General features: G+C 73.1%; 94 protein-coding genes and 2 pseudogenes (1 of these 96 only partly in view). 34 read left to right on the top strand and 62 right to left on the bottom strand.

What is annotated here, in order from left to right:
* The 9 genes from AC07DA_RS10860 to AC07DA_RS10820 all read right to left on the bottom strand — a co-directional run.
* Positions 1-124, bottom strand: partial view of an SDR family NAD(P)-dependent oxidoreductase gene (locus tag AC07DA_RS10860; protein ID WP_479126629.1) — the start only. Its footprint begins 650 nt before the window's first position; 124 of the gene's 774 nt are visible here — the first part of the coding sequence; the start codon lies at positions 122-124; its stop codon lies beyond the left edge, outside the window.
* Entirely contained in the window at positions 121-1,575 is a 1,455-nt protein-coding gene (locus tag AC07DA_RS10855; protein ID WP_479126627.1) for an FAD-binding oxidoreductase, read from the bottom strand. Before AC07DA_RS10855 ends, AC07DA_RS10860 begins: the two co-directional genes overlap by 4 nt.
* Complete coding sequence (locus AC07DA_RS10850) at positions 1,575-1,943, bottom strand: hypothetical protein (protein ID WP_479126625.1); 369 nt, start codon at positions 1,941-1,943, stop codon at positions 1,575-1,577. The genes AC07DA_RS10855 and AC07DA_RS10850 overlap by 1 nt, the downstream gene beginning before the upstream one ends.
* A complete protein-coding gene (locus AC07DA_RS10845) occupies positions 1,943-2,266 on the bottom strand; it encodes a hypothetical protein (RefSeq protein ID WP_479126623.1) in 324 nt (107 codons plus the stop codon). The genes AC07DA_RS10850 and AC07DA_RS10845 overlap by 1 nt, the downstream gene beginning before the upstream one ends.
* Positions 2,267-2,298: 32 nt before the next feature.
* Complete coding sequence (locus AC07DA_RS10840) at positions 2,299-2,850, bottom strand: class I SAM-dependent methyltransferase (protein WP_479126621.1); 552 nt, start codon at positions 2,848-2,850, stop codon at positions 2,299-2,301.
* A 137-nt stretch (positions 2,851-2,987) separates the two neighbouring features.
* Positions 2,988-13,910: an amino acid adenylation domain-containing protein gene (locus AC07DA_RS10835; protein WP_479126619.1), complete on the bottom strand. Its 10,923-nt coding sequence runs from the start codon at positions 13,908-13,910 to the stop codon at positions 2,988-2,990.
* Positions 13,870-15,258 (bottom strand): MFS transporter, encoded by a 1,389-nt coding sequence (locus tag AC07DA_RS10830; protein ID WP_479126617.1) that lies wholly within the window; start codon positions 15,256-15,258, stop codon positions 13,870-13,872. The genes AC07DA_RS10835 and AC07DA_RS10830 overlap by 41 nt, the downstream gene beginning before the upstream one ends.
* Before the next feature lie 191 nt (positions 15,259-15,449).
* The gene (locus AC07DA_RS10825) at positions 15,450-15,803 is read right to left on the bottom strand and encodes a MazG-like family protein (RefSeq protein WP_479126615.1); all 354 of its coding nucleotides are present in this window, start codon (positions 15,801-15,803) and stop codon (positions 15,450-15,452) included.
* A gap of 57 nt (positions 15,804-15,860) precedes the next feature.
* Positions 15,861-16,436, bottom strand: a complete 576-nt coding sequence (locus AC07DA_RS10820; protein WP_479126613.1) for a DoxX family protein — start codon at positions 16,434-16,436, stop codon at positions 15,861-15,863.
* 218 nt (positions 16,437-16,654) lie between these two features.
* On the opposite strand from AC07DA_RS10820, the gene AC07DA_RS10815 reads away from it, so the two are divergent.
* Entirely contained in the window at positions 16,655-16,981 is a 327-nt protein-coding gene (locus AC07DA_RS10815) for a nuclear transport factor 2 family protein (protein ID WP_479126611.1), read from the top strand.
* Positions 16,982-17,230: 249 nt separating this feature from the next.
* Here the strand turns inward: AC07DA_RS10815 and AC07DA_RS10810 are convergent, their stop codons facing one another.
* Positions 17,231-17,989, bottom strand: coding sequence for an SDR family oxidoreductase (locus AC07DA_RS10810; protein WP_479126609.1), 759 nt, complete (start codon positions 17,987-17,989; stop codon positions 17,231-17,233).
* Between the two features lie 134 nt (positions 17,990-18,123).
* On the opposite strand from AC07DA_RS10810, the gene AC07DA_RS10805 reads away from it, so the two are divergent.
* Positions 18,124-19,764, top strand: a complete 1,641-nt coding sequence (locus AC07DA_RS10805; RefSeq protein WP_479126607.1) for an alkaline phosphatase D family protein — start codon at positions 18,124-18,126, stop codon at positions 19,762-19,764.
* On the opposite strand, the gene AC07DA_RS10800 is transcribed toward AC07DA_RS10805, so the two are convergent.
* Complete coding sequence (locus AC07DA_RS10800) at positions 19,751-20,797, bottom strand: Gfo/Idh/MocA family protein (RefSeq protein WP_479126604.1); 1,047 nt, start codon at positions 20,795-20,797, stop codon at positions 19,751-19,753. The two genes, AC07DA_RS10805 and AC07DA_RS10800, sit on opposite strands and share 14 nt — an antisense overlap.
* A gap of 86 nt (positions 20,798-20,883) precedes the next feature.
* On the opposite strand from AC07DA_RS10800, the gene AC07DA_RS10795 reads away from it, so the two are divergent.
* The 3 genes from AC07DA_RS10795 to AC07DA_RS10785 all read left to right on the top strand — a co-directional run bounded on the left by AC07DA_RS10795 (position 20,884) and on the right by AC07DA_RS10785 (position 24,563).
* A complete protein-coding gene (locus AC07DA_RS10795; RefSeq protein ID WP_479126602.1) occupies positions 20,884-22,182 on the top strand; it encodes a multidrug effflux MFS transporter in 1,299 nt (432 codons plus the stop codon).
* Positions 22,134-23,309: a serine hydrolase domain-containing protein gene (locus AC07DA_RS10790; RefSeq protein WP_479126600.1), complete on the top strand. Its 1,176-nt coding sequence runs from the start codon at positions 22,134-22,136 to the stop codon at positions 23,307-23,309. Before AC07DA_RS10795 ends, AC07DA_RS10790 begins: the two co-directional genes overlap by 49 nt.
* A 258-nt stretch (positions 23,310-23,567) precedes the next feature.
* Positions 23,568-24,563, top strand: coding sequence for a small ribosomal subunit Rsm22 family protein (locus AC07DA_RS10785; protein ID WP_479126598.1), 996 nt, complete (start codon positions 23,568-23,570; stop codon positions 24,561-24,563).
* Positions 24,564-24,588: 25 nt separating this feature from the next.
* Here the strand turns inward: AC07DA_RS10785 and AC07DA_RS10780 are convergent, their stop codons facing one another.
* Both AC07DA_RS10780 and AC07DA_RS10775 read right to left on the bottom strand, forming a co-directional pair.
* On the bottom strand, positions 24,589-25,950 hold the full coding sequence (locus AC07DA_RS10780; protein WP_479126596.1) for a S28 family serine protease: 1,362 nt from the start codon (positions 25,948-25,950) through the stop codon (positions 24,589-24,591).
* 128 nt (positions 25,951-26,078) lie between these two features.
* Positions 26,079-26,285: a DUF6243 family protein gene (locus tag AC07DA_RS10775; RefSeq protein ID WP_479126594.1), complete on the bottom strand. Its 207-nt coding sequence runs from the start codon at positions 26,283-26,285 to the stop codon at positions 26,079-26,081.
* Positions 26,286-26,388: 103 nt separating this feature from the next.
* Between AC07DA_RS10775 and AC07DA_RS10770 the strand changes: the two genes are divergently transcribed.
* Positions 26,389-27,036 carry a TetR/AcrR family transcriptional regulator gene (locus AC07DA_RS10770; RefSeq protein ID WP_479126592.1) on the top strand — a complete coding sequence of 216 codons (648 nt, stop codon included), beginning with the start codon at positions 26,389-26,391 and terminating at the stop codon, positions 27,034-27,036.
* Here the strand turns inward: AC07DA_RS10770 and AC07DA_RS10765 are convergent.
* A complete protein-coding gene (locus tag AC07DA_RS10765; protein ID WP_479126590.1) occupies positions 27,006-27,872 on the bottom strand; it encodes a glycerophosphodiester phosphodiesterase in 867 nt (288 codons plus the stop codon). The genes AC07DA_RS10770 and AC07DA_RS10765 overlap by 31 nt on opposite strands.
* A 249-nt stretch (positions 27,873-28,121) precedes the next feature.
* Here AC07DA_RS10765 and AC07DA_RS10760 point away from each other — a divergent pair, with 249 nt between their 5' ends.
* Positions 28,122-28,853 (top strand): bifunctional DNA primase/polymerase, encoded by a 732-nt coding sequence (locus AC07DA_RS10760; RefSeq protein ID WP_479126588.1) that lies wholly within the window; start codon positions 28,122-28,124, stop codon positions 28,851-28,853.
* A 21-nt stretch (positions 28,854-28,874) separates the two neighbouring features.
* Here the strand turns inward: AC07DA_RS10760 and AC07DA_RS10755 are convergent, their stop codons facing one another.
* Entirely contained in the window at positions 28,875-29,867 is a 993-nt protein-coding gene (locus tag AC07DA_RS10755; protein ID WP_479126586.1) for an SCO2278 family lipoprotein, read from the bottom strand.
* Positions 29,868-30,120: 253 nt separating this feature from the next.
* Between AC07DA_RS10755 and AC07DA_RS10750 the strand changes: the two genes are divergently transcribed.
* Positions 30,121-30,765 (top strand): PhzF family phenazine biosynthesis protein, encoded by a 645-nt coding sequence (locus tag AC07DA_RS10750; RefSeq protein WP_479126584.1) that lies wholly within the window; start codon positions 30,121-30,123, stop codon positions 30,763-30,765.
* A 395-nt stretch (positions 30,766-31,160) separates the two neighbouring features.
* Here AC07DA_RS10750 and AC07DA_RS10745 read toward each other — a convergent pair whose 3' ends face one another.
* Together AC07DA_RS10745 and map are read right to left on the bottom strand one after the other, a co-directional pair.
* Complete coding sequence (locus AC07DA_RS10745; protein ID WP_479126582.1) at positions 31,161-31,808, bottom strand: biliverdin-producing heme oxygenase; 648 nt, start codon at positions 31,806-31,808, stop codon at positions 31,161-31,163.
* Positions 31,809-31,962: 154 nt separating this feature from the next.
* Positions 31,963-32,820, bottom strand: a complete 858-nt coding sequence (map, locus tag AC07DA_RS10740; protein WP_479126580.1) for a type I methionyl aminopeptidase — start codon at positions 32,818-32,820, stop codon at positions 31,963-31,965.
* Between the two features lie 58 nt (positions 32,821-32,878).
* Here map and AC07DA_RS10735 point away from each other — a divergent pair, with 58 nt between their 5' ends.
* Positions 32,879-33,109 (top strand): hypothetical protein, encoded by a 231-nt coding sequence (locus AC07DA_RS10735; protein WP_479126578.1) that lies wholly within the window; start codon positions 32,879-32,881, stop codon positions 33,107-33,109.
* 481 nt (positions 33,110-33,590) lie between these two features.
* Here the strand turns inward: AC07DA_RS10735 and AC07DA_RS10730 are convergent, their stop codons facing one another.
* The gene (locus tag AC07DA_RS10730; protein ID WP_479126576.1) at positions 33,591-34,193 is read right to left on the bottom strand and encodes a hypothetical protein; all 603 of its coding nucleotides are present in this window, start codon (positions 34,191-34,193) and stop codon (positions 33,591-33,593) included.
* Positions 34,194-34,312: 119 nt separating this feature from the next.
* On the opposite strand from AC07DA_RS10730, the gene AC07DA_RS10725 reads away from it, so the two are divergent.
* The 3 genes from AC07DA_RS10725 (at position 34,313) to AC07DA_RS10715 (ending at position 36,398) form a co-directional block, all read left to right on the top strand.
* A complete protein-coding gene (locus AC07DA_RS10725; protein WP_479126574.1) occupies positions 34,313-35,386 on the top strand; it encodes a sialidase family protein in 1,074 nt (357 codons plus the stop codon).
* A 38-nt stretch (positions 35,387-35,424) separates the two neighbouring features.
* The gene (gene npdG, locus AC07DA_RS10720; protein WP_479126572.1) at positions 35,425-36,144 is read left to right on the top strand and encodes an NADPH-dependent F420 reductase; all 720 of its coding nucleotides are present in this window, start codon (positions 35,425-35,427) and stop codon (positions 36,142-36,144) included.
* Positions 36,145-36,218: 74 nt separating this feature from the next.
* Positions 36,219-36,398, top strand: coding sequence for a hypothetical protein (locus tag AC07DA_RS10715; protein WP_479126570.1), 180 nt, complete (start codon positions 36,219-36,221; stop codon positions 36,396-36,398).
* Positions 36,399-36,402: 4 nt separating this feature from the next.
* Here the strand turns inward: AC07DA_RS10715 and AC07DA_RS10710 are convergent, their stop codons facing one another.
* The gene (locus tag AC07DA_RS10710) at positions 36,403-37,203 is read right to left on the bottom strand and encodes a site-2 protease family protein (protein WP_479126568.1); all 801 of its coding nucleotides are present in this window, start codon (positions 37,201-37,203) and stop codon (positions 36,403-36,405) included.
* A gap of 104 nt (positions 37,204-37,307) precedes the next feature.
* On the opposite strand from AC07DA_RS10710, the gene AC07DA_RS10705 reads away from it, so the two are divergent.
* Complete coding sequence (locus tag AC07DA_RS10705; RefSeq protein WP_479126566.1) at positions 37,308-37,904, top strand: DUF6578 domain-containing protein; 597 nt, start codon at positions 37,308-37,310, stop codon at positions 37,902-37,904.
* A gap of 23 nt (positions 37,905-37,927) precedes the next feature.
* Entirely contained in the window at positions 37,928-41,260 is a 3,333-nt protein-coding gene (locus tag AC07DA_RS10700; protein ID WP_479126564.1) for an AfsR/SARP family transcriptional regulator, read from the top strand.
* Positions 41,261-41,280: 20 nt separating this feature from the next.
* Here AC07DA_RS10700 and AC07DA_RS10695 read toward each other — a convergent pair whose 3' ends face one another.
* Positions 41,281-42,099 (bottom strand): ABC transporter permease, encoded by an 819-nt coding sequence (locus tag AC07DA_RS10695; RefSeq protein WP_479126562.1) that lies wholly within the window; start codon positions 42,097-42,099, stop codon positions 41,281-41,283.
* Positions 42,096-43,115: an ATP-binding cassette domain-containing protein gene (locus tag AC07DA_RS10690; RefSeq protein ID WP_479126560.1), complete on the bottom strand. Its 1,020-nt coding sequence runs from the start codon at positions 43,113-43,115 to the stop codon at positions 42,096-42,098. The genes AC07DA_RS10695 and AC07DA_RS10690 overlap by 4 nt, the downstream gene beginning before the upstream one ends.
* 193 nt (positions 43,116-43,308) lie before the next feature.
* Between AC07DA_RS10690 and AC07DA_RS10685 the strand changes: the two genes are divergently transcribed.
* Positions 43,309-43,806, top strand: a complete 498-nt coding sequence (locus AC07DA_RS10685; RefSeq protein ID WP_479126558.1) for an O-methyltransferase — start codon at positions 43,309-43,311, stop codon at positions 43,804-43,806.
* A gap of 54 nt (positions 43,807-43,860) precedes the next feature.
* Here the strand turns inward: AC07DA_RS10685 and AC07DA_RS10680 are convergent, their stop codons facing one another.
* Complete coding sequence (locus AC07DA_RS10680) at positions 43,861-45,120, bottom strand: MFS transporter (protein WP_479126726.1); 1,260 nt, start codon at positions 45,118-45,120, stop codon at positions 43,861-43,863.
* 94 nt (positions 45,121-45,214) lie between these two features.
* The gene (locus tag AC07DA_RS10675; protein ID WP_479126556.1) at positions 45,215-46,267 is read right to left on the bottom strand and encodes an endonuclease/exonuclease/phosphatase family protein; all 1,053 of its coding nucleotides are present in this window, start codon (positions 46,265-46,267) and stop codon (positions 45,215-45,217) included.
* 324 nt (positions 46,268-46,591) lie between these two features.
* On the opposite strand from AC07DA_RS10675, the gene panB reads away from it, so the two are divergent.
* Entirely contained in the window at positions 46,592-47,464 is an 873-nt protein-coding gene (gene panB, locus AC07DA_RS10670; RefSeq protein ID WP_479126554.1) for a 3-methyl-2-oxobutanoate hydroxymethyltransferase, read from the top strand.
* An 82-nt stretch (positions 47,465-47,546) separates the two neighbouring features.
* On the opposite strand, the gene AC07DA_RS10665 is transcribed toward panB, so the two are convergent.
* From AC07DA_RS10665 to AC07DA_RS10645, 5 genes are all read right to left on the bottom strand, one after another.
* Positions 47,547-47,939 (bottom strand): VOC family protein, encoded by a 393-nt coding sequence (locus AC07DA_RS10665; protein ID WP_479126552.1) that lies wholly within the window; start codon positions 47,937-47,939, stop codon positions 47,547-47,549.
* Entirely contained in the window at positions 47,936-48,238 is a 303-nt protein-coding gene (locus AC07DA_RS10660) for an ArsR/SmtB family transcription factor (protein ID WP_479126550.1), read from the bottom strand. The genes AC07DA_RS10665 and AC07DA_RS10660 overlap by 4 nt, the downstream gene beginning before the upstream one ends.
* A 54-nt stretch (positions 48,239-48,292) precedes the next feature.
* A complete protein-coding gene (locus AC07DA_RS10655; protein WP_479126548.1) occupies positions 48,293-50,047 on the bottom strand; it encodes an NAD+ synthase in 1,755 nt (584 codons plus the stop codon).
* Between the two features lie 144 nt (positions 50,048-50,191).
* Positions 50,192-50,812 carry a DUF305 domain-containing protein gene (locus AC07DA_RS10650; RefSeq protein ID WP_479126546.1) on the bottom strand — a complete coding sequence of 207 codons (621 nt, stop codon included), beginning with the start codon at positions 50,810-50,812 and terminating at the stop codon, positions 50,192-50,194.
* Positions 50,809-51,474, bottom strand: a complete 666-nt coding sequence (locus tag AC07DA_RS10645) for a DUF3105 domain-containing protein (RefSeq protein WP_479126544.1) — start codon at positions 51,472-51,474, stop codon at positions 50,809-50,811. Before AC07DA_RS10645 ends, AC07DA_RS10650 begins: the two co-directional genes overlap by 4 nt.
* Positions 51,475-51,660: 186 nt before the next feature.
* On the opposite strand from AC07DA_RS10645, the gene AC07DA_RS10640 reads away from it, so the two are divergent.
* Positions 51,661-52,146, top strand: a complete 486-nt coding sequence (locus AC07DA_RS10640; RefSeq protein ID WP_479126542.1) for an RrF2 family transcriptional regulator — start codon at positions 51,661-51,663, stop codon at positions 52,144-52,146.
* Here AC07DA_RS10640 and AC07DA_RS10635 read toward each other — a convergent pair.
* A complete protein-coding gene (locus AC07DA_RS10635; protein ID WP_479126540.1) occupies positions 52,101-53,288 on the bottom strand; it encodes a globin domain-containing protein in 1,188 nt (395 codons plus the stop codon). The two genes, AC07DA_RS10640 and AC07DA_RS10635, sit on opposite strands and share 46 nt — an antisense overlap.
* 292 nt (positions 53,289-53,580) lie before the next feature.
* Between AC07DA_RS10635 and glnA (AC07DA_RS10630) the strand changes: the two genes are divergently transcribed.
* Positions 53,581-54,942, top strand: coding sequence for a type I glutamate--ammonia ligase (gene glnA / locus AC07DA_RS10630; protein ID WP_094056627.1), 1,362 nt, complete (start codon positions 53,581-53,583; stop codon positions 54,940-54,942).
* A 119-nt stretch (positions 54,943-55,061) separates the two neighbouring features.
* Here the strand turns inward: glnA (AC07DA_RS10630) and AC07DA_RS10625 are convergent, their stop codons facing one another.
* Entirely contained in the window at positions 55,062-55,511 is a 450-nt protein-coding gene (locus tag AC07DA_RS10625; RefSeq protein WP_479126537.1) for a VOC family protein, read from the bottom strand.
* Between the two features lie 405 nt (positions 55,512-55,916).
* On the opposite strand from AC07DA_RS10625, the gene AC07DA_RS10620 reads away from it, so the two are divergent.
* Positions 55,917-58,925 (top strand): bifunctional [glutamine synthetase] adenylyltransferase/[glutamine synthetase]-adenylyl-L-tyrosine phosphorylase, encoded by a 3,009-nt coding sequence (locus AC07DA_RS10620; protein ID WP_479126535.1) that lies wholly within the window; start codon positions 55,917-55,919, stop codon positions 58,923-58,925.
* Between the two features lie 42 nt (positions 58,926-58,967).
* Here the strand turns inward: AC07DA_RS10620 and AC07DA_RS10615 are convergent.
* A pseudogene (locus tag AC07DA_RS10615) lies at positions 58,968-59,462 on the bottom strand (TetR/AcrR family transcriptional regulator); the annotation flags it as partial.
* Position 59,463: 1 nt separating this feature from the next.
* Between AC07DA_RS10615 and AC07DA_RS10610 the strand changes: the two are divergent.
* A pseudogene (locus AC07DA_RS10610) lies at positions 59,464-59,857 on the top strand (amidohydrolase family protein); the annotation flags it as partial.
* Here the strand turns inward: AC07DA_RS10610 and AC07DA_RS10605 are convergent.
* Positions 59,757-60,755, bottom strand: a complete 999-nt coding sequence (locus AC07DA_RS10605; RefSeq protein ID WP_479126534.1) for a phosphatase PAP2 family protein — start codon at positions 60,753-60,755, stop codon at positions 59,757-59,759. The pseudogene AC07DA_RS10610 and the gene AC07DA_RS10605 sit on opposite strands and share 101 nt — an antisense overlap.
* A gap of 93 nt (positions 60,756-60,848) precedes the next feature.
* Positions 60,849-61,883 carry a LacI family DNA-binding transcriptional regulator gene (locus AC07DA_RS10600; protein ID WP_479126532.1) on the bottom strand — a complete coding sequence of 345 codons (1,035 nt, stop codon included), beginning with the start codon at positions 61,881-61,883 and terminating at the stop codon, positions 60,849-60,851.
* A 387-nt stretch (positions 61,884-62,270) separates the two neighbouring features.
* Between AC07DA_RS10600 and AC07DA_RS10595 the strand changes: the two genes are divergently transcribed.
* The 7 genes from AC07DA_RS10595 (at position 62,271) to AC07DA_RS10565 (ending at position 74,950) form a co-directional block, all read left to right on the top strand.
* On the top strand, positions 62,271-63,539 hold the full coding sequence (locus tag AC07DA_RS10595) for an extracellular solute-binding protein (RefSeq protein WP_479126530.1): 1,269 nt from the start codon (positions 62,271-62,273) through the stop codon (positions 63,537-63,539).
* Positions 63,540-63,661: 122 nt separating this feature from the next.
* Positions 63,662-64,666, top strand: coding sequence for a carbohydrate ABC transporter permease (locus AC07DA_RS10590; protein ID WP_479126528.1), 1,005 nt, complete (start codon positions 63,662-63,664; stop codon positions 64,664-64,666).
* 13 nt (positions 64,667-64,679) lie between these two features.
* Positions 64,680-65,591, top strand: coding sequence for a sugar ABC transporter permease (locus AC07DA_RS10585; RefSeq protein ID WP_479126526.1), 912 nt, complete (start codon positions 64,680-64,682; stop codon positions 65,589-65,591).
* 106 nt (positions 65,592-65,697) lie between these two features.
* Positions 65,698-67,422 carry a glycoside hydrolase family 13 protein gene (locus AC07DA_RS10580; RefSeq protein WP_479126524.1) on the top strand — a complete coding sequence of 575 codons (1,725 nt, stop codon included), beginning with the start codon at positions 65,698-65,700 and terminating at the stop codon, positions 67,420-67,422.
* 120 nt (positions 67,423-67,542) lie between these two features.
* On the top strand, positions 67,543-68,916 hold the full coding sequence (locus tag AC07DA_RS10575) for an alpha-amylase (protein ID WP_479126522.1): 1,374 nt from the start codon (positions 67,543-67,545) through the stop codon (positions 68,914-68,916).
* A 192-nt stretch (positions 68,917-69,108) separates the two neighbouring features.
* Positions 69,109-74,505 carry a pullulanase-type alpha-1,6-glucosidase gene (gene pulA, locus AC07DA_RS10570; protein WP_479126520.1) on the top strand — a complete coding sequence of 1,799 codons (5,397 nt, stop codon included), beginning with the start codon at positions 69,109-69,111 and terminating at the stop codon, positions 74,503-74,505.
* Between the two features lie 88 nt (positions 74,506-74,593).
* Positions 74,594-74,950, top strand: coding sequence for a 5-carboxymethyl-2-hydroxymuconate Delta-isomerase (locus AC07DA_RS10565; RefSeq protein WP_479126518.1), 357 nt, complete (start codon positions 74,594-74,596; stop codon positions 74,948-74,950).
* Between the two features lie 6 nt (positions 74,951-74,956).
* Here AC07DA_RS10565 and AC07DA_RS10560 read toward each other — a convergent pair whose 3' ends face one another.
* The 3 genes from AC07DA_RS10560 to AC07DA_RS10550 form a co-directional block, all read right to left on the bottom strand.
* Positions 74,957-75,646: a TetR/AcrR family transcriptional regulator gene (locus AC07DA_RS10560; protein WP_479126516.1), complete on the bottom strand. Its 690-nt coding sequence runs from the start codon at positions 75,644-75,646 to the stop codon at positions 74,957-74,959.
* Positions 75,647-75,740: 94 nt separating this feature from the next.
* On the bottom strand, positions 75,741-77,663 hold the full coding sequence (locus tag AC07DA_RS10555; RefSeq protein ID WP_479126514.1) for a hypothetical protein: 1,923 nt from the start codon (positions 77,661-77,663) through the stop codon (positions 75,741-75,743).
* A gap of 49 nt (positions 77,664-77,712) precedes the next feature.
* On the bottom strand, positions 77,713-78,240 hold the full coding sequence (locus AC07DA_RS10550) for a tetratricopeptide repeat protein (RefSeq protein ID WP_479126512.1): 528 nt from the start codon (positions 78,238-78,240) through the stop codon (positions 77,713-77,715).
* A gap of 146 nt (positions 78,241-78,386) precedes the next feature.
* Between AC07DA_RS10550 and AC07DA_RS10545 the strand changes: the two genes are divergently transcribed.
* Positions 78,387-78,818 carry a hypothetical protein gene (locus tag AC07DA_RS10545; protein WP_479126511.1) on the top strand — a complete coding sequence of 144 codons (432 nt, stop codon included), beginning with the start codon at positions 78,387-78,389 and terminating at the stop codon, positions 78,816-78,818.
* 82 nt (positions 78,819-78,900) lie between these two features.
* Here the strand turns inward: AC07DA_RS10545 and AC07DA_RS10540 are convergent, their stop codons facing one another.
* From AC07DA_RS10540 to AC07DA_RS10505, 8 genes are all read right to left on the bottom strand, one after another.
* On the bottom strand, positions 78,901-80,433 hold the full coding sequence (locus tag AC07DA_RS10540) for a DUF1996 domain-containing protein (RefSeq protein WP_479126509.1): 1,533 nt from the start codon (positions 80,431-80,433) through the stop codon (positions 78,901-78,903).
* 203 nt (positions 80,434-80,636) lie between these two features.
* Positions 80,637-81,290, bottom strand: a complete 654-nt coding sequence (locus tag AC07DA_RS10535; RefSeq protein ID WP_479126507.1) for a response regulator transcription factor — start codon at positions 81,288-81,290, stop codon at positions 80,637-80,639.
* Positions 81,281-82,537: a sensor histidine kinase gene (locus tag AC07DA_RS10530; protein ID WP_479126505.1), complete on the bottom strand. Its 1,257-nt coding sequence runs from the start codon at positions 82,535-82,537 to the stop codon at positions 81,281-81,283. Before AC07DA_RS10530 ends, AC07DA_RS10535 begins: the two co-directional genes overlap by 10 nt.
* A 93-nt stretch (positions 82,538-82,630) precedes the next feature.
* Positions 82,631-83,641, bottom strand: coding sequence for an NAD-dependent epimerase/dehydratase family protein (locus AC07DA_RS10525; RefSeq protein ID WP_479126503.1), 1,011 nt, complete (start codon positions 83,639-83,641; stop codon positions 82,631-82,633).
* Positions 83,642-83,699: 58 nt separating this feature from the next.
* Positions 83,700-84,278 (bottom strand): winged helix-turn-helix domain-containing protein, encoded by a 579-nt coding sequence (locus AC07DA_RS10520; RefSeq protein WP_479126500.1) that lies wholly within the window; start codon positions 84,276-84,278, stop codon positions 83,700-83,702.
* A gap of 404 nt (positions 84,279-84,682) precedes the next feature.
* Entirely contained in the window at positions 84,683-85,714 is a 1,032-nt protein-coding gene (glnII, locus tag AC07DA_RS10515) for a glutamine synthetase (protein ID WP_479126498.1), read from the bottom strand.
* Positions 85,715-86,080: 366 nt separating this feature from the next.
* Positions 86,081-86,764: an RlpA-like double-psi beta-barrel domain-containing protein gene (locus tag AC07DA_RS10510; RefSeq protein ID WP_479126496.1), complete on the bottom strand. Its 684-nt coding sequence runs from the start codon at positions 86,762-86,764 to the stop codon at positions 86,081-86,083.
* Between the two features lie 119 nt (positions 86,765-86,883).
* Positions 86,884-87,243: an arsenate reductase family protein gene (locus tag AC07DA_RS10505; RefSeq protein WP_479126494.1), complete on the bottom strand. Its 360-nt coding sequence runs from the start codon at positions 87,241-87,243 to the stop codon at positions 86,884-86,886.
* Positions 87,244-87,472: 229 nt separating this feature from the next.
* On the opposite strand from AC07DA_RS10505, the gene AC07DA_RS10500 reads away from it, so the two are divergent.
* On the top strand, positions 87,473-87,787 hold the full coding sequence (locus tag AC07DA_RS10500) for a hypothetical protein (protein ID WP_309098129.1): 315 nt from the start codon (positions 87,473-87,475) through the stop codon (positions 87,785-87,787).
* Between the two features lie 505 nt (positions 87,788-88,292).
* On the opposite strand, the gene AC07DA_RS10495 is transcribed toward AC07DA_RS10500, so the two are convergent.
* The 4 genes from AC07DA_RS10495 to glnA (AC07DA_RS10480) form a co-directional block, all read right to left on the bottom strand.
* On the bottom strand, positions 88,293-89,477 hold the full coding sequence (locus AC07DA_RS10495; protein ID WP_479126492.1) for a winged helix DNA-binding domain-containing protein: 1,185 nt from the start codon (positions 89,475-89,477) through the stop codon (positions 88,293-88,295).
* 168 nt (positions 89,478-89,645) lie between these two features.
* On the bottom strand, positions 89,646-90,107 hold the full coding sequence (locus tag AC07DA_RS10490; RefSeq protein WP_479126490.1) for a cupin domain-containing protein: 462 nt from the start codon (positions 90,105-90,107) through the stop codon (positions 89,646-89,648).
* A gap of 37 nt (positions 90,108-90,144) precedes the next feature.
* Positions 90,145-90,420, bottom strand: coding sequence for an SCO2583/SCO2584 N-terminal domain-containing protein (locus tag AC07DA_RS10485; protein ID WP_479126488.1), 276 nt, complete (start codon positions 90,418-90,420; stop codon positions 90,145-90,147).
* A gap of 109 nt (positions 90,421-90,529) precedes the next feature.
* Positions 90,530-91,939 carry a type I glutamate--ammonia ligase gene (glnA, locus tag AC07DA_RS10480; RefSeq protein ID WP_479126486.1) on the bottom strand — a complete coding sequence of 470 codons (1,410 nt, stop codon included), beginning with the start codon at positions 91,937-91,939 and terminating at the stop codon, positions 90,530-90,532.
* A gap of 210 nt (positions 91,940-92,149) precedes the next feature.
* On the opposite strand from glnA (AC07DA_RS10480), the gene AC07DA_RS10475 reads away from it, so the two are divergent.
* Positions 92,150-92,617: an RDD family protein gene (locus AC07DA_RS10475; protein ID WP_479126484.1), complete on the top strand. Its 468-nt coding sequence runs from the start codon at positions 92,150-92,152 to the stop codon at positions 92,615-92,617.
* A gap of 97 nt (positions 92,618-92,714) precedes the next feature.
* Here the strand turns inward: AC07DA_RS10475 and AC07DA_RS10470 are convergent, their stop codons facing one another.
* From AC07DA_RS10470 to lipB, 4 genes are all read right to left on the bottom strand, one after another.
* Complete coding sequence (locus AC07DA_RS10470) at positions 92,715-93,416, bottom strand: DUF4191 domain-containing protein (protein ID WP_479126482.1); 702 nt, start codon at positions 93,414-93,416, stop codon at positions 92,715-92,717.
* Between the two features lie 75 nt (positions 93,417-93,491).
* A complete protein-coding gene (locus tag AC07DA_RS10465; protein WP_479126480.1) occupies positions 93,492-93,704 on the bottom strand; it encodes an SCO2195 family GlnR-regulated protein in 213 nt (70 codons plus the stop codon).
* A gap of 260 nt (positions 93,705-93,964) precedes the next feature.
* A complete protein-coding gene (lipA, locus tag AC07DA_RS10460) occupies positions 93,965-94,930 on the bottom strand; it encodes a lipoyl synthase (RefSeq protein WP_479126478.1) in 966 nt (321 codons plus the stop codon).
* Positions 94,931-95,024: 94 nt separating this feature from the next.
* Complete coding sequence (gene lipB, locus AC07DA_RS10455; protein ID WP_479126475.1) at positions 95,025-95,825, bottom strand: lipoyl(octanoyl) transferase LipB; 801 nt, start codon at positions 95,823-95,825, stop codon at positions 95,025-95,027.
* Positions 95,826-96,063: 238 nt separating this feature from the next.
* Here lipB and AC07DA_RS10450 point away from each other — a divergent pair, with 238 nt between their 5' ends.
* A complete protein-coding gene (locus AC07DA_RS10450) occupies positions 96,064-97,542 on the top strand; it encodes a regulator (RefSeq protein WP_479126473.1) in 1,479 nt (492 codons plus the stop codon).
* A gap of 62 nt (positions 97,543-97,604) precedes the next feature.
* Here AC07DA_RS10450 and AC07DA_RS10445 read toward each other — a convergent pair whose 3' ends face one another.
* Positions 97,605-99,020: an NAD(P)/FAD-dependent oxidoreductase gene (locus tag AC07DA_RS10445; RefSeq protein ID WP_479126471.1), complete on the bottom strand. Its 1,416-nt coding sequence runs from the start codon at positions 99,018-99,020 to the stop codon at positions 97,605-97,607.
* 180 nt (positions 99,021-99,200) lie between these two features.
* Positions 99,201-100,097 (bottom strand): TIGR01777 family oxidoreductase, encoded by an 897-nt coding sequence (locus tag AC07DA_RS10440; protein ID WP_479126469.1) that lies wholly within the window; start codon positions 100,095-100,097, stop codon positions 99,201-99,203.
* 69 nt (positions 100,098-100,166) lie between these two features.
* On the opposite strand from AC07DA_RS10440, the gene AC07DA_RS10435 reads away from it, so the two are divergent.
* Positions 100,167-100,655: an N-acetyltransferase family protein gene (locus AC07DA_RS10435; RefSeq protein ID WP_479126467.1), complete on the top strand. Its 489-nt coding sequence runs from the start codon at positions 100,167-100,169 to the stop codon at positions 100,653-100,655.
* A gap of 16 nt (positions 100,656-100,671) precedes the next feature.
* Here AC07DA_RS10435 and AC07DA_RS10430 read toward each other — a convergent pair whose 3' ends face one another.
* A complete protein-coding gene (locus AC07DA_RS10430; protein WP_479126465.1) occupies positions 100,672-101,856 on the bottom strand; it encodes a MarP family serine protease in 1,185 nt (394 codons plus the stop codon).
* Between the two features lie 261 nt (positions 101,857-102,117).
* On the opposite strand from AC07DA_RS10430, the gene AC07DA_RS10425 reads away from it, so the two are divergent.
* Together AC07DA_RS10425 and AC07DA_RS10420 are read left to right on the top strand one after the other, a co-directional pair.
* Positions 102,118-102,963 (top strand): peptidoglycan recognition protein family protein, encoded by an 846-nt coding sequence (locus AC07DA_RS10425; protein WP_479126723.1) that lies wholly within the window; start codon positions 102,118-102,120, stop codon positions 102,961-102,963.
* Complete coding sequence (locus AC07DA_RS10420) at positions 102,960-103,184, top strand: hypothetical protein (RefSeq protein ID WP_479126462.1); 225 nt, start codon at positions 102,960-102,962, stop codon at positions 103,182-103,184. The genes AC07DA_RS10425 and AC07DA_RS10420 overlap by 4 nt, the downstream gene beginning before the upstream one ends.
* On the opposite strand, the gene AC07DA_RS10415 is transcribed toward AC07DA_RS10420, so the two are convergent.
* The 7 genes from AC07DA_RS10415 to AC07DA_RS10385 all read right to left on the bottom strand — a co-directional run bounded on the left by AC07DA_RS10415 (position 103,185) and on the right by AC07DA_RS10385 (position 113,818).
* On the bottom strand, positions 103,185-103,703 hold the full coding sequence (locus AC07DA_RS10415; protein ID WP_351358093.1) for a DUF4240 domain-containing protein: 519 nt from the start codon (positions 103,701-103,703) through the stop codon (positions 103,185-103,187). It lies immediately after the preceding gene.
* Between the two features lie 56 nt (positions 103,704-103,759).
* Positions 103,760-104,746: a helix-turn-helix transcriptional regulator gene (locus tag AC07DA_RS10410; protein WP_479126460.1), complete on the bottom strand. Its 987-nt coding sequence runs from the start codon at positions 104,744-104,746 to the stop codon at positions 103,760-103,762.
* Between the two features lie 71 nt (positions 104,747-104,817).
* Entirely contained in the window at positions 104,818-107,520 is a 2,703-nt protein-coding gene (gene aceE, locus AC07DA_RS10405) for a pyruvate dehydrogenase (acetyl-transferring), homodimeric type (RefSeq protein ID WP_479126458.1), read from the bottom strand.
* Between the two features lie 267 nt (positions 107,521-107,787).
* Positions 107,788-108,411: a GntR family transcriptional regulator gene (locus AC07DA_RS10400; protein WP_479126456.1), complete on the bottom strand. Its 624-nt coding sequence runs from the start codon at positions 108,409-108,411 to the stop codon at positions 107,788-107,790.
* 276 nt (positions 108,412-108,687) lie between these two features.
* Positions 108,688-110,565 (bottom strand): 2-oxoglutarate dehydrogenase, E2 component, dihydrolipoamide succinyltransferase, encoded by a 1,878-nt coding sequence (gene sucB / locus AC07DA_RS10395; RefSeq protein WP_479126454.1) that lies wholly within the window; start codon positions 110,563-110,565, stop codon positions 108,688-108,690.
* 63 nt (positions 110,566-110,628) lie between these two features.
* Complete coding sequence (gene lpdA, locus AC07DA_RS10390; RefSeq protein WP_479126452.1) at positions 110,629-112,017, bottom strand: dihydrolipoyl dehydrogenase; 1,389 nt, start codon at positions 112,015-112,017, stop codon at positions 110,629-110,631.
* A 274-nt stretch (positions 112,018-112,291) separates the two neighbouring features.
* Positions 112,292-113,818 (bottom strand): leucyl aminopeptidase, encoded by a 1,527-nt coding sequence (locus AC07DA_RS10385; protein ID WP_479126450.1) that lies wholly within the window; start codon positions 113,816-113,818, stop codon positions 112,292-112,294.
* Between the last annotated feature and the right edge of the window lie 272 nt (positions 113,819-114,090).

The raw sequence follows: 114,090 nt of genomic DNA, 5'->3' as shown, positions 1-114,090 counted from the left end.
CGTTGCTGTGGTACGTGATCGCGACCCGCGCGCCCTCCTCCCCGTACGCCGCGGCCGTGGCCCGGCCGATGCCCGAGGAGGCGCCGGTGACCAGCACGACCTTGTTGCGCAGATCCGTCCTCATGACTCCACCTCGGTCGTCGTCGGGGCACGGTGGCCGATGCTCTGCTCGTGCCGGAAGAAGCCCTCCGGGTCGTAGGCCCGCTTCACGGCGCGCAGCCGGAGCCGGTTGGCGCCGAAGTACTCCGTCTCCCAGTCACCGGCCACGCGTGAGCTGGGGAAGTTGATGTACGAGCCGCAGGCGAGCGGCTCCAGCGCCGTCGCCGCGCGGTCCGCCAGCGCGGTCAGCCGCGCCGGAGCCGCCGGGTCCGCCGCCACCTGACGGCAGGCGAACTGGTAGCCGATCAGGAACCGTGCGTCGCGGTGGGCGTAGGCGGTCGCGGTGCCCGGCACGCGGCCCGCCGCGCCACCCAGCGCGATGCACAGCAGGTAGCGCTCCTGGCCCGACGCGTCGAGCCCGGGGTCCCAGGCGTCGAGCAGGGCCGCGGATTCCGCCCGGGTCGCGGCCCGGGCGGTCAGCCGGTAGCTCTGCCGGGTGTACGGGTGCCGGTGCCCCTCCGCCCCGGGTCCGGTCCCGCTACGACGGCACTGGGCCACCGTCTTCGAGCCGCACAGCGCCTCGTGCATCACCTCCGCGTAGCCGCCCCGCGCGCCGACGGTCCGGCTCAGCGGCTTGCTCCCGGCCCGTTCCGCCAGCTCGTCCAGCCCGGCGTGCACCACCTCGTCCGGGCCCAGGTGCACACCCCAGACCCTGACCACGGGTCGCCCGCCCGGCCCGAACATGCCCGGCAGCACCACCAGCGAGGTGCCGAGCTCGTCCGGGCCGTCGACGGCCCACTCCTGCCAGGCCGTCAGCACCTCCACGGCGTCGTCGTACGCCCACAGCGTCTCGAAACCGGTCAGCACCGGGGCGTCGATCGGCCGCACCTCGAACTCCGTGACGACGCCGAAGGTGCCCCCGCCGCCACCGCGCAACGCCCAGTACAGATCGGGCTCCTCGGTGGGCGAGCAGCGCACGGTCCGGCCGTCGGCGAGCACGACGCGGGCCGCGGTGATCCGGTCGCTGCCCAGTCCGAACCTCCGCGTCTGCCAGCCGATCCCGCCGCCGGTCAGGAATCCGCCCGCGGAGACCGTGGGAAAGGTCCCGGTGACGATCTGCCGCCCCTGGGACCGCAGGGCGTCCAGCGCGTCCAGCGACTGCACTCCCGCCCCGAGCCGCACCATGGGCCCCTCGGCCACGGCGTGGTTCATCCGGGACAGGTCGACGATCAGACCCGCACCGGTCGACCAGCCGTTGAAGCTGTGGCCGCCGCCCCGGACGTGCGCACGCACGTCGTGTTCCCGGGCGTGGCGCACGCACGACGCGACATCCCGCTCGGAGGCGCAGTACGCGACGGCGTACGGCTCGGCCGTGTCGTACTCGGTGTTCTGGAGCTGTCTGGCCAGGGCGAAGCCCGCCTCGTGAGGCAGAACCAGGTCGCCGTGGAGCCGGTCCCGCAGCGCCGCCGCACGCATCAGTCGTCGACGCCGAACTTGCCGGCGGTCACCTTGGAACCCGCGTGCCCGCGCAGCTTGGTGCCCTGCGGGTCGAAGAACTCGGCGCCGCCGGTGCCCTGCCACTCGGTGTCCGAGACGAACTCGCCCGACACCCGCACGTGCGCCTCGCCCACGTGCTTGCCCTCGGGGTCGGCGGCCAGGATGTGGAAGCCGTACTCGAAGGTGTCCGGGCCCGTGGCACGCCACGAGCCCAGGCCGATGTTCTTCGTGTTGAGCTGGGTGGAGACGACCAGGCCGTCCGCCGAGAAGGAGACGAGCCCGGGGACCGCCTTCCCGTCGTCGTCCAGCTGCGTGGTCCATGTGCCGATCAGCCGTGCGTCGCTCATCAACGATCTCCTTGTTCCTCTGGGGATTCGAGCGCGGTGGAACGTCCCGGCCAGGCTTCCGGCACCCTCTCGATACCGGCTCGAGGCGCCCTGTAGGAGGGCGGGGCCTGACGCGGGGGGCGGCACAGCGGACCGAACTCCGGATGCCAGAGCCCGGCCACGTGGGTGGAACCGAGGGCCACCAGACCCCGGTAGGACGGCAGCAGGAGGTAGCGCACCAGCCCTCGCCACACGGCGCCCCAGGCGGTGCGGCGGGGCGGGACGGCGATCTTGTCGGGGTGTCCCTCGGGCAGGAACTCCGGGTTGAACGGACGCGGGGACATGGCACTCCCTGGGAAGTGGACGCGCGAAGTCGTCAGGCGGCGCGAACGGCCATCTCGACGCCGCCGTCGAAGGGAAGGGGCAGCGACACGTAGCCGCTGCCGGAGAACCGGAGGTGGGCGAGGAACTCCGCGGACCGCGCCGGCACGTCCCGCACTCCGTGGGCCACCACCACGGCACCCGGCAGCATCCTGGGCTCCACCAGCTTCAGCAGCGTGAGGAAGGACTCCGGCGGACCGCCCAGCGACAGCAGGTCCACCGGCCCGGACACGGCCGCCAGCAGCCGCTCGGGGCTCCCCGACCGCACCTGGGCGTACGGTCCGAGTCCGGCCTTCTCGACCGCGGCGGCGACGGCCTCGGCGCGTACGCCCTCCGACTCCCAGCAGATGACCCGGCCCCGTCCGTTCTCGCTCATGGCCGCCGCGAGGTCGGTGGCGCACGACTCGTCGGGACAGCCGACCTGCAGCACGTTGAGCGGCCCGGCGGCCAGCACCAGTTGCCGCAGCAGGGTCCCGGTCGCGGTCGCGCAGGAAGGCTCGGCGGAACAACCGGCCGGATTCCCGGCGGAAGAAACGGCATTGGGCATGCGGAACTCCCCGTCACGAGTGTCGAGACTTCGACGTCTCTCGGCCGAGAGTTACAGATGCCCGCCGCCGCGGGCGACGGCCCTGGATGCCTTCCCGAGCGGGATTCCAGCGGCGCCCCAGTTCCGCCGCGCGCAGGTCAGGGGCCGGTCACCTCCCGCAGCAGCCCGGTGAACGACTCCGCCCACCCCTCCACCGTCTCCGCCGTGAACAGGTCCGTCGAGTACTCGAACGTGACCGTGATGCGGTCTCCCTCCGGGGTGATCACGGCGTAGAGCTCGTTGCGGGCCACGCCCTGGACGGGGAGGGCGCGGAGGGTCGTGCGCACGTCCCGGAGGTCCAGGGCCGGTGGGTCCGTCGTGATCACCGTGAACAGCACCGTCGGGAACAGGGCCTCCGCCATCTCCGGTGCGACCAGGGACACCACGTCCGTCAGCGGGAGGTCCTGGTGGTCCAGGGCCTGGAAGAGGGTCGTGCCCAGCTGGGCGGTCAGGGCGGCGAAGGAGCCGGCCTCGGACAGGCGGGCCCGGAGCAGGACCGCGTCGCCCACGATGCCGACGGTTTCCGCGCGGTCCCGGGGGAGGCGGTTGGCGCTGGACGCCGCCAGGACGATGTCGTCCCGGCGGCCGCACAGGGCGCCGAGCCAGGTCGAGAACGCCGCCGCCAGGACCGTGTAGGGCGTGGTGCCCAGGCGGGTCGCCGTGGCGGTGAGCCGGGCCGGGGTGCCGTCGTCGATCGTCCAGGTGTGCAGGGCGCCCCGGCCGGACAGCGTGCCGGGGTGGGGGCGGTCGTAGGGGAGGGCCGGGCGCAACGGGACGCCGGTGAGTTCCTCGCGCCAGAAGTGCTCCAGGGCCTTCCTGCGGTCGTCCGGCAAGGCGTGTTCCGCACGTGCGAAGTCCGTGAACTGGGAGACCGGCTCGGGAAGTTGCGGAGTGCCGCCGGTCCGGTGCGCACGGTAGAGCTCGCCCAGGTCGCGCCGGATCAGCCCCAGGGACCAGCCGTCGCACACCGCGTGGTGGAAGACCGTCAGCAGGATCCAGTGGTCGTCGGCCACCCGGGCCAGGCGGAAGCGGAACAGCGGGGGCCGGTCCAGGGTGAAGGGCGCGCCGACGTGTTCGGCGCACCAGTCGTCGGCCGCCCGGTCCGGGGGCGCGGCGGCCGTACGGAGGTCGGTGACCGGGAGGTCCACCGGGACCTCGGCGAGGATCTCGACCTCGTGGCCGCCGTCCGGCCGGCGCAGCGGCCTGGCGCGCAGGGCGTGGTGGCGTGTCACCACGTCCCGGAGCGACCGGTGCAGCGACTCGGGGTCCAACTCGCCGCGGAGGTCAGCGCGATGGGCGATGTTGTAGACGCTCGGATCGGTGAGCGCGTGGTGGCGGCGCCACAGGCGGCGCAGGGTGGACGGCATGGGCACCGTGTCCACGACCCGGGCACGGGCGGCGATGCCGCGGATCGTCGGGTCCAGGAAGAAGTCCGCCATCGTCAGGTCGACGCCGGCCGCCTCCCGCATCCGGTTCAGCAGGCGGATCGCGCTCAGCGAGTGGCCGCCGAGTGCGAAGAACGGTGTCGTGACCGGGAGCGGGCGGGTGTCCAGCTCCTCGCACCACAGGTCGTGCAGCGTCCGCTCCAGGTCCGTGGCCGGCTCCGACTCCGACGCCGACTCCGACGCCGACTCCGAGGGATCGTCCGTCTCGTGCCCGGGTTCCGGCAGGGCGGCGCGGTCCAGCTTGCCGGCGGTGTTCACCGGCAGGCGGTCCAGGGTCACCCATCGGCGGGGGACCAGGGGGTCGGGGAGCCGGGCCGCGAGCGCCGTGCGCACCCGGTGCCCGGACGTCCCCTCGTCCAGGACCACGTACGCCACCAGCTCGGTGTCGCCGTGACGGTCGCGCCGCGCCAGCACCGCCGCCTCGCGGACGGCGGGCAGTGCCGTCAGCGCCGCCTGCACCTCGCCCGGTTCGACCCGGTGGCCGCGGACCTTGACCTGGTCGTCCGCCCGGCCCCGGTACTCCAGGGTGCCGTCGGTGCGCCAGCGGCCCAGGTCGCCCGTGCGGTAGCGCAGCCCGTCCGCGCCGTCGGGGAGGAACGCGGCCGCGGTCTCGGCGGGGCGGCCGTGGTAGCCGTGCGCCACCGGCACACCGCCGACGTGGATCTCGCCGACCGCTCCGGCCGGCACCGGCCGGCCCGCGCCGTCCAGGAGCGCGACCCGCGCCCCCGGCACCGGTGTGCCGATCGGGGGCCGGTCCCCGCCCGCCGGATCCACGCGGTGCGACGTGACGATGATCGAGGTCTCCGTCGGTCCGTACTGGTTGTACAGCGCGCACCCCGGGTGCCCGGCGAGGAAGCGGCGGAAGGCCGGTGTGAGGTGCAGGGCCTCGCCCGCCGAGAACAGCTCGCGCAGCGAGGGCAGTCGGGGGGCCGTCTCCATCAGGTACTTCAGGGGCGTGCAGGGCATGAACAGGCGCTGCACCCCGTGGCGTTGGACCGTCCGCGCCACCGCCGCCGGGTCGTGCCGTACGGCGTCGTCGACGAGGACGAGGGCCGCCCCCGAGGCGAGCGTCGTGAAGATCTCCTGCACGCTCACGTCGAACGCCGGTGACGTCCACTGGAGGGTGCGCAGCGCGGGGTGGCGGTCCAGGTGGCCGCGCACCAGGTTGGCGGGGCCCCGGTGCGGTACGACCACGCCCTTCGGCCGGCCGGTCGAGCCCGAGGTGTGGATGCAGTACGCCGGATCCTCCGGACCCGGGCCGTCCGCGAGCGGGCCCGGCGCGAGGGTGTCGTCCGCCGACTCCGCCAGCACGACGGGCAGTCCGGGGTCGGCGAGCACGGAGGCCGTGGCCTCGCAGGCGAGGAGGAGGACCGGTGCCGTGTCGGCGAGGAGCAGCGCCAGGCGCGGCACGGGCAGGGACGGGTCCAGCGGGACGTACGCCGCGCCCGTCTTGAGGACCGCCAGCAGGGCCGTGATCAGCTGCGGGCCGCGCGGCAGCAGGACCGCCACGCGCTGTCCGCGCTCCGCCCCGAGGCCGCGGAGCAGGCGGGCCAGGCGGTTGGCCGCCGCGTCCAGCTCCGCGTAGGTGACCCGGGTCCCGTCGCCGAGGAGCGCCTCGGCGTCCGGTGTGCGGCGCACCTGCTGCTCGAACAGGGCGTTGAGGGTGTCCGGGGGCGCGGCCTCCGCGCTGCGCTCCAGGTCCGCCAGCAGCGCGCGGTCGGCCGGTGTGAGGGAGGTCAGCGCCCCCAGCGGCGCGTCCGGCGTGTCCAGCGCCCGGCGCAGCACCTGCTCGACGTAGTCCACGAAGCGGCGCACCGTGGCCTCGTCGAAGAGGGCGGTGTCGTACTCGACCATGAAGCGGACCCCGCCCGCGTGGCGGGTCAGGTAGACGCTGAGGTCGAACGGGGCGCGCTCGCTCGGGACGTCGAGCAGGGTGCAGCCGAGGTGCGGCGGGTCGAACTCCGCCCCGCCCTCGTTCTCGTACTCCACCATCACCTGGAACAGCGGGTTGCGGCCCGGGTCGCGGCGCGGGTTGAGCGCGCCGACCAGCTCGTCGAAGGGGACGCCGCTGTGCTCGTACGCCGCGGTGCTGCTCTCGCGGACCCGGCGCAGCAGGGCCGGGAAGTCCGGGTCGCCGGTGAGGTCCAGGCGCAGCGGGACCGTGTCGAGGAAGAGACCGACATGGTCCTCGGCGCCCGGCGGGCGGGAGGCGACAGCCGTGCCGATCACCACGTCCCGCTGTCCCGCGAACCGGCCGAGAACCGCGCCGATGGCGCCGGTCAGCGCCATGAAGAGGGTGGCCCGGTGCCCGGCGGCCAGCTTCTGCAGACCGTCGGCCAGCGCGGCGTCCAGGGCGTGGGTGAGGCTCGCGCCCGCTCCCGAGCGGACCGGCGGGCGGGGGCGGTCGGTGGGGAGGGCCAGTTCGGGTGCGTCGGCGAGGTGGTGCCGCCAGAAGCCGGGCGACGCCGGGTCCGGCCGGGTGGCCGCCGGCAGGCCGGGCAGCGGCCCCGGTACGGGGCCGGCGCCCCGCCGGGCGCGGTAGTACGCGGCGAGGTCGCGCACCAGCACGGCCGTGGAGGAGGAGTCGAAGACGATGTGGTGGGCCAGCAGGAACAACAGGTGACGGTCCGGGGACAGGCGCAGCAGCCGGGCCGCGACCAGCGGACCCGTGGAGAGGCCGAGCCCGTGGTCCGCCGCGAGCGCCGACCGCAGGGCCTCCTGCTCCGTCGCGCCCGTGTGGTCCTCCAGGGGGCAGTCGAGCGGCATGCGCTCGCGTATCTCCTGGTAGGGAACACCGTCCGTGTCGCCGAAGACCGTGCGCAGCGCCGGATGCCGCTCCGCGACCCGCTCCAGTGCCCAGCGCAGGGCCGCGACGTCCAGGGGACCGTCGAGCAGGACCGCCTTGGGCTCGTGGTACATGGCGGTACCCGGGTGCAGTTGCTCCAGGAACCAGATGCGGCGCTGGGCGGGGGTCAGGGGCGCCCGGCGGGGTGCCGGGGGCGCCAGGGGTGCCGGGCGTACCGCGGGTACCGGCGGTGCCGGGGGTGCCGCGGGCCCCCCGTCGGAAGCCGCCCGGCGGACCCGGTCCAGGAGCGGCAACGCGGCCAGCACCTTCTCCTTCGGTACGCCGAAGTCCACGAAACAGGCGATCTCGTCCGCCCCGGCGGCCAGCAGACGCCGTACGGTCCCGGCGGCGGTGTGCGCGTCGCCGATCAGGGCGCGGGACGCGCAGTAGCGCTCGTACGCGCGGCCCAGCAGGAACTCGACGTCTTCCTCCGGGGTGTTCTCCAGGTCCACCTGGAAGCCCAGACTGTTGGTGACCTGGTCGAAGAGCGAGAGCGAGGACCGCAGGTACGACAGGAACGGCCGGTACGCCTCCGCCCGCGCCCGCTCCGCGTCGTCCTCCAGGTAGGTGTGCACCAGCACCACCACCCGCCCGGCCGCCGGGTCGAGACCGTGCTCGGCGCGGCTGCGCCGGTACAGCGCGATGTTCTCGGCCAGTTGCTCCACCGTCTGCGTCATCAGGTTGGTGACCACGCCGAGGTCCTCGGCGGCCGCCCGGCGGTAGCTGTCCGGGTTCCCCACGACGGCCACGTACATCGGCGGGCGTTCCTGCACCGGGCGCGGGTGCAGGGAGATCTCCACGGGCGTGCCGTCGCCCGCCGTCGTGCGCACCGGCCGCCCCGACCACAGCTCCCGGACGGTCGCCAGGTGCTCGTACATCACCTCGCGGTGCCGGCCGAAGTGCTGCGGGGCGAGCGCGAAGTCGGTGGCGTGCCAGCCGCTGGCGAAGCACAGGCCCGTCCGGCCGCCGGAGATGTTGTCGACGACCGACCACTCCTCGGCGACCCGGGCCGGATGGTGCAGCGGCAGCACCACGGAACCGGCGTGCAGCCGGATCCGGCTGGTCCGGGCGGCCAGGGCCGCGGCCAGGACCGAGGGGTTGGGGAACAGCGCGCCGAAGGAGTTGAAGTGCCGCTCGGGGAACCACAGGGCGTGGAAGCCGTGCCGGTCCGCGAAGTCGGCCGCGGCCATGATCAGGCCGTACTTGTCGTGGTCGGTGTCCTGGGGGTAGTCGCCGAAGAAGTAGAGGCTGAAGTCGGTGGTTCCGGTGGCTGCCGACTCCGGGAGGGGAGCGCTGGGGACGGAAGCCGGGGTGGTGGGGGTGGGTTGGGGCAGCGCCGTAGTGGGTGTGGGTGTGGGTGTGGGTGTGGAGGTGGCCGTGGATGTGGGCGCGGTCGCTGGCGCGGTCGCGTTCTTCGCGAGGACGTCGAGCTGGCGGGAGATCATCTCGCCCACTTGGTCGACGAGTTTCTCCGTCAGTTGCAGTTGCCGGGTGAAGAGGGCGGCCAGGCCGTCCGGTGACTCCACCGGCTCGCTGACGGCCGGCTCGCGTACGGCCGTGTCGCGTACGGCCCGTTCCTCGATCGCCGCCGTTTCCGCCGCGCGGCCCGTCGGACGCCCGGCACCGCGCAGCTCCCCGACCCGTGCCGCCAGCCTCTCAGGCGTGTCGGCCGTGTCGAACACCTCCCGGACGGGGACCCGGACGCCGTACCGCTGCTCCAGTTCCGTCGTCATGCTCATCAGGGACAGCGAGTCGGCGCCCAGTTCGAAGAACGAGCTGCCCGGTGCCACGTCGGCGACCGGACGGCCGAGCTTCTCCGCCGCCAACTGGCGGATGGAGTCGAGGACTTCGCTGTCCGGTGCGACGGGAACGACCGGCGCGACGGGTACGGCCCGCTCGGGAGCCGTCGCCGGTACGGCGCCGCCGTACGGCACCGGCCTGCGCCGCAGCGGATGCCCGGGCAGCGGCACCCGGCCCCTGTCCTCCGTGAGCGTCCGCCAGTCCAGGTCGGCGCCCCGGGCGTACAGCGATCCGAGGGCCGTCAGGAAGCCGTGTGCCTGCTCGGCGGCCGTGTCCCCGGCGCCCTGCCCGCTCAGCCACCGGCTGTCGGGTACGCAGTGCCGGCCGAGGCCGGTGAGGGTGCGCCCGGCGCCGAGTTCCACGAAGTCACGGCAGCCCTGCGCGACGGCCGCGGCCATGGCGAGGTCGAAGCGGACCGGCCGGCGGGCCTGACGGCACAGGTACTCCGCGTCGACGGTCCAGCCCGCGGCGCGCACCTCCCCGTCGGCCGTGGTCACCAGCGGGGTGTCCAGCGCGCGGTACGTCACCCCTTCCGCGAGGTCCCGGAACGCGCCGAGCGCGCCCTCGATCTCCGCGGAGTGGAACGCCCGTTCGACCGGCAGCGCACGCCAGCGCAGCCCCTCCTGGTCGAACAGCCGTGCCGCCTCCTTCAGGGCCTGTTGCGGCCCCGCGAGGACATGGGCGTACGGGCCGTTGACCGCGGCGAGTTCCGCACCGGAGGCAGCGGCGACCCGGTGTGCGGTGGCGCCGTCGGAGCGGACGGCGAGCATGCCCCCGGCCGGACATCGGTCCCGCATCAGGCGTCCGCGCCAGGCGGTGAGCCGCAGTCCGTCCTCCAGGGACAGGGCACCGGCCGCGTACAGGGCGGCGTACTCGCCGACGCTGTGCCCGAACAGCAGCGCGGGCCGGATCCCGGCCGCGCGCCAGGCGTCGGTCAGTGCCGCGTGCTGGGCGAAGAGGGCGGCTTGGGCGGTCCCGGTGGGCCAGATCTCGTCCCGCGCGCCGGAGTCGTCCGGGCCGGGGGCGGTGAGCAGCGCCGTGAGCAGGCCGCCGCCGAACTCCCGGGCGTGGAGCTCCTCGCAGCGGTCGAGCGTGGCCCGTGCCGCCGGGTGCGCGGCGTACAGGCCCCGCGCCATGCCGGGGCGGGCGCTGCCCTGGCCGGTGAAGGCGAAGGCGACCGGGCCGAGCGGGTCCGGCGCGGTGTGCCGGAGTTCCGCCAGCGCGCGGGCGAGGTCACCGGCCGTGCGGCCGGTCACGGCGGTCCGTGCCGCGCGGTGCGGGCGGCCGAGGGCCAGGGTGGCGGCCACGTCGGTGACCGGCAGGTCCGGGCGGGCCAGGAGCCGGTCGCGCAGCGCGGCCGTGTACGCGTCCAGGGACTCCTCGTCACGGGCCGACACCGGGACCAGGACGGGCAGTTCGGGGGTGGGGCGGGGCCGTGCGGAAGGGGCCTCCTCCAGGACGACGTGGGCGTTGGTGCCGCCGACGCCCAGCGCGCTGACCCCGGCCCGGCGGGGCACGCCGTCGGGCACCTGCCACGGCTCCAGCTCCGTGGCGAGCCGGAACCGGCCGTCACGCAGCGGCAGTTCGGGATTGGGACGGGTCAGGTGCGGGGTGGGCACCAGCGTGCGGTGGCGCAGCATGAGGACCGTCTTGATGAGCCCGGCCATGCCCGCGCAGCTGTCGAGGTGTCCGATGTTCGGCTTGACGGAACCGATGGTGCAGGAGCCCGGCGGGACGTCACCGCCCGGGACGAGCGCACGGGCCAGTGCCGTGAGCTCCACCGGGTCGCCGAGCCGGGTCCCGGTGCCGTGCGCCTCCACGTAGGAGATCGTCTCCGGCGGCACGTCCGCCCTGCGCAGGGCCTGGCGCACCACCTCGGCCTGTCCCTCGACACCGGGGGCGGTGAAGCCGACCTTCGCGGCGCCGTCGTTGTTGACGGCCGAGCCCAGGATCACCGCGTGCACGGTGTCTCCGTCGGCCAGCGCCCGGTCCAGGCGCTTGAGCAGCACGGCGGCCACGCCGTTGCCGCCGACGGTGCCGTCGGCCTCCGCGTCGAAGGCCCGGCAGCGGCCGGTGGGGGACAGGATGGAACCGGGGTGGCTGTGGTAGCCGGTCTCCTGGGGCAGGTGCACGGCCGCCGCACCGGCCAGCGCCAGGTCCGTCTCGCCGGTGAGCAGCGCCTGGACCGCCAGGTGCACGGCGACCAGCGACGTGGAACAGGCCGTCTGCACGCCGATGGCCGGGCCCGTGAGGCCGAGCCGGTAGGCGACGCGCGTGGCGAGGAAGTCCGGCTCCTGCCCGATGGCCGACTGCATGCCCGCAGCCGGGTCCGCCGGGTCGTACGGCGCGCCGGCCGCGGGCCCCTGCTGGTGGTCGTAGAGGTTCATGCCGGACCCGGCGAACACGCCCACCCGCACGCCCGGGGCGGTCGCCGCGTGGCCGCCCTCCTCCAGGGCCTGGTGGCAGCACTCCAGGAACAGGCGGTGCGCGGGGTGCGTGAGCCCGGCCTCCCGGGGGCTCAGCCCGAAGAAGTCCGCGTCGAACTCCTCGACGCCGTCGAGCACTCCGGAGACGGGCACGTGGCCGGGGGCGTGGCGCTGCTCCGGGGTGAGGCCGGCCGCGGCGAGCTCCGGCTCGCCGAACACCCGCACGCTGTCCACGCCGTCGCGCAGATTCGCCCAGAACTCCTCCGCCGTACGGGCACCGGGGAAGCGCAAGGCCAGCCCGATGACGGCCACGCGGCGGTCGGGGCGGCCGTCGTCGCGTGCCGTGGCGGGTGCGGGTGCCGGTGCGGGAGCCGAAGCCGGTTCCGCGGACGGCCCGTTCGCGAGGTGGGCCGCGAGGGCCGTGACCGTCGGGTGCTCGAAGAACGCGGTCTGCGGGACGGGCCGGGCGAGACGTTCCGCCAGCCGGTTCCGCAGCCGTACCAACAGCACGGAGGTCAGGCCGAGTTCGTAGAACGGCACGTCCGCCGCGGCCGGACGGCCGAGGACGGCGGCCAGCTCCTGGGCCACGACCCCGCTCACCTCCACGGCCGCCTGGGACACCACGGCCGCCTGGGACACCGCGGCCGCCTGGGACACCGCGGCCGCCCGGGGGAGGGCGGCGGTGTCAGGGCCCGGGCCGCCGTCCCTGCCCGAATGCTCCTGAAGCTCGCCGTCCCCGCCCGGGACAGCGTCCTCACCCGAGGCACGGTCCCCGCCCGGGGCACCATCCCCGCCCGAGGCACCGCCCCCGCCCGGCGCGCCCAGCCGCTTCGGCAGCTCCGCGCGGCGCACCTTGCCCGCCGGCGTCCGCGGGAACTCCCCCTCCGGCACGGGCAGGACATGAGCGGCGGTGAGCCGGAGGCGGGTGAACAGCGCCGCCCGCACCTCCGCCGCGATCCGGGTGTCCTCGGCCGCCCCGCGGCTGACGAAGAACACCGCCAGCTCCTCCGTGCCCCGCTCGGCGGACGGGATCCCGCACGCGGCGACCTCGCCCTGCCGGACCCCGTCGACGGCGGTGGCGGCCTCCTCCACCTCGTGGCAGTAGACGTTGAGCCCGTTGAGGACGATGACGTCCTTGCGCCGCCCCGTGACGACGAGCTGGCCGCCGTCGAGGAAGGCCAGATCGCCGGTGTCCAGCCAGTCCCGGCCGTTCGGGTAGGCGGCGGCGTCCGCGTCGGGGTTGCGGACGTAGCCGGGGGTGAGCCGGGTCGGGGAGTGCACCTGGAGCCGGCCGATCCGGCCCGCCGGGGTGAGGTCGCCGTGGTCGTCGACGACACGCAGCGAGACGCCGTGGGCGGGCGGGCCGCAGGCGACGAAGGTGACGCAGTCCGCGTCGGGCACGTCCGCCCCGGCCCGCACCAGGTCGCCGCCCAGGCTGCTCTTGAGCAGGCGGTGCACGGTGCCCGGCCGGTCCAGCCGGCCGTAGGTGACGGCCGTGACCGTCTCGGCCATGCCCCACACCGGGGCGATGTGCTCCTCGCGCACCCCGTACGGGGCCGTCGCGTCGAGGAAGCGGCGCAGCACCGGCAGCACGACCCGTTCGCCCCCGCACAGCAGGGACTTCAGACCGCCCAGGTCCCATGGGCGGCCGGGCCGTTCGGCCAGCGCGTCCGCGACGAGCCGGTAGGCGAACGTCGGTGCCCAGCTGTGCCGCGCCCGGTGCTCGTGGAGCAGGTCGAGCCAGCGCAGCGGGTCGGCCAGCACGTGCTCGGTGGGGGCGTGGACGTTCGTGGCGCCGGTGAAGACGGCCAGCAGGTGGTAGAGGAGGAAGGCGCCGCTGTGGTCGACGGGCAGCCAGTTCACCATCGTGTCGTCCGGGCGGACGTCGAGGATCCGCCGGCTGCTCGCCGCGAAGTCCGCGAGCCCGGCGTGCGTCAGGCGGGCCGCCTTCGGGACCCCGGTGCTGCCGGAGGACAGCATCAGCAGGGCCGTGCCGGAGGGGTCGGGCTCGACGTGGTCCGGGGCGGGCGGCGCGGCGAGGCACTCCCGGGCCAGGGCGATCCGCGAGGCGTGCGCGAGGGCCGCGGCGCCCGGCGCGTCGGTCAGCACCAGCGGCCCGTCGAGTAACGCGCGTGCCTGTTCCAGTCGTTCGCGGGCCGGGGAGCCCGGCGCGGGATGCTCGGCGATCGCCACCGGGAGCGCTCCGCCCAGCACGCACCCCCAGAAAGCGGGGAAGAACTCGTCCAGCGGCAGCCCGCACAGCACCACCGGGTCACCGCGCCGCACCCCGTGGGCGCGCAGCCCGCCGAGCATCCGGCGTGCGGCGTCCAGCAGTTCGGGATACGGCCGGGAGCCGGTCGTGCCGTCGGCCGCGACCGTGACGACGGCACCGCCGCGCGCCGGCTCGGCTGCGCCCAGCAGCGCCCGGACCGCGTCGCGCGGCTCGTCCTCGGCCCGCTCCGGCTCAGGACCCCGGCAGACGGCCTGCCCCCGTAGACGTTCCATGCGTGTCCTCTCCCTCTCCTGCGCTGGTGGACGAACGGTCCGTGCCCTCGCGTGCGTGGTGGGCCCGTACGGTGAGCCACAGGGCCACCGCTCCGCACAGCGCAGCCCCGTGGAAGGCGCCCACGACGGCCAGGGCGGGCAGCGTCTCCAGCGCGGCCGCGGCGGCGATCGTGCCGAGCGCGAACCCGGACTGCTCCGCGGTGGCGGACAGCCCGAACAGCCGGTCGCGCTGCCGGTCGGGGGCCGCCTGGAGCCGCGAGGTGTAGACGATCTCGGTCCAGCCGTCCGCGAAGCCGGCCGCCAGGGCCGCCGCGACCAGGGCCGGGGCGGGTGGGCCGGTGAACGCCGCGACGAAGCAGAGCGACATGGCGCAGGTGCCCGCCGCGAAGGCCCGTTCGCCCCAGGTCGTGCCGTGCGGGCGGCGCTTGAGGACCTGGTGGGCGAGGAGCGTGCCCACGGCCCACGCGGCCCAGAACCGGGTCATGAACAGCGCCGGTTCCGACGGCTCTGCCGCGTTGGCCGCCAGGGGCAGCGCGACGTTGTGCGAGGCGGACGCCAGCGCGTCCAGGCCCCGCAGCGCGATCAGCCCGAGCAGCGGCCCGGCGACTCCCGCAACACGCCGCGCGAGCCACCCGCCCCGGGCCGGCACCCGTCGTCCGAGCCACCCGCCTCGGACCGGCATGGCTTCCGGCCGCTGATCGGCGGGCGGTCCAGCGGCTGCGGCCGAGGGGGGACCGGCCTTCTCGGCCAGATCCAGCCCCCCGTCCGGGGGTTGCTCCGCGCCACCGCCCGAGTCCGTCCGCGGCCGCAGCACCGCCACCGCCGCCGCCGACACCGCGAAGCTCGCGCCGTTGACGGCGAACGCGACGCCGAAGCCGCCGAGTGCGATGACCGGCGCCGCCGAGGCGAAGCCCAGCACCGTGGCGACGGAACGGGCCGTCACCAGCACGCCGTTGGCCCGGGCGCGGCCCTCCTGCCCGACCATGACCGGGACCGCGCTGCGCAGGGCGACGTTGAACAGCGTGTTGCCCGCGCCCAGCACGAGCACCGCGCCGAGCAGCACACCGAGCGGGATGTCCCGCGCCCCCAGCGCGAGCACCACCATGGCGAGCGTCTGGGCGACGTCGGTGGTCACCATGACCGTGCGGCGCGTCACCCTGGCGGTCACCGCCCCGGCGGCGAGCCCGGCCGCGACACCGGACAGCAGCCGTACGGCCATCACCGCGCCCACGCCCAGGGCGGTGCCGGTGACCTCGTAGGAGAACAGGCTGAGCGCGATCAGGTTGAGGTACGTCCCGTAGGCCGACACCGCGTGCGCGACCACCAGGGACCGGAACCTCCAGTCCACCCCCGTCACCGGACCCCTCAACCTCGGTAGGACCCAAGACGGCCGTCCTACCACCCGAGCGTTCGGTCGATCATTGCAGAAGTGTTCGGGGCCGCGGGGGGAAACGGGCGTACAGGGCGTCACCGCCGCCGACCGCCGACCGCCGACCGCCGACCGCGGACGACCGCGGGCGATCGCGACCGTCCGGGGGGTCACGGTCGCGCCGAGGCCAGCGACCGCTCCGTCACCCGCTCCAGATGGTGCGTGAACACCTCCCGCGCCTCGGGCGTCAGGGTCCGCAGCGCCAACAGCGCCGTGATGACGACGTCGCACAGCTCCGCCTGCACGTCGTCCCAGTCGTGCGTCACGCCCTTGCGCGGGTTCTGGCCGGTCGCGCCGATCACCGCCTCGGCGACCTCGCCGACCTCCTCGCTCAGTTTCAGCACGCGCAGCAGCAGGCCCTCGCGGCCCTCGGCCGGGCGCTGCGCGTCCAGCCACGCGTACAGCACGTCCACGGTGTCCCACAGCTCGGGCGCGGGCGGGGTGGCGGGTGTGTCGTCACTCATGGGCGGCAGCCTGCCACGCGGGTCTGACAGCGCCCCGGCCGCGCACGCCGTGGGGCGTTACTCCATGGACTCCTGCTCGAACAGGGCCTCCTGCTCGCCCTCCTTGGCCTTCCGCAGCCGCCGGGCACGCCCTCCGACGACCAGGGCGGTGCCCGCCGCGGTCGCCGCGAAGGCCGCCGGGAGCATCCAGCCGCGGTTCACCGCGTGCCCGAGCGCGTGGTCCAGGGAGTACCGCCCCGGCCCGGTGACGGCCAGCCCGGCCGCCGTCAGACCGAGGGTCGCGGCGTACTCGTAGCCGCCGCCCTGGTTGAAGAAACCGTTCGGGGTGTGCACCGCAGCGGCTCCCGCCATGGCGCCGGCCGCCGCAGCGCCGGCCGCGGGCGTGGCCAGGCCCAGGGCCAGCAGTACGCCGCCTCCGGTCTCCGCGAGTCCCGCGGCCGTCGCGCTGGCCTTGCCCGGGGCGTAGCCCACGGACTCCATGAACTGGCCGGTGCCCTCGATGCCGTGGCCGCCGAACCAGCCGAACAGCTTCTGCGCGCCGTGGGCGGCCAGCACACCCCCCGCTCCCAGCCGGAGCAGCAGCAGGCCCAGATCACTGCGGTGGTCATGCCTTGAGCGCCTCACGTGCCTCACGTCGTCTCCCGGAGCGGACAGCAGGAACAGCAGGACAGCGGAACAGCGGGAACAGCGGAACAACAGGAACAGCGGAACAACAGGAACAGGGGCAACGCCCATCGTCGCGTTCCCACCGTCGCACCTCCGGCACCCGCCGACATCCCACGGACGTGCCCGGGGCGCCGTTCGGGTGGCACGGGTGGCGTGACCGGGCGGCCGGGACGAGGCTGAGGCGCATGACGATTCAGACCACCCGCCTGAGCGACCCGGCCGTCCGCGCCTTCGTGACCGCCGTGAACCACCACGACCGCGAGGGCTTCATGGCGCTCCTCGCGCCGGGCGCGACCATGGCGGACGACGGGTCCGAGCGCGACCTCGCCGACTGGGTCGACCGGGAGATCTTCTCCTCCCACGGGCACATGGAGGTCGACAACGAGTCCGACGGCGGCCGGTCCCTGCTCGCCCGCTACAGCAACGACACCTGGGGCGAGATGCGGACCCGGTGGAGCTTCACCGTCGACGAGGACGGCAGGATCTCCCGCTTCGAGACCGGCCAGGCCTGACGCGGCAGTCGTTCCACGCACCGGTGCGCATCCCGCGGTTCCCGCGGGGTCCACCCCCACCCGGTCCCGTGGAACGACTGCCGCCTCCACCCCCTGGATGTGGCCGGCGGAAGACCTCTGCTCCAAGTGTGAAGCTTTGGTGTAGGAGAGTTGAGCATAAGCACCCGACCGGCCGCAATGGTCCGGACGTACTTATTCCGTTTGTGCAGGTTGACGAGTTGACGATGCGGCGCGCGCCCGCCGCGGGGCTCAGCCGCGTCCGACGTACGGCATCGCCGTGGCCAGCACGGTCGCGAACTGCACGTTCGCCTCCAGCGGCAGCTCCGCCATGTGCCGCACCGTGCGGGCCACGTCCGCGACGTCCATCACCGGTTCCGGGGCGACCGCCCCGTTCGCCTGGAGCGCTCCCGTCTGCATACCGGCCGTCATGTCGGTCGCCGCGTTGCCGATGTCGATCTGCCCCACGGCGATCCGGTACGGCCGCCCGTCCAGCGACAGCGACTTGGTCAGGCCGGTCAGCGCGTGCTTGGTCGCGGTGTAGGCCACCGAGTGCGGACGGGGCGTGTGCGCGGAGATCGAACCGTTGTTGATGATCCGCCCGCCCTGCGGCTGCTGCTCCTTCATCTGCCGGAACGCCGCCTGCGCGCACAGGAACGCCCCGTTGAGGTTGGTGTCCACCACCTGCCGCCAGTCGTCGTAGGACAGTTCCTCGACGGGCACCCCGCCGGGCCCGAACGTGCCCGCGTTGTTGAACAGCAGGTCCACCCGTCCGAACCGCCCGACGGTGGCCGCGAACAGGGCGGCCACGTCCGGTGGCCGTGAGACGTCCGTCCGTACGGCGAGCGCGGCGCCCCGCGGTACGAGGGCCGCCGTCTCCTCCAGCGCCCCCGTACGGCGGCCCGCCAGCGCCACCGACCAGCCCGCGCGCAGCAGTTCCACGGCGACCGCCCGGCCGATGCCGGAGCCCGCCCCGGTCACCACGGCGACCGCGTTCTCCTTCGCTTCCATGGCCCCGCAGCGTACGGCAGCCTCCGCCATCCGGAACTCATCCGTCCGTCATGCGAGTGCGGTGTACGCGTCAGCCAGGTGTCGTCCCCGGCCACTCCAATGCCCCCTGCAGCCATTCGCCAGGGGAGGACCGGATGACACCCGCAGCACACCCGTCCCAGCACGCCCCCGAACTCCGCGCGGCCGCCCGCCACATCGGCCGTCGCCGCTTCCTCACCACGACCGGCGCCGCCGCCGCGCTGGCCTTCGCGACCGACCTGCCCGCCCCCGGCGTCGCGGCCGCCGCCGAACTCGACGCCGGCAGGATCACCGAGAACCCCTTCACGCTGGGCGTCGCCTCCGGCGACCCGCTGCCGGACTCGGTGATCCTGTGGACCCGCCTCGCGCCCGTCCCCTTCCAGGCCGACAGCGGACTGCCCGCCGAACGCGTCACCGTGCACTGGGAGCTGGCCCACGACGAGCGGTTCCGCCGCGTCGCCCGGCGCGGCACCGCCACCGCGCACCCCGAGTTCCACCACGCCGTCCACGTCGAGGTCGGCCACCTGGAGCCCGGCCGCGTCTACCACTACCGCTTCCGCGCGGGCCGCTGGGTCAGCCCCGCCGGCCGCACCCGCACCGCCCCGGGCCCCGGCGGCCGCGTGGCGTCCCTCACCCTCGCCGCCGTCTCCTGCCAGGCCTACCACGACGGCTACTACACCCCGTACGCCCACCTCGCCGCCGAGGACGTCGACCTCGTCTTCCACCTGGGCGACTACCTCTACGAGTACGCCGTCGACGCCGTCGGCGGCCAGCGCAAGTACACCGACCGCACGCTGCCCGCCCTGTTCGCCCGCGAGACGCTGACCCTGGAGGACTACCGGCTGCGGTACGCCCTCTACAAGTCCGATCCGGACCTGAGCGCCGCGCACGCCGCGCACCCCTTCGTCGTCACCTGGGACGACCACGAGACCGAGAACAACTACGCCGGCGACATCCCGGAGAACGGCGTCCCGCCGGAGGAGTTCCTGCTGCGCCGCGCCTCCGCCTACCGCGCCTACTGGGAGAACCAGCCCCTGCGCCGCCCGCAGCGCCCGGCCGGACCGGACATGCGGCTGTACCGGCGGCTGCACTGGGGCCGGCTGGCCCAGTTCGACGTCCTGGACACCCGCCAGTACCGCTCCGACCAGGCCTACGGCGACAAGGCGCACGTGCCCGGCCCCGAGTCCGACGACCCGGCGCGCACCATGACCGGCGCCACGCAGGAGCGGTGGCTGCTCGACGGCTGGCGCTCCTCGCGCGCCCTGTGGAACGTCGTGCCGCAGCAGGTCCTCTTCGCCCGCCGGCACATGGACGCCACCACCCCCTCCCGGGTGTCGATGGACGCCTGGGACGGCTACGGCGCCTCACGCCGCCGCGTCCTCGACGGGGCGAAGGCCGCGGGCGTGGAGAACCTGATGGTGCTCAGCGGCGACGTGCACTCCGCCTACGCCTTCGACATCAAGGACGACTTCGACGACCCGGCCTCCGCCACGCTCGGCACGGAGATCGTGGCGACGTCGGTCTCCAGCGGCCGGGACGGCGCCGACAAGCCCGCGACCTGGGACACCTACATGTCCGCCAACCCCCACCTGAAGTTCTTCAACGGCCGCCGTGGCTACGTCACCGTCGAGCTCGGACGGGAGGCGGCACGCGCCGACTTCAGGACGGTGCCGTACGTGACCCGGCAGGGGGCGCCGGTCACGACGGCCGCGTCCTTCGTGACGGAGGTGGGGGATCAGGGGCTCAGGCCGGCGTGAGTTCCGCCGCGCGGCCCCCGTCCGGGGTCTCACCCGGGCTCTCCCCGGGGTAGCGGACGCCGACGCGGTCCCGGATCGCGTCGAGCGTCCGCATCACGGCGAGCGTGCCGTCCAGCGGCACGAGCGGTGACTCGGTCTCGTCGGCGCGCACGGCCCGCATGACCTCCAGCGCCTCGTGGCGCATGCTGTTGCGCGGGCCGTCCGCCGGGTCGGCCGTGAACTCCTCGGCGTCACGGCCGTCCCGGTGCAGGACGAAGCCCTCCGGGAAGAAGAAGCCGTGCGGGATGTCGATGCGGCCCTTGGAGCCGGTGACCGAGGCGGAGGTCGCCGTACCGCCCACGATGGAGCAGTGCACCGAACCGAGAGCGCCGCTCTCCCAGGAGAGCACCGCTGCCGTCTGGAGATCGACGCCCTCCGCCGAGAGCACCGCGCGCGCCGCCACGTCCGACGGCTCCCCGAGCAGCAGCTGCGCGAACGACACCGGGTAGACGCCCAGGTCGAGCAGCGCGCCCCCGCCGAGCTCCGGGTTGCGCAGCCGGTGCGAGGGCGGGAACGGACCCGCGAGCCCGAAGTCGGCCTGGACGCTGCGCACCTCGCCGATCGCCCCGTCGTCCACCAGCGCCTTCAGCCGACGCACCAGCGGATTGCAGTACATCCACATCGCCTCCATCAGGAAGCGCCCGTGCTCCCGCGCCAGCGCGACGAGTTCCTCCGCCTCGCGCAGGTTCAGCGTGAACGGCTTCTCGCACAGCACGTGCCGCCCGGCCGCCAGACACAGCCCGGCCGCCGCCCGGTGCGCCGTGTGCGGCGTGGCGACGTAGACGACATCGATGTCCTCGTCCTGCGCGAGGGCGTTCCAGTCGCCGTAGGCCCGCGCTATCCCGAACCGCTCCGCGAACGCCTTCGCCGACTCCTCCGACCGCGACGCCACCGCCACGACCTCCGCGTCCGGCAGGTCGATCAGATCCGCGGTGAACGCGGCCGCGATCCCCCCGGTCGCCAGGATCCCCCACCGCACCGTCTGCACCGTCATTCCCGCCCCGCCTCCGCCTCGTGACCCCTAGCAGTCCGTACGAGCTGAGAGCATAGGGGGCGATCGACTCGAAAAGGGAGGGACTCATGCCCGAGGGTGGGGCGTCCATATCGAACACCGCGCAGGGGGCCGCGACCGGGACGGAAACCCCCGACCTCACACCGCAGCGCCGCACCGGACTCCTGGTCACCTTCCTCCTGGGAAGCCTGACCGCCGTACCGCCCCTGGCGATGGACATGTACCTCCCGTCCCTGCCGGAGGTCACCCGCTCCCTGCACGCGCCCGCCGCGACCGTGCAGCTCACCCTCACCGCCTGCCTCGCCGGCATGGCCCTCGGGCAGCTCGTCGTCGGGCCCATGAGCGACCGCTGGGGGCGCCGCCGCCCGCTGCTCGCCGGGCTCGCCGTCTTCGTCGTCGCCACCGTCCTGTGCGCGCTGGCGCCCACCGTCGAACTCCTCGTCGCCTTCCGGCTGGCCCAGGGCCTCGCGGGCGCCGCCGCGATCGTCATCGCCCGGGCCGTCGTGCGCGACCTCTACGACGGCATGGCCATGGCCCGCTTCTTCTCCACCCTCATGCTGATCTCCGGGGTCGCGCCCGTCGTGGCGCCGCTGATCGGCGGCCAGGTGCTGCGCGTGACGGACTGGCGGGGCGTGTTCGCCGTCCTCACGGTCGTCGGCGTCCTCATCGGCGTCCTGGTCTGGGCGAGGCTCCCCGAGACCCTGCCGCCCGCCGAACGGCACAGCGGCGGCGTCGGCGAGGCCCTGCGCGCCATGCGCACCCTGCTCGCCGACCGCGCCTTCACCGGCTACATGCTCACCGGCGGCTTCGCCTTCGCCGCGCTCTTCGCCTACATCTCGGCGTCCCCCTTCGTGATCCAGGAGATCCACGGCGCCTCCCCGCAGATGTTCAGCCTGCTGTTCGGCGTCAACTCCGTCGGGCTGGTCGTCGTCGGCCAGATCAACGGCAAGGTCCTCGTCGGCCGGGTCAGCCTCGACCGGGTGCTCGGCATCGGCCTGGCGGTCGTCATCGCCGCCGCGACCGCGCTGCTGCTGATGTCCCTGGGCGTCTTCGGCGAGGTCGGGCTCGCGCCCGTGGCCGCGGCGCTGTTCGTCCTGATGTCCGCGATGGGCATCACCCTGCCCAACACCCAGGCGCTCGCCCTGATGCGCACCAGGCACGCCGCGGGCTCCGCCTCCGCCCTGCTCGGCACGTCGTCCTTCCTCATCGGGGCGATCGCCTCCCCGCTGGTCGGGGTGGCCGGTGAGGACACCGCCCTCCCGATGGCCGTCGTCCAACTGGCCGCCGCACTGGTGGCACTGGCCTGCTTCGTGGGAATGTGCCGACCCTGGAGGGCCCGCGCGAGTGTGGAGGGAGCGGACAGCTGAGCGCACCGAGACTGCGCGACGGCACGCCGGAACGGGCCGGACTCGACCCCGCGGAACTGCGTCACCTCGTCCGGGAGGTCCACGTCCTCACCACCGGACGGCGCCCCTGGGCACCGGGTGCGGTACTGGTGGTGGGACGCGGCCCGTTCATCGCGGTCGAGGAGGCGGCGGGCTGGGCGGTGCGCTACGCGGCCTACGACGAGACCACCGACGCGGGTGTGGAACTGCCTCCCGAGGACCGGGTCCCGATGACCGTCGCCACACCCTTCGACCTGGCGTCCCTCACCAAGCTGTTCACCTCGGTCGCCGCCGTGCAGCAGATCGAGCGCGGCACGCTCGGCATCGACGCGAAGGTCGGCGCGTACCTGCCCGACTTCACGGCGGCGGTCCGGCACGGCATCACCGTCCGCCAGCTCCTCACCCACACCTCCGGGCTGCGCCCCGAACTCCCGCTCCACGACTGCGCCGACGACGCCGGACGCCTCGCGGCCCTCCGGTCGGAGGCCCCGGTCGCGGCGCCCGGCACGTACCGCTACTCCGACCTCAACATGCTGCTCCTCCAGCACGTCCTGGAACGCCTGACCGGCCGCACCCTGGACGTCCTCGTGCACGACGGCATCACCCGGCCGCTCGGCATGGCGGCGACGGACTTCGGGCCGTGCCCGGGCGCGGCGGCGACGGAGGACCAGCGGCGGCCCTGGGCCAAGGCGGACCGCGGGATGCTGCGGGGCGAGGTCCACGACGAGAACGCCTGGGCGCTCGGCGGAGTGGCGGGCCACGCCGGGCTCTTCTCCACGGGCCGCGACCTCGCGGTCTTCTGCCGCGCCCTCCTGGCCGGCGGCTCCTACGGCCCCGCCCGCATCCTCGGCCCCGACTTCGTCGAACTCCTCCTCACCCCACCGGGACTCGGCTTCACCCTCGACCAGCCCTGGTTCATGGGCGACCTCGCGGGCCGCGGCGCGGCGGGCCACACGGGCTTCACGGGCACGTCCCTGGTCCTGGACCCGTCGACGGACACGTTCCTGATCCTCCTGACGAACGCGGTCCACCCCCGCCGCCGCCGTCCGGACAACGCCCCGAGGGCGGCGGCGGGGTCCCGGGTGGCTCGGGCTGTGCGGGGGAGGTGAGGGGGGAGTGGTACGGGTGTGTCACGTACGGCGGGCATGGAGTACGGCCAGCGCGGCCGCGGCGCAGATGGCCATGGTGGTGCATATGGCGACTGCGGTGACCTGGCCGGGCGGGCTCATGGCGGAGGCGGAGAGGCCGCCGGCGTGACCACGCGGCGCGGGTAGGGGTTCCAGGGGCTGCGTGGCGTGCCGCGTGCGCGGTCCGGCGGGGCCGGACGGTGGAGCCCGGCGGCGTCGGGACCCTCGTAGAATCGCCGGGTGAACGCCCCCGTACCCCCGGCCGAGTCTCTCCGCGCCGCCCTCGCCGGTCTGCTCGACGGGCTGCCGCCCCGGCAGGCCGCGCAGGCCGTGGAGCGGCTGATCAGCACCTACCGGGGGGCCACCCCGACCGACGCGCCGATCCTGCGGGACCGGGCCGACGTCGCCGCCTACGCCGCCTACCGGATGCCCGCGACCTTCGAGGCGGTGCGGTCGGCGCTGGAGGCGTTCGCCGAGGCCGCGCCCGGCTGGGTGCCCGGTGCGCACACCGACGTCGGCGGCGGCACGGGCGCGGCGGCCTGGGCCGTCAGCGCGACCTGGGCGGGCGAGCGGCCCGTCACCGTGCTCGACTGGGCCGAGCCGGCCCTCTCCCTCGGCCGGGAGATCGCCGCGGCCCAGCCGGCCTTGCGTGACGTCCGCTGGCAGCGCTCCCGGATCGGAGCGGCGCTCTCCCTGGAGAGCACCGATCTCGTCACCGTCTCGTACGTCCTCAACGAGCTGACCGCCCCCGACCGCACCGCCCTCGTCGACGCCGCCGCGGCCGCCGCCCGGGCCGTCGTGATCGTCGAACCCGGCACCCCCGACGGCTACGCCCGTGTCATCGAGGCCCGCGACCGCCTGATCGGCGCCGGGTTCCACATCGCCGCCCCGTGTCCGCACAGCGCCGCCTGCCCCATCGCCCCGGGCACGGACTGGTGCCACTTCTCCGCCCGCGTGAGCCGTTCCTCCCTGCACCGCCAGGTCAAGGGCGGCTCCCTCGCCTACGAGGACGAGAAGTTCAGCTACGTCGCCGCCGCCCGCTTCCCCGTCGCACCCGCGCCCTCCCGTGTCGTGCGGCGCCCCCAGATCCGCAAGGGACAGGTCCTGCTGGACCTGTGCGAGACGGAGCCGTCGCTGCGCCGCGCCACCGTGACCAAACGCCACGGCGACCTCTACAAGGCGGCCCGCGACGCCGACTGGGGAGACCCCTGGCCGCCCTCCGGCCCCGCCGAGTGATCCGTCCCCGGCCCGGCCGAGGGGGCTACGCCCGGCCGGCCCAGCGGTGCAGCGCGTCCTCCGCCCACGCCCGGTCGGCGGGGGACAGGTCCGCGATGCCGACGCTGTGATTGCCGCCCGGCACCCACAGCGTCCGTGAGCCGGAGCCCGAGGACCGGAAATGCTCGGCGACCGACGGGTCCTGGGCGCCGTTGACGAACAGCAGCCGGCTGCCGCGGCGGCGGACCCAGCGGTCGATGTCCGGCATGGCCGCGCTGTCGAAGACCATCGGGACGTCCCGGGGGACGAAGGTGCGCGCCTCGATGCCGCCGGGGTGGCGCAGCAGGTCCGCCAGGTGGCCGGTGGGGACGTCGCCGTACCCGAGCTGCGTGCCGATCTGGTACCAGTACGGGACGTACCGCCGGGCCGCCGTGTCGGCGTACAGGGGCAGTCCGGCCCACGCGTCCAGCCACGCGTACAGCTCGTCGGCCGTCGCCTCCGGGCCGGGGACCGCGGCCGGGTCGGCCGGCGTCGCACGCTGCCAGAACATGAACGGCACGCGCAGCACGGCCACTTCGAAGGCCCGGTCGGCGCTGCCGACGATGCGGAAGGTGTCGCCCGCGGCGGACGCCCAGGCCTCGTAGCGGGCGACCAGCTCGGCCCGGCGCAGCAGCATCTGCCGCTGGGCGGTCCTGACGGCCTCGCGGGCGGGAGCGGTGCCGACCGTCTCCAGGAAGCGGAGGTAGGCGGAGTCGTCGCGGTCGTCGGTGTTGTTCGGCGCCGAGTAGACCACCGTGCCGTCCACGTCCCGGGGGTGGAAGCGGCGGTGGTAGACGGTGGCCATGCCGCCCTTGCTGCCGCCGGTGGAGAGCCACGCGCCGGGGTAGAGCCGGCGGAAGAGGCGGACGACGCGGTGGTGGTCGTCGGCGGCCTGGCGGATCGTGAGGTGGGCGTAGCCGGGTCGCCCGGCGGGGAGCGAGGTGCCGAAGTAGCGGTGCTCGACCTGGAGCTGGTTGGCGTCCAGCAGGATCGCCGGTTCGGTCCGGCGGGGGGTGAGGACCGCGTGGTAGCCGGTGCTGAACAGCACCGTGGGGCGTTCCGCGGCCCGGTGGAGCAGGGTGAGGCGCTGCTCGAAGGTGCCGGCCGCGGGGTCCGTGTGGTCGACCGGCTGGCGCAGGCCCAGGACGAAGTGCCGGTAGCCGGCTCCGGCGTCCTGCCGCTCCTCGACCAGACGCAGCCCGGGCAGTGAGCGCAGGGCGTCCGCGACGTCATCGTGCCCGGCGCGCCCGCGCCCGGACCGCCCGGCGTGCCCGGTGTGTGCCGCACGCGCCGGTGCCGCCGCCGAGGCGGTGAGGCCCGCCGTCGTGACGGCCGCCGTGAGCATCCTGCGTCTCGTCCACATGCGCATGGAGGTCCCTCCCGGGTGTCCGTGGTGGCTGGTGGCGGTCGCGCTGCCGCGACCGCCTCAGTACATCCGCCGGACGCCCCGGGAGGATCCCGCGCGCGAGGGGGCTCTCTCCCCCGGGCGGGGGAGGGTCACGAGGAGTTCCGGGTCGTGCCGCCCTCCTGTCGCCGCTGCTGCCGTTTCTCCTGGAGCTTGCGCAGCAGTTCGCGCTTCTGGGCCCGCGGATCGAGGCCGCCGCCGACCCGGCCGCCCCGGCCCCCGCCCCGCAGGGCCTCGCGGCCGAGGTTCTTGCGCGATCCGCCGACTCCCAGCATGTTTCCGGCTCCACCTCGGGCCATGGCGGGCTCCTCTCTCACACCTTGGAACGAGACGGTTCGTCTCGCAACGACGTTCCCACTTTCCGCGAGACGCTCCGTCTTGTCAACCTGGTAAATTCGACGCATGACCGCCCAGAAGCCAGCCCAGTCCGCTCCCGGCAAGTCCGCCCCCGACTCCACCCGGCGCAGCGAGAGGTCCCGTCGCGCCATCTACGACGCCGCGCTCGCCCTCGTCGTCGAGGTCGGCTACCCCAAGACCACCATCGAGGGGATCGCCGCCCGCGCCGGCGTCGGGAAGCAGACGATCTACCGGTGGTGGTCGTCGAAGGCGGACGTGCTGATGGAGGCCTTCCTCGACCTGGCCGAACGGTCCCAGCGGGAGGCGGCGGCCGAGCCGCTGTCGTACGCCTTCCCGGACACCGGGGACGTCGCGGCGGACCTCAAGGCCGTCCTGCGGGCCACGGTCGACGAACTGCGCGACCCCCGCTTCGAGGCGCCGTCGCGCGCGCTGGCCGCCGAGGGCGTCGTCGACGAACAGCTCGGGCGCGAGCTCGTGGCCAAGCTGATGCAGCCCTCGCTCGACCTCTACACCGAACGGCTGCGCGCCGCGCAGGCCGCCGGGCAGATCCGCGCGGGCATCGACCTGCGCATCGCCCTGGAATTCTTCATCTCCCCGCTCGCCCAGCGCTGGCTCCAGCGCACCGGCCCGATCTCCCACGAGTACACCGACACCCTGGTCGACTACGCCCTCCAGGGCCTCGCACCCCGCTGAGCGGTCCGGGCGAGGCGCCCCGGCGCGTCCGTGATCACCCCGTCGCAGCCCAGCGCCAGCACCCGGTCCCGCTGCGCGTCCGTCACCACCGTGTGCGCCCACACCCGCGGGATCCCCGACCGCACCGCCCGCAGCAGGTCCGCGTCACGCGCCCGGTGGTCCACGTCCAGCAGATCGACGTACGACCGCCAGCGCTCGGGGCGGTCCGTGCGCAACTGCTCCGCCGAGCGCCACACCTGCGCGAGCAGGCCGAGGCGGTGCACGCGCCGGGCCACCTCGGGGTCGTTGGAGTTGACGAACACCGAGCGGGTCAGTCCCCGGGCCCGGATCAGCGCCGCGAGCCGGTCCAGGCCCCGCGGGTCCTTCGCCTCCAGCATCAGCACGATCCGGCCGCCGAAACGGTCCAGCACCTCGGCGACCGTCGGCGGCCGCTCCGACCGCCAGCTCCCGGGCAGCCGGTCCTTCGGGCGCAGCCGTACGCCCCGCCACTCCCGCGCGTCGAGGCCGCGCACCGCGCCGCCCAGGTAGGTCGTGCGGTTCAGGGTCTCGTCGTGGAACACCACGGGGGTGCCGTCGCGCAGCAGCCGGGTGTCGAAGTCCAGCACCTGCGCCGTACCGCGCGCGTAGGCCGCCATCAGGCCCGTCATGCTGTTCTCCGGGACCTCGCGGGCGCCGCCGCGGTGGGCGACGTAGGTGATCCGGGGGAGCGCCGCCACGGTCAGCGGGCCGGCGCCCCACTCCAGCGGGGCCGGGGCGCGGCCGCCGGGCCCGGTGAGGGCGAACGAGACCACGGACGCCGCGGTGGCCAGGGCCGTCAGCGCGATGCTTGTGACCATGGCGACCACGGTAGGACGCCATGTCCTGGCAAAGCGGGCAATGACACCCGATGGCCGTACCGGACACCCTTTCATCCCGTGGCATATGCCTCGCCCACCAGTGCGCGTCTCGCCCCACCGGTCCGTGTCTCCACCCACCGGTCCACGTCTCGGCCCTCATGCCCCGGATGTGGGCACTGGCCCCCCGGTGCGCCGGAAGATGGGAGCATAGGGCATGCTGTTCCGCACGACGGCGAGGCGAGGGGATAGATGAGCGCGGAGTTCGGCGGCCGGACCGGCCTGCAGGGCAAACTCACCCAGTGGCTGCGCGCGGGGCGCCGGCCCAAGGAGACCGCCGGTGACGGCGGCCGTGAGGCCCTGCTGCTCGCCGCCGCCGGCGCGGGACTGCCACTCGCGCCCGCCGCCCACCCGGCCGGGTACCGCTGCTCCTGCGACCGCGTCGGCTGTCCCACCCCGGCCCGGCACCCGGTGTCCTTCGCCTGGCAGACGCAGTCCACCACCGACCGCGGCCAGATCGAGCGCTGGGCCCGCCACCAGCCGCAGGCCAACTTCATCACCGCGACCGGCATGGTGCACGACGTCCTCGACGTGCCCCTCGACGCCGGTCGCGTCGCGTTGGAGCGGCTGCTGTCCGAGGGCGTCGAGGTCGGGCCGGTCGCCGAGAGCGACGACGGGCGCATGCTCTTCTTCACGCTCACGCGCGGCACGCCCGAGGACGAGGACGAGTGGTGGCCGTGCGAGCTGGACTGCCACCCCGAGACGATGGACGAACACCCCGGGCTGCGCTGGCACTGCCGCGGTTCCTACGTCCTCGTACCGCCGGCGCGGCTGCCCGGTGACGACCAGTCGGTGCGGTGGGTGCGCGGGCCCGAGCACGCCCTGCCGGATCCGCTGAGCCTGCTGGAGGTGCTCACCGAGGTCTGCGCGCGCTACGCCGGTGAGGACACCGACCAGCGGGCGGCCTGGCCCCTGCGGCACTGAGCGCCCCCCGCGCCCCGTCCGCTACGAGCCCTCCCCCGACGTCAGGCCCTGGATCCTGCCCAGGATGGTCACCTTGCCCGGCCCCCTGGGGTCCAGCGCCACCTCGTTGGAGACGAACTCCATCGTGAGGGACTGCTTGATCTCGCCCTTCGTCAGGGCCAGCACGTCCTTGTTCGGGACGGGGACCGACGTGCCCGCGGCGGCCGTCTGCTTCTCGTAGTGGCGGGTGGTGAAGAACACCAGCGCTCCGCCGTCCGTCGTGCGCAGGGCCAGCGGCGCGTAGTCGCCGTTCGTCAGCGGTTCGTCGAGGTACTGGGTGACCAGGCCCGGCTTCTTGGCGTTCTTCTGGCGCAGGGCGCGCCACTGGGTGGTGTGCGGGCCGTCCGCGAAGGCCGCTCCGCCGTCCTTCAGGTACGTGGCGTAGCTCCGGCTCAACTCGCCCGGCGCGGCGGCCAGACCGGCTGCGTCCACCGGGACGGACTCGGCCCAGCCGTCCGCGTCCCTCTTGAACTCCGGGACCTTGCCGGGGGCGACGAGCGTCAGGTACGCGACCTGGAACGGGGCGTCGAGGCTGCTGCGGGTGAACACGAGCAGCCAGCGGGCGCTGCCGCCCTTGTTGCCGGCGGCGTCGACGAGGAACCAGCGGGGCCAGCCGGCCTTCTTCGGGATGGTGAACTTCGCGTCCGTCAGCTTCAGGGGGGTGTGGTTCGGGTTGCCGTCCGGGTTGTTCGCCCTGCCGGCCTTCAGCCGGGCCGAGTCGATGTCGGCGAGGGCGCCGGTGGTGTGGTCGGCGTCGAGGGCGGGGTCGTAGGCTTTGTCGGCCTCGTTGTACGCGGCCGTGAACTGCTGGAGGGCCTCGGCGGCTTCGGCTCGGGTGGCGGACGGGAGGACCTCCCGTTCGCCGTGCACGACGACGCAGCCGCCGGCCGTCAGTGACAAAGCGGTCACCGACGTTGCTATGAGGGCGCTCCGGGCGGGCCTGCGGAGCGTTCGAGGGTCGCGATCCCTGCTCATCGGGTTCCTTCACCTTCCCCTTTCCGGAGGCGAACCCTACCGGGTGCCTCCGGCGGCCGGGCCGGGGTGGGTGGTGGTGCTTCAGGCCCGGCCGCCCACCGGTTCCGGCCGGGTTCTGGCCGGGGCGAGGAAGAGGGCCAAGTCGGCCTCCCGCCGGTCGTGGACGCCGTACGCCAGGACACCCGCCGCGAGGGGTCAGGCCTCGTGCCGGGCGGTGCGCGGCCGGGTGTCCCGCCGGTGCTTGAATGCCCTCGTGACTGACTACGACGTGCTCCGCGTCTTCTGCGGGCCGAACGGTGGATACGGCAACGAGCTCGGTGTCGTGCGCGACGGGTCCGAACTGCCCGGGCCGGAGGACCGTCAGGCGTTCGCCGCGAAGCTCGGGTTCAGCGAGACCGTGTTCGTCGACGACCCCGAGCGGGGCGTGATCGACATCTACACGCCGGCTTCACGCCTGCCGTTCGCCGGGCACCCCTGCGTCGGCACGGCCTGGCTGCTCGACGTGCCCGAGCTCGTGACGCCCGCCGGGGTGGTCGGGGCCCGGCAGGACGGGGAGTTCTGCTGGATCGAGGCACGGGCGGACTGGGCGCCGCCGCGCACCCTGCGGCAGTACGGCAGCGCCGCCGAGGTCGACGACCTGACCGTGCCGCCGCCGGGGGAGTGGGTGTACGCCTGGGCGTGGGAGGACGAGCCCGCCGGGCGGGTCCGGGCCCGGGGCTTCCCCGGCCGGGGGGACGGCATCGACGAGGACGAGGCGACCGGGGCCGCGGCCCTGCTGCTCACGGACCGGCTGGGCCGGGCCCTCAACATCACCCAGGGGGCGGGCTCGCAGATCCTCACCGCACCCCAGCCGGGCGGCTGGACCGAGGTCGGCGGCCGGGTGCGTCTGGAACGCTGACCCGGGTGGCGCGCGGCGTACGGGTGGAACAGCGTGGGTGTGCGCGGCGGCGAACGGGGACCTCTGAGCGTGACCGAGCACCACCGCGAGAGGTATCTCATGCGCACTCGATCCGCTCTGGCCGCAGGCCGCCCTTGACCGTCGCCGTCACCGCCACCGGTGTGGCGACCGCCGCCACCAACGACGACGACGGCCGGGACTACCGCGACCGCCATCACGTGGCGTGCAGCCCGTACTTCTACGAGATCGAGGCCGAGACCGCCGAGATCGAAGATGGCGGCGCCCTCTGCCGCAACGACGTGTTCGACGTCTGGCCGCACAGGGCCGAGGCTCCGCCGAGCCGGCACCGGGGCCCCTCGCAGTCGGCGAGGGGCCCCGGTGCGTGCCCGCGCGGCTCACGCCGAGAGCGGGAACTCCTCGCCCAGCGCCTGGAACACCGCGTTGTTCAGCGCGTAGGCCCGCTTGCACTCGGCCACGATCCGCTGCCGCTCCAGCTCGTCCCCGGGCACGGCGTCCAGCAGCTCCCCGTAGCCGCGCTTGAAGGCGGCCGGGTTGGGGATCTGCTCGAAGACGTAGAAGCGGACCCCGTCGCCCTTCTTGGGCAAGCCCCACGTCTTCTCGGCCGTGTCGCGGATGATCTGCCCGCCGGAGAGGTCGCCGAGGTAGCGGGTGTAGTGGTGGGCGATGTAACCGGCCGGCCAGTCGCGGGCGCACTCGGTGATCCGACCGGCGTACTCCAGCGTGGCCGGCAGCGCCCCGGCCGCCGAGCGCCAGCCGGGGCCGCGCAGGTACTCCAGGTCCTGCTCCAGCGCCGCCGTGCGGAACAGCTCCGGGCGGATGAAGGGGCCCGCCACCGGGTCCCCGGCCAGCCGCTCCGCGGCGGACTCCAGCGCCCGGTACACGAACCACAGCTGCTCCGTGTAGCGCGCGAACGCGTCGATCCCCAGTCTGTGCCCCAGCAGGTCGCTCAGGAAGGTCGAGCCCCTGACCTCCTCGTGCTGCTCGCGGGAAGCGGTCCGGAGGAGGGTCGAGAAGGATTCCATGGGCTCACTTTCCCTGGTTAGGCTCACCTAAGTCAATGTCTTGCCGACCAGCTGTCGGTAAACTTCCCGACGCGTTGTCGGAAAAAACCCGTGCGGGCACGAGAAAGGCCCGCCCTCGGGAGAGAGCGGGCCGCCGGACGGTGGAAGCGGAGCCCTACGGCAGGGTGAGGATCTCCGCGCCCGAGTCCGTCACCACCAGCGTGTGCTCGAACTGGGCCGTGCGCTTGCGGTCCTTCGTCACGACCGTCCAGCCGTCGTCCCACATGTCGTACTCGTGCGTCCCGAGCGTCAGCATCGGCTCGATCGTGAACGTCATCCCGGGCTGCATCACCGTCGTGGCGTGCGGGCTGTCGTAATGCGGGATGATCAGGCCCGAGTGGAACGCCGTGTTGATGCCGTGGCCCGTGAAGTCCCGCACCACCCCGTAGCCGAAGCGCTTGGCGTACGACTCGATGACCCGGCCGATGACGTTGATCTGCCGGCCCGGCTTGACCGCCTTGATCGCGCGGTTCAGCGACTCCCGCGTCCGCTCCACCAGCAGCCGGGACTCCTCGTCGACGTCCCCCACGAGGTAGGTGGCGTTGTTGTCGCCGTGCACGCCGCCGATGTACGCCGTCACGTCCAGATTGACGATGTCGCCGTCGCGCAGGACGGTGGAGTCCGGGATGCCGTGGCAGATGACCTCGTTGACGCTGGTGCACAGCGACTTGGGAAAGCCCCGGTAGCCGAGCGTGGAGGGGTAGGCGCCGTGGTCGCACATGTACTCGTGCGCCACCTTGTCCAGCTCGTCCGTGGTCACCCCGGGGGCGATCAGCTTCGCGGCCTCCGCCATCGCCCGGGCGGCGATCCGGCCGGCGCGCCGCATCGCCTCGATCGTCTCGGGCGTCTGCACCTCCGGTCCGGTGTACGGCGTCGGCGCGGGCTTGCCGACGTACTCGGGCCGGCGGATGTTTCCGGGCACGGAACGGGTGGGGGACAGCTCCCCCGGGACGAGCAGCGACTGGCCAGACATGCCAGCGAGTCTAACCAGCGGCTGTGGGGGAACATGTCGGTGGCGAGAGGAGCTGGTCATGGCCCTGTTCAAGAAGCGGACGGTCGGCAAGCCGGGCGAGTGGTACTACTGCCTGGAGCACAAGAAGGTCGAGGAGGGGCCGGACTGCCCCGGCAAGGACCGCTTCGGCCCGTACGCGAGCCGCACCGAGGCCGAGCACGCGATGGAGACCGCCCGCGAACGCAACCTCCAGTGGGAGAACGACCCCAAGTGGCACGACGCCCCGGCGGGCGGCCGCGAGGAAACCTGACGCACGACGGACGCCCGGGGCGGAAGCCGCCCCGGGCGTCCGTGTGCCCGCGGTGTCCGTCACGCCGGGGCGCCGCGAGCGATCCGCATCCTTGAGACCGGCGCCCGCTGGCACGCCGAGGTGACGTCCGGTTGCCCGCCGATGCTCCCGGCGGCGGGCCGGCGGGGGGCCGGCGGTGCGGCTCGATGTCCGCCCGGGTCCGTCGGGCAGGGGGCGGCGGGGGCTCGCCCCCTGGCTGCCGGCGCGGCGGCCGGCGGCCGGCCGTGAGGGCTTCGGCCTTCGTCCGGGGCTTGCGGAGGGTGGTCGGTGCGGTTCGGGGTGCCCACCTCTGGCTTCCAGCGGGCCGACGGGGGCTCGATGCCCGCCCCAATCCGTTGGGGCCGGGCTGCCTCGGCTGTCGGCGGGTGGCCGGTGGGGCTTCGGCCTTCGTCCGGGGTGGGCGGGCTGCCGGTGCGGTCCGGGGTGCCGGTGCCCACCCCGGCTACCAGCGGGCCGGCGGTGGGGCGGTCAGGTGTTCGGCCAGCCTGGCCACCCGGTCCCGGAAGCGGCGCCGCCCCCGTGGGGTCGGGAGCGCGTTCTCGCCCGCCGCCGCGCTGACCAGGTGCTGGACCGTGTCCAGGTCCAGCTCCGAGCCGGCCGGGACGGCCAGGGCCTCGTGCGCCATGGCCGGCAGCTCGCCCCGGTCGGGCCCCAGCGCCAGCACCGTCGCCCCGGCGCGGCGGGCGTCCGACACCCGTTCGAGCAGGGGAGCGGCAGGGCCCTCGGGTGACACCACCAGCAGCGTCTCGCCCCGCCGGGCCGCCTCCAGCCGGCCGAGACCCACCGCCAGGTGCGCCGGATCCGAAGGGCGCGCGTCGTGCCGTACCAGCGTCGGGGCCAGTTCCGGCGTGCCCGACCACGCGGCCTCGTCCACCAGGTGCGCCGCGAGGTGCCACGGCTCGTACGCGGGGGTGCCGACCAGCAGCAGCCCGCTCCCGTGCGACACCACCGACCCGCGCAGCGCCCTGGCGAACCGCCGGGTGGCGCCCAGCCACTCCGTTCCGGCGAGCACTTCCCGCAACAGTGCGACCCGTACCGCGTCCATGGGGACGCATCCTGCCCCGACCGGCCAATCGTGACGCGGAGTTCACCACGCATTCGCCCGGCCTGGGTAGGCGGCCCGGTCACGCATTCCGTCGTCGAACGCCCGGAGGAGCCCCGCCGATGACCGAGACCAGCGTCCCCTTCCGCGCCGGCCGGGAGGGATACGCCAGTTTCCGCATCCCCGCCGTCGTCGCCGCGCGCAGCGGCACCCTGCTCGCCTTCTGCGAGGGCCGGGTCGGCTCCCGGGACGACTTCGGGAACATCGACATCGTGCTGAAGCGCTCCACGGACGGCGGCCGCACCTGGGGTCCGCTCCAGGTCGCCGCGCGCAACGGCGACGCCCTCGCCGGCAACCCGGCCCCCGTCGTCCTCGGCACCGGCCGCGTCCTGCTGGTGCACGTGCGCAACGCCGCCCCGGCCACCGAGGACGCCATCCGGCGCGGCGAGGTGAGCGCGGCCGACGGGCGCCGCGTGTGGGTGCAGCACAGCGACGACGAGGGCCTGACGTGGTCCGTGCCGCGGGAGATCACCCAGGAGACCAAGAAGCCGCAGTGGCGCTGGTACGCCACCACCCCCGGCCACGCGATCCAGCTGAGCACCGGCCGGGTCGTCGTCCCCGCCAACCACTCCCTGCCGCCCGCCGGCACCGACACCGGCACGGAGGGCAGGTACAACGGCGGCCACTGCCTGCTCAGCGACGACGCGGGCGCCACCTGGCGGATCGGCTACGTCGACGACAACCCCGACGGCTACATCAACGCCAACGAGACCACCGCCGCCGAACTGCCCGACGGGCGCGTCTACGTCAACACCCGCAACGACTCCCCCTCACCCGGCACCCGCGCCGACGCCCACTCCGCCGACGGCGGGCAGACCCTGGTGAAGCCCTTCCGTCCGCAGGCGGGCCTGTCCGCGCCCGTGTGCCAGGCGAGCGTCCTCCAGCTCCGCGACCCCGACCTCCTGCTGTACTCCGGCCCCGCCGACCCCGGCTTCCGCGCCCTGATGACGATCCGCGCCTCCACCGACGGCGGCACCACCTGGCGCCCGGCCCACACGGTGGACGGACTGCCCGCCGCCTACTCCGACCTCGTCCGCGTCGACCAGGACACCGTGGGGCTGCTGTACGAGACCGGCGACTTCGGCGCCTACGAGACGATCACCTTCCGGCGGGTGCCGGTGGCGGCGCTGACCTGAGCCGGTCGGGGCGGGGGCACGGTCGTAGAGTCGGGGCCATGACCTCTACCGACAGTGCTGCCACCGACAACGCCCAGAAGGCCCCCGCCAAGGACCCCTGGGACCTGCCCGACGTCTCCGGACTCGTCGTCGGGGTGCTCGGCGGGACCGGGCCGCAGGGCAAGGGCCTCGCCTACCGGCTCGCCAAGGCCGGGCAGAAGGTGATCATCGGCTCGCGGGCCGCCGACCGCGCGCGGGCCGCCGCGGAGGAGATCGGCCACGGCGTCGAGGGCGCCGACAACGCCGAGACCGCGCGCCGCAGCGACATCGTGATCGTCGCCGTGCCGTGGGACGGCCACGGCAAGACCCTGGAGTCCCTGCGCGGGGAACTGGCCGGCAAGCTCGTCGTCGACTGCGTCAACCCGCTCGGCTTCGACAAGAAGGGCGCCTACGCCCTCAAGCCCGAGGAGGGCAGCGCCGCCGAGCAGGCCGCGGCGCTGCTGCCGGACTCCAGGGTCACCGCCGCCTTCCACCACCTGTCGGCCGTGCTGCTGCAGGACCCGGAGATCGACGAGATCGACACCGACGTGATGGTGCTCGGCGAGGTCCGCGCCGACGTGGAGATCGTCCAGGCCCTCGCCGGGCGCATCCCCGGCATGCGCGGCGTCTTCGCCGGGCGGCTGCGCAACGCCCACCAGGTGGAGTCGCTGGTGGCGAACCTGATCTCCGTCAACCGCCGGTACAAGGCGCACGCGGGACTCCGGGTCACCGACGTGTGAGCCGGTGAGACGCATGGGGGACACTGGACGGCATCAGCAGTGCCCGCAGTGTCCCCCGACAGGAGTCGACCGAGATGCCCCGCCTTGCCGTTTACGCCCTGATCGTCTGCGTCCTCTCCGTGGCGGCGGCCGTGGTCTCCTTCGTGGAGGGCAGCTGGCTGGGGATCGTCTGGGTGCTGCTGGCGGGCCTGTCGTCCAACATGTGCTGGTACTACCTCAAGCGCGGCAAGCAGCGGAAGTCCGTCACGGGCTGAGCCGTCAGGGCGCGGCCGCGCAGAACTCGTCCGAGCCCTGCCAGAAGCGGTACAGCTCCTGGCCGCAGTACGTCTCGAAGTCGCTGATGCCGAGCGACTTCAGGATCGCGTCGACCACGTCGAAGAACACGCCGTTCACCGCGGGCAGCCACAGCAGCGCGAACACGAACAGCAGGCCGAACGGCGCGAACGGCTCCACCTGGCGCCGGACGTCGTACGACAGCCACGGCTCGATCACCCCGTAGCCGTCCAGGCCCGGCACCGGCAGGAAGTTCAGCAGCGCGGCCGTCACCTGCAGCAGCGCCAGGAACGCCAGGGCGAAGCGGAAGTCGCTCGGCACGCCGTCCAGCGCGTCCAGCCAGAACGGGGCGGTGCACACGACGGCGAACAGCACGTTGGTCAGCGGGCCCGCCGCCGAGATCACACTGTGCTTCCAGCGCCCGCGGATCCGCCCGCGCTCGATGAACACCGCGCCGCCGGGCAGGCCGATCCCGCCCATGATCACGAAGATCACCGGCAGCACGATGCTGAGCAGCGCGTGCGTGTACTTCAGCGGGTTCAGGGTCAGGTAGCCCTTCGCGCCGACCGAGATGTCGCCGCTGTGCAGGGCCGTGCGCGCGTGCGCGTACTCGTGCAGGCACAGCGAGACGATCCACGCCGCCGTCACGAACAGGAACACGGCGACCCCGGGCTGCTCGGCGAACTCGGTCCAGGTCGCCCACCCCGTGACCGCCGTCACGGCCAGGATCCCGACGAACACGGGACTGATCCGCCGCTCGCTGTGGCGGCTGATGGCGGTGGTCATGGGACTCCCTGCACTCTCGGACACGCGGTGGGACGGCCCGACGGTACCGGGCGCGGGGGGAAAACGTCTCGCGCGGGGCGGCCGGTTCCGGGGAGGCTGGGCGCATGGGGCTCTGGCACGTGATCTACGAAGACTGGCAGATGGAGTGCTGCGGCACGGCGTTCTCGGTGGGGGACGAGGTGAGCTGGCCCCTGCTCTTCGCGGACGCGGACGACGTGTTCGGCGGCGGCTGGCACGACCAGCTCACCGAGATCGGCGGGCCGGTGGAGGACGTGGACGGTGTGCGGGTGGTGCGCGAGGACAGCGGCCTCACGGTCGCCCTCGGCACGGGCCTCGGCGACGACGAGGCCCGGCTGCCCGAGCGGGGGAGCCGCTTCCGGGCGGCCGGGCTGCTGTCCGTCGAACGGCACGGCGCGCGGTGGCCCGAGGTGCGCGGCCGGGTCCGTGCGGTACAAGTGCTGTCCCAGGCCTACGCGGAGACCGCGCCCGGCTCGCGCACGTGGGAGCCGGTCGCGGGGGAGCGGCGGCTGCGGGCGGTACGGCGGTGCCCGGGACGGTTCGCGGAGGGGGAGGCGCAACGGGGACGGCAGTGGAGGGAGGCCGCGGTGCTGGCGACCCTGGACGTCCCGGACACCGACTCCCGGCTCTCCCGCGCCAGGCCCTGGGCATCCCGCCCCCGCCCCGCCGTCGGGCCGTCGTGACCGCCCCTCTGCCACCGGAGACAATGGACCCCGTGCACTACCGCATCCTCGGCACCACCCAGGCGATCCGCGCCGACGGCACGCCCGTTCCGGTCGGTGGGGCGCGGTTGCGCGCGCTGCTGACCGTGCTCGCCCTGCGCACGGGGCGCACCGTGCCCGCCGGGATGCTCGTGGACGAGGTGTGGGCGGGGGACCCGCCCGCCGACGCGGCGGGCGCGCTGCAGGCGCTGATCGGGCGGTTGCGGCGGGCGCTCGGGCCGGACGCGGTCGCCTCCGCCGAGGGCGGGTACCGGCTCACGGCCGCGTCCGACGACATCGACCTGCACCGCTTCGAGCGGCTGGCCGGTGAAGGGCTGCGGGCCCTGGCCGACGGCGACCCCGCCAAGGCCGCCGTGGTGCTCGACGACGCCCTCGCCCTGTGGCGCGACCCCGTCCTCGCCGACCTGCCCGACCGCACCGCCGAGGCGGCCCGCCGGGAGGCCCGCCGCCTGGACGTGCTGCGCGCCCGCCACGGCGCCGCCCTCGCCCTCGGCCAGGCCGAGCAGGCGCTGCCCGAACTGACCGCCCTGTGCGACGACCGCCCCCTGGACGAACCCCTTCAGGCGCTGCGCCTGCGCGCCCTGCGCGACGCCGGCCGCACCGCCGAGGCCCTCGCCGCCTACGACGACGTACGGCGGCTCCTCGCCGACCGGCTGGGCACCGACCCGGGGCCGGAACTGCGGTCCCTGCACGCGGAGTTGCTGGCCGCGCCGGACGGCGGCGACGGACCCCGGCCCGCCGCGGGCCCGGCCGCCCGCGCGGCGGCGTCCCCGGCGCCGCCGACCGCCCCGGCCCCCTCCGCCCCCGGCAACCTGCGCGCCCGCCTCACCTCCTTCATCGGCCGCGAGAGCGACATCGAGACGATCCGCGGGGACCTCGCGGCGGCCCGCCTGGTCACCCTGCTGGGCCCCGGCGGCGCCGGGAAGACCCGCCTGTCGCAGGAGGCCGCCGAGACCGTACGGCACGCCATGCCCGGCGGGGTGTGGCTGGCCGAACTGGCCCCCGTCGACGACCCCGCCGCCGTCCCGGAAGCCGTGCTCACCGCCGTCGGCGCCCGCGAGACCGTCCTGTACGGCGCGGGCGCCGAGGGCATCCGGGCGGCCGTCTCCGACCGTCTCGACGACCCCGTCGAACGCCTCGCCGAGCACTGTTCCCGCCCCGGCATGCTGCTCATCCTGGACAACTGCGAGCACGTCGCCGACGCCGCCGCCCGCCTCACCGGGGAGTTGCTGGAGCGCTGCCCCGGCCTGACCGTCCTCGCCACCAGCCGCGAACCCCTCGGCGTCCCGGGCGAGTTGCTGCGGCCGGTGGAGCCGCTGCCGGAGCCGGTCGCGCTGCGGCTGCTCGCCGAGCGGGGCGCGGCGGCCCGGCCCGGTTTCCGCGTCGAGGACGACCCCGGGGCCTGCGCGGAGATCTGCCGGCGCCTGGACGGCCTGCCCCTCGCCATCGAACTCGCCGCCGCCCGGCTGCGGATGCTCACCCCCCGCCAGATCGCCGACCGGCTCGACGACCGCTTCCGCCTGCTCACCTCCGGCAGCCGCACCCTCCTGCCCCGCCAGCAGACCCTCAGAGCCGTCGTCGACTGGTCCTGGGACCTGCTCGACGAGGACGAACGGGACGTCCTGCGGCGCCTTTCGGTGTTCGCCGGCGGCTGCGACCTGTCCGCCGCCGAGGCCGTGTGCGGGCCGGTCGCCCTGGAGGCGCTCGGCTCGCTCGTCGACCGCTCCCTGGTCGTGGCCGGCCCGCCCGGCGACCCGGCCGACGGCGAGATGCGCTACCGGCTGCTGGAGACCGTCGCCGAGTACGCGGCCGAACGGCTGGAGGAGTCCGGGCGGCGTGCCGAGGCCGAGCGGGCCCATCTGACGTACTTCCGCGAATTCGCCCGCACCACCGACCCGTTGCTGCGCGGCCCGGACCAGCTCGCCGCCATCCACCGGCTGGAGCGGGAGTACGAGAACCTGCGCACCGCCCTGCGCCACGCCGTCGCCCTGCGCGACGAGCAGGAGGCGCTGTGCCTGGCCCTGTCCCTGGTCTGGTACTGGCAGATGCGCGACCTGCGCATCGAGGCCCGCAACTGGTGCCGCGAGGTCATGGCCCTCGGCCCCGACCCCTTCGCCGAGCCCGTCCGCCGGGCCGCCCCCGTGTGGCAGCGCTGCACCGACGCCCCGCCCCCGATGGCCGGAGAGGTCCTGTGGGAGGCCCGGCGCGGGGTCCACCTGGCCCATCTCGCCTGTATGGACACCGAACTGGACGCCTGGCAGAACCCGCGCTCCCAGCAGAAGCTGCGGACCATCTCGCTGACCTACGAGCCCGGCCTGCCGCAGAACTGCCGGCTGCCCGGCCTGCTGTGGTTCTTCGCCGTGATGCTGACCGGCGACATGGAGCGGCTGCGCGTCGTCATCGACGCCTCCGTCGACACCTGCCGGCGGACCCCGGGCTTCGACTGGGAGCTCGCCTCCGGCCTGCAGATGCGGGCCAACTTCCTCGCCAACCGCACCGACTGGGCCGGTGACGCGGCCCGCGACGCCGACGAGTCGCTGGAGATCTACCGACGCCTGGGCGACTCGTGGGGCACCGCCGAGGCCCTCTCCGCCCGCGCCGAGGCCCACGAACGCAAGGGTGACCACGCACGCGCGGCGGCCGACTACGAGGCCGCCATCGAGCACGCCGAGCACCTCGGCGCCCGGGCCCAGGCCGCCGTCCTCAGCGCCCGGCTGGGCAGCGCCCTGCTGGAGGCGGGCGAGGACGAACGCGGCGAACGGCTGCTGCGCGAGGTGATCGCCCAGCACGAGGACTCGCACAGCGAGGCCATGCCCGCCGCGCGCCTGTTCCTGGCCGGCTGGCTCGGCATGACGGGCCGCGTCCCCGAGGCGCGCGAGCACCTGCGGCGGCTGCGCCAGGACTTCCGCATCGCCCACTTCATCGTCTTCGACGCGTTCATCCTCGGCGCGGAGGCCGCGCTCGACGCCACCGAGGGACGGTACGAGGAGTGCCTGGGCCGGATCCGCAAAGGGCTGGAGCGGGCCGCCGACCCGCTGTCCGAAGCCATCACGCCCCACATGCGCTCGGGTTACCTGATCATCGGCGCGCGGGCCCTGGCCGCCCTCGACGGCGGCCGCCGCGCCCGGGACGCCGCCCGCTGCCTGGGCGCCTTCGACGCCCTGCTGCCGCCCGGCCACGTCGCCCAGCGGCAGGAGCGGGCGACCCGCGAGCACACGGAGCGCATGGCCCGTGCGCACCTCGGCGACCAGGCCTACGCGGCGGCGTACGCGGAGGGCGGCGGCCTCTGCCTGGAGGAGGCCACCGCCCTGCTGTGACGCGGATCCGGGTCGGCGGGTCAGTTCTTCGTGCGGAACTTGTGGATGGCGACCGGTGCCATCACGGCCGTGATCGCCACCGACCAGCCCAGCGTCACCCACAGGTCGTGCGCGACGGGCCCGCCGATCATCAGGCCGCGCGCGGCGTCCGCCAGGGTCGACAGCGGGTTGTAGTCGGTGAACGCCTGCAGCCAGCCCGGCATCGACGTTGTCGGCGCGAAGATCGACGAGCCGAACTGGAGCGGGAACAGCACCAGGAAGCCCATCGCCTGCACGGACTGCGCGTTCTTCAGCATCACGCCCAGGGTGAGGAACACCCACATGATGGACGAGGCGAACGCGGTGGACAGAGCCACGGTCGCGAGCAGCCCCGGCCAGTTCGTGATCTCGAAGCCGACCGCGACGGCGACGATCATCAGCACGGCCGTCGCGAACAGCATCCGCAGCAGCTCCACCGAGATCTTCGCGAACAGCACCGAGCCGCGCCCGATCGGCAGGGACCGGAAGCGGTCCATGACACCGGAGTTGAAGTCCTGGCTGAAGCCCGTGCCGACGCCCTGGGACAGGGTCATGCTCATCATCGCGATCATGCCGGGGATGACGTACTGCACGTACCGGTCCTGCCCGCCGCCCAGCGCCTGCCCGATCGAGCCGCCGAAGACGAACACGAACAGCAGGGTGAAGATGACCGGCATCAGCAGAGCGTCGGCCATCGACTCCGGGTCCTTGCGGATCCACAGCAGGTTGCGGCGGACCAGGGCCCCGGTGTGCCGCAGGTGGCCGCGCAGCGGGATACGGGCGTCCGCCTCGGTGTCGTGGACGGTGACGGCGGCGCTCATACGGCGGCCTCCTGGAGGTCTTCGGCGGGCACGGCGTCCTGCGGGGCACTGGCGCGGTGGCCGGTGAGGGACAGGAACACCTCGTCCAGACTGGGCAGTTCGGTGGTGATGGAGGACAGCGTGATGCCGCGCGCGGTGACCGCGCCGACCACCGCGGTCAGCTGCTCGTCGCTGAGGATCGGCACCAGGACGTCACCGCGGTCGGTGTCCACGGTCGTGGTGGCCAGCCCGGTGATCCCCAGGTCGTCCAGCGCGCCGGCGAGGGGCCGCAGCTGTGCGGGATCGGCCGGGCGGATCCGCAGTGCCCGGCCGCCGACCTTCGCCTTCAGCTCCTCGATCGCGCCGCCGGCGATGACCTGGCCGCGGTCGACGACCGTCAGCTCGGAGGCGAGCTGCTCGGCCTCCTCCATGTACTGGGTGGTGAGCAGCACGGTGACCCCGTCGCCGACCATGCGCTTGACCTCGTCCCACACCTCGTTGCGGGTGCGCGGGTCGAGGCCGGTGGTCGGCTCGTCGAGGAAGAGCACGGCCGGTGCCCCGATCATGGACGCGGCCAGGTCCAGCCGCCGCCGCATGCCCCCGGAGTACGTCGCCGCGGGCCGCTTGGCCGCCTCGGTGAGCGAGAAGCGCTCCAGCAGCTCGTCGGCTCGGTTGCGGGCGTTCCTGCGGGGCAGGTCGAGCAGCCGCCCGATCATGTACAGGTTCTCCCAGCCGGAGAGCTTCTCGTCCACGGAGGCGTACTGCCCGGTGAGCCCGATCACCCGCCGCAGCTGCCGGGGCTGCCGTACGGCGTCGTAGCCGGCCACGGTGGCCCGGCCCGAGTCGGGGGCGAGCAGGGTGGACAGGATCCGTACCAGGGTCGTCTTCCCGGCCCCGTTCGGTCCGAGGACCCCCATGACGGTGCCCTCCCGCACATCCAGGTCGACCCCGTCCAGCGCCCTGGTCTCGCCGTAGTGCTTCACCAGCCCCCGCACGGTCACCGCGGCGCCGCCGGCGTCTTTTCCGATTCGCGTCATGCCACCGACGGTGTCAGCCCCCGCCGACAAATCACCGACAGACCGCCGACAGCCCGCCGACAGCCCGTCCCGGCTGCCCGTTCCGGCGGTGCGCGACGGCGCGGCCGGGTAGCGTCGGGCCTTTGCGGAGGCGGATCCGGGCAGGTCGGATCCGGGCACGGGAGGGGATCCGGGCATGAGAGGGGATCCGGGCATGAGCGAGCGGGACGTTCCGCCCCGCGTCCTGGCCGCCGCCAAGCCCGGGGGCGTGGTCGCCGAGAGCGGGACCGGGTCGGGGGTGGGGACCGCCTGGCTGCTCAGCGGCCTCGGGGCCGGTGCCCGGCTGGTCACCGTGGAACGGGACGAGGAGCTGGCCCGCCGCGCCGCCGGGGTCTTCGCGGACGACAGCCGCGTCCGGGTGCTCACCGGCGACTGGCGGCTGCTCGAACGGCACGCCCCGTTCGACGTGTTCTTCTGCGACGGCGGCGGCAAGCGGGACGACCCCGGGCGGGTCGTCGAACTGCTCGCGCCCGGCGGAATGCTCGTCCTGGACGACTTCACCCCGTCGCCCGAGTGGCCGCCCCGGTTCGAGGGGGAGGTGGACGAGTTGCGGCTGTTCTACCTGACGCACCCGGAGCTCGACGCCGCGGAGGTCCTGACGACGCCGGCCAGTTCGGCCGTGGTCGCCACGCGGCGCCGGGCCCGGCCGTAGACACGGCGGCAGCCCGTGGGCCGGGGCCCACGGGCTGCCGTCCGCCGGGAACCGTCAGTGGCGCACCGCCTCGGCCTCCCGCGGGAGGTGGCTCGCCACGACCCGCTCGCGCCCGGCGACCGGAGCCCGGCGCCGGTCCACGACGGCGGCCAGCGACGCGACGCCCAGGCCGAGGACGGCCAGCGCCGCGCCGGCCAGGGCCGGGGAGGTGACCCCGAAGCCGGCGGCCAGGGCCAGGCCGCCGATCCAGGCACCGCCCGCGTTGGCCAGGTTGAAGGCGGCCTGGTTGGCCGAGGAGGCCAGGGAGGGGGCCGAGGAGGCCTTCTCCATGACCATCAGCTGCAACGGGGAGCCGGTGGCGAAGGCCGCCGTGCCGAGCAGGACCACCGCGACGGCGGCGGTCAGCTCCGTGCGCATGAGCAGCGGGAACAGCGCCAGGACCGCCACGAGCGCGACCAGGCCGCCGAACAGCGTGCCCCGCAGGGAGTGGTCGGCGAGCCGGCCGCCGAGCAGGTTGCCCGCGGTCGCGCCGACGCCGAACAGCGCCAGCAGCAGGGTCACGCTGGCGCCGGCGTAGCCGGCGGCGTCCGTGAGCATCGGGGTGATGTAGCTGTAGGCGGCGAACAGGGCGCCGAAGCCCGCGACGGTCGTGCCGAGCGACAGCCAGACCGGGACCGAGCGCAGGGCGGCGAGTTCGCCGCGCAGGCCCTGGGCGGTGGCGTGCTCGTGGTCGTGCGGGATGAGCAACGCGAGCGCCGCGATGGCCGCCAGGCCGATGGCGCCGACGCCGAGGAAGGTCGCCCGCCAGCCGAGCTGCTGGCCCATGAGGGTCGCGACCGGCACGCCCACGACGTTCGCGACCGTCAGGCCGAGGAACATCAGGGACACCGAGCGCGCCTTGCGTTCGGGCGCGACCATGTTCGTGGCCACGACGGCGCCCACGCCGAAGAAGGCGCCGTGCGGCAGTCCGCTCAGGAAGCGGGCGGCGAGCAGCCAGCCGTGGCCGGGCGCGAGGGCCGACAGGGCGTTGCCCACGACGAACAGTCCCATCAGGGCGATCAGGACCGTGCGGCGGGACATCCGGGCGGTGAGCGCCGCCAGCAGCGGGGCGCCGATGACGACGCCGAGCGCGTACGCCGAGACCAGGTGGCCGGCGCTGGGGATCGAGATGTTCAGGTCGTCCGCGACATCGGGCAGCAGCCCCATCATCACGAACTCGGTGGTGCCGATGCCGAAGGCACCCACGGCCAGGGCGAGCAGGGCCAGGGGCATGAAGAACCTTTCGAGACTTGCGTGGTGATCCGTACGTCGTATGTTCAAGTACGGAACAAAGTCTCGCAGGCGCACTATTCCACGAGGTGAAGCCGAGGTGGCCGAATCCCACCCGAACCGCTCTGACCTGCGCTTTTCAGGAACCGCTTGTGGCGACACTCACACGGGCGGCGACGGGCAGGTGGTCGCTGCCGGTCTTCGGCAGGGTCCACGAGCTCTGCGGCTCCAGGCCGCGGACCATGATCTGGTCGATGCGCGCCATCGGGAACGAGGCCGGCCAGCTGAAGCCGAAGCCACTGCCCACCGCGCCCTGCGTGGAACGCATCTGGGAGGTGACGGCGTTGAGCGCGCGGTCGTTCATCGTGCCGTTCAGGTCGCCGAGCAGCACGACGTTGCGCAGCGGTTCGTGCGCGATGGCCTCGCCCAGGTAGTCGGCGCTGCGGTCGCGCTGCCGGGCCGTGAACCCGGCCTCCATCTTCACGCGCACGGACGGCAGATGGGCCACGTAGACGGCGACCTGCCCGGCCGGGGCGGTCACGGTGGCGCGCATGGCCCGCGTCCAGCCCATGTCGAGGTCGACCGCCCGGACACCGCTGAGCGGGTACTTGCTCCACACGCCGACCGTGCCCTCGACCGCGTGGTAGCGGTACGTCGACGCCAGTGCCCGCTCGTACGCCGGGACCGCGGCCGGGGACAGCTCCTCCAGCGCCAGTACGTCCGCGCCGGAGGCGGCCACGTCCCGGGCGGTGCCGGACGGGTCCGGGTTCTCGGCGTTGACGTTGTGCGTGACCACGGTGAGGTCGCCGCCGCCGGCCGTCTTGTCGCTGAGCTGGCCCCCGAAGAGGTTGAACCAGACCACGGTCGGCGCCAGCACCGCGACCAGCGCCGTGGCCGACCTGCGCACCAGGGCCAGCAGGAGCAGCACCGGGACGAACAGCCCGAGCCAGGGCAGGAACGTCTCGATCAGGCTGCCCAGGTTGCCGACGGCGTTGGGGATCTGCGCGTGCAGCAGCATCACCACGGCCAGCAGCACCGCGCACCCGGCCACCACCAGTCCGCGCCGCCAGATCCGTGGGTCGCCCCGCCAGCCGCTCAGCAGCCGGTCCGACAGGCGCCGAAGCCGGGTTCCGCGGTGCTCGGGCCCCGAGCCGCCGTTGTCCGTCTCCGTCATGTACGCCTGCTGCGCCATACCGTCGCCTCACTACCTGCCGTGCACACCATCGCCCCCCGTGTCCTTACGACCCTAGGGGATGATCCGTTCCGTTCCCGCCGTCCCGCGGCGGCCGTACGGGGGCGAGGACGTTCGAGCCCGTCCGGCGAGTTCCGGTCACGGCCCCCGGAAGCGTGCTCTGTGACGAAACGCGCACACTGGGGCCGGGCTCACCCGGAACCGACGGCCGGTGAGCGGAACTCACAGGGGCTCCCCTGGCCCTCGATGGCACAAGGTGCCACCATGGACGTGGTCCGGGGACGCCGTCAGGGCGCCTCGAGATGACGTGTTAGGAGCCGTGCCATGACGCAGCTTCCGGCTGCCCAGACTGCGACGAAGCCCTCCGACGGCGGCAAGACGCTGTACGGGGGCAAGGGGACCCGCCGCATCACCGTGCGCGACATCGCCGCCGCCAAGGAGCGCGGCGAGAAGTGGCCCATGCTCACCGCCTACGACGCGATGACCGCCTCCGTCTTCGACGAGGCCGGCATCCCGGTCATGCTCGTCGGCGACTCGGCGGGCAACTGCCACCTGGGGTACGAGACCACCGTGCCCGTGACCCTCGACGAGATGACCATGCTGTCGGCGGCGGTCGTGCGGGGCACCTCGCGCGCCCTGATCGTCGGTGACCTGCCCTTCGGCTCCTACCAGGAGGGTCCGGTCCAGGCGCTGCGCTCGGCGACCCGGCTGGTGAAGGAGGCGGGCGTACAGGCCGTGAAGCTGGAGGGGGGCGAGCGGTCGCACGAGCAGATCCGGCTGCTCGTCGAGTCCGGCATCCCGGTCATGGCGCACATCGGGCTGACCCCGCAGTCCGTCAACGCCATGGGTTACCGCGTGCAGGGGCGGGGCGAGGAGGCGGCCCAGCAGCTGCTGCGGGACGCCAAGGCCGTGCAGGACGCGGGCGCCTTCGCCGTGGTCCTGGAGCTGGTGCCCGCCGAGCTCGCGGCCGAGGTGACGCGGGTGCTGCACATCCCGACCGTGGGGATCGGGGCGGGCCCGCAGACGGACGCGCAGGTGCTGGTGTGGACCGACATGCTGGGTCTGACCGGCGGGCGCGTGCCGAAGTTCGTGAAGCAGTACGCGAACCTGCGCGAGGTCATGGGGAACGCCGCGAAGGCGTTCGCCGAGGACGTGGTCGGCGGAACGTTCCCGCAGGAGGAGCACTCCGTCCACTGAGCCACTGCGGTACCACGACAGCCCCGCCGATCTTCCCCCGTCGGCGGGGCTGTCCCCTTGCGGCGCCCGAGGGCTTTGGAGGCTACTCGGGCTGCGTCGCGATCTGGATCAGGTTGCCGCAGGTGTCGTCGAAGACGGCGGTGGTGACGGGGCCCATCTCCACGGGCTCCTGGGTGAAGTGGACGCCGAGGGCGCGCAGGCGCTCGTACTCGGCGTGCACGTCGGTGACGGCGAACTGGGCGAGCGGGATGCCGTCGGCGACCAGGGCGTCGCGGTAGGGCTTGACGGCCGGGTGACCGGCGGGCTCCAGCAGGAGTTCCGTGCCGCCCGGCTCCTCCGGGGAGACCACGGTCAGCCACCGGTCCCGCTCGCCGACCGGGACGTCGTGCTTCTTCACGAAGCCGAGGACCTCGGTGTAGAAGCGCAGGGCTTTGGCCTGGTCGTCGACGAAGACGCTGGTCAGGTGGATCCTCATGGCGTGCTCTCTTCCGGTCGGGAGGCGTCGGGTGCCGGCCATCGCTCGGTGATGTGCCGCAGCGGGGCCGTGTTCAGGTCGTGGAACTTGTAGCGGCCCTCCCGCCGGGTCTCGACGAGCCCGGCGGCCTCCAGCACCGCGAGGTGCTGGGAGACCGCCTGGCGCGAGATGCCGAGCCGGTGCTTCATGCTCAGCCGCGAGCAGATCTCGAACAGGGTCTGTCCGGACTTCTCCGCGAGCTCGTCGAGGATGGTGCGACGGGTGGGGTCGGCCAAGGCTTTGAAAAGGTCGTCGGCCATGACTCCAGCATAGGCAAGTGACCACTTGCCTATCAAGTCCCTCGCCCCGGCGCGTCAGACCGACTCGCGCCACCCGTTGGTGATCGGCAGGCGCCGGTCCTTGCCGAACCCCTTCGCCGAGATCTTCGTCCCCGGCGGGTACTGCCGCCGCTTGTACTCGGCCGTGTCGACCATGCGCAGGGTCTTCACGACCAGCTCGCGGTCGAAGCCGGCCGCGACGATCTCGTCCGCGCCGCGGTCCCGGTCGACGTACAGCTCCAGGATCGCGTCGAGCACCGGGTAGTCCGGCAGCGAGTCCGTGTCCACCTGGCCCGGGCGCAGCTCCGCGCTCGGCGGCTTGGTGAGGGAGTTCTCCGGGATCGGCGGGGTCTGCCCGCGCTCCCGGGCCGCCCGGTTGCGCCACTCCGCCAGCCGGAAGACCGACGTCTTGTACACGTCCTTGATCGGGCCGTACGCGCCGACGGAGTCGCCGTAGAGCGTGGAGTAGCCGACCGCGAGCTCGGACTTGTTGCCGGGGGCCAGGACGATGTGGCCCTCCTGGTTGGAGATGGCCATCAGCAGCGTGCCGCGCAGGCGCGACTGGAGGTTCTCCTCCGCCAGGCCCGTCAGGCCCAGCGAGCCCATGTAGGCGTCGAACATCGGCTCGATGGGGACCGTGCGGTAGTTGAGGCCCGTACGGCGGGCCAGCTCGGCCGCGTCGTCCTTGGAGTGGTCCGAGGAGTACTTCGACGGCATCGACACGCCGTACACGTTCTCCGCGCCCAGCGCGTCGCAGGCGATCGCCGCGACCAGGGCCGAGTCGATGCCGCCCGACAGGCCGATCAGCACCGACTCGAAGCCGTTCTTCGCCACGTACGCCCGCAGGCCCACGACCAGCGCCGAGTAGACCTCCTCGTCGTCGTCCAGCCGGTCCGCGTAGCCGCCCGTCAGCTCGGGCTCGTAGGCCGGCAGCGGTTCCTCGGAGAGCACCACGCGGTCGATGCGCAGACCGTCGTCGACCACGCCCGCCGGCGCGTCCGCGGCCGCCGCCGGCAGGTCGAGGTCCAGGACCACGCAGCCCTCGGAGAACTGCGGCGCCCGCGCCACGACCTCGCCGTCCTTGTCGACGACGATCGAGTCGCCGTCGAAGACCAGTTCGTCCTGGCCGCCGATCATGGCCAGGTAGGCCGTGGTGCAGCCGGCCTCCTGCGCCCGCTTGCGCACCAGCTCCAGCCGCGTGTCGTCCTTGTTGCGCTCGTAGGGGGAGGCGTTGATCGAGAGGAGCAGGCCCGCCTTCGCCGAACGGGCGGCGGGGACGCGGCCGCCGTCCTGCCAGAGGTCCTCGCAGATGGCCAGGGCGACGTCCACCCCGTGCACGCGCAGCACCGGCATGCTGTCGCCGGGCACGAAGTAGCGGAACTCGTCGAAGACGCCGTAGTTCGGCAGGTGGTGCTTGGCGTAGGTCAGGACCACCTCGCCGCCGTACAGCACCGCCCCCGCGTTCCGCGGCGCGCCGGCCGGCTGGCCGTACTTCGGCTGGGCGGTCTCGCTGCGGTCGAGATAGCCGACGATCACCGGCAGCCGGCCGAGGCCCTCGCCGGCCAGACGGGCGGCGAGCGCGCGCAGCGCCGCCCGGGAGGCCTCCACGAAGGACGACCTGAGAGCCAGGTCCTCGACGGGATACCCGGTCAGCGCCATCTCCGGGAACGCCACGAGATGCGCTCCCTGCTCGGCGGAGTGCCGGGTCCAGCGGACGATCGACTCGGCGTTCCCGGCGAGGTCGCCGACGCTCGAGTCGATCTGGTTCAGGGCGAGACGTAGTTGAGGCACGAGGTCAGTGTAATCGTCAGAGCGACGCAATGGGGTGGTGTGGGCCATCCCACACCCCCTGCCGCCGTACGGCCGTCAGCGCCGGTGCGACCGTGCCGGAAAGGAAGGCGGCTCGGGGCCGGAGGCCGGTCCGGGTCTCACGCCCTACGGGCGGGGCGCGGCGCCCCGCGCCTTGAGCAGGTCCGCCATGAGCCCGATCTCCGACTGCTGCGCGTCCACCATGCCCTGCGCGAGCCGCTTCTCCACCCCGACCGTGCACTTCTCCACACAGCCCCGCGCCATGTGGATGCCGCCCTCGTGGTGGTCCGTCATCAACTGCAGGTAGTAGATCTCCGCCTGCTTGCCGCTGAGTTCGCCGAGTCTCTTCATCTCGGTGTTCGTCGCCATGCCCGGCATCAGCGCGCCGTCCTTGCCGGTGGCCATGCCGCCCATGTCCATCCAGGCCATCGGGGGCTCGGAGGACACCTTGGGCAGGCCCCACAGGTCGAGCCAGCCCAGCATCATGCCGCGCTGGTTGGCCTGGGTCTGCGCGATGTCGTAGGCGAGGCGGCGCACCTCCTCGTCCTCGGTGCGGTCGCGCACGATGTACGACATCTCCACCGCCTGCTGGTGGTGCACCGCCATGTCGCGCGCGAACCCGGCGTCGGCGGACTCGGCGGAGGGGGTCGTGCCGCCGCCGTCGTCCCCGGCGACGGCGTAGGTGATCGCGCCGGCCGCGACGAGCGCCGTCGCCGCGGCCCCGGCGACCAGACCGACGTGCCTCACTGCGACAGCCCGTTGGTGCAGGCGGCACCCGGCTCGGGGGTCTGCTCGCCCTGGACGAACTTCTCGAAGAACTTGTCGACGTTCGGGTCGTCCGCGCCCGTCACGGTGCGCTGGTGACCCCACGCCGAGAGCATGATCGGGTCCTTCTGGTCGTCCATCGGGCTCATCAGCGTGTACGGCGTCTTCTTCACCTTGGCCGCGAGCGCGTCGACGTCGGCCTTCTTCGCGGCGGCGTTGTACGTCACCCACACCGCGCCGTGCTCCAGCGAGTGCACGGCGTTGGTGTTGTTGATCTCCTTGGTGTAGACGTCGCCGTTGCAGTTCATCCACACCTGGTTGTGGTCGCCGCCGACGGGGGGCTCGGAGGCGTACTTCACGGCCTTGGTGACGTGGTTGCGGGAGAGCTTGCCCTCCCAGGTCCTCACGCCGTCCTTGCCGGTGACGAACCTGCCCTTGCCCGAGGAGTCGCTCGCCGCGGCGTCGCCGCCGTCGCCGGACTGGGACCGCACGAGCACGACGCCGCCGGCGACCAGGCCGCCGACGATCACGACACTGGCCACGATGGTGAGGATCCGGTTGCGCCGCTCACGGGCCTGCTCGGCACGCCGCATCTCCTCTATTCGCGCCTTGCGTGCCGTGTTGCTCTTCTTGGCGGAGCCCATGAGGTGTCCTTCGCGGGAAAAGTGGGACGGTCGGGTGGCCTGATCGTAATGGGGGAGGCGCTGCCCCTCGTAGGGCGGCAGCGGGAAAGGGCCGAATCGATACGGCACCGACAGCTGCCCGACAGCTTCGGCCGCCGCGGTCCCGGTGATTTGGACGGCCGGGACCCGCTTGCCTACGCTGCCCGCATGCGGCTGCTGCGCTCCACCGACCTGGCCTTGCGGGTCCTGATGCGGCTCGCCGTCGCGGGCGGGTCGAGTCCGACGACCCGGGAGGTCGCGGACGGCATGGGCGTGCCGTACACCCACCTGGCCAAGGTCGTCGCCGAGCTGCGGCACCGTGGACTGCTGACGGCCCGCCGGGGCCGCGGCGGCGGACTCGCCCTCACCGCGCAGGGCCGCACGGCGTCGGTGGGAGCCGTGGTCCGCGCCTTCGAGGGCGAGGGCGACGTGGTCGACTGCGAGGGCCCGGTCCCCTGCCCCCTGAACTCCGCCTGCCGCCTGCGCGGCGCCCTGCGCCGGGCCCAGGAGGCGTTCTTCGCCTCCCTGGACCCGCTCACGGTGGCGGACATCGCGGCGGAGCCCACCGGGGCCCTGCTGTTCGGGATCTCGCGGGGCCCCCGGGACGCTCAGTCCCGACCGGCCAGCCACAGGTCCGGTCCGAACACCTCGTAGTGGATGTCGGCCGGGGCCACCCCCTTGGCGATCAGCTGGGCCCGCACGGACCGCATGAAGGGCAGGGGACCGCACAGGTACGCGCACGTGCCCGGCGCGACCGGGACCTCGGCGAGGTCGACCAGTCCGGTGCGGGCACCGGGCGGGGCGTCCCGCTCGTACCAGAGGTGCAGCGCCGCGTCCGGCAGCTTGCCCGCCCAGGACTCGTGGTCGGCGCGCAGGGCGTGGGTGGCGGGTGAGCGGTCGCCGTGGACGACGGTGACCGGGGCGCGGTGCCCCGAGCCGGCGAGGTGGGCCAGCAGCGCGGTGATCGGGGTGACGCCGATGCCCGCCGAGGCCAGCAGCAGGGGGGTGTCGGGGGCGGCGTCCAGGACCAGGTCGCCGTAGGCCTCGGACAGCTCCAGGACGTCGCCCTTCCGCACCCGCGCGTGCAGGTGGTGGGAGACCTCGCCGTCGGGGGCGCCGTCGCCGCGCACGCGCTTGACGCTGATCTGCCGCAGGGCCGGGCCCGGTGCCCCGGAGAGGCTGTACTGCCGTATCTGCCGGGCGCCGTCCGGGAGGGTGACGCGGACGGAGACGTACTGGCCGGCGGAGAAGTCCCGCACGGGACCGCCGTCGGCGGGCCGCAACCGGAACGTGACCACGTCCGGGGTCTCGGTGACCCGCTCGACGACCTCCCAGGGCCGCCAGGCCGGCCCGCCGCGCTCCTCGCGCAGCCGCCGCTCGACGGCGATCAGGGCGTTCGCCATCAGCCAGTAGACCTCGTCCCAGGCCGCGGCGACCTCGGGCGTGACGGCGTCGCCGAGTACGTCCGCGATGGCGGCGAACAGGTGCTCGTGGACGATGCCGTACTGCCCGGCGGTGACGCCGAGGGAGGCGTGTTTGTGGGCGATGCGCCGCAGCATCGCGTCGGGCCGCTGCCCGGGGTGGTCCAGCAGGTGCGCGGCGAAGGCGGCGATGGAGCCGGCGAGCGCCCGCCGCTGGGCGCCGGAGGCCTGGTTGCCCCGGTTGAACAGGTCGCGCAGCAGCTCCGGGTGGGAGGCGAACAGACCGGTGTAGAAGCGCTCGGTGATCGTGTCCAGGGTCGCGCCGACGGCGGGGAGGGTGGCGCGGACGGTGGCGGCGGACTGCTCGGACAGCATCGGTGCTCCTCGAAGCTCGGCTGCGCGCACGCTATTTAAGTGGTATGAGAGATGCAAATTATGGGGTGGGGGGACCGAAACGGACCGGCCGTTACGGACGCCGGGGCGAGCAGGCACTATGGGCTCAAGAGCACTCCACCCGCCGTACGCGGGTCGTCCGGTCCCCGCCGGTCGGGCGATCATGGTCCGCAACGCGTACGAAATGGTCGTGTGGTGGGATGCTCAGGTGCCCGACCGCCTCCCGTGGTACGGAAGACAGGCGGCCTGACCAGCAAGGATGGGGAAGCGGAAGATGGACAAGCAGCAGGAGTTCGTGCTCCGGACGTTGGAGGAGCGCGACATCCGGTTCGTACGCCTGTGGTTCACGGACGTGCTGGGCTTCCTCAAGTCCGTCGCCGTGGCCCCGGCCGAACTGGAACAGGCCTTCGACGAGGGCATCGGCTTCGACGGCTCCGCGATCGAGGGCTTCGCCCGGGTCTACGAGTCCGACATGATCGCCAAGCCCGACCCGTCGACCTTCCAGATCCTGCCCTGGCGCGCGGAGGCCCCCGGCACGGCGCGCATGTTCTGTGACATCCTCATGCCGGACGGCTCCCCGTCCTTCGCCGACCCGCGCTACGTGCTCAAGCGCGCCCTGGCCCGCGCGAGCGACCTGGGCTTCACGTTCTACACGCACCCGGAGATCGAGTTCTTCCTGCTGAAGGACCGGCCGCTGGACGGCTCCCGCCCCACCCCGGCCGACAACTCCGGCTACTTCGACCACACCCCGACCAACGTCGGGATGGACTTCCGCCGCCAGGCGATCACGATGCTGGAGTCGATGGGCATCTCCGTCGAGTTCTCCCACCACGAGGGCGCCCCCGGCCAGCAGGAGATCGACCTGCGCTACGCCGACGCGCTCTCCACGGCCGACAACGTCATGACCTTCCGCCTGGTCATGAAGCAGGTGGCGCTGGAGCAGGGCGTGCACGCCACGTTCATGCCCAAGCCGTTCTCCGAGCACCCCGGCTCCGGCATGCACACCCACCTCTCCCTCTTCGAGGGCGACCGCAACGCGTTCTACGAGTCGGGCTCGGAGTACCAGCTCTCCAAGGTGGGCCGCTCCTTCATCGCGGGCCTGCTGCGGCACGCGGCGGAGGTCTCCGCGGTCACCAACCAGTGGGTCAACTCCTACAAGCGCATCTGGGGCGGCGCGGAGCGCACGGCGGGCGCGGGCGGCGAGGCGCCGTCGTACATCTGCTGGGGCCACAACAACCGCTCGGCGCTGGTCCGGGTCCCGATGTACAAGCCCGGCAAGACGGGCTCGGCCCGCGTCGAGGTCCGCTCCCTCGACTCCGGCGCGAACCCCTACCTCGCCTACGCGGTCCTGCTCGCCGCCGGTCTCAAGGGCATCGAGGAGGGCTACGAACTCCCGCCGGGCGCGGAGGACGACGTGTGGGCCCTGTCCGACGCGGAGCGCCGCGCGATGGGCATCGAGCCCCTCCCGCAGAACCTGGGCGAGGCGCTGACCCTGATGGAACGCAGCGATTTGGTCGCCGAGACCCTCGGCGAGCACGTCTTCGACTTCTTCCTGCGCAACAAGCGGCAGGAGTGGGAGGAGTACCGCAGCGAGGTGACGGCGTTCGAGCTGCGGAAGAACCTTCCGGCGCTGTAGCGCGAACCCGCTCGGCGTGGGGAAGGCCGGCCGCCGTGGGCCGTCGGCCTCGCCTCACGGTGACGCCGTCTCCGGCACCGGTTCTCGATTCCTGACCGGTCGCGTCGCGCCCCGGCCGGTCAGGACTCCCGCTGCCGCTTGTGGGTCGCCAGCAGCTCGTGCAGCGGTTCCGTCGCCCGCCTGCGGTACTCCTGCACCGCCCAGCCGTTGCCGTCCGGGTCCTGGAAGTGCATGAACGTGGCGCCGTCGTCCGGCGCGTACCGGACCGGCTCCGAGACGTCGAGGCCGCGGGCGACGAGATCGGCGTGCGCGGCCTCGATGTCGGCCACGCACAGCTGCAGGCCCTGGTAGGAGCCGGGCGCCGGGGTGGGGCCCGGGGTCATCTCCCAGAGCGAGTCGCCGAGGGCGATCGAGCAGCCGGAACCCGGCGGGGTCAGCTGGACGATCCGCATCCCGGGCATGACCTCCTGGTCGATGTCCACGTGGAAGCCGACCTTGTCCCGGTAGAAGTCCCGGGCCCGGTCGATGTCGGTCACGGGCAGCGGGATGACTTCGAGGGTGAGGTCCACGGCGTGACTCCTTCGTCGGACGGCATCAGGCATCAGGCATCGGACATCGGGCGCGGTCCCGCGCGGCACGCGAACCACCACCGCGTCCGGCTGAACGGCTCCTCCTCACCGAAGCCGAAAACCGCGCGCGGCGCCACCGAGTGGACGCCCGCGCCCCGCGCCGTGGCGGGAACGGCCTCCCCGTACCTCGGAGTGCCGGAAGCCGCCGTCCTCCTCCTCCGCCCCGCGCCCGGCCCTCGCGGCCGGGCGTCGCCGGTGACGCGCCGTGCGTTCCCGCGGGGCCGGCCCGTGCGGCCCGTCCGCCTGCCGAACTCACCGGCGCTCGCCCCGTGCCCTGCGGTTAGGCTCGAAGCCGTACGACCTTGATCCGATGCGAACGCGCGAGACGATGTGAGGGAGGCCCGGATGACGGCGGCCCCGGGGCGCAGGAGCAGTACCTTCACACGGCTGCTGCGGCACGGCTTCACCGACGCCTCCGCCGCCGAACGGCTCCTGGACAGCGTCGAGCTCGCGCCCCTGCGCGACGACCCGGTGCTGCTGGACGCGCTGGGCGCGACCGCCGACCCCGATCTCGCGCTGCTCGGCCTGGTCCGGCTGCTGGAGGCCCAGCCGAACCCCGGCGCCCGCCGGGAGCTGCTCGACACGCTGATCTCGGCCAAGCCGCTGCGCGACCGGCTCCTCGGGGTGCTCGGCGCCTCCACCGCCCTCGCCGACCACCTCACCCGGCACCCGGGCGACTGGCAGGCCCTCGTGACGTACGAGGCGCGGGACCTGCACCCGGGGGTGGCGGAGTTCGAGGCCGGTCTCGCGCAGGCCACCGACCCGGTCTCGCTGCGCGTCGCCTACCGCCGCTGCCTGCTGTCCATCGCGGCCCGCGACGTGTGCGGCACGACCGGCGTCGCCGAGTCCGCGGCCGAGCTGGCCGACCTCGCCACGGCCACCCTGCGCGCCGCCCTCGGCCTCGCCCGGGCCGCCGCGCCGGAGGACGACGCCCTGTGCCGCCTCGCGGTCGTCGCGATGGGCAAGTGCGGCGGCCACGAGCTGAACTACGTCTCCGACGTCGACGTCATCTTCGTCGGCGAGGCGGTCGAGGGGGCCGACGAGACCAAGGCGATCCGCGCCGCGACCCGGCTCGCCTCGCACATGATGCGGATCTGCTCGGAGACCACGGTCGAGGGCTCCATCTGGCCCGTCGACGCCAACCTGCGCCCGGAGGGCAGGAACGGCCCGCTGGTGCGGACCCTGGCCAGCCACCTCGCCTACTACCAGCGCTGGGCCAAGACCTGGGAGTTCCAGGCGCTGCTCAAGGCCCGCCCGGTCGCCGGCGACCCCGACCTCGGCGCGGAGTACGTCGAAGCCGTGCAGCCGCTGGTGTGGAAGGCCGCCGAGCGCGAGAACTTCGTCTCCGACGTGCAGAAGATGCGCCGCCGGGTCGTGGAGAACATCCCCGCCGCCGAGGTCGACCGCCAGCTGAAGCTGGGCCCGGGCGGTCTCAGGGACGTCGAGTTCGCCGTCCAGCTGCTCCAGCTGGTGCACGGCCGCACCGACCCCTCCCTGCGCAGCGGCACGACCCTCGACGCGCTCAAGGCCCTCGCCGCCGGCGGCTACGTCGGCCGGTCCGACGCCGCCCAGCTCGACGAGGCCTACCGCTTCCTGCGCACCCTGGAGCACCGCATCCAGCTGTTCCGGCTCCGGCGGACCCACCTCGTGCCGGAGGACGAGGCCGAGCTGCGCCGCATCGGCCGCTCCCTGGGCCTGCGCACCGACCCGGTCGCCGAGCTGCACCGCGAGTGGAAGCGGCACACCACCGTCGTACGCCGGCTGCACGAGAAGCTGTTCTACCGGCCGCTGCTCGACGCGGTCGCCCAGCTCGCCACCGGTGAGGCCCGGCTGAGCGCCGAGGCGGCCCGGGAGCGCATGGTCGCCCTCGGGTACGCCGACCCGGCCTCCGCCCTGCGCCACCTGGAGGCCCTGGCCTCCGGCGTCACCCGCAAGGCCGCCATCCAGCGCACCCTGCTGCCCGTGCTGCTCGGCTGGTTCGCCGACTCGGCCGACCCGGACGCGGGCCTGCTCAACTTCCGCAAGGTGTCCGACGCGCTCGGCAAGACGCCCTGGTACCTGCGGCTGCTGCGGGACGAGGGCGCCGCCGCGCAGAACCTCGCCCGGGTGCTGTCCGCCGGGCGCCTCGCGCCCGACCTGCTGATGCGCGCGCCCGAGGCGGTCGCGCTGCTCGGCGACGGGGACGGCGGCGGTCTCGAACCCCGCCCGCGCGCCCACCTGGAGCAGGAGATACTCGCCGCGGTGAACCGGGCCGACGGGGCCGCCCAGGCGGTCACGGCCGCGCGCGGGGTGCGCCGCCGCGAGCTGTTCCGCACCGCCGCCGCCGACATCGTCGGCTCCTACGGCACCGAGGAGCAGCCCGCCGAGGCCGACCAGGGCGCCCTGGTGGACCGGGTCGGGGCGGCCGTGTCGGACCTGACCGCCGCGACCCTGGCCGGCACGCTCCGCGCGGTCGTCCGGGAGGGCTGGGGCGACGAGCTGCCCACCCGGTTCGCGATCATCGGCATGGGCCGGTTCGGCGGCCACGAGCTGGGCTACGGCTCCGACGCGGACGTGCTGTTCGTGCACGAGCCGCGCGACGGCGTGGACGAGCGGGAGGCCTCGCAGGCGGCCAACAAGGTCGTCTCGGAGATGCGCCGCCTGCTGCAGATCCCGAGCGCCGACCCGCCGCTGCTCATCGACGCCGACCTGCGCCCGGAGGGCAAGTCCGGCCCGCTGGTGCGGACCCTGACGTCGTACGCGGCGTACTACCGCCGGTGGTCGCTGACCTGGGAGTCGCACGCCCTGCTGCGGGCCGAGCCGGTCGCCGGGGACGAGGACCTGGGCCGCCGCTTCATCGAGCTGGTCGACCCGCTGCGCTACCCGGCGGACGGGCTCGGCGACGAGGCGGTGCGCGAGATCCGGCGGCTGAAGGCCCGGATGGAGCGGGAGCGGCTGCCGCGCGGCGCCGATCCGAAGCTGCACGCCAAGCTCGGGCCGGGCGGGCTGTCGGACGTGGAGTGGACCGTGCAGCTGCTGCAGCTGCGGCACGGCGCACAGGAGCCCGGCCTGCGCACCACCCGCACCCGCGAGGCGCTGGCCGCCGCCCGTGCGGCCGGGCTCGTCACGGAGGAGGACGCCGGGACGCTCGACGAGGCCTGGGTCCTCGCGACCCGGGTCCGCAACGCGGTGATGCTGGTGCGCGGCCGGGCCGGCGACACGTTCCCCTCCGACCCGCGCGAACTGGCCGCCGTCGGCCGGTACCTGGGCCACAACCCCGGCCACGTCGGCGACATGCTCGACGCCTACCGGCGCACCGCCCGCCGGGCGCGGGGCGTGGTGGAGGAACTGTTCTACGGGGTCGCCGAGCGCTGAGCCCGCTCCCAGCCGGGCCCCACCGCGGACGGCGGCCCGAAGCCCGGCCCGCAGCTCCCGGGCGTGGCCGAGGAACGCCGTGAGCCCCACCTCGAACGCCCGGTCCGCGCGGCTCCCCGCCCGAGGCCGACAACGCCTCGGCCGGCCGCGGGGTCGGGGCGGAGGCGGACAGCTCCCACATCGTCCCGGGCGCCACGAGGCCGAGGGCCGAGCACCAGGTTCTCCAGGGCCGTCGGCAGGGACATCGCCTCGGGGGTGCGCGGCGAAAGCGGCCCGGTGGGAGCGGGCCCAGGCCTCCAGGGCCGCGTCCCAGGGGCGCAGGGCGAGGGTCGCCGGGTCGATCACCGCCGCGACCCGCTCGCGCAGCAGCTCCACGATCCCGTCCCGGCCTTCCACGTGGTGGTGCACCGAGCCGGTCTGCGCACCCGGCCGCCCGGCGACCCGCGGCACGCTGAAGTCGCCGCGCTCGTCGACGATCTCCAGTGCCGTCCTCGTGATGCGATCGCGGTCGGGGAGGGGTGTGCGCGGCCGTGTCACCGGCGAGTGGTCCCGGCGGCTGGGCGCCGGGCGGGCCGGCCGGGCCTGGCGGCTGCGGGACGTGCGGGACGCGGGCGCGATGGTGGCCCCTGGGCTCGGACTGGCCGATCGCGCCCTACGACGCCCGCGCGGTGCTGGCGACGGCCCGGGCCCCGTGGGGCGCGGTGTCGTCCCGGACCGGGCTGACCTGGCTGACCGGGCTGGGGGCGCCGGAGGGCCGCACCGGGCACGCGGCGCTCGCGGCGGGGGAGGCGGAGGCGGCCGGCCGGATCGCCCCCGGGTTCCGGTGGGACCTCACCGTGCTGGGCGTGGACCCGGGGGCGGCTCCGGCGGACGAGGTGGTCCGGGGACCCGTGCCGCTGACGGTGGCCGGGGGGCACGTGGTGCACCGGGGGGAGTCGCGCGGGCCCCGTCCCGCGCGACCGGCCGGTCCTGTCCCCAGGGGACCCGCGACCGGGATTCGGCCGGTTTCCGCCCCGGCACCACCCTCGGCAGGGCGTACGGCAGCCGGCCGTACCAGAGCCGGGCCACCGCGAACCCGAACGCCAGGCACAGCACGCCGCCCACCGCGTCCAGCCAGAAGTGGTTGGCCGTGGCGACGATCACCACCAGCGTCAGCGCCGGGTACAGCAGACCCAGCACCCGCAGCCACGGGACCGTCGCCAGCGCGAAGATCGTCAGGCCGCACCACACCGACCAGCCGATGTGCATCGACGGCATCGCGGCGTACTGGTTGGACATGTTCTTCAGGTCGCCGGACGCCATGGAACCCCAGGTCTGGTGGACCATGACGGTGTCGATGAAGCCGCCGCCGCGCATCAGCCGCGGGGGCGCCAGCGGGTACAGGTAGTAACCGACCAGGGCGACGGCGGTGGTCGCGAAGAGCACCAGGCGCGTGGCCGCGTACCGGCCGGGGTGGCGACGGTACAGCCACACCAGCACGCCCAGCGTGACCACGAAGTGCAGTGTCGCGTAGTAGTAGTTCATGCCGATGATCAGCCAAGTCACCGAGTTGACGGCGTGGTTGACCGACTGCTCGACGGCGATGCCCAGTTGGTGCTCGGTCTGCCAGATCCAGTCGGCGTTGCGCAGTGCCTCGGCCTTCTGCTCGGGCACGGCGTTGCGGACGAGCGAGTACGTCCAGTAACTGACCGCGATCAGCAGGATCTCGAACCAGAAGCGGGGCCGGCGCGGGGTGCGCAGCCGCCGCAGGAGCCCGGGCCCCGTCTCGGCCGCGGGGGGCGGGAGGGCCGCCTCCAGGCCCTCCGGCTGCGTCACGGTCGCGTCACCCATAGGCACAAAGTCTGCCAGAAAAGGACTTCCCCACCGATCATCCCGCGGCCCGGCCCCGGCCGCATGTCCTACGGCGAAATCCGGCCGCCGGTCTCAGGAGCGCGCACGGTCCCCGGGCGCCGAGGCGGTCGAACCGCGCACCACCAGTTCCGGCATGAACACGAACTCGCTGTGCGGCGCGGGCGTTCCGCCGATCTCCTCCAGCAGCGTGCGCACGGCCGCCTGGCCCATGGCCGGGACCGGCTTGCGGATGGTCGTCAGGGGCGGGTCGGTGAAGGCGATCAGCGGGGAGTCGTCGAAGCCGACCACCGAGATGTCCTTCGGCACGTCCAGGCCGTGCTGCCGGGCCGCGCGGATCGCGCCCAGCGCCATCATGTCGCTCGCGCACACCACGGCCGTGCAGTTCCGCTCGATCAGGGCGGTGGCGGCGGCCTGCCCGCCCTCCAGCGTGTAGAGGGAGTGCTGCACCAGCTGCGACTCGACCGTCTCGGCGCCCAGGCCCAACTGCTCCTGCATCGCCCGCACGAACCCCTCGATCTTGCGCTGCACCGGCACGAACCGCTTGGGTCCGAGCGCCAGCCCGATCCGCGTGTGCCCGAGGGACGCCAGGTGCGTCACGGCCAGGCTCATCGCCGCGCGGTCGTCGGGGGAGATGAACGGTGCCTGCACCTTCGGCGAGAAACCGTCGACCAGTACGTAGGGCACGCCCTGTGCGCGCAGCCGGTCGTAGCGCTGCATGTCGGCGGTGGTGTCGGCGTGCAGTCCGGAGACGTAGATGATGCCGGCGACCCCGCGGTCCACGAGCATCTCGGTCAGCTCGTCCTCGGTCGAGCCGCCCGGGGTCTGCGTGGCCAGCACCGGCGTGTAGCCCTGCCGGGTCAGCGCCTGGCCGATCACCTGGGCCAGGGCCGGGAAGATCGGGTTCTCCAGCTCCGGGGTGATCAGGCCGACCAGGCCCTCGCTGCGCTGCCGGAGCCGGACCGGGCGTTCGTAGCCCAGCACGTCGAGGGCGGCCAGCACGGACTGGCGGGTCGTGGCGGCGACGCCCGGCTTCCCGTTGAGGACGCGGCTGACGGTCGCTTCGCTCACCCCCGCCTGCAAAGCGATGTCCGCAAGCCGTGTGGTCACAGCACTGGACTGTAGCGGCCGGACTTCTGCTTGCACACCGACGGGACGCCGGGAGCGGGCCGGCGCACGGCCCGCTGCGGATTGCTTGGTCATCGCGGTCCCCTGAAGTCGTGTCGGCGTCCGCTCCGCAACGGATGATTCCCCCGGCGGAAACGGATGGCAAGTGCTTGCAGAGTCTTGCACAACTGTCCGACTCCCCGCCGAACAGCCGGAAATCAGGGCCTAGGGGCCATCGGGGAGGTCACGGCAGGATAACCATCCGCACCGCTTGCAACTTTTTGCTGCAAGGTCTTTCGCAAGTCGTTCAGCCGCGGCTAATCTCACCGACGCCCGGCCGCCAACGGCGCAGTCGGCAGCACAACGGGCTTTCACCCTCAAGGAGAACTCATGCGGCGTGGCATAGCGGCCACCGCGCTGGTGGCGTCCCTCGCCCTGGCGGCGACGGCCTGCGGCGGAAGCGACAGCGGCGACGAGGCCGGCGGCCCGGTCACCATCACCTGGTGGGACACCTCCAACGCGACCAACGAGGCGCCGACCTACAAGGCCCTGGTCAAGGAGTTCGAGGCCGCCCACAAGGACATCAAGGTCAAGTACGTCAACGTCCCCTTCGACCAGGCGCAGAACAAGTTCGACACCGCCGCCGGTTCCAAGGGCGCCCCCGACGTGCTGCGCTCCGAGGTCGGCTGGACCCCCGCCTTCGCCAAGAAGGGCTTCTTCCTGCCGCTGGACGGCACCGACGCCCTCGCCGAGCAGGACAAGTTCAAGTCCAACCTGATCAAGCAGGCCCAGTACGAGGGCAAGACCTACGGTGTCCCCTTCACCACGGACACCCTCGCCCTCGTCTACAACAAGGCCCTGTTCGAGAAGGCCGGCGTCGAGGCACCCAAGACCTGGGACGACCTGAAGAAGGCCGCCGCCACCATCAAGGACAAGACCGGCGTCGACGGCTACTGGGGCTCGACCCAGTCCTACTACGCCCACTCCTTCCTCTACGGCGAGGGCGCCGACACCGTCGACGTCGGCGCCAAGAAGATCACCGTCACCTCGCCCGAGGCCAAGAAGGCCTACGGCACCTGGCTGAGCCTGTTCAAGGGCAAGGGCCTGCACAAGGCCGACACCACCGCCGACGCCTACGCCCACATCCAGGAGGCGTTCGTCAGCGGCAAGGTCGCCTCGATCATCCAGGGCCCGTGGGAGATCACGAACTTCTACAAGGGCTCGGCCTTCAAGGACAAGGCCAACCTGGGCATCGCCACCGTCCCGGCCGGCTCCACCGGCAAGGCGGGCGCCCCGACCGGCGGCCACAACCTCTCGGTGTACGCGGGCTCGGACAAGGCCCACCAGGAGGCCTCGCTGAAGTTCGTGAAGTTCATGACCTCGGCCAAGGCCCAGGAGACCATCGCGCTGAAGAACAACACGCTGCCGACGCGCGACGACGCCTACACCGCCGAGGTCAAGGCCGACCCGGGCATCGCCGGCTACCAGGGCGTCCTCGCCGCCGCCCAGCCGCGCCCGGAGCTGCCCGAGTACAGCTCGCTGTGGACGCCGCTGGACGACGAACTGCTCGCGATCGCCGGTGGCAAGAAGTCCCTGGACGAGGGGCTGAGCAGCGCCGAGACGTCCATCGCCAAGCTGCTCCCGGACTACGGCAAGTAGGCCTTCGCGGCCGCCGGATCCCCGCAGGACATGAGGGGGGAGGGATCCGGCGGCCGGCGGCCTGTGTGCCGTACCCCCTGATCTCCAGCTGATCTCCAGTTCGCGAACGAAGGTTGTCGAACATGACAGTCGCCATCGACCGAGCGACCGGCAAGCGAAGCGGTGACCGCGGTCCCCGGTCCGGGCTGGGCCGGCGCCTCAAGCACAGCTACCAGAAGCACTGGTACGCCTACGCGATGATCGCGCCCGTGGCCGTCGTGCTCGGCGTCCTCGTGCTGTACCCCCTGGCCTACGGCTTCTACCTGACGCTGACCGACGCCACGAGCCTCAACACGGCCCGGACGATCGGCGTCAACGAGATCGAGGCCACCTACAAGTTCATCGGCTTCGACAACTACGCCGACATCCTGTGGGGGGAGACCGCCTACGAGCGCTTCTGGTCCCACTTCATCTGGACGATCGTGTGGACGGCCCTGTGCGTCGCCCTGCACTACTCCATCGGACTGGGCCTGGCGCTGCTGCTCAACCAGAAGCTGCGCGGGCGCACCTTCTACCGGCTCATCCTCATCCTGCCGTGGGCCGTGCCGACCTTCGTCATCGTCTTCGGCTGGCGCTTCATGCTCGCCGACTCCGGCATCATCAACTCCGGCCTGGAGACGCTGCACCTGCCGACCCCGGCGTGGCTGGAGGACACCTTCTGGCAGCGCTTCGCCGCGATCATGGTCAACACCTGGTGCGGTGTGCCGTTCATGATGGTCTCCCTGCTCGGCGGCCTGCAGTCCATCGACTCCTCCCTCTACGAGGCCGCCGAGATGGACGGCGCCAGCCGCTGGCAGCAGTTCCGCTACGTCACCCTGCCGGGTCTGCGGTCGGTCAGCTCCACCGTGGTGCTGCTCGGCGTGATCTGGACGTTCAACCAGTTCGCCATCATCTTCCTGCTGTTCGGCAACACCGCCCCGGACGCGCAGATCCTCGTCACCTGGGCCTACCAGCTCGGCTTCGGACAGCAGCCGCGCGACTTCGCGCAGTCGGCCGCCTACGGCATCCTGCTGCTCGGCATCCTGATCGTCTTCACCTCCTTCTACCGCCGCTGGCTGAACCGCGATGAGCAGCAGCTCGCGATCTGAGGCAGGAGTCCCCATGAGCACCACGACCGTCCAGCAGTCCGCGGGCGGGGCCCCGGTCCCCGCCGTCGCCCCCGCGCCCGCCCCCGCGCACCGCCGCGGCCGGCGCGGCGCGGCCGGGAGCCTGCTCTCCCACGGCCTGCTGATCCTCGCGAGCCTGATCGCGCTCTTCCCGATCGCCTGGCTGATCTTCCTGTCCCTCGGCCCGGACAAGGACGACTACCTGCACCCCGGTGGCATCTGGTCGAAGATGACCCTGGACAACTACAGCTTCGTGCTCCAGGAGACCGCCTTCTTCCACTGGCTGCAGAGCACGCTGATCGTGTCGCTGGGGACCACGGTCATCGGAGTGGTCATCGCCGCCACGACCGGGTACGCCGTGTCGCGCATGCGCTTCCCGGGCTACAAGAAGTTCATGTGGGTGCTGCTGTGCACGCAGATGTTCCCCATCGCCGTGCTGATCGTGCCGATGTACCAGATCCTGTCGAGCCTGCAACTCGTCGACACCTACCTCGGCCTGATCCTGGTCTACTGCTCGACCGCGGTGCCCTACTGCGCCTGGCTGCTGAAGGGCTACTTCGACACCATCCCGTTCGAGATCGACGAGGCCGGCCGCGTCGACGGACTGACGCCCTTCGGCACGTTCTTCCGGCTGATCCTGCCGCTCGCCCGGCCGGGACTGGCGGTGGCCGCCTTCTACAGCTTCATCACCGCCTTCGGTGAGGTCGCCTTCGCCACCGTGTTCATGCTGGACGACGAGAAGTACACCTTCGCCGTCGGCCTGCAGAGCTTCGTCAGCGAGCACGACGCCCAGCGCAACCTGATGGCCGCGACCGCGGTCCTCATCGCGATACCCGTCTCCGCGTTCTTCTACCTCGTGCAGAAGAACCTGGTGACCGGGCTCACCGCCGGCGGCACCAAGGGCTGACCGGCGCCCCCCCAGGCCGTCGCCGAACGGCCTTCACCAGCCGAGGCGGCCGCGGTGCCCATCCGACCCCGCTGTGCCGCGGCCGCCTCGTACCACCTCACGTCCCATGACCACACCCCAGTTACGCATCAAGGACGACATGAGCCAGCACTCAGCTGCACCTGCCCCCACCTCCCCGTCCGCCGTGGCCGTCGCCAAGCGCCGCGACTGGTGGCGGGACGCGGTGATCTACCAGGTGTACCCGCGCAGCTTCGCCGACAGCAACGGCGACGGCATGGGCGACCTGGAGGGTGTCCGCACCCGTCTTCCGTACCTGCGCGACCTCGGCGTGGACGCCGTGTGGCTCAGCCCCTTCTACGCCTCGCCGCAGGCCGACGCCGGCTACGACGTCGCCGACTACCGGGCCGTCGACCCCATGTTCGGCAACCTCCTGGACGCCGACGCGCTGATCCGCGACGCCCACCAGCTCGGTCTGCGCATCATCGTCGACCTGGTGCCCAACCACTCCTCGGACCAGCACGAGTGGTTCAGGCGGGCCGTCGCCGAGGGCCCGGGCTCGCCGCTGCGCGACCGCTACCACTTCCGGCCCGGCAAGGGCGCCGACGGTGAACTGCCGCCCAACGACTGGGAGTCCATCTTCGGCGGCCCGGCCTGGACCCGGGTCACCGAGCCCGACGGCACCCCCGGCGAGTGGTACCTGCACCTCTTCGCCCCGGAGCAGCCCGACTTCAACTGGAACCACCCGGCCGTCGGCGACGAGTTCCGCTCCATCCTGCGGTTCTGGCTCGACATGGGCGTGGACGGCTTCCGGATCGACGTCGCCCACGGCCTGGTGAAGGCGGACGGCCTGCCCGACCTCGGATCCCATGATCAGGTGAAGCTGCTGGGCAACGATGTCATGCCGTTCTTCGACCAGGATGGTGTGCACGAGATCTACCGCCAGTGGCGGCTGATCCTGGACGAGTACGCGGGCGAGCGCATCTTCGTCGCCGAGGCGTGGACGCCGACCATCGAGCGGACCGCGAACTACGTCCGTCCCGACGAGCTGCACCAGGCCTTCAACTTCCAGTACCTGAGCACCCACTGGGACGCGGCCGAGATGCGCGAGGTCATCGACCGCACCCTGGAGGCCATGCGCCCGGTCGGCGCCCCGGCCACCTGGGTGCTGTCCAACCACGACGTCACCCGGCACGCCACCCGGTTCGCCAACCCGCCCGGCCTCGGCACCCAGATCCGCCTGGCCGGCGACCGCGAACTGGGCCTGCGCCGGGCACGGGCCGCGAGCCTGCTGATGCTGGCGCTGCCCGGCTCGGCCTACATCTACCAGGGCGAGGAGCTCGGCCTGCCCGACGTCGTCGACCTGCCGGACGAGGTGCGCCAGGACCCGGCGTACTTCCGGGGCGCGGGCCAGGACGGCTTCCGCGACGGCTGCCGGGTGCCGATCCCGTGGACCCGTGACGGCTCCTCGTACGGCTTCGGCGACGGGGGCAGCTGGCTGCCGCAGCCGGACGGCTGGGGTGAGCTGAGCGTCGAGGCGCAGACCGGCGTGCCCGGCTCGACCCTGGAGCTGTACCGGGCCGCGCTCGCCGTGCGCCGGGAGCAGCCCGACCTCGGTGCGGGCACGTCCGTGGAGTGGCTGCGCGCACCGGAGGGCGTCCTCGCCTTCCGGCGCGGGGAGTTCGTGTGCGTCGCGAACACCACGGGCGAGTCGGTGGCGATGCCGGCGTACGGGCGGGTGCTGGTCGCGAGCGGCGAGATCGTGCAGGTCGACGACGAGGCGAAGGTGCCCGCCGACACCACGGTGTGGTGGACCACCGCGCACACCGCCTGATTTTTCGTTTCGATTTCGTACGGCCCGCTGCCCTTTCGGGCGGCGGGCCCTTACCATCTGCGTCACCGCAAGGTTTCTGAACCTTGCAGCAAGAGCCTTCAACGGAGAAGGAAACCCCACATGGCACGCAGACACCTCTCCGCCGCCGTCGCGCTCGCCGCGGCTGCGGTTGTCATGCACCCGACCAGCGCCCAGGCCTCCCCACCGGGCACCAAGGACGTCACCGCCGTCCTGTTCGAGTGGAAGTTCGCCTCCGTGGCCCGCGAATGCACCACCACCCTCGGCCCCGCGGGCTACGGCTACGTGCAGGTCTCCCCGCCCGCCGAGCACATACAGGGCCCGCAGTGGTGGACCTCGTACCAGCCGGTCAGCTACAGGATCGCCGGCCGGCTCGGTGACCGCGCGGCCTTCCAGAACATGGTGAACACCTGCCACGCGGCCGGTGTGAAGGTCGTCGTCGACACCGTCATCAACCACATGGCGGCGGGCAACGGCACCGGCACCGGCGGCTCGTCGTACACCAAGTACAACTACCCCGGCCTGTACTCCTCGTACGACTTCGACAACTGCACCGCGCAGATCACCAACTACCAGGACCGCGGCAACGTCCAGAACTGCGAACTGGTCGGCCTCGCCGACCTCGACACCGGCGAGGACTACGTCCGCAGGACCATCGCCGGGTACATGAACGACCTGCTCTCCCTCGGCGTGGACGGCTTCCGCGTGGACGCGGCCAAGCACATGCCGGCCGCCGACCTCGCGAACATCAAGTCCCGGCTGAGCAACCCGTCGGTGTACTGGAAGCAGGAGGTCATCTACGGCGCCGGTGAGGCGGTCCAGCCCACCGAGTACACGGGCAACGGCGACGTCCAGGAGTTCCGCTACGCCTACGACCTCAAGCGGGTCTTCACCCACGAGAACCTCGCCTACCTGAAGAACTACGGCGAGGGCTGGGGTTACATGAACAGCGGCGTCTCGGGTGTCTTCGTCGACAACCACGACACCGAGCGCAACGGCTCGACCCTCAGCTACAAGGACGGCGCCGACTACACCCTGGCCAACGTCTTCATGCTGGCCTGGCCCTACGGCGCCCCCGACATCAACTCCGGCTACGAGTTCACCGACCACGACGCCGGACCGCCCAACGGGGGCCAGGTCAACGCCTGCTGGCAGGACGGCTGGAAGTGCCAGCACAACTGGCCCGAGATCAAGTCCATGGTCGCCTTCCGCAACGCCACGCGCGGCCAGGCCGTCACCAACTGGTGGGACAACGGCGGCGACGCCATCGCCTTCGGCCGGGGCGGCAAGGGCTTCGTGGCCATCAACCACGAGCCGGGCTCCCTGACCCGGACCTACCAGACCTCGCTGCCCGCGGGCACGTACTGCAACGTGCAGAACAACACGCCGGTGACGGTCAATTCGGCCGGGCAGTTCACGGCCACCCTCGGCTCGAACACGGCTCTGGCCCTCTACGCGGGCAAGTCCGGCTGTTAGTCACGCACACCGGGCGCGATGCCCACGGCCCCGCCGCCACGTCGCGTGGCGGCCGGGGCCGCCGCGCCGGACCGACTCCGGTGGTTGAAAGTTCTTTCCCATGGTTTCAAGCCTCTTGCTGTAAGGGTTTCGGCGGCGATACGGTCGCGCGGGGTCGGACCCGAGAGAGCCGCAATCGCAAGGAGCCCATCTGTGATACCGAGATGGCCGGTGCCGTCCAGGCGCCGAACCGCCCGTGCCGGACGGGTCGCCGCGGTCACCGCCGCCGCGCTGGCCGCCACACTCGTCCAGCCGCTCGCCGCCGGGGCGGCCACCCCGCCGGCGCCGCCGTCCGACGCCGCGCTGGCCGCCCAGCCGGCCCGGCACGACGCCACCCGTGAGCAGTTCTACTTCGTCCTGCCCGACCGCTTCGCCAACGGCGACCCGCGCAACGACAAGGGCGGCCTGACCGGTTCACGCCTGTCGACCGGCTACGACCCGACCGACAAGGGCTTCTACCAGGGCGGCGACCTCAAGGGCCTGACCGAGAAGCTCGACTACATCAAGGGCCTGGGCACCACCGCCCTGTGGATGGCCCCGATCTTCAAGAACCAGCCCGTGCAGGGCACCGGCGCGAACGCGTCGGCCGGCTACCACGGCTACTGGATCACCGACTTCACCCAGGTCGACCCGCACTTCGGCACCAACGAGGACCTCGAGAACCTCATCGACAAGGCCCACGACAAGGGCATGAAGGTCTTCTTCGACGTCATCACCAACCACACCGCCGACGTCGTCGACTACGAGGAGAAGTCCTACGACTACCTCTCCAAGGGCGCCTTCCCGTACCTGACGAAGGACGGCGTGCCCTTCGACGACGCCGACTACGCCGACGGGCGGCGCGGCTTCCCCGGGGTCGACCGGGACTCCTTCCCGCGCACCCCGGTGGTCACGAAGAAGAACAAGGTGCCGTCGTGGCTCAACGACCCGACGATGTACCACAACCGCGGCGACTCCACCTTCGCCGGTGAGAGCTCCACCCACGGCGACTTCTCCGGCCTCGACGACCTGTGGACCGAGCGGCCCGAGGTCGTCGACGGCATGGAGCGGATCTACCAGCGCTGGGTGCGGGACTTCGACATCGACGGCTTCCGGATCGACACCGTGAAGCACGTCAACATGGAGTTCTGGACGCAGTGGGCCACCGCCCTCGACGCCTACGCCGCCAAGCGCGGCCGGGACGACTTCTTCATGTTCGGCGAGGTCTACTCGGCCGACACCGACGTCACCGCCCCGTACGTCACCCAGGGCCGGCTCGACGCCACCCTCGACTTCCCCTTCCAGGAGGCGGCCCGCCAGTACGTCTCCCAGGGCGGCAGCGCGCGCAGGCTCGCCGGTGTCTTCGGCGACGACTACAAGTACACGACCGGCAAGGCCAACGCCTACGGGCAGGTCACCTTCCTCGGCAACCACGACATGGGCCGCATCGGGTCGTTCCTGAAGCAGGACAACCCCAAGGCCACCGACGCCGAGATCCTCGCCAAGGACAGGCTCGCCAACGAGCTGATGTTCCTCAGCCGCGGCAACCCGGTCGTCTACTACGGCGACGAGCAGGGCTTCGCCGGACCGGGCGGCGACAAGGACGCCCGGCAGACCATGTTCGCCTCGCGCACCGCCGACTACCTCGACGACGACCGCATCGGCACCGACGCCACGCACGCCGAGGACTCCTACGACACCAAGGCGCCCCTCTACCGGCAGATCAGCGCCCTCGCCAAGCTCCGCAAGACCCACCCGGCGCTGACCGACGGCGTCCAGCAGGAGCGGTACGCGGCCGACGGCCCGGGCGTCTACGCCTTCTCCCGCACGGACCCGAAGACCCGCACCGAGTACGTCGTCGCCTTCAACAACGCCGGCGAGAAGAAGAGCGCGACCTTCCCGACCGGCTCGGCCGGCATGACCTTCCAGGGCGTCCACGGCACCGACGCGCGCCTGAAGAGCGACGGCGACCGCGAGCTCACCGTCACCGTCCCGGCCCGCTCGGCGATCGTCCTGAAGGCGGCCGGCAAGCTCGCCGGGCCCGCCACCGCACCCGCGCTCACCCTCAAGGCCCCGGCGGCCGGCGCCACCGGCACCGTCGAGGTCACCGCCGACGTCGACGGCGGGCAGCTGAACCGGGTCGTGTTCGCCGCGCAGACCGGCAACGGCAAGTGGCGGGTCCTCGGCTCCGCCGACCACGCCCCCTACAAGGTGACCCACACCGTCGGCAAGGACGTGGCACCGGGTACGGCCCTGCGCTACAAGGCCGTCGTGGTCGACTCGGCCGGCCGCACGGCGAGCGCCCTGGCCGCCTCCACCACCGGCACCCCGCCCGCCCCCGAGCCGCCCACGGCCTCCTCCCGCGACTACGCGATCGTCCACTACAAGCGCGCGGACGGCGACTACGCCGACTGGGGCCTGTACGCCTGGGGCGACCTCGCCGAGGGCGAGGCCACCGAGTGGCCCGAGAGCCACCCCTTCACCGGCCGGGACGCCTACGGCGCCTTCGCCTGGGTCAAGCTCAAGCCCGGTGCCTCGAACGTCGGCTTCCTCGTCATCGACAAGGACGGCAACAAGGACGTCTCCACCGACCGCACGATCGACGTCACCAGGACCGGTGAGATCTGGATCGAGCAGGGCAAGGACACCGTCACCACCGAACGGCCCGACCTCCCGGCTCCCGACAAGGGCAAGGCCGTCCTGCACTACCACCGGGCCGACGGCGCCTACGACGGCTGGGGACTGCACGTCTGGACCGGCGCCGCGCACCCCACCGACTGGTCCAACCCCCTGAAGCCGGTGAAGACTGACTCCTATGGCGCAGTCTTCGAGGTGCCGCTCACCGAGGGTGCCACCAGTCTCAGCTACATCCTCCACAAGGGCGACGAGAAGGACCTGCCCACCGACCAGTCGCTCGACCTCAAGGCGAACGGCCACGAGGTGTGGCTGGTGAGCGGCCAGGAGAAGTACCTGCTCCCGCAGCCCGCGGGCAGTGCCGCCGCCCTCGACCTGACCACCTCCAAGGCGGTCTGGATCGACCGGAACACCCTCGCCTGGAACGGCTTTGAGGCCGCCGCCTCCACCCAGCTGCTGTACTCCCGCGACGGCTCGGTCAAGGCCGAGGACGGCACGCTGACCGGCGACGCGAAGTGGCTGCGCCTGTCGGAGGGCGAGCTGACCGGCGCCCAGAAGGCGAAGTTCCCGCACCTGAAGGAGTACGACGCCTGGACCGTCGACCCCCGTGACCGCGACCGGGTCCGCGAGGCCCTGCGCGGCCAGGTCGTCGCCACCCAGCGAGCTGCCAACGGGGCCGTGCTCGCGGCCACCGGCGTCCAGATCGCCGGCGTCCTCGACGACCTGTACCCCGGCGCCACCGAGGCCGACCTGGGACCCACTTTTGCCAAGGGCCGCCCCACCCTGTCCGTGTGGGCGCCGACCGCGCAGTCCGTGGCCCTGGAGATCGGCGCCGGGACCGTGCCGATGAAGCGCGACTCCGCCACCGGCGTCTGGTCCGTCACCGGCCCGGCGTCCTGGAAGGGCAAGCCCTACCGCTACGTCGTGAAGGTCTGGGCGCCCGGCGTCCGCGAGGTCGTCACCAACAAGGTCACCGACCCCTACGCCCTGGCCCTCACCGCCGACTCCGAGCGCAGCCTGGTCGTCGACCTGGACGACAAGGCGCTGAAGCCGTCCGGCTGGTCGTCGTACACCAAGCCCGAGGCCGTGCCGCTGCGGGACGCCCAGATCCAGGAACTGCACGTCCGGGACTTCTCCGTCGAGGACCGCACGGCGAAGCACCCCGGCACCTACCTCGCCTTCACCGACAAGGCCGGCGACGGCAGCAAGCACCTGCGCGAGCTGGCGAAGGCCGGCACCTCGTACGTGCACCTGCTGCCGGTCTTCGACATCGCCACCATCCCCGAGCGCAAGGCGGACCAGGCGCGGCCCGACTGCGACCTGGCCTCCCACCCGGCGGACTCCGAGAAGCAGCAGGAGTGCGTCGGCAGGACCGCCGCCAAGGACGCCTACAACTGGGGCTACGACCCGTTCCACTACACGGTCCCCGAGGGCTCCTACGCCACCGACCCGGACGGCACCGCCCGCACGGTCGAGTTCCGCAAGATGGTCAAGGCCCTGAACGACGACGGGCTGCGGGTCGTCATGGACGTCGTCTACAACCACACCGCCGCCGCGGGGCAGGAGAAGACGAGCGTCCTGGACCGGATCGTGCCCGGCTACTACCAGCGCCTGCTCGCCGACGGCTCGGTCGCCAACAGCACCTGCTGCGCCAACACCGCCACCGAGAACGCCATGATGGGCAAGCTCGTCGTCGACTCGGTCGTCACCTGGGCCAGGCAGTACAAGGTCGACGGCTTCCGCTTCGACCTCATGGGCCACCACCCGAAGGCCAACATCCTGGCCGTGCGCGAGGCCCTGGACGAGCTGACCCTCGCGAAGGACGGTGTCGACGGCAAGAAGATCATCCTCTACGGCGAGGGCTGGAACTTCGGCGAGGTCGCCGACGACGCCCGGTTCGTCCAGGCCACGCAGAAGAACATGGCCGGCACCGGCATCGCCACCTTCTCCGACCGGGCCCGTGACGCCGTGCGCGGCGGCGGCCCCTTCGACGAGGACCCCGGCGTCCAGGGCTTCGCGTCCGGCCTGTACACCGAGCCCAACTCCTCGAAGAGCAACGGCACCCCGGCCGAGCAGAAGGCCCGGCTGCTGCACTACCAGGACCTCATCAAGGTCGGGCTCTCCGGCAACCTGAGCGCCTACACCTTCACCGACACCAGCGGCAAGCAGGTCAAGGGCTCCGAGGTCGACTACAACGGCGCCCCCGCCGGTTACGCCGACGCACCCGGCGACGCCCTCGCCTACGCCGACGCGCACGACAACGAGACCCTCTTCGACGCGCTCGCCTTCAAGCTGCCCGCCACGGTGAGCGCCTCCGACCGGGCCCGCATGCAGGTCCTGGCCATGGCGACGGCCACCCTCTCGCAGGGCCCGGCCCTCTCCCAGGCGGGCACCGACCTGCTGCGCTCGAAGTCCCTGGACCGCAACTCCTACGACAGCGGCGACTGGTTCAACGCGATCCACTGGGACTGCCGGGACGGCAACGGCTTCGGCCGCGGACTGCCCATGGCGGCCGACAACGAGGACAAGTGGCCGTACGCCAAGCCGCTGCTGAGCACGGTGAAGGTGGGCTGCGAGCAGATCCAGGGCGCCTCGGCGGCCTACCGCGACCTGATGCGGATCCGCGCCGCGGAAGCGGACTTCTCCCTCGGCACGGCCGAGCGGGTGCAGTCCCGGCTGTCCTTCCCGCTGTCCGGCACGGACGAGACGCCCGGCGTGATCACCATGCGCCTCGGTGACCTCGTCGTCGTCTTCAACGCCACGCCGCAGCGGCAGGAGCAGCGCGTGTCCGCCCTGGCCGGGACCGGCTACCGGCTGCACCCGGTGCAGGCGGCGGGCGCCGACGCCACCGTGAAGTCCTCCGCCTACGCGAAGGGGTCCGGGACGTTCGCCGTTCCGGGACGGACGGTCGCGGTCTTCCAGCGCACCGCCGGGTGACGTACCCGGTGCGGCGGGGCGGGCCGCGACCGGCGGCCCGCCCCGCCCGCCGTTAGGGTGAGCCCACCGACCCCGAACAGGAGTGCTGATGCCGCAGATCACCGTCGACTATTCCGCCGGCCTCGCGGACGGTTTCGACCGGCCCGGTTTCGCGAGGGCGCTGCACGCGGCCACGGCCGGCATCGCGGCCGCCAAGCCGCCGGCCTGCAAGACCCGGTTCCGCCGGACCGAGGACATCGTGGTCGGCCCCGAGACCGAGGGCCACGCCCACGTGCACGTCCACATCGCGCTGCTCGCCGGCCGCACCGAGGAGACCAAGGCCCGGCTCACCGAGGCCGCGCTGGAGTTGCTGCGCACGCACCTGAAGCCCACCGAGGGCGTCACGCTGCACGCCTCCGCCGAGGTCCGCGACCTGGACCCGTCGTACGCCAAGTTCGAGGGCTGAGCCCGCTCAGCCCGCCAGGGCGATCAGCCGGCCGGCCAGGTGCGCGAACGGGCCGTCGGCCGGCTCGTCCTTGACGATGCCGCGCAGCAGGGCCGCCATCTCCTCGTCGTACGCGGCGCTGACGGCGGCGAGCGCGGCGAAGTCGTTGACGAGCTGCGCTTCCAGCTCCTCGCGCGGGATGCGCCGGCCGTCCAGCCAGATCAGCGCCGTCGACTCGGCGAGCGAGATCCAGGACCGCACGACCAGTTCGAGCCGTGGGGGCGGATCGGTCACGTCCAGGTGCGAAAGGATCTGGACATACGCGGCCTGCCGCACGGAGTCGACGAGCGCGTTGGTCCGGGAGGACCCGACCGCCGGTCCGCCGCGCATCAGGGCGGAGAAACCGGGCCCGTGCTCGTCCACGAAGTCGAAGTAGCGGCGCATCACCCGCAGCAGCCGGGCTCCCAGCGGACCCTCGTGCGGCTCCACGAACCGGGCCGCGAGATCGTCCGAGGCCCGCTGCAAAGCGGCCTCGTACAGGCTGAGTTTGCCGGGGAAGTAGTGGTAGACCAACGGGCGTGAGATGCCCGCGGCCGACGCTATCTCGTCGATCGAGACCTCGTCGGGCGAGCGGCGGCTGAACAGTTCGAGGGCGACGCCGATCAACTGCTGCCGCCGCTCCTCGACTCCCATTCTGCGGCGTACCCCGGTAGTCATACGAACACCTTACCGATCGATTCCGGCCGCGAACGGTCCGGAGTGATCGCCGAGGTGCGCGCGGGGCGCCCGCGCCGCCGTGGAGACCGACGGGTCAGCGCAGCCCGCCGACCGAACGCCCGTCCTTCAGCCTGCCCTTCAGCTCGGCCTGCGCGCCCTGCTCGGCCGGGACCGTGAGCAGGCTGCCCTGCGCCGACCCGTCGACCCCGCCCGTCGTCCGGATCGAGGCGGTCCCCCGGTCGCCGGCGGCCAGCAGGTACCAGTCGCCCGCCTTCGACTTCCACAACACCCCGGCCAGCACGTGCGGATCCCGCCCCCCGCACGCCGGGACGTTCTCCGCCTTCGCCGCCACCGCGCCGTACGCCCCGCCCGGGGTGTGGAACTGCGCCAGCACCCGCGCCCCGCCGCCCCGCCAGGTCTCCGCCCGGGTGCACACCCACGCCGCCGAGCCGCTCGCGTCGGGCAGCGGCTGCTCGTTGAACGCCCAGGCGTTGACGGTGCGCACGCCTGCCGAGCGGACCGTGCCCAGCGAGCAGGCGAACGGCTGCCAGGTGTGCAGCGCCGCGGCGCCGGACGCCTCGCCCGGGCGGCCGGGCCGACCGCTGGTGAGCCGGGCCGGGACCAGTTCGCCGAGGTCGGTCAGCAGCCGGGTCCTGCTGCCGTCGGTCAGCTGCAGCACGTTCCACGAGGTGCACGGGCCGGACCGCAGGGCCGGGCTGGCCAGCGGCGCGGTCACCCCGCCGGTGAGCGCCAGGTCCATCGCGCCCGAGCCCGGCTTCAGCAGGTCCCGCTCGGCCGCCTTCTCCACCCAGGGGGCGGTCAGGTAGCGGACGTTGCCGTCGGCCCGGCCCAGCACCACCGCGCCCGCCTCGGCCCGCGAGGCCCCGTCGACCCGGGCGAAGTCGAGCGCGGCACCCTGCGTGCCGTCCTTCGGCTCGGCGTACCGGGCGATGCGCAGACCGTCGTAGAGGATCACCACGCGCGCGGCGTCGACCGTCCCGGCGTACAGCAGCTGGGGCGGCCCGGCCGGGCCGCCGGACGGGGTGCCGGGCGTCGCCGACACCTGGACCGTCCCACCGGGCCGCGCCCACACCGCGAGGGCCCGGCGCAGCAGGGCGTCGTCGCCGGTGAGCTCGCCCCGGGCCGGCCAGACGGAGAAGTCGGTGCGCGCCGAGATCCGCCACGCGTCTTGGGGGACCCGGGTCAGTTTCGCCGGGTCGAGGGCGGCCTGGGCGGCGGGGTTGCGCGCGTACGGCGGTGCGGCGGCGCCGTCGGGGCCCCAGCCCTCGCCGGGGCGTCCGAGCAGGGCCCCGCACACCAGCAGGGCCGCCCCGGCGACCAGCGCGGCCCGCAGGTGCTGGCGGCGCCGCATCAGGTCGGTGGGCCGGGCCTGCAGCGAGCAGGGGTCGAACTCGGGGGAGTCGAGCAGGGCGAACTGCTCGGGGACGCCGCCGGCCTCCAGCAGCGCACCCTCCGGGTCGGTGACGCCCGCGGCCGCGAGGACCGCGCGCGCGTCGTCGTCCGCCAGCCGTTCCAGGCCGCGCAGCGCGTACGCGGCCCGGGCCGGGCCCGACAGCGTGGACAGCCGCTGGTCCAGGGCGAGTTCGTCCGCCCCGCCGGAGCGCGGGAACAGCTTCAGGCCCCACACCTGCGGCAGCAGCGGCGGCAGCTGGGACCGCTTGGGCCACGCCCTGAGTCGCAGCGGCAGCCCGGCCTCCAGCGCCGTGCGCAGCACCTGCAGCCGGACCAGGGCGTAGCCCGGATCGCCGTCCCGGCCGGTGGACTGGGCCGGGATCACGGGTGCCGGGGTGCGGTTGCGCGGCAGCGCGCGCTGGGTGAGGGCGTGCGCGGTCAGGACGCGCCGGCTGCGGCCCAGGCCGGGCGGCAGCACCAGGTAGGCCAGCCGGACGAGCCGCGGGTAGTGCTCGACGAGGGCGGCCTCGGCCTGCTCGACGTCGACGACCGGGCCGGCGGGGGAGGGGGGTGCGGGGCGCTGGGCGACATCCTGTGACTGCACGTTCAGCAGAACGAGCGAATCGGTGGATGGTCACCTGACCCCCGCGCGGTCAGGCCCCCGGCCGCTGCGCGGGCTCGACCAGCAGCCGGGCGTAGTTCGCCATCGACCGCTGGTAGCGGGGCAGGTGCGGGGCGAGGGCGCCCAGGGCCAGCGACAGGCCCTCGCGGTCGCGGCCGAGGCTGGACAGGCACAGGGCGAGCGTGGCGCGCACGGCGTCGTCCAGCTCGTCGGAGGCGGCGTCGAGTTCGGCTTCGAGCAGCTCGACGCCCTCCTCGGCCCGCCCGATGTTCCGCAGCGAGCTGGCCAGCTGGATCTTCGTCCGCCGGGCCTTGTGGGGACTGACATCGGCCAGCCCCCGGGCCAGCGCCTCCCGGTACAGCGGGACCGCCCGGTCCGAGTGGCCGGTCGAGTCCCAGGCGCAGGCCTGCTCGAACGGCCCGAGCGGGCTGTCCCCGGGCAGCTCGGCGACGAGGGCGCCGACGTCGGCGCGGAAGCGGGCCTCGTCCTCCTCGGTCTCCGCGTAGTCGTCGAAACGCTCCCACAGGGCGGCCACGCGGTCTTCCCAGTCCTGGTTCACGGCCCCACCCTCGCACGGCGGTGCCCGCGGGGACAGCGGAATTTGAGCAGTCCGGGCCCCGCGGCCGTATCGAAGGGGAGAGCCTCGTGCCAGGGCTCCGTGCGGCATGCGTCCGGACCGTGCCGTGACAAGGACCGGAGGAACAGATGAGGGTGACCCGACCGATGCTCGCGCTGAGCGGCGCGGTGGCGATACTGGCGCTGGCCGGCTGCGGATCCGGCGGCGAGCACGAGGCGGCCGTGCCGGAGGCGGTGACCGGCAGCCTGGAGCACATCGCGGCCGAGGCCAAGTGCAAGCCGAACATGCAGACCGACGCCGACACCATCCGTCAGGCCATCTGCAAGAAGGGCGGGGAGAAGTACGTCCTCGCCACCTTCGCCACCGACCGCGGCCAGCGCGAGTGGCTCAACAGCGCCAAGGACTACGGCGGTTACTACCTCGTCGGCCGCAAGTGGGTCGCCGTCGGACAGGAGAGGACCGTGCTGGCGCTGCAGGGCACGCTCGGCGGGACCATGGAGGAAGGCTCCGAGCACATGAACCCCGGCGGCAGCCACAACAGCGGCAGCCACCACGGCTGACCCCGCGGCTCGCGCAGGCGAAAGCCGGCGGTGGGAATTCCCACCGCCGGCTTTTCTCACCGGTTTTTCCAGCGGGACCGGACTACTGGCAGTCCTCGCCGTTGTTGATGCACTGGACCATCTCGTTCATCAGGTCCTCGTCGAAGAAGTTGATGAAGTCGTTGTGGTCCGTGATCGGCTTGTGCAGCTGCTCCGGGAAGGAGTCCACCGCGAAGGCGTTCTGCACCTGCCCGTTGTTGATCTGCGGCGCCTGGACGTCGTAGACCAGGCGGACCTGGAGCTGGGGGATGGCCTTGAAGCCGTTCGAGCAGCTGCCGTCCGCCTCGACGAAGTCCACGTGGGTGCGGTGGTTGGCGCTGTCGATGTTCTGGCCGTCCCAGCAGCTCTGGAAGTTGGACGTGCGCACCACGGAGCTGCCCTCGGGGCAGATCGGGTACTTGTCCGTCACCTGGCGGTCCTCGAAGCCGGTGCAGCTCCAGGAGGTGTTGGCGTTGTTCAGGCCGTTGGTGAAGGACTTGGCGTCACCGGTGATGATGCGCAGGGCCTTCGGCATGGCGACGACGTCGCTCGTGCGGTTGCCGACGAACTTCAGCTGCGCCTCGGCCGGCTCGACGATCTTGCCCACGTTGCCGTCCTGGCCACCGCCGGGCTGACCCTGGTCGATGTCCTGCGAGCCGTCCTGGATGCGCAGGACCGGCCAGAAGTACGAGGACTTGTCGCCCTGGTTCTGGCAGGTGGTCTGGGCGTTGGCCAGGTCCTCGTCGCTCGCGAAGGCGTTGTTGCTCTGGTTGCCGACGTAGTCGTGCTGGTGCTGCGCGCCGTTGGAGACGCCGGGTGCCACGATCACGTTGTCGGAGTTGCGGTTCTCGTTCTCGTTGGTGCCGCAGTTCGTGGTGAACGAGCCCGTGGAACCGCTGTCGCCGTTCGCGGCGAGACCGTTGGGCAGGTTGCGGGAGTTGGGCTGGACGTCCTCGATCCTGATGAAGTCCGCCGCCGCCGGGCCGTTGCCGGCCTGGCCGCCGTTGCCGCCCTGTCCGTTGCCCTGGCCGCCGTTGCCCTGACCGCCGTTGTTCTGGCCCTGGTCCTGGCCGCCGTTGTTCTGGCCCCCGCCGTTCTGGCCGCCTCCGGCGTTGCCGTCGTTGGTGTTCGGGTTCGCGGCCATGCCCCGGCACCCGGCGAACTTGCCGAGGTTGGGTGCCTTGCCGCCCACCCGCCGGATGTTGATGCCGATCCGGTCGAGGGCCGCGGTGCGCTTCGACTTCAGCGGGCCGAGGATGGCGTTGTTGACGAAGCCGGGGTCGCCGGCCTGGGCCTGACGCGTGGAGGCGAGCCGCGCGTACGCCTCGCTGATCTGCTTGTCGAGGTTGGCCAGCTCCCGGTCCACCCCCCGCCGGGCGCCCCTGGGCACCTTGGTCAGTTTCTGGCCGACGTCCGGGCACTGGATCGTGGCGATCTGCGCGCGCGCGGCCTTCGTCTGGTTCGCCGGATTCTCCTCGTGCGCCGAGGCGTAGAAGTTTGCCCAGATCAGCCCGCCCCCACCGAGCGCTAGGGCCGCCGATGCGGCTATGGCCTTGGTGGCCAGCGGCGTACGGCGTTTTCTTGTGTTGCGTCCCATGGAACTCCTCTGACTTCCTTTTTCGGGGGCATCGAGGCGCCCGACAGGAGTGAAGCGGCTCCCTCCCATACGGAGGCCGTCCCACGGGTGTTCAGAGGTCCCGGAAATTGCTGCGAGATTCGTGCGGACTCGGTGTGCTCAACAGCCGCTGGGGCACCGGGAGTTGTTGATCCTCCACGGTGGGTGAATGGGCGGGCCCGGTTTCACCGGCCGTGGTCGAGATACGCGAGAACCGCCAGCACGCGCCGGTTGTCGTCGTCCGAGACCTCAAGCCCCAGTTTGGCGAAGATGTTCGCGGTGTGCTTGGCGATCGCCCGTTCCGTCACGACCAGTTTCCCGGCGATCGCGGCGTTCGACCGGCCCTGCGCCATCAGCTCCAGCACCTCCCGCTCCCGGGGCGTCAGCCGCGCCAGCGGCCGGTCGCCGCCCGACTGCCGCGCCAGCAGCTGCTGGATGACCTGCGGATCCATCGCCGTCCCCCCGGCCGCCACCCGCCGCACCGCGTCCACGAACTGCTCGGCGTCGAACACCCGGTCCTTCAGCAGGTAGCCGACGGCGCCGCTGCCGTCGGCGAGCAGCTCGCGCGCGTACAGCTGCTCCACGTGCTGCGAGAGCACCAGCACGGGCAGCCCGGGCCGCTCGCGGCGGGCCCGCAGCGCGCACTGCAGGCCCTCGTCGGTGTGCGTGGGCGGCAGCCGCACGTCGACCACCGCGACGTCCGGGTCCGACTCGGCCAGGGCGGCGGCGAGTTCGGGCCCGGACTCGACGGCCGCGGCGATCTCGAAGCCGTGCGCCTGCAGCAGCCGGACGAGCCCGTCGCGCAGCAGGAAGAGGTCTTCGGCCAGGACTACGCGCAAGGGATCTCCATGGTGACCATGGTGGGGCCGCCCGCGGGGCTGCTGACGGCCAGGACGCCGTCGAATGTACCCAGTCGCCGTTCGACCCCGGCCAGGCCCGAACCGGCCTCCACCACCGCGCCGCCGCGGCCGTTGTCCGTCACGGTCGCGCGCAGCATGCCGCCGGCCTGGTGCAGGTCGACCCAGATCCGGTCCGCGCCGGAGTGCTTCACGGCGTTGGTGAGCACCTCGCTCACGGCGAAGTACGCGGCCGACTCCACGGGCGCCGCCGCCCGCCCGGGCAGATCCACGCTCACCTCGGTGGCCACCGGCAGCCGCAGCGCCAGCGCCCGCACGGCGTCGCCGAGGCCGCGCTCGGCGAGCACCGGCGGGTGGATGCCGCGCACCAGCTCGCGCAGTTCGGTCAGCGCCTCGACCGACGACGTGCGGGCCTGCGCGATCAGCTCCCTGGCCCGGTCCGGGTCCTTGTCGAGCAGTGCCTCGATGGTGCCCAGGTCCATGCCCACGGCCACCAGCCGGGCCTGGGCCCCGTCGTGCAGGTCCCGCTCGATGCGCCGCAGTTCGGCCGCCGAGGCGTCGACCGCGTCCCGCCGCGTCTCGGTCAGCACCCGCACCCGCTCCGCCAGGTGTTCCCGGTCGCCGCCGAGCACCGCCCGGGTGAGCCGGAAGTGGGCGTGCAGCAGGCGCGGGGTGAAGAAGTGCGCGAGGAACAGCAGGACCAGGCCGAGGGCGGCCGCGCCGAAGGCCGACGCCTGACCGGTGACCGGCACGAACCCGTACCAGTACCCGTCGGGGAAGACCCGCCACAGCCCGAGGGCGAGCGCGAACCCCTCCAGCGGGTAGAGCAGCAGCACGGCCGGGAGCAGCGCGGTGACGAACCCCAGCGTCATGTCGACCGGCAGCCACCGCAGGTCCCGCCAGGTCGCCGGGTCGCCCAGCATCCCGAAGGTGCGCGCCCACGGGTTGGCGTCCTTCGGCAGCGGCCGGTACGCGGGGGGGATCCGCACCCCGCCCCACTCGGCCGCGAGCACCCGCCGCCAGTCCGCGAAGGCCCGCACCCCCTTGAGCACGTACGGCGTCGTGACCAGCCCGACCCCGATCGGGATGAGCCCGATCGAGAGCGCGGACAGGCAGAAGCACAGCACCGCCCCCGGCAGGGAGATCAGGGCCAGGGCCAGCCCCCGCACCGCGGCGAGTCCGATGCCCCGCCCCGTCGTCCGCGAGCCGTTCTTCGTGTCGATGGTCATGGCGTTCAGTCTGGTGGAGCGGGGTGAGCCGGTCACTGGGCCGGACACCCGGCCCGGGGGTGGTGCTACCTCCACCCCGGGGCGGCGCGGTGCTCAGGAGCCGGCACCGGCGGCGAGGACCCTGGCCTCCACGTCGGCGGCGAGGCCCGGGCGCGGCCGGTCCTCGCGCTGCGGCGCCACACCGCCGAGGTCCCGCAGCCACTGCCAGGTGTCCCGCACGGTCTCCTCCACGGGCCGGCAGCGCAGCCCCGTCCCGACCGCCCGCGAGACGTCCGCGCCGTGCAGGGCGTCGTACAGGTCGCTGCCCGGCGGCACCCACACGGGCAGCTCGGTCCACGGTGCGATGCCGGCCTCCAGGATCACCTCGGGCGCGGTCCAGCGCAGCTCGGCGTCGCCGCCGGTGACCCGGACGCAGGCGTCCAGCAACGCGCCCATCGTGGTGTGCCCCCGTGGACCGGCCAGGTTGAACGGCCCGCTCGGTCCCCGCTCGGCCGCGCGCACGATCCACTCGGCCAGGTCGCGGACGTCGACGTACTGCAGGGGCAGTTCCCGCGGCCCCGGCGCCAGGACCGGGCCGCCCCGCGCCGTCCGGGCCAGCCACCACGGCAGCCGGCCGACGTTCTCGTACGGGCCGAGGAGCAGCCCGGCGCGCACCAGCACCGACCGGTCCGCGCCGAAGGCGTCCAGGGCGGCCAGCTCGCCGCCCCGCTTGTCCCGGGCGTAGTCGGTCCGCCCGGCGCCGGCCGACGCCCCCGTGACCAGGGGTGCGTCCTCGCCGTACCCGGCGGGCGGGGGCCAGGCGTACACGGAGCAGCTCGACACGTACACGTACCGTCCGGCGCGGTCCCGCAGCAGCCGCGCCGCGTCCCGTACGGCCCGGGGCGCCGCCGACCAGGTGTCGACGACGGCGTCCCACGCGCCCGCGTCCTCGGCGAGGGCGGTGAGTCCGCCGGGCGCGGTGCGGTCGCCGAGCAGCGACCGCGCGCCCGGCGGCGCCTCGTGCCGCCCCCGGTGGAAGACGGTCACCTCCCAGCCCCGCGCGAGTGCCGCCTCCACGACGGCCCGGCCCGCGAACTCCGTACCGCCCAGCACCAGAAGTCTCATGCCGAGGACTCTGCCCGGTGCGGTGAGACGACGGAACGGGGCTCTGCCGTCAGCAGAGTCACCTCTCCGCCGGCGGCACGTACTTGTATCCGACGCGGCGCACCGTACGGATGGTGTCGCGGTGCTCCGCGCCGAGCTTGCGGCGCAGGCGGGCGATGTGCACGTCGACCGTGCGGCCGTCGCCGACGTGACCGTAGCCCCACACCGTGCCGACCAGCTGGTCACGGGTGTGCACCCGGCCCGGGTGGGCCACCAGGTGGGCGAGGAGTTCGAACTCCAGGTACGTGAGGTCGAGGAGGCGTCCGGCCACCTCGGCGGTGCGCTGCACGGTGTCGACGCGGATCAGGGGCTCGCCGCCCGGCTCGGCCCCCTCCCGCGGGCCGGCCGCCGGCCGGTCGGGGACCGCCACCGGGAACGGGGGCTGCTGGTCGGCGGGGACGAGCACCAGGTAGCCGATCATCGGCGGCTGCCCGGGCAGGGCCGGCAGGGCGTGCGGGGGAGCCGGCAGCCAGGTGGCCCCCGGCGGCAGCAGATCCGCGACCGTCACCACCTCGTCCCGGTCGACGGCGCGCAGCCGGTGCCGGGGGCCGTGGGGGGCGTCGAGGGTGGCGGTGGACAGGGAAGGAGTGGTCGCCATGAGAGGTCAGCTCTTTCGCGCGAGGGGTTCGTCGGAAGGTCGACGGCCGCGAGTTCGTGGTCGGGCTCGCCGAGGACGTACGCGGTTCGCGCTGGCCGAAGGCCGGGGTGTACGGCTTTAGAGGGCCGGCGCGTTCGTCGCGCGGCAACACACCCGGTCGAAGTCGTGGTGCTGACGGGAAGGCCAGAAGGGCTCGAGGTCATGGCGACCCGTCGCGGTGTGCTTCTGGTGACTGGCCATGGGCCCATTGAAGCAGACGAGGGCCGACCGCCGGGACCCTTCTCTCACTGCTTGGACACCGCGCCCGTGTCGGGTGCGTCACCCCACCGGCCGTCCGGGACCGCACACCGTGAGGGGGCGCCCACCGCGATCGGTGAGCGCCCCCCGGAGAGCTGTCGGGCGGATCAGACCTGGCCGGCCTTCTCCAGGGCCGTGCAGCAGGTGTCGACGAGCAGGCGGGTCACCACGTACGGGTCGACGTTGGCGTTGGGGCGGCGGTCCTCGATGTAGCCCTTGCCGTCCTTCTCGACCTGCCAGGGGATGCGGACCGAGGCGCCGCGGTCCGAGACGCCGTAGGAGAACTTGTCCCACGGGGCGGTCTCGTGCAGGCCGGTCAGGCGGTCGTCGATGCCGGCGCCGTAGTTCTTGACGTGGTCGAGCGGCTTGGACCCCTCGCCGAGCGCCTCGCACGCGGTGATGATCGCGTCGTAGCCCTCGCGCATCGCCCTGGTGGAGAAGTTGGTGTGCGCGCCGGCGCCGTTCCAGTCGCCCTTGACCGGCTTCGGGTCGAGGGTGGCGGCGATGTCGAAGTCCTCGGCGGTGCGGTAGAGCAGCCAGCGGGCCACCCACAGCTGGTCCGAGACCTCCAGCGGGGACAGCGGGCCGACCTGGAACTCCCACTGGCCGGGCATGACCTCGGCGTTGATGCCGGACAGCCCGAGACCGGCCTTCAGGCAGTTGTCGAGGTGGGCCTCGACGACGTCACGGCCGAAGATCTCGTCGGCGCCGACACCGCAGTAGTAGCCGCCCTGCGGGGCCGGGAAGCCGCCCTTGGGGAAGCCGAGCGGGTAGCCGTCCTTGAAGAACGTGTACTCCTGCTCGATACCGAAGATCGGCTCCTGCGCCGCGAACCTCTCCGCCACCTCGGCCAGCGCGGCACGGGTGTTGGTGGGGTGCGGGGTGAGGTCGATGTTCAGCACCTCGCACAGGACGAGTACGTCCTCGCCGCCGCGGATCGGGTCCGGGCAGGTGAAGACCGGCTTCAGCACGCAGTCCGAGGCGTGGCCCTCGGCCTGGTTGGTGGAGGACCCGTCGAAGCCCCAGACCGGCAGCGCGTCCAGACCGGCGGGGGAGCCCGGAATGATCTTGGTCTTGGAACGCAGTTTGGCCGTCGGCTCGGTGCCGTCGATCCAGATGTACTCAGCCTTGAAGGTCACGGGCCACATCCTTCGGGGGTGTGTCTGGGCGCGTCTCGCGGGTGCTGCGGCGCTGCGGCACTGAAACGCCGCGCGGTGCTGCCCGGCAGCCTGACAACGGGCGATTTCCCGGCCATTGCCCGCATGTGAACCCCGTGTTACCTGGTGGCGCTGTGCCCCACCTCACGCTGTGAGGGCGCTTCCGCCGCGACGGGCGGGGGCGGGGGGGGGGTCACCGGCTTCCCTCCGTCCAGCCGGTGACCGCCGCCGCGCGGCCCTGACGTGCCGGTCCCGCTGCTCCCGGCCGGGAGCAGCAGGACCGGTGACACGTACGGCGGCGGCCGAGGGGTGGGCCGCCGCCTCAGTGGCTGAGTCGACCGTCCGGCCTCACCCCACCTTCTCGATCACGGCCCGGCGGATCAGGAACTTGCCGGGCTCACGGACCTGTTCGAAAGCCGCGTTGTTGAGCAGCACACAGCTGCCGGAGACCGAAGTGACCTCCACCGTCGTGGACTTGTTGTTGTCCAGGTTGGTGACCTTCAGCTTCGTGCCGGCCGGGAACTGGTTGCTGGACGCGGCGGGCGCGCCGCCCTCGCCGGAGAGCGTGACCGTGGAGCCGTTGCACACCTGCTGCCCGGCGGCCGCTCCACCGCCGCCGGTGCCACCCGCCGGGGCGGACGCGGCGGGCGGGGAGGCCGGGGCCGACGCCGCCGGGGCCGACGGCCGGGCGGGCTGCGCCGGCGGCGTGGCCTGGGAGTCCTGAGCCGACTCCCCCACCACGCAGCCCGACGCCTCCTGCTTGCGCTTGATCTCCGCCACGACCGCCTCGCGGTTGGCGATCCGGGCCTCGGACTGGGCGTCCGGCCTGGCCCGCTGGTCCGCGATGAACTTCTGGTTGTTGCCGAGGGCGGTGGCGAGGCCCAGGCAGACCGTCGACTCCGACGCCGACTTGGGGGTCGGCGCGGCGTTCGACGTGCTCGCCATGACGAAGGCCCCGCCTCCCGCCACCGTCGCCGCGCTCACGAGCAGCGCGATCTTCTTCTTCGTGCCGAGAGTTCTCCTGCGCGACATGCGCGCCTCCTGAAGAGGTAGGGGAGCGTACGCCGCTATGTACGAGATACCGAACGGGGTTGCTCAGTGGCGGCAGGAGTCGTTGAAGTGACCTGCGCCACAGGCTCGTTGGGCGGGGGTCAACGCGCCAGCGCGTCGCGTACGGCCTCCTCGGTGCGGGCCACGACCGCCGTGCCGTCGTCCGCGGTGATGATCGGGCGCTGGATCAGCTTCGGGTGCTCGGCGAGCGCCTTGATCCAGCGGTCGCGCGCCCCGGCGTCCCGCGGCCACTCCTTGAGCCCGAGCTCCTTGGCGGCCGCCTCCTGCGTCCGGGTGATGTCCCACGGTTCGAGGCCGAGGCGCGTGAGGACGCCGCGGATCTCGTCCTCGCTCGGCACGTCCTCCAGGTAGCGGCGGACGGTGTAGTCGGCGCCCTCCGCGTCGAGCAGCTGCACGGCGCTGCGGCACTTCGAGCAGGCCGGATTGATCCAGATCTCCATGGTGCTCACGGTACGCGCTGCCGCCTCTGTTCGATTTTCCGGCGACCCATCCGCCCCACCCGGACCTGCCGTGACGTGGCGCCAACTTCCCTGCTCACCTGGGCTTTTGCTGGCGGTGACGGACTCCCCGTTGTCAGTGGCCGACGGTAAACTGTAAGCAGTGTTCGAGGGTGGCGCCGACGACGCCGACGTCTTCGGCGGACCGCCCGACCGCGACAGGAGGATGCCTGTGCCCGCTGCCGCCCTGAAGCCGAAGCCGCTGCCCACCCAGTCCACCGCCAAGCGTCCCGTCCTGCTCGACCTGCCGTACGCGCCCGTGGAGAAGCGACCGCTGCCGCCGGGCCGGCCCCGCGAGTGGTACGTGACGCACAACCGCCGCCTCAAGGCGATGCGTCTGGCCATCGCCCTGCTCGACTCGGGCGTCTACCTGCCGAACCAGGCCCGCAATGAGACCATCCGCGACACGGCGGAGCTGATCGGCGTCCACCCGCCGTCGGACACCACGTGCCACATGGTGCGGGCGTTCATGCGCTACGCACGCTGACCGGACGCTTCCCGAGCGCCGGGCGCCCTGCCGCACGGGGCGCCCGGCGCTCGCTCATGCCTCCCGGTCCGGTGCGGCGCGCACCGGTGGGTTCGGCCGGGCCCTGGCGGACCGTCCGCCGCCGGGCGCCGGCCGGCCGCGTGCGCCGCGAGCGGCGACGCGGACAGCGCCGGCGCGCCGAGCACGGCGGCTCCGCCCTCCAGCGGAGACGTGGCACGACGACCGTGCGTCGCGGCCGGCGACCTTCCCGGCCTGCCGGTGGCCGACCGGCCCGCTCGCGCGGCGGCAGCGGACCAGGCCTGTTGAGGCCTGCTCGGCCTGCTCGGCCCGACGGTTGCGGACTATGCCTGTTGGGGCCCGTTCGGCCTGCTCGGCCCGGTGGCAGCGGATCGTGCGCTCGGACCGGCGGTGAGTGGACCACGCCTGCTCCGGTCCGCTCGGCCCGGCGGCAGCGGACCGTGCCCGGTGTGACCTGGACGGCCCGGCGGCAGCGGACCGTCCCCGTTCAGGCCGTCGCCAGTTCCTTCTCCAGCGGTGTGCGGAAGCGCGGGGTGATCCTGGTCGTGCCCAGCCAGCCGGCCAGCCGCTGCGCCGCCGCCTCGATCGCCGCGTGGGCCTCCCGGCCGACGCCCTCCGCGTCGAGGATCCGCCAGACGATCTCCCCGTCGGCCCGCTGGGCCCAGCCGCCGATCACGCGCCCGTCCCACCACACCGTCGGCCCGACGTTGCCGCTGCGGTCGAACAGGGCGGGCCGCAGCTGCGGTGCGAGATACCAGTCGCGCTGCTGCCAGCCCATCGCCGTGGGGTCGAGGCCGGGCAGCAGCGCGGCCCAGGGCTCGTCCGGCTCGGGCGCCGGGCCCGTGTCGTCCCCCACCACATAGCCCGTGCCCTCGTCCAGTGACACCGGCCGCGCCCCGATCGCGGCCAGCGCCGCGCGGACCTGCGTCACCCGCCACCCCGTCCACCACTTCAGGTCCGCCTCGGTCGCCGGACCGCACGCGGCGAGCCACCGCCCGAGCAACTCCGCCTGGGCCCGGGCCTCGTCCAGCTCGGGGTGCTCGGGCGCGAGGGCCCAGCGGAACTGGCTGGACGTCCAGGAGCCGAGCGGCCGGCCGCGCACGACCTTGCCCTCCACGCCGAGCACCTTCAGCAGGCGGGTGGAGACCGTGTGCACCCCCTCGTAGCTCTTGCCGGCCGCGTACGCGAACTGCTCCTTCAGGCGCGGCTCGTCGCGGGCCAGTTCGGCGGCCGTGGCCTGCCCGCGCCGGGCGAGGGCGGCCAGCGTCGACTCCTCGACCTCCTGCAGCCAGGCCGCGTCCGGCGCCCCGGCCTCCGCCATGTGCTTGAGCAGCGCGGCCCGCTCCCGGGCGGCCACCGCCAGGCCCGTGGAGGCGTGCACGACGGCGGTCAGGGCCGTGGGGAACACGAACACCGTGTGCCGCATGCCGTGCATCCGCACCAGGGAACGGTCCTCGTACAGCGCCCGCCCGGTCTCCTCCACCGTCTTCACCGGGTCCGCGAGCCGCGCGCCCACGGCCAGGTACACCGTCGCCGGGTCCGTGCCGTGCAGCGCGACGAGCGCGTCGGCGACCTCCTCGGGCGTGGCCGCGCGGGCCTGCCCGGCCAGCCCGTGCCGCAGCGCGAGCCGCGCCCGTCGCTCCGCCACGCCGATGTACCGCTCCGCCGCCATGCCGGCCTCCCTCCCGCGCCCCCCGGAACCGCACCCGGCCGCGCACCATCGTCACCGGGGCCGGGTCGCCGCCCCCGGGGTCGGCGTACCACCCGTTGAGCCGTTCACCGTCGGCGGTGTGCGTGAACCGGGTGGGCGTGCGAGGGGCCGACTCACTCATGCGGTCATTCACTCACGCGGCGCGGCCCCGCGCGGGGGGATCGGTTCGTCGTCACATCGGCGTTCCCCGGGCCGGGAACCGGCGGACCCGGCGCGCAGGTCGTCGCCGAGCGCCACCGCGTATCCGGGCACGGACGGCCACCGCACGGTGAGCACCACCGACTCCTCCTCCGCGTACCAGGAGTGGTCGACGCCGCGCCCCCACACCACGTAGTCCCCCTGCCGCTCCAGGAGCACGCCGCGTCCCGGCAGCTCGACCCGGAAGCGGCCGCTGATCAGCACGAGCAGCGCGGTGCGTTCCTCACCCCGTACCCACTCGGCCCACTCGTCCCCCCGGGGATGAACGCCCCACTTGATCTCCACGGCGTCGCTGTGCCGCGGGTCCCCCGCGTCCTTGAAGTGCCCGAGGATCCACCCCCGGTCCAGCACGGCGTCCTCGCCCGCGTTCCCCGTGTACACGCTGTCGCCCACAAGCCCGGACGCTAGCAGCCGCACCGCGAGCGGCCGCTCAGTAAGGGGCGCGGAAGTTGACGTACCCGAGCAGTACGATCACCGCCGCCACGCAGCCGAGCACCACGGCCGTCGAAACCCAGGACGACCGGGAGGCCCGCCGCCGCGGCCGCCCGTGCTCCGGTTCGGGCCGGAACGGCACCGGCCCGGGCGGATTGTCCTTCCACCGCGCGGCGAGCATCCGGGCCCTGGCCGAGGGCTCCTTGTGCTCGGCGCTGTCCGCCCATCCGAGGTCGAACTCGCGCTCCTGGCCGTCCTGTTCGTGCTCGGGCATCACCGCTCCACCCCCGTGTGGTCCTGTCCACAGAATAGAACAAACGCCCGCGCCCCCGCTGTGCGAGGCACAGCGGGGGCACGGGCGACCCGACGCGGTCGGGCACCGGTCACACGTCGAAGTACAGCTCGAACTCGTGCGGGTGCGGACGCAGCTGCAGCGGCGCGATCTCGTTGGTGCGCTTGTAGTCGATCCACGTCTCGATCAGGTCCGGCGTGAAGACGTCGCCCTGGAGGAGGAACTCGTGGTCGGCCTCCAGGGAGTCCAGGACCGCCGGGAGCGAGGTCGGGACCTGCGGGACGCCCGCGTGCTCCTCGGGGGCCAGCTCGTAGAGGTCCTTGTCGATCGGCTCGGCCGGCTCGATCTTGTTCTTGATGCCGTCCAGGCCCGCGAGCAGCAGCGCCGAGAAGGCCAGGTACGGGTTGCCGGAGGAGTCGGGCGCGCGGAACTCGACGCGCTTGGCCTTCGGGTTCGAGCCCGTGATCGGGATGCGCATGGCCGCGGAGCGGTTGCGCTGCGAGTACACCAGGTTGACCGGCGCCTCGAAGCCGGGCACCAGGCGGTGGTAGGAGTTCACCGTCGGGTTGGTGAAGGCCAGCAGTGACGGCGCGTGCTTGAGGATGCCGCCGATGTAGTAGCGAGCGGTGTCCGACAGGCCCGCGTAACCGGCCTCGTCGTAGAAGAGCGGCTGGCCGCCGGTCCACAGCGACTGGTGGACGTGCATGCCCGAGCCGTTGTCACCGAAGATCGGCTTCGGCATGAAGGTCGCGGTCTTGCCGTTCTTCCACGCCACGTTCTTCACGATGTACTTGAAGAGCTGGAGGTCGTCGGCGGCGGCGAGCAGCGTGTTGAACTTGTAGTTGATCTCGGCCTGGCCGGCGGTGCCCACCTCGTGGTGCTGGCGCTCGACCTTCAGCCCGGCCCGCTCCAGCTCCAGGGAGATCTCGGCGCGCAGGTCGGCGAAGTGGTCGACCGGCGGGACCGGGAAGTAACCGCCCTTGTAGCGGACCTTGTAACCGCGGTTGTCCTCCAGCGCACCGGTGTTCCAGGCGCCGGCCTCGGAGTCGATGTGGTAGAAGGACTCGTTCGCGCTGGTCGCGAAGCGCACGGAGTCGAAGACGTAGAACTCGGCCTCGGGGCCGAAGTAGGCGGTGTCCGCGATACCGGTGGAGGCGAGGTAGGCCTCGGCCTTCTTCGCCACGTTGCGCGGGTCACGGGAGTACTGCTCGCCCGTGATCGGGTCGTGGATGAAGAAGTTGATGTTCAGCGTCTTGTCCCGGCGGAACGGGTCGACCCGGGCGGTCGACAGGTCCGCGCGCAGCGCCATGTCGGACTCGTGAATGGCCTGGAAACCCCGGATCGAGGAGCCGTCGAAGGCGAGCTCCTCGTCGGCGTCGAACGCCTCCGCAGGCACCGTGAAGTGCTGCATCACGCCCGGGAGGTCGCAGAAGCGGACGTCGATGAACTTGACGTCCTCGTCCGCGATGAACTTCTTGGCCTCGTCGGCGTTCTGGAACATCCAGCTCCTCCTACTCCCGACCGTCCCGCCGGGGTGGTAGTTCGATCGTGCGGCCAGTGCGGGTGGCACACGCTGTCCTCGACCCTAGGGACGGGTGATTTCTCGGGCGTGACTCATTTGTTTCGCACAAGTTAACCGGCTCTCCTTCCACCGTAGCCCCGGCGCACCCCGCCGTGCCCCGGTCATATACGGGCGCAGTACCGTGGACGGGTGGACAACAGGCAAGCACTCGGATCGTGGCTCTCCGGGCCCCGCGCGGCCGCGGAAGAGGCCGGTGTCGACTTCGGGTACCGGGGCGAACAGCTCGGTCTGCCGGAGGAGGGGCGGGGCTCCATCGCCCGCCCGGGCCGCCGCCTCGGCGCCCTCGCCGTGGACTGGGGCCTGAGCCTCCTGATCGCATACGGCCTCATCACCCAGAGCTACAACGAGGCCGCGCAGATCTGGGCACCGCTCATCATGTTCGCGCTGATGGTGCTCACGGTCGGCACGGTCGGCTTCACCCCGGGCAAGCGCCTCTTCGGCCTGCGGGTGCTCGCCCTGGAGACGGGCCAGGTCAGCCCCTGGCGCTCCGCCCTGCGCACGGTCCTGCTCTTCCTCGCGATCCCCGCCCTGATCTGGGACCGCGACGGCCGCGGCCTGCACGACCGGCTCGCCGGCACGGTCGAGGTCCGCATCTGAGCGGTCGGCTCGTCCATGGCGAAGGGGCGCCCGGAGTTTCCGGGCGCCCCTTCGCCGTAGAGGTGCGGAGGTCGGCTCCGCCGTAGCGGTACGCGGATCAGCGCGCCTTCGGTCCGCCCTTCGGCAGGCGCATGCCCTTGGGCATCGGCCCCTTCGGCAGCGGCATGTTGCTCATCAGGTCGCCGAGGGCGCGCAGCCGGTCGTTGGTGGCGGTGACCTGCGGGCCGGTCAGCACGCGCGGCAGCTTCAGCATGGTCGTGCGCAGCTTCTTCAGCTCGACCTGGCCCTCGCCCGTGCCCACGACCAGGTCGTGCACGGGGACGTCGGCGACGATGCGGTTCATCTTCCGCTTCTCGGCGGCCAGCAGGGTCTTCACCCGGTTCGGGTTGCCCTCGGCGACCAGCACGATGCCGGCCTTGCCGACCGCGCGGTGCACCACGTCCTGGTTGCGGTTCATCGCCACCGCCGGGGTCGTCGTCCATCCCCGCCCGATGTTGTCGAGCACCGCCGCCGCGGCTCCGGGCTGGCCCTCCATCTGCCCGAAGGCGGCCCGCTCCGCCCGGCGCCCGAACACGATCGCCGTCGCGAGGAAGGCGAGCAGGAAGCCCAGGATGCCGAGATAGATGGGGTGACCGATCAAGAAACCGATCGCGAGGAAGACACCGAAGGTGACGATTCCGACAGCCGCGAGTACAAGACCGATCTTCTTGTCGGCCCTGCGGGTCATCTTGTAGGTCAGGGCGATCTGCTTCAGTCGCCCGGTGTTCGCAGCGTCCGCTGCGGTTTCCTTCCTCGCCATGCCCCGAAGTCTACGTGGCCCCACAAGCGCGGACGACGGCAGTGTCCGCGGGGCCCGGTGGCGGAGGGCCCTCGCTCAGGGGCGGACGGAGACGGACCGGGAAAGGGACTGCTCGAGGACGCGCTGCGCCTCGACCCGGTCCTTGGCGCGCCGGCGGTCCTCCAGCACGGAGGTCCAGGCGTTGCGGCGCGCGGTGCGCTGGCCGCCGCTCAGCAGCAGCGCCTCGACGGCACGCAGGGTGGTCGTGAAGGACGGAATCGCGGTGGCGCGAACGGGCGCGGCCTGCATGGGTGAGGTCCCCCCTCGGTGCGGGTGTACGTGCTGTGAGTCCAGCGTCACTGTTTGGTGTTACCAGGGCGTGTCCGACCGGTCAAACACCCATGAAGCCCCGGCGGAAGGCGGCGGAACGGCGACGCGGCCCCGGCAGGTGCCCTCATCTGCGAGGACGGCCGGGACCGCGTCGTATCGGTCACTACCCGCGGGTAGCGTCTTGTGCGTGAGTTCACACGCCTGCCCCGCACCGGGCGGGCAAGGGCGGTGACGGCGCGTCAGACGGCCTGGGCCGCGACGCGCGCGTCCCGCCGCTCCATGGCCATGCGGTACAGCCGCCCGGCGCGGTACGACGAGCGCACCAGCGGGCCGGACATCACGCCGGAGAAGCCGATCTGCTCGGCCTCCTGCTGCAGCTCCACGAACTCCTGCGGCTTGACCCAGCGCTCCACCGGGTGGTGGCGCACGGAGGGGCGCAGGTACTGCGTGATGGTGACCAGCTCGCAGCCCGCGTCGTGCAGCTGCTTCAGCGCGTCGCTGACCTCCTCGCGGGTCTCGCCCATGCCGAGGATCAGGTTCGACTTGGTCACCAGGCCGTAGTCACGGGCCTCCGTGATGACCTTCAGGGAGCGCTCGTAGCGGAAGCCGGGGCGGATGCGCTTGAAGATCCGGGGGACCGTCTCGACGTTGTGCGCGAAGACCTCGGGGCGCGAGGAGAAGACCTCCTCGAGCTGCTCGGGGATCGCGTTGAAGTCGGGGGCCAGCAGCTCGACCTTGGTGTGGCCGCCCTCACGCCCTGCGGTCTGCCGGTGGATCTGGCGCACGGTCTCGGCGTACAGCCAGGCGCCGCCGTCCTCCAGGTCGTCGCGGGCGACGCCGGTGATGGTGGCGTAGTTCAGGTCCATCGCGACCACGGACTCGCCCACGCGGCGCGGCTCGTCCCGGTCGAGCGCCTCGGGCTTGCCGGTGTCGATCTGGCAGAAGTCGCAGCGCCGGGTGCACTGGTCGCCGCCGATGAGGAAGGTCGCCTCGCGGTCCTCCCAGCACTCGTAGATGTTCGGGCAGCCGGCTTCCTGGCAGACCGTGTGCAGGCCCTCGCTCTTCACGAGGTTCTGCATCTTGGTGTACTCGGGGCCCATTTTCGCCCGGGTCTTGATCCACTCGGGCTTGCGCTCGATGGGGGTCTGGCTGTTGCGGACCTCCAGGCGCAGCATCTTGCGTCCGTCGGGTGCGACTGCGGACACGACCGGCTCCCTAGCGTTGATTCTTCGGCGTCCTCAAGGGTACGCCCGTGGATTTGAATGCCTGTGTGTGGTGTCAGCCCCTCCCCACGGGCATTTATGCCGCCGGTGTCCTCTCGATCTCCCGGGGCTTGAGGTCGGCGTTCTCCAGGACGTCCCGCAGGTGGCGCTCCACCACGGGCAGGACCTCCTCGATCGTCACGTCCCGGCCCAGCTCACCGGCGAGGGAGGCCACGCCCGCGTCGCGGATGCCGCAGGGGATGATCCGGTCGAACCACTTGTTGTCCGGGTTCACGTTGAGCGCGAAACCGTGCATGGTGACGCCCTTGGCGACGCGGATGCCGATGGCGGCGATCTTGCGGTCCTCGCGGCGCTGGCCGGCGTTGGACGGGGCGTACTCCGGGCCGTTCAGCCGGGGGTCGAACTCCTCGTCCTGCAGCCGCGGGTCGAAGTCCAGGGAGAGGCCGCCGAGCGCCGGGCGCTGCTCGACCGGGTCGCCCAGGACCCACACGCCGCTGCGGCCCTCGACCCGGGTGGTCTCCAGGCCGAAGTCGGCGCAGGTGCGGATCAGGGCCTCCTCCAGGCGCCGGACGTGGGCGACCACGTCCACGGGGCGGGGAAGCTTCTGGATGGGGTAGCCGACCAGCTGGCCGGGGCCGTGCCAGGTGATCTTGCCGCCGCGGTCGACGTCGATGACCGGGGTGCCGTCGAGGGGCCGCTCGCTGTCCGCCGTGCGCCGGCCGGCCGTGTAGACCGGGGGGTGCTCCAGGAGCAGTACGGTGTCGGGGACCTCGTCGGCGAAGCGCGCCGCGTGCACCCGGCGCTGCTCGTCCCACGCCTCCTGGTACTCGACGGCCTCGTCACCGAAACCCATACGGACGAACCGCAACTCACTCACGGCAAGCGCCTCCCTCGAACGGGTGTGTAAGGCACGTATCGCGCCCAAGCCACTGTACGTCCGGCCCGTACGCGTCAGTCCCGGGGTCAATCCTCACACGATCGGATGAATGTCCGGGAAAATGTGTGATGGGGTGCTTACTCTCCGCTACATTCGCGCCGTCCAGCAAGGCATAAGGCCTGCTCACAGGCAATCCGCGCACATCACGAAGGCCGGAAGGCAGGAGACCGCACCGCAGATGACGGAACGACCCGCGCAGCGCACCCCCAACCGACAGCTCGCCGCGCTCATCGCAGAAGCGGGGTTCTCCAACGCGGGACTCGCCCGTCGCGTGGACCAGCTCGGTCTCGAACACGGGCTCGACCTCAGATACGACAAGACATCCGTCACCCGGTGGCTGCGCGGCCAGCAGCCCCGGGGCACCACCCCCGCACTGATCGCCGAGGTCTTCACCCGGCGCCTGGGCCGCCGCCTCACCGCCCAGGACCTCGGCCTGGACGCCTGCGCCCCGGTCTACGCGGGCCTGGAGTTCGCCGCCACCCCCGAGGAGGCCGTCGACATCGTCAGCGGGCTCTGGCGCAAGGACTCCGGCAGCCACGCCGAGCTGCGCAAGATCGCCTTCACCCCGGCCGGGCTCGTCGTGCCCAGCCGGGACTGGCTGATCGGCCGGGCCGACGAGAAGGTGGCCCGGGGCGAGCAGCCCGCCGCCCGCATCCCGGCGCAGGGCCGTCCCGCCGCCCGCTTCCCGGCCGCGGCCGAGCAGGGCGTGCCGGTCCTGCCCCGCCAGCGCGGCGGGGCCGAGCGCGGACCCGGCCAGAGGGTCACCGCGGGGGACATCGCCGCCCTGCGCTCGGTCGGCGAGCTGTTCCGCACCCTCGACGACGCCTACGGCGGCGGCCACGCCCGCCAGGCCCTCGTGCGCTACCTGGAGCACGAGTGCGAGCCCATGCTGCGCGGCACCTACGGCGAGCAGACCGGCCGCCGCCTGTTCGCCGCGGCGGCCGACCTGACCCGGCTGGCCGGCTGGACGTCGTACGACATCGCCGCGCACGGGCTCGCCCAGCGCTACTTCGTCCAGGCGCTCCGGCTGGCCCAGGCGGCCGGGGACCGGGCCTACGGGGCGTACGTGCTGGTCACCATGAGCCGGCAGGCCGTCTACCTCGGGCACGGGCGGGAGGCCGTCCAGCTCGCCCGCGTGGCCCAGCAGGGCGTCGGCACCTCCGGCCCGCCCGTCGTCCAGGCCCTGCTGCACGCCGCCGAGGCGCGCGGGCACGGCGTGCTCGGCGAGGTACGGGCCTGCACCGCGGCCCTGGTCCGCGCCGAACGCGCCCTGGAGACGGCCCGGCCCGGGGACGAGGTGCCGCACTGGGCGAAGTTCTTCGACGAGGCCCAGCTCGCCGACGAGTTCGGCCACTGCCACCGCGACCTGCAGCAGTTCCGCGCCGCCGCCCAGCACGCCGAACGCTCACTCCAGCTGAGGGCCCCGTCCTACGCCCGCAGCCGCCTGTTCTGCCGGGTCGTGCTCGCCACCGCCCGCCTGGGCCTCGGCGAGCTCGACCAGGCCTGCCAGCTGGCGGCGGAGGCGGCGGGCCAGGCGGCGGAGATGCGCTCGGTGCGGGCGGTGGAGTACGTGCGGGACTTCGAACGCAGGCTGGAGCCCTACAAGGACGCGGCGCCCGTGCGGACCTACCGCGACAAGGTGGCGGCCCTTGGGTGAAGGACCCCGGGGCGCGGGGCGCGGCGCGACCAGCCCCCGCGCACCGGCGCCCGACGCGGGGACTAAGCCGCCCGCGGCACCGTGGGCACGGGGTCGGCGACGTGCATCGACCGCCCCGCCCCCAGGTCCGCGAGGATCGCCGCCGACGCCCGGTGCCCGCTGTGCAGAGCGCCCTGCACCGTACTGGTGTCCCGGTGGTCCCCGCACACGTACAGCCCCGCGAGCAGCCGCACCGGCCGCCGCAGATCGTGCGGCGGCCGCATCGCGGGCACCGCCTCGGCCGTGTGGTGCACCGCCAGCGTCTCCCACCGGGCCGTCGACACCCCGTACAGCCGGGCCAGGTGCATCCGCACGGCCGTGTCGACGTCCCCCGGCGGCCGCCCCAGCACGGTCGACGACACCAGCGCCCGCCCCGCCGGGGCCCGGGACGGATCGACCTGGCTGACCACCGCCGTGTGCGCGACCGGCCCGCCCAGATCCGCGTCGAGCAGCAGCGACGCCCCGGTCCCCGGCGGTTCGTCGGTGGCGTGGTGCACCACCGTCACCGGGTGGAACTCCGGCACCCGCAACCCGGGCAGGAGCCCCGCGGCGGCCCGGGCGTCCGTCGCCACCAGCACCGCCCGGCACCGGATCACGCCGTGCTCCGCGGTGGTCACCGAGGTCGTCGAGACGGAGGTGACGCGCACGCCCGTGTGCACCGTGCCCGCGGGCAGCATCCGTGCCAGCCGCTCCGGCAGGGCCTCGGCGCCGCCCTCCGGCAGGCACAGCCGGCCGCCCGCGAAGGCACGCAGCGCGAGATCCGCGCACCGGCTGGACGTCGTCAGGTCCGGGTCGCACAACAGGGCGGCGAGCAGCGGGCGCAGGAAGCCGTCGATCGTACGGGCGGGCAGTCCGCGGGCCGCCAGGGCCTCACCGGCGGGCTGCTCCGGGCGGGACAGCAGCCGTTCGGCCGGGGTGCCCGCCAGCCGGGTCAGGGCGGCCCCCAGCCGGGCCTGGTCCACGGCCGTGCCGAGTGGCGCGCCGGACCGGCTCCGGGGGACCGAGACCTGACGGCCGGGGACGGCGGCCGGCCTCCTGGGCGGCCTCGGGGGCCTGGACGCGGACGGCGACCGCGGCGCGCTCGCCAGCGCGCGCACCGCGTGCAGTGCGCCTCGTGCGCCCCCAGCGCCCGGCTGGACGCCCGCGCGGTGGTGGCGGCCGTCGCCGTGCAGCAGGACACCGGGCGCGAAGGGCCGCAGGGCCAGTCCGCCGAGGCCGGGTGTCAGTCGTAGTTCGGGATACGCGGTGGACAGCAACTGGCCCACCCGGTCGAGCCGGAAGCCGTCGATCTTCTCCGTCGCCATGCGGCCGCCGACGCCGTGGGCGGCCTCCAGGACCATGGTCGTCACTCCTGCGCTGGTCAGCCGGTGCGCGGCCGAGAGTCCGGCGACTCCGGCCCCCACGACGACCACGTCCGCCTGGTACGCGGGCTCAAGCACGTGCCCCTCCTCGAGGTTGCGCGGGCGCTGGAGACGTCATGCCCTCAACAGGCCGCAGGGATACGCGAGTTCTGGTCGAGGGTAGGGCCGTGATCGGTCAGCGGGAGTCGCGCATCGGCAGGGCACGGTCGCACGGCGGTCGCATACGGCAGCCGGATGGGCGTGAAGTGGTCGCAGGGGTCACAGAGCCGCCCGGATCGCCCCCTCGATGTCCGGGAACGCGAACCGGAAACCCGACTCCAGCAGCCGCGTCGGCAGGATCCGCGCGCTGCCGAGCACGTCCCCGGCCATCTCGCCGAGCACGGACCGCAGCACCGGCGCGGGCACGGTGAACAGCGCCGGCCGGTGCAGCACCCGCCCCATCGCCGCCGTGATCTCACGGTTCGTCAGCGGGTTCGGCGCGGTGAGGTTGAACGGCCCGGACAGGCCGTCGGTGTCGATCAGATGCCGGATCGCCGCGACCTCGTCGTGCAGCGCGACGAACGACCAGTACTGCCGTCCGTCCCCCAGCGGTCCGCCCAGCCCCGCCCGGAAGAGCGGGAACAGCCGCCCCCAGGCCCCGCCGTGGCGGGACACGACCAGGCCGGTCCGGGTGAGCACCGTGCGGACACCGGCCTCCCGGGCGGGCGCCGTCGCCGCCTCCCACTCCACGCACAGCTCCGGCAGGAAGCCCGTCCCGGGGGGCGCGCCCTCGTCCACCGCCCGGTCGCCGGTCTCGCCGTAGTAGCCGATGGCGCTGCCGTTGACGAAGACCCGTGGCCGGTCCCCCTCGTCCAGGGAGGCGACCGCCCGGGCGAGCGCCGCCGTGCCGTTCACGCGGCTGTCGCGGATCCGCCGCTTGTAGGCCTCCGTCCAGCGCCGGTCGCCGACCCCGGCCCCCGCCAGATTGACCACCGCGTGGCAGCCGGCGAGCCCGGCCGCGTCCGCGCGCCCGCCCTCCGGGTCCCACCGCACCTCGCCCTCCGCGCGGGGCGTGCGGCGCACCAGGCGCACCACTTCGTGCCCGTCCGCGGTCAGGGACCGCACCAGGGCGCTGCCGATGAGACCGGAGGCGCCGGTCACCGCGATGCGTCGCATGACTCAATCCTGCCCGCCGCCGGGACGAATTCCCGGCGGGAGAGCGTGCGCGCACGTAACGTGCCCCGCATGCCGACTCCGCACATACGCCCCGCACGCCCCGAGGACGACGACGCCCTGGGGCGGCTCGACCGCGCCACCTGGTCCCCGCTGCACGCCGTCCAGCCCCGCCCCGAGCCGCCGTACGGGCCGTTCTTCAGTGAGCGGGACCCGGTCGCGGAGTGCCTCGTCGCCGAGCTCGACGGCGCCCTCGCCGGATACCTCCGGCTGGGCACCGCGACGTCGCTCGCGTGCAACGCCCACGTCCGCATGATCCGCGGGCTGGCCGTCGCGGAGGAGGCGCGCGGACGGGGTGTCGCCCGGGCCCTGCTGCGGGCGGCGGACGAGGAGGCCCGGCGGCTGGGGGCGCGCCGCGTCACCCTGCGCGTGCTGGCGCACAACACACCGGCGCGCAAGCTCTACGAGTCCGCGGGGTTCACCGTGGAGGGCGTCCTGCCCGAGGAGTTCTTCCTCGACGGCGCGTACGTCGACGACGTGTTCATGGGCCGCTTCCTCTGAGCCCGGCGACCACCTCCTACGACGCCGCCGGCTCGCCCGTGTCCACCGGCGCCGTCGCCCCGGCCGCCCGCTGCGCGGCCGGGGCCACCTCGTCCGCCGTCAGCACGTAGCCCGTCTCCGCGTCCGAGGTGGAGCGGGCGAAGACCACGCCGAACACCCGGCCGTCCGTGGTGAGCAGGGGGCCGCCCGAGTTGCCGGGGCGGACCGTGGAACGGATCGAGTAGATCTCGCGGACGGCCGTCCCGTCGTTGTAGATGTTCTGGCCCGTCGCCCGCACCCGGTTCGCGACCGTCGCCGCCTGGAGGTTCAGGTCGCCGTCCTCCGGATACCCCGCGACGACCGCCGAATCGCCGCGCCCGGCGTCGTCGTCGAACGTGAGCACCGGGGCCCGCAGCCCCGGCACGTACAGCACGGCCACGTCCTTCTGCGGGTCGAAGAGCACCACCCGCGCCTCGTACGTCCGCCCGACCCCGCCGACCTGGACGGTCGGCTCGTCGATGCCGGCCACCACGTGGGCGTTGGTCATCACGTGCTCGCGCGCGTACACGAACCCGCTGCCCTCGCGGCCCTGGGCGCCCGCGACGCCCTCGACCTTCACCGTGCTGCGCTTGGCGGCGTTCGTCGCGGCCGCCGTGACACTGTCGCCCGAGGGCCGGGCGACCTCGGCCGTCGACTCGTTCTCGAACGGGTTGAAGACCTGCGGGAAACCCGCCTGGGTCAGCGCGGAGGTGGCCTCGGAGAACCAGGCCGGCGTGGTGTCCGGCATCGTCCGCTGCACCGCGCCGAGCAGCCGTGAGTCCCGGATCGCCGACGTGACCAGCGGTGACGAGGAGGCGCCCAGGACGCTCGCGGCCACCCACGCCACGATCAGCACGGCGACCGCGTTGGCCACGGCCCCGCCGATCCCGTCCGCCGCCCTCAGCGGCCCCCGGTCCAGCTCCCGCCGCAGCCGCAGTGCGAGGCGCCCCGCCAGCTCGTGGCCCACCACCGCCGGCAGCAGCACCGTGAACACCGCCGTCACCGTCGCCCGCGTGGTCCCCGGCTCCACCAGGTCCATGACCCACGGCAGGATCCACACGCCCACGACCGCGCCGCCGACGAAGCCCGCCAGCGACACGCAGCCGGCCACCAGCCCGCGCCGGTACCCGGACGCCGCGTAGGCCAGGACGACCAGCAACAGCAGGATGTCGAGCAGGTCCACGCAACGCCGCCTTTCTCTCGGAACCCTCTAGTACGTGGGGGGAGGGTCCGGTGATCAGTCACCCGCGCGCGGATGATCGGAACCCGGCCACGCGCGCGTGCACTCGGAAAAACGTTGCGGACCGTGACGATGGTTCCACCGGGTGGCACATCACACATCGCGGACGGACCGGATCGGTCCGACAGTGGGACCATGCGTGTCTACCGAGGACGGCGGGGTGCACCGGGGCGCCGCGCCGCCGGGACACCCGGCACGGCCGGTATGCCGCACGCGGCCCGGGCGGCCCTCGGCTGCCTGCCGGGCGTGGCCGCCGTCGTCGCGCTGTTCCTGTGCGCCCACGGCGTCGAGACCGCCGCCGAGACCGCCCCCCGCGCCGCCCCGGACCGTGCCGCCACGCCGTACGCCGCCCCGCGTCCGCCCATCGTGCCGCGCGCCCACTGGCTGGGCGACGCCGCCCGGCAGCAGCCCCGCCCGCGCTACGACGACCGGGTCGCCGCCGTCTTCGTCCACCACACCGACTCGCCCAACGGCTACGACTGCGCCGACGCGCCCCGCATCATCCGCGACCTCTACACCGGCCAGACCGGCAGCCGCGACTGGGACGACATCGGCTACAACTTCGTCGTCGACCGCTGCGGCACCATCTACGAGGGCCGCGCCGGGGGCGTCGAGAAGGCCGTCACCGGCGCCCACACCCAGGGCTTCAACCACCGCACCACCGGCATCGCCGCCCTCGGCACCTTCACCGCGGGCCTGCCCGTGCCCCGGGCCATGATCCACGCCATCGCCGCGCTGTCCGCCTGGAAGCTGGGCCTGACCGGAACCGACCCGCGGGCCGGCGTCCGCCTGGTCTCCAGCAACGGGCTGAGCCGCTACGCGGCCGGCACCACCGCCCGGCTGCCCGCCGTGGCCGGCCACAACGACGGCTACATGACCAGCTGCCCGGGCGCCGCCCTGCACGCCCGCCTGCCCGAGATCCGGCGGCTCGCGGCCCGCCTCCAGGGCCGGCCCGCCCACGCACAGCGGGACCACAGCGAACGCGCGGTGTCGTCACATCCGTCCCTGCCGTCGTCCCCACAGCCGGCCGGCCGGAGGTGGGGACCATGAACGGCGGCGACGGCTCGCGGGACGCGGCGGCACGCACCCGGGAAGCCGCCCGGGGCCCCTGGGCGGTGCTCTGCGCGGTCGCGACCGTCGTCCTCGGACCGGCCGCGGTCACCGCCTCCGCCCTCGGCCGGGCCAACGCGGCCCCGCTGCACCAGGCCGTGCGGGCGGAGCGGACGCAGGCGTACCTCCCGTCCGGCACCAGCCGCCGCCGGGGCGTCTGATCACCCCCTGAAGCGCTCCCACAGCCGCGGATAGCGCTCGGCGAGCAGGCGCTCGTCCTCGAAGTCGAGCGGGGTGCCCTCCGGTTCCGCCGGCGGGGGCGGGATCTCCAGGTCGGGTGCGACCACGCCGGTGAGCTGCTCGTAGGCCTCGTCCGCCGCGTAGCCGAGTTCCTCGCCGTCGCCGTCGATCTCCTCGTCGAAGTCGCCCAGGAGGTCGGCGAGCGCGTCCGGGTCGTGCAGGGCGCCCTCGAAGACCTCCCGGCCCTGCCCGATCAGCCAGCACCGGAAGAAGTCGAAGGCGTCGTCGCTGGCCCCGTCGAGCAGGACCCAGGCCGCGCCCCACAGGTCCCAGCGGTAGGCGCGGTTGTAGCGGGACTCGAAGTGCCGGGCGAAGTCCAGGACCGAGTCCGGGTCCAGCCGGGCGAGCCGCTCCACGAGCAGGTCCGCCTGCTCCTCCGGGTCGCCCTCGGCGGCCTCCCGGGCGTCGTCCACCAGCTCCCAGAACTCCGTCTCGTCCATCACGGGTCAAGCATCGGCCCTGGGGCACGGGGGCGCACCCGGAGTGCGCGGGATCGTTATGCGCCGCCGGCGGGCCGGTAGAGGCGGGCCAGCCGCGCCGCGTCCGCCGCGAACCGCTCCCGCAGGCCCTCGGGCGCCAGCACCTCCACCTCCGGGCCCAGCGCCGCCAGCTGGGTGTGGGCGACCTCCTCGGACTCCACCGGCAGATCCACCGTCACCCACCCGTCGCCGTCCGGCGCCCCCGCCTCGGCCAGGGCCTCCCGGGCCGACAGCGAGTCCAGCGCGTACGGCAGCCTGCGCACGCCCTCGGGGGAGAGCCGCACCACCACCCGCGCCCGCAGGATGGACCGCGCGAACTGCTCCGCCCGCTCCTCCCAGAAGGCGGGCAGGTCGAACTCCGGCTCCCGCTCGAAGCGCTCCTCACCAGGCTCCACCGCCGTGAACCGGTCGATCCGGTACACCCGGAAGGACGCGCCCCCGGCCACCCGCGCGCACAGGTACCACACGCCCGCCTTCAGCACGAGCCCGTACGGCTCCAGCTCCCGCGGGACCTCCTCCTCGCCGCGCCGGTAGCGGGCGCTGATCCGCCGGTCGTCCCACACCGCGTCCGCGACCGCCGGCAGCAGCGCGGGCGTCTCCGGCTCCTTGAACCAGTTCGGCGCGTCCAGGTGGAACCGCTGCGCCGCCGTCCGGGAGGCGTCCCGCAGGGAGGGCAGCAGCGCCGCCGACACCTTCAGCCGGGCCGCCGAGGCCGCGTCCTCCAGACCCATCTCGCGCAGCGCCCCCGGCACCCCGGACAGGAACAGCGCCTCCGCCTCGCCGCGGTGCAGCCCGGTCAGCCGCGTCCGGTACCCGCCGACCAGCCGGTAGCCGCCCGCCCGGCCCCGGTCGGCGTAGACCGGCACGCCCGCCTCCGACAGCGCCTGCGCGTCCCGCGTCACCGTCCGCTCCGACACCTCCAGCTCCCGGGCGAGCTCGGCGGCCGTCATGGAGGGCCGGGACTGGAGGAGCAACACCATCTTGATCAGCCGGGCAGCGCGCATGGCCACATCATGCAGCAGGCCCCCGCCGGGGCGGGGGCCTGCCGATCAACGGTCCGTGCTCAGGGGAGGATTCACAGACCGTACTTCTCGCGCGCTTCCTTCACGGATGCCGCCCTGACCTCACCGCGCTTGGCGAGCTGGGCCAGGGCCGCGACGACGATGGACTCGGCGTCGACACCGAAGTGGCGGCGGGCCGCCTCGCGGGTGTCCGACAGGCCGAAGCCGTCGGCGCCCAGCGAGGACCAGTCCTGCTCGACCCACTGCGCGATCTGGTCGGGGACCTGGCGCATGTAGTCGGAGACCGCCAGCACCGGGCCCTCGGCGCCCTGCAGCGCCTGGCGCACGAACGGCACCCGCTCCTCGCCGCGCAAGCCGGCCTCGTCCGCCTCGAGGGCGTCGCGTCGCAGCTCGCTCCAGGACGTCGCCGACCACACGTCGGCCGCCACGCCCCACTCCTCGGCCAGCAGCCGCTGCGCCTTGAGCGCCCAGTGGATGGCCGTACCGGAGCCGAGCAGCTGGATCCGCGGGGCGTTCGCCGGCACGGCCACGCCCGCCGACTCCGCCGTGTTGAAGCGGTACAGGCCCTTGACGATGCCCTCGTCGATCCCGGCGACGGACGGCTTCGCGGGCTGCGGCAGCGGCTCGTTGTAGACGGTCAGGTAGTAGAAGACGTCCTGGTCCTCGCCCGGGGCGGCCTCGCCGTACATCCGGCGCAGCCCCTCCTTGACGATGGCCGCGACCTCGTACGCGAACGCCGGGTCGTAGGTCAGGGCCGCCGGGTTGGTCGCGGCGATGACGGGGGAGTGGCCGTCGGCGTGCTGCAGGCCCTCACCGGTGAGCGTGGTGCGGCCGGCCGTGGCGCCGATGAGGAAGCCGCGGCCGAGCTGGTCGCCGAGCTGCCACATCTGGTCGGCCGTGCGCTGCCAGCCGAACATCGAGTAGAAGATGTAGAACGGGATCATCGCCTCGCCGTGCGTCGCGTACGACGTCGAAGCGGCGATGAAGTCGGCCATCGAACCGGCCTCGGTGATCCCCTCGTTGAGGATCTGGCCGTTCTTGGCCTCCTTGTAGTACATCAGCTGGTCGCGGTCGACCGGCTCGTACGTCTGGCCCTTGGGCGAGTAGATGCCGAGCGAGGGGAACAGCGACTCCATGCCGAAGGTGCGCGCCTCGTCCGGGACGATCGGCACCCAGCGCCTGCCGGTCTCCTTGTCGCGGACCAGGTCCTTGACCAGGCGGACGAACGCCATGGTGGTGGCCACGTTCTGCGAGCCGGAGCCCTTGTCGAAGGAGGCGAACGCCTTCTCCGCCGGGGCGGGCAGCGGCGCGACCGGGTGCACACGACGGGCCGGGGCCGGACCGCCGAGGGCGGCACGCCGCTCCTGGAGGTAGCGCACCTCGGGGGAGTCGGCGCCGGGGTGGCCGTAGGGGACCACGCCGTCCACGAAGTCGCTGTCCTTGATCGGCAGGCCGAGCAGGTCGCGCATGTTCTTGAACTCGTCCACCGAGAGCTTCTTCATCTGGTGGTTGGCGTTCTTCGACGCGAAGCCCTCGCCGAGGGTGTGGCCCTTGACCGTCTGGGCCAGGATCACGGTCGGCGCGCCCTTGTGCTCGACGGCCGCCTTGTACGCGGCGTACACCTTGCGCGCCTCGTGACCGCCGCGCGAGAGGTGGAAGCACTCCAGGATCTTGTCGTCGCTCAGCAGCTTCGCCATCTCCGCCAGCGCCGGGTCGGCGCCGAAGAAGTCCTGGCGGATGTAGGCCGCGTCGCGCGTCTGGTACGTCTGGATCTGCGCGTCCGGTACCTGGCGCAGCCGGCGTACCAGCGCGCCCGTGGTGTCGAGCCGGAACAGCTCGTCCCAGGCCGTGCCCCACAGCGTCTTGATCACGTTCCAGCCGGCGCCGCGGAACTGGGCCTCCAGCTCCTGAACGATCTTGAAGTTGGCGCGGACCGGGCCGTCCAGGCGCTGCAGGTTGCAGTTGATGACGAACGTGAGGTTGTCCAGCTCCTCACGGGCCGCGAGCGCCAGGGCCGCCGTCGACTCGGGCTCGTCCATCTCGCCGTCGCCGAGGAACGCCCACACGTGCGAGGCGGAGGTGTCCTTGATGCCGCGGTTGGTCAGGTAGCGGTTGAAGCGCGCCTGGTAGATGGCCGACAGCGGGCCGAGGCCCATGGAGACCGTCGGGAACTCCCACAGCCAGGGCAGGCGGCGCGGGTGCGGGTAGGAGGGCAGGCCGTCGCCGCCCGACTCGCGGCGGAAGTTGTCGAGCTGCTGCTCGCTGAGCCGGCCGTCGAGGAACGCGCGGGCGTAGATGCCGGGGGAGGCGTGGCCCTGGATGTAGAGCTGGTCGCCGGAGCCGTCGGCCTCCTTGCCCTTGAAGAAGTGGTTGAAGCCGGTCTCGTAGAGCCAGGCGGCGGAGGCGAAGGTGGCGATGTGGCCGCCGACGCCGTACTTGCTGCCGCGGGTCACCATCGCGGCCGCGTTCCAGCGGTTCCACGCGGTGATCCGCTGCTCCATCGCCTCGTCACCGGGCACGTCCGGCTCGGCGGAGGTGGGGATGGAGTTGACGTAGTCGGTCTCGAGGAGCTTCGGCAGCGCGATGCCGGCGCCCTCGGCGCGCTCCAGCGTGCGGCGCATCAGGTACGCGGCACGGTGCGGCCCGGCTGCCTTGGCGACCGCGTCCAGGGAGGCCTGCCATTCGGCGGTCTCCTCCGGGTCCCGGTCGGGGAGCTGGTCGAGCTCGCTCGGCTGGATGGCGTTGGGGTCGGTCATGTCGCCGCCTTCCTCAGTCGAAGGGGGTTCCCTCACGTAAGGGGATCGGGGGTGCCCTTGGTCTTTGGCAGGACAGGGCTGGGGCTCGGGTGGCAAGCCCGTCGGCGACTGTAACTCCCTGATCGATGATCGATCAAAGGGTTGAGGGCGAAAACCTTCTGATCACGAGAAAGTAGGCACGGGGTGCCTTCGGCCGTGGCACGCGGTGACGGATTCCGGCCCGGTTTTCGCAGGTCGGAGGCGTTTGAGCGGGACCGCGCTCGGGTGTCACGCCCGGGGCGCGCAGCCCAGGACATGCGCCTTCACGAGTTCCGCGATCCGGGGGTCACGGCGCTTGAAGGCGGCGACCAGCTCCTCGTGCTCCTCCGCGTACGACTGCTGCTGGGTGCCCAGCCAGCGGATGGACAGGGCCGTGAACACCTCGATGCCCAGGCCCTCCCAGGTGTGCAGCAGCACGGAGTTGCCGGCGGCGCGGACCAGCTCGCGGTGGAAGGCGACGGTGTGCCGGACCTGGGCCGTGCCGTCGGAGATGCGGTCGGCCTCGTACAGGGCGCTGACGTGGGGTTCCAGCGCCGAGCAGTTCTCGGCGAGGGTGGGGGCGGCGAGTTCGGCCGCGATGGCCTCCAGACCGGCCCGGACCGGGTAGCTCTCCTCCAGGTCGGCGGCCGTCAGGTTCCGCACGCGCACGCCCTTGTTCGGGGCGGACTCGATCAGCCGCAGCGACTCCAGCTCGCGCAGGGCCTCGCGGACCGGGGTCTGGCTGACCTCCAGCTCCGTGGCGATCCGCCGCTCGACGATCCGCTCGCCCGGCTGCCAGCGCCCGCTGATGATCCCTTCCAGGATGTGCTCGCGGATCTGTTCGCGCAGCGAGTGGATGACGGGCGCGGTCATGAGGGCTCCTCGGTCGATCGACGCTTAGACAATACGGCCGGTTCGCCGTGCGGGTGAGACCGACGAGCGTGCTCGCACGCAGGTGAGACATGTTGCACACGGTGTGTGTGGCGCCTGGGACTCGGGCTGCTCCGCGCGTGGGCGGCGGCCGGCCGTCCGTGGCTCGTCGCGCCCACCGCGGCGGAGCCGCACATGTCACGGCCCCGCGCCCCTCGGGTACGACGATGCCCCGCCCGGGGGATCGGACGGGGCACCGTACAGCCGTGGAACCGAAGGTCAGAGGCCGAGCTCGACCTCGAACTCGCCGGCCTCCAGGATGGCCTTGACCGCCGTCAGGTAGCGGGCGGCGTCGGCGCCGTCCACCAGGCGGTGGTCGTAGGACAGCGTCAGGTACGTCATGTCCCGGACGCCGATGACGGGGCCGTCCTCGGTGTCGATGACGGCCGGGCGCTTGACCGTGGCGCCGATGCCGAGGATGGCGACCTGGCCCGGCGGCACGATGATCGTGTCGAAGAGCGCGCCGCGCGACCCGGTGTTGGAGATGGTGAAGGTCGCGCCGGACAGCTCGTCCGGGGTGATCTTGCTGGCCCGGACCTTGCCCGCGAGCTCCGCCGTGGCCTTGGCGATGCCGGCCAGGTTGAGGTCGCCGGCGTTCTTGATGACCGGGGTCATCAGGCCCTTCTCGGAGTCCACCGCGATACCGATGTGCTCGGTGTCGAAGTAGGTGATGGTCCCCTCGGCCTCGTTGATCCGGGCGTTGATCGGCGCGTGCGCCTTCAGCGCCTGGGCCGCGGCCTTGACGAAGAACGGCATCGGGGAGAGCTTGACGCCCTCACGGGCCGCGAACGCGTCCTTGGCACGGGCGCGCAGCTTCATCAGGCGGGTGACGTCGACCTCGACGACCGAGGACAGCTGGGCCTGCTCGTGCAGGGCCTTGACCATGTTGTCGCCGATGACCTTGCGGATCCGCGGCATCTTGACCGTCTGGCCGCGCAGCGGGGAGGCCTCCAGGGAGGGGGCCTTCTTCGCTGCCGGAGCGGCCGCGGCGGCCGGAGCCGGGGCAGCCGAGGCGGCCTTGGCGGCCTCCGCGGCGGCGACGACGTCCTGCTTGCGGATGCGGCCGCCGACGCCCGTGCCCTTGACGGTGGACAGGTCGACGCCCTGCTCGGCGGCGAGCTTGCGCACCAGCGGGGTGACGTAGGCACCGTCGTCGGCCGGCTTGGCGGCGGCCGGAGCGGCCGGGGCCTGGGCCGGAGCCGGGGCGGGCGCGGGAGCGGACGGGACCGGCTCGGGGGCCGGGGTGGTCTGCTGCTGCGGGGCCGGAGCCGAGGGGGCCTGCGGAGCCGGAGCCTGCGGGGCGGGGGCCTGCTGGGCCGGGGCGGGCTGCTGCGGCGCCGGGGCCGGGGTGGGCTCGGGCTGGGCCGGAGCCGGGGTGGGCTCGGGCTGGGCCGGGGCGGCCGGGGCCTCCTGCGCGGGGGCGGCGGCCGGAGCGGCACCCGCCTCGCCGATGACGGCGAGCTTGGCGCCCACCTCGGCGGTCTCGTCCTCGTTGACGACGATCTCCAGCAGCGTGCCGGAGGCCGGGGCGGGGATCTCGGTGTCGACCTTGTCCGTCGACACCTCCAGCAGCGGCTCGTCGGCCTCGACCGTGTCGCCGACCGACTTCAGCCAGCGGGTGACGGTGCCCTCGGTGACGGACTCGCCGAGCGCGGGCAGGACGACGTCCGTGCCCTCGGCGGAGCCGCCGCCGGCGGCGGCGTCGGCGGTCGGGGCGGGCGCCGGGGCGGCCTGCTCGGTGGAGGGGGCGGCCGCGGCCGGCTCCGGGGCGGGCTCGGCGACCTGCTCGGCCTGCGGGGCCTGCTCGGCGGCCGGGGCCTGCTCGGCGGCCGGGGCCTCCTCGGCCGCGGGGGCGCCGGAGCCGTCGTCGATCAGCGCCAGCTCGGCGCCGACCTCGACGGTCTCGTCCTCGGCGACCTTGATGGAGGACAGCACGCCGGAGGCGGGGGAGGGGATCTCGGTGTCGACCTTGTCGGTGGAGACCTCGAGCAGCGGCTCGTCGGCCTCGACGCGCTCACCCTCGGCCTTCAGCCAGCGGGTGACGGTGCCCTCGGTGACGCTCTCGCCGAGCGCCGGAAGGGTTACGGAAACCGCCATGGTTTCGGTTGCTCCTTACGGAAAGTGCGGAAGTCTGTGTCGTCGCGTTCGTCGACCGAGGGGTCAGTCGTGCGCGTGGAGGGGCTTGCCGGCCAGGGCCAGGTGGGCCTCGCCGAGCGCCTCGTTCTGCGTCGGGTGGGCGTGGATCAGCTGCGCCACCTCGGCGGGCAGCGCCTCCCAGTTGTAGATCAGCTGGGCTTCGCCGACCTGCTCGCCCATGCGGTCGCCGACCATGTGGACGCCGACCACGGCACCGTCCTTGACCTGGACGAGCTTGATCTCGCCCGCGGTGTTCAGGATCTTGCTCCTGCCGTTGCCCGCGAGGTTGTACTTCAGAGCGACGACCTTGTCCGCGCCGTAGATCTCCTTGGCCTTGGCCTCGGTGATGCCGACGGAGGCGACCTCCGGGTGGCAGTACGTCACCCGCGGGACGCCGTCGTAGTCGATCGGGACGGTCTTCAGACCGGCCAGACGCTCCGCCACCAGGATGCCCTCGGCGAAGCCGACGTGCGCGAGCTGGAGGGTCGGGACCAGGTCACCGACGGCGGAGATGGTCGGCACGTTCGTGCGCATGTACTCGTCGACCAGGACGTAGCCGCGGTCCATGGCGACGCCCTGCTCCTCGTAGCCCAGGCCCTGGGAGACCGGGCCGCGGCCGATGGCGACGAGCAGGATCTCGGCCTCGAACTCCTTGCCGTCGGCGAGGGTGACCTTGACGCCGTCCTGGGTGTACTCGGCCTTCTCGAAGAAGGTGCCCAGGTTGAACTTGATACCGCGCTTGCGGAAGGCGCGCTCCAGCAGCTTCGAGCTGTTCTCGTCCTCGACCGGGACGAGGTGCTTCAGGCCCTCGACGATCGTGACGTCGGTGCCGAAGGACTTCCACGCGGAGGCGAACTCGACGCCGATGACGCCGCCGCCCAGGATGATCGCGGACTTCGGCACGCGGTCCAGCACGAGGGCGTGGTCGGAGGAGATGATCCGGTCGCCGTCGATGTTCAGGCCCGGCAGCGACTTCGGCACGGAGCCGGTCGCCAGCAGCACGTGGCGGCCCTCGACGCGGCGGCCGTTCACGTCGACGGAGGTCGGGGAGGACAGACGGCCCTCGCCCTCGATGTACGTCACCTTCCGGGAGGCGATCAGGCCCTGCAGGCCCTTGTACAGGCCCGCGACCACGCCGTCCTTGTACTTGTGGACACCCGCGATGTCGATGCCCTCGAGGGTGGCCTTCACACCGAACTGCTCGCTCTCGCGGGCCTGGTCGGCGATCTCGCCCGCGTGCAGCAGGGCCTTGGTGGGGATGCAGCCCCGGTGCAGGCAGGTGCCGCCGACCTTGTCCTTCTCGATCAGGGCGACGTCCAGGCCCAGCTGCGCCCCGCGCAGGGCCGCGGCGTAACCACCGCTGCCACCGCCGAGGATCACTAGGTCGAAAACGGTGCTGGCGTCGTTCGCCACGTCACGTCCTCCATGCATGTGCGCCGTGAGCCGGTCTTCACTGACCGGCAGGCGGCTGGTGTCCGGCCGCTCGTTCTTCGGCCCTTCGGTGGGGCCCTGTCCTGCCGAGCCCCATCTTCGCACTTGTCAGCACACAAGGAGACGCGGGGCTGCTGTGTGAGACGCCCCACGTTCACCTGAGCCGCGCCCGAAGGGGCGTGGGGAACTGCCCGACCAGCTCCCCACGCCCCCGGTCCCGCCGCACAACCGGCGAGACCGGGCTCTCAGGCGGAGGTCAGCCCAGATCGCCCGCGGCCGTCAGCTCGGCCAGCCGCACCAGCGTCCGCACGCCACTGCCCGTGCCGCCCTTCGGCGTGTACCCGAACGGCCCGCCCTCGTTGAAGGCCGGACCGGCGATGTCGAGGTGCGCCCAGGTGATGCCCTCGCCCACGAACTCGCGCAGGAACAGACCGGCGACCAGTCCGCCGCCCATCCGCTCGCCCATGTTCGCGATGTCGGCCGTCGGGGAGTCCATGCCCTTGCGCAGGTGCTCCGGCAGCGGCATCGGCCACGCCGGCTCCCCGACCTCCTCCGCCGCCTCGTACAGCGCCGTGCGGAACGCGTCGTCGTTGCCCATGATCCCGAAGGTCCGGCTGCCGAGCGCCAGCACCATCGCCCCGGTCAGCGTCGCCACGTCCACGATCGCGTCCGGCTTCTCCTGCGACGCGGCCCACAGCGCGTCGGCGAGCACCAGCCGGCCCTCGGCGTCGGTGTTGAGCACCTCCACCGTCTTGCCGCTGTACATCCGCAGCACGTCACCCGGACGGGTCGCCGACCCGGACGGCATGTTCTCGGCCAGGGCCAGCCAGCCGGTGACGTTGACCTCCAGGCCGAGCCGCGCGGCGGCGACGACCGCGGCGAACACCGCGGCCGCACCGCTCATGTCGCACTTCATCGTCTCGTTGTGGCCGGCCGGCTTCAGCGAGATGCCGCCCGAGTCGTACGTGATGCCCTTGCCGACGAAGGCGAGGTGCTTCTTCGCCCGGGAGGAGGTGTACGACAGCTTCACCAGGCGCGGGCCCGCGGCCGAGCCGGCCCCGACCCCGAGGATGCCGCCGTAGCCGCCCTTGGCCAGGGCCTTCTCGTCGAGCACCTGCACCTTGATGCCGTGCTCCTTGGCCGCGGCCTGGGCGATAGCGGCGAAGGACTCCGGGTTCAGGTCGTTCGGCGGGGTGTTGACCAGGTCGCGGGCGCGGTTGAGCTCCTCGGAGAGGGCGACGGCGCGCTCGACCGCGGCCTTGTACGCCTTGTCGCGGGGCTTGCCGCCGAGCACGGCGACCTCGGCGAGCGGGGCCTTGCCGTTCCTCGCCTTGGGGTCCTTGCCGTTGTCCTTGTACGCGTCGAAGGAGTACGCGCCGAGCAGCGCGCCCTCCCCGATCGCACCGGCGTCGGCGGCGTCGGCCACCGGCAGGGCGAAGGCGGCCTTCTTGGCGCCGGCCAGGGTACGGGCGGCGACGCCGGCCGCCTTGCGCAGCGCCTCGGCGTCGTAGCCGGCGTCCTTCTCGGGCACCGCGCCCAGGCCCACCGCCAGCACGAGCGGTGCCTTGAAGCCGGAGGGTGCCGGGAGCTTCGTCACCTCGCCCTCGGCACCGGAGGCGCCGAGCGTCTCCAGGACGCCGGCGAGCCTGCCGTCGTACGCCTTGTCCACGGCCTCGGCGCCCGGTGCGACGACCGGCCCCTTGGCTCCCTTGGCGACACCGATCACGATCGCGTCGGCCCGCAGACCGGGCGCCGCGGCGGTGCTGAGAGTGAGAGCAGTCACGGTGGTGAAATCTCGCTTCCGATGTGAAGTTGCGATGGTCGAACGGTGTGGGTCGACCGGGCCCGACAGCCGACCCTATGCGGACCTCGGCGAGCAGGTCTCACGGGGCCTTTCCCGGTGCGGCGAACACTCGACGACGAGACTACGCGCGTGGCCCGGTTCGCTCATTCCTGCGGGCGTTCACCTGTGGGTGGCGTAGTGGCCATTTCTTGATCCCTCACACCGGTGAACTGAGTCACACTCGTCGAGATCCGGTGAGCGCCCTGCTCACC

The sequence above is a fragment of the Streptomyces sp. NPDC044921 genome (assembly GCF_056432865.1).
The sequence above is the reverse complement of the archived record's forward strand: the minus strand, read 5'-3'. Positions and strand labels throughout refer to the sequence as shown.

What these genes read in the sequence shown, in the direction of transcription:
- AC07DA_RS10760 (WP_479126588.1), top strand. Translation starts at nt 28,122, where the DNA reads ATGAGCGCGGAGTTCGGCGGCCGGACCGGCCTGCAGGGCAAACTCACC.
- AC07DA_RS10725 (WP_479126574.1), top strand. Translation starts at nt 34,313, where the DNA reads ATGACCGAGACCAGCGTCCCCTTCCGCGCCGGCCGGGAGGGATACGCC.
- AC07DA_RS10525 (WP_479126503.1), bottom strand. Translation starts at nt 83,641, where the DNA reads ATGAGACTTCTGGTGCTGGGCGGTACGGAGTTCGCGGGCCGGGCCGTC.
- AC07DA_RS10595 (WP_479126530.1), top strand. Translation starts at nt 62,271, where the DNA reads ATGCGGCGTGGCATAGCGGCCACCGCGCTGGTGGCGTCCCTCGCCCTG.
- AC07DA_RS10850 (WP_479126625.1), bottom strand. Translation starts at nt 1,943, where the DNA reads ATGAGCGACGCACGGCTGATCGGCACATGGACCACGCAGCTGGACGAC.
- sucB (WP_479126454.1), bottom strand. Translation starts at nt 110,565, where the DNA reads ATGGCGGTTTCCGTAACCCTTCCGGCGCTCGGCGAGAGCGTCACCGAG.
- AC07DA_RS10470 (WP_479126482.1), bottom strand. Translation starts at nt 93,416, where the DNA reads ATGGCGAGGAAGGAAACCGCAGCGGACGCTGCGAACACCGGGCGACTG.
- AC07DA_RS10800 (WP_479126604.1), bottom strand. Translation starts at nt 20,797, where the DNA reads ATGACGGTGCAGACGGTGCGGTGGGGGATCCTGGCGACCGGGGGGATC.
- AC07DA_RS10695 (WP_479126562.1), bottom strand. Translation starts at nt 42,099, where the DNA reads ATGAGCGCCGCCGTCACCGTCCACGACACCGAGGCGGACGCCCGTATC.
- AC07DA_RS10590 (WP_479126528.1), top strand. Translation starts at nt 63,662, where the DNA reads ATGACAGTCGCCATCGACCGAGCGACCGGCAAGCGAAGCGGTGACCGC.
- AC07DA_RS10520 (WP_479126500.1), bottom strand. Translation starts at nt 84,278, where the DNA reads ATGGCGACCACTCCTTCCCTGTCCACCGCCACCCTCGACGCCCCCCAC.
- AC07DA_RS10675 (WP_479126556.1), bottom strand. Translation starts at nt 46,267, where the DNA reads ATGGCGCAGCAGGCGTACATGACGGAGACGGACAACGGCGGCTCGGGG.
- AC07DA_RS10835 (WP_479126619.1), bottom strand. Translation starts at nt 13,910, where the DNA reads ATGGAACGTCTACGGGGGCAGGCCGTCTGCCGGGGTCCTGAGCCGGAG.
- AC07DA_RS10635 (WP_479126540.1), bottom strand. Translation starts at nt 53,288, where the DNA reads ATGCTGTCCGAGCAGTCCGCCGCCACCGTCCGCGCCACCCTCCCCGCC.
- AC07DA_RS10420 (WP_479126462.1), top strand. Translation starts at nt 102,960, where the DNA reads ATGAACGGCGGCGACGGCTCGCGGGACGCGGCGGCACGCACCCGGGAA.
- panB (WP_479126554.1), top strand. Translation starts at nt 46,592, where the DNA reads ATGACGCAGCTTCCGGCTGCCCAGACTGCGACGAAGCCCTCCGACGGC.
- AC07DA_RS10530 (WP_479126505.1), bottom strand. Translation starts at nt 82,537, where the DNA reads ATGACCATCGACACGAAGAACGGCTCGCGGACGACGGGGCGGGGCATC.
- AC07DA_RS10780 (WP_479126596.1), bottom strand. Translation starts at nt 25,950, where the DNA reads ATGCGCATGTGGACGAGACGCAGGATGCTCACGGCGGCCGTCACGACG.
- AC07DA_RS10825 (WP_479126615.1), bottom strand. Translation starts at nt 15,803, where the DNA reads ATGAGTGACGACACACCCGCCACCCCGCCCGCGCCCGAGCTGTGGGAC.
- AC07DA_RS10585 (WP_479126526.1), top strand. Translation starts at nt 64,680, where the DNA reads ATGAGCACCACGACCGTCCAGCAGTCCGCGGGCGGGGCCCCGGTCCCC.
- AC07DA_RS10640 (WP_479126542.1), top strand. Translation starts at nt 51,661, where the DNA reads ATGCGGCTGCTGCGCTCCACCGACCTGGCCTTGCGGGTCCTGATGCGG.
- AC07DA_RS10840 (WP_479126621.1), bottom strand. Translation starts at nt 2,850, where the DNA reads ATGCCCAATGCCGTTTCTTCCGCCGGGAATCCGGCCGGTTGTTCCGCC.
- AC07DA_RS10605 (WP_479126534.1), bottom strand. Translation starts at nt 60,755, where the DNA reads ATGGGTGACGCGACCGTGACGCAGCCGGAGGGCCTGGAGGCGGCCCTC.
- AC07DA_RS10435 (WP_479126467.1), top strand. Translation starts at nt 100,167, where the DNA reads ATGCCGACTCCGCACATACGCCCCGCACGCCCCGAGGACGACGACGCC.
- AC07DA_RS10510 (WP_479126496.1), bottom strand. Translation starts at nt 86,764, where the DNA reads ATGTCGCGCAGGAGAACTCTCGGCACGAAGAAGAAGATCGCGCTGCTC.
- AC07DA_RS10540 (WP_479126509.1), bottom strand. Translation starts at nt 80,433, where the DNA reads ATGGGACGCAACACAAGAAAACGCCGTACGCCGCTGGCCACCAAGGCC.
- AC07DA_RS10805 (WP_479126607.1), top strand. Translation starts at nt 18,124, where the DNA reads ATGACACCCGCAGCACACCCGTCCCAGCACGCCCCCGAACTCCGCGCG.
- AC07DA_RS10505 (WP_479126494.1), bottom strand. Translation starts at nt 87,243, where the DNA reads ATGGAGATCTGGATCAATCCGGCCTGCTCGAAGTGCCGCAGCGCCGTG.
- AC07DA_RS10450 (WP_479126473.1), top strand. Translation starts at nt 96,064, where the DNA reads ATGACGGAACGACCCGCGCAGCGCACCCCCAACCGACAGCTCGCCGCG.
- AC07DA_RS10745 (WP_479126582.1), bottom strand. Translation starts at nt 31,808, where the DNA reads ATGGAATCCTTCTCGACCCTCCTCCGGACCGCTTCCCGCGAGCAGCAC.
- AC07DA_RS10685 (WP_479126558.1), top strand. Translation starts at nt 43,309, where the DNA reads ATGAGCGAGCGGGACGTTCCGCCCCGCGTCCTGGCCGCCGCCAAGCCC.
- AC07DA_RS10400 (WP_479126456.1), bottom strand. Translation starts at nt 108,411, where the DNA reads ATGACCGCGCCCGTCATCCACTCGCTGCGCGAACAGATCCGCGAGCAC.
- AC07DA_RS10855 (WP_479126627.1), bottom strand. Translation starts at nt 1,575, where the DNA reads ATGCGTGCGGCGGCGCTGCGGGACCGGCTCCACGGCGACCTGGTTCTG.
- AC07DA_RS10770 (WP_479126592.1), top strand. Translation starts at nt 26,389, where the DNA reads ATGACCGCCCAGAAGCCAGCCCAGTCCGCTCCCGGCAAGTCCGCCCCC.
- AC07DA_RS10810 (WP_479126609.1), bottom strand. Translation starts at nt 17,989, where the DNA reads ATGGAAGCGAAGGAGAACGCGGTCGCCGTGGTGACCGGGGCGGGCTCC.
- AC07DA_RS10415 (WP_351358093.1), bottom strand. Translation starts at nt 103,703, where the DNA reads ATGGACGAGACGGAGTTCTGGGAGCTGGTGGACGACGCCCGGGAGGCC.
- AC07DA_RS10425 (WP_479126723.1), top strand. Translation starts at nt 102,118, where the DNA reads ATGCCGCACGCGGCCCGGGCGGCCCTCGGCTGCCTGCCGGGCGTGGCC.
- AC07DA_RS10775 (WP_479126594.1), bottom strand. Translation starts at nt 26,285, where the DNA reads ATGGCCCGAGGTGGAGCCGGAAACATGCTGGGAGTCGGCGGATCGCGC.
- AC07DA_RS10495 (WP_479126492.1), bottom strand. Translation starts at nt 89,477, where the DNA reads ATGGCGGCGGAGCGGTACATCGGCGTGGCGGAGCGACGGGCGCGGCTC.
- AC07DA_RS10620 (WP_479126535.1), top strand. Translation starts at nt 55,917, where the DNA reads ATGACGGCGGCCCCGGGGCGCAGGAGCAGTACCTTCACACGGCTGCTG.
- AC07DA_RS10715 (WP_479126570.1), top strand. Translation starts at nt 36,219, where the DNA reads ATGCCCCGCCTTGCCGTTTACGCCCTGATCGTCTGCGTCCTCTCCGTG.
- aceE (WP_479126458.1), bottom strand. Translation starts at nt 107,520, where the DNA reads ATGACCGACCCCAACGCCATCCAGCCGAGCGAGCTCGACCAGCTCCCC.
- AC07DA_RS10730 (WP_479126576.1), bottom strand. Translation starts at nt 34,193, where the DNA reads ATGGACGCGGTACGGGTCGCACTGTTGCGGGAAGTGCTCGCCGGAACG.
- AC07DA_RS10845 (WP_479126623.1), bottom strand. Translation starts at nt 2,266, where the DNA reads ATGTCCCCGCGTCCGTTCAACCCGGAGTTCCTGCCCGAGGGACACCCC.
- AC07DA_RS10565 (WP_479126518.1), top strand. Translation starts at nt 74,594, where the DNA reads ATGCCGCAGATCACCGTCGACTATTCCGCCGGCCTCGCGGACGGTTTC.
- AC07DA_RS10645 (WP_479126544.1), bottom strand. Translation starts at nt 51,474, where the DNA reads ATGGGCTCCGCCAAGAAGAGCAACACGGCACGCAAGGCGCGAATAGAG.
- AC07DA_RS10575 (WP_479126522.1), top strand. Translation starts at nt 67,543, where the DNA reads ATGGCACGCAGACACCTCTCCGCCGCCGTCGCGCTCGCCGCGGCTGCG.
- AC07DA_RS10560 (WP_479126516.1), bottom strand. Translation starts at nt 75,646, where the DNA reads ATGACTACCGGGGTACGCCGCAGAATGGGAGTCGAGGAGCGGCGGCAG.
- AC07DA_RS10545 (WP_479126511.1), top strand. Translation starts at nt 78,387, where the DNA reads ATGAGGGTGACCCGACCGATGCTCGCGCTGAGCGGCGCGGTGGCGATA.
- AC07DA_RS10705 (WP_479126566.1), top strand. Translation starts at nt 37,308, where the DNA reads ATGGGGCTCTGGCACGTGATCTACGAAGACTGGCAGATGGAGTGCTGC.
- AC07DA_RS10410 (WP_479126460.1), bottom strand. Translation starts at nt 104,746, where the DNA reads ATGCGCGCTGCCCGGCTGATCAAGATGGTGTTGCTCCTCCAGTCCCGG.
- AC07DA_RS10665 (WP_479126552.1), bottom strand. Translation starts at nt 47,939, where the DNA reads ATGAGGATCCACCTGACCAGCGTCTTCGTCGACGACCAGGCCAAAGCC.
- AC07DA_RS10765 (WP_479126590.1), bottom strand. Translation starts at nt 27,872, where the DNA reads ATGGTCACAAGCATCGCGCTGACGGCCCTGGCCACCGCGGCGTCCGTG.
- AC07DA_RS10815 (WP_479126611.1), top strand. Translation starts at nt 16,655, where the DNA reads ATGACGATTCAGACCACCCGCCTGAGCGACCCGGCCGTCCGCGCCTTC.
- AC07DA_RS10465 (WP_479126480.1), bottom strand. Translation starts at nt 93,704, where the DNA reads ATGCAGGCCGCGCCCGTTCGCGCCACCGCGATTCCGTCCTTCACGACC.
- AC07DA_RS10690 (WP_479126560.1), bottom strand. Translation starts at nt 43,115, where the DNA reads ATGACGCGAATCGGAAAAGACGCCGGCGGCGCCGCGGTGACCGTGCGG.
- AC07DA_RS10660 (WP_479126550.1), bottom strand. Translation starts at nt 48,238, where the DNA reads ATGGCCGACGACCTTTTCAAAGCCTTGGCCGACCCCACCCGTCGCACC.
- AC07DA_RS10440 (WP_479126469.1), bottom strand. Translation starts at nt 100,097, where the DNA reads ATGCGACGCATCGCGGTGACCGGCGCCTCCGGTCTCATCGGCAGCGCC.
- glnA (WP_479126486.1), bottom strand. Translation starts at nt 91,939, where the DNA reads ATGTTCCAGAACGCCGACGAGGCCAAGAAGTTCATCGCGGACGAGGAC.
- AC07DA_RS10580 (WP_479126524.1), top strand. Translation starts at nt 65,698, where the DNA reads ATGACCACACCCCAGTTACGCATCAAGGACGACATGAGCCAGCACTCA.
- AC07DA_RS10700 (WP_479126564.1), top strand. Translation starts at nt 37,928, where the DNA reads ATGGACCCCGTGCACTACCGCATCCTCGGCACCACCCAGGCGATCCGC.
- AC07DA_RS10735 (WP_479126578.1), top strand. Translation starts at nt 32,879, where the DNA reads ATGGCCCTGTTCAAGAAGCGGACGGTCGGCAAGCCGGGCGAGTGGTAC.
- AC07DA_RS10710 (WP_479126568.1), bottom strand. Translation starts at nt 37,203, where the DNA reads ATGACCACCGCCATCAGCCGCCACAGCGAGCGGCGGATCAGTCCCGTG.
- AC07DA_RS10795 (WP_479126602.1), top strand. Translation starts at nt 20,884, where the DNA reads ATGCCCGAGGGTGGGGCGTCCATATCGAACACCGCGCAGGGGGCCGCG.
- AC07DA_RS10485 (WP_479126488.1), bottom strand. Translation starts at nt 90,420, where the DNA reads ATGCCCGAGCACGAACAGGACGGCCAGGAGCGCGAGTTCGACCTCGGA.
- glnA (WP_094056627.1), top strand. Translation starts at nt 53,581, where the DNA reads ATGGACAAGCAGCAGGAGTTCGTGCTCCGGACGTTGGAGGAGCGCGAC.
- map (WP_479126580.1), bottom strand. Translation starts at nt 32,820, where the DNA reads ATGTCTGGCCAGTCGCTGCTCGTCCCGGGGGAGCTGTCCCCCACCCGT.
- npdG (WP_479126572.1), top strand. Translation starts at nt 35,425, where the DNA reads ATGACCTCTACCGACAGTGCTGCCACCGACAACGCCCAGAAGGCCCCC.
- AC07DA_RS10755 (WP_479126586.1), bottom strand. Translation starts at nt 29,867, where the DNA reads ATGAGCAGGGATCGCGACCCTCGAACGCTCCGCAGGCCCGCCCGGAGC.